At 59.8% G+C, this 114,793-nt stretch carries 104 protein-coding genes and 3 pseudogenes (2 of these 107 running past the window's edge); 62 read left to right on the top strand and 45 right to left on the bottom strand.

Annotated elements, in window-relative coordinates; all coding sequences use genetic code 11:
• Positions 1-250 carry the 5' end (the start) of a 2-hydroxychromene-2-carboxylate isomerase gene (locus DQ393_RS33100; protein WP_112345888.1) on the bottom strand. It extends 353 nt beyond the left edge of the window, so only the first 250 of its 603 coding nucleotides appear in the window; the start codon lies at positions 248-250; its stop codon lies off the left edge, out of view.
• A 3-nt stretch (positions 251-253) separates the two neighbouring features.
• The gene (locus DQ393_RS33095) at positions 254-829 is read right to left on the bottom strand and encodes a TetR/AcrR family transcriptional regulator (protein ID WP_112345887.1); all 576 of its coding nucleotides are present in this window, start codon (positions 827-829) and stop codon (positions 254-256) included.
• A gap of 375 nt (positions 830-1,204) precedes the next feature.
• Between DQ393_RS33095 and DQ393_RS34385 the strand changes: the two are divergent.
• The 3 genes and pseudogenes from DQ393_RS34385 to DQ393_RS33085 form a co-directional block, all read left to right on the top strand.
• A pseudogene (locus DQ393_RS34385) lies at positions 1,205-1,432 on the top strand (ATP-dependent DNA ligase); the annotation flags it as partial.
• Positions 1,433-1,462: 30 nt separating this feature from the next.
• Entirely contained in the window at positions 1,463-2,377 is a 915-nt protein-coding gene (locus DQ393_RS33090; protein WP_112345886.1) for a hypothetical protein, read from the top strand.
• Entirely contained in the window at positions 2,352-2,861 is a 510-nt protein-coding gene (locus DQ393_RS33085) for a DUF4334 domain-containing protein (protein WP_112345885.1), read from the top strand. The genes DQ393_RS33090 and DQ393_RS33085 overlap by 26 nt, the downstream gene beginning before the upstream one ends.
• Before the next feature lie 169 nt (positions 2,862-3,030).
• On the opposite strand, the gene DQ393_RS33080 is transcribed toward DQ393_RS33085, so the two are convergent.
• On the bottom strand, positions 3,031-3,297 hold the full coding sequence (locus tag DQ393_RS33080; RefSeq protein WP_112345884.1) for a hypothetical protein: 267 nt from the start codon (positions 3,295-3,297) through the stop codon (positions 3,031-3,033).
• A gap of 348 nt (positions 3,298-3,645) precedes the next feature.
• Between DQ393_RS33080 and DQ393_RS33075 the strand changes: the two genes are divergently transcribed.
• From DQ393_RS33075 to DQ393_RS33020, 10 genes are all read left to right on the top strand, one after another.
• On the top strand, positions 3,646-4,092 hold the full coding sequence (locus tag DQ393_RS33075; RefSeq protein ID WP_112345883.1) for a DUF3592 domain-containing protein: 447 nt from the start codon (positions 3,646-3,648) through the stop codon (positions 4,090-4,092).
• 1,119 nt (positions 4,093-5,211) lie between these two features.
• A complete protein-coding gene (locus DQ393_RS33065; RefSeq protein WP_112345881.1) occupies positions 5,212-5,421 on the top strand; it encodes a cold-shock protein in 210 nt (69 codons plus the stop codon).
• A gap of 411 nt (positions 5,422-5,832) precedes the next feature.
• Positions 5,833-6,072, top strand: coding sequence for a 30S ribosomal protein S21 (gene rpsU / locus DQ393_RS33055; RefSeq protein WP_112345879.1), 240 nt, complete (start codon positions 5,833-5,835; stop codon positions 6,070-6,072).
• 30 nt (positions 6,073-6,102) lie between these two features.
• Positions 6,103-6,312, top strand: coding sequence for a hypothetical protein (locus tag DQ393_RS33050; protein WP_112345878.1), 210 nt, complete (start codon positions 6,103-6,105; stop codon positions 6,310-6,312).
• 305 nt (positions 6,313-6,617) lie between these two features.
• Positions 6,618-7,229: a glutathione S-transferase family protein gene (locus DQ393_RS33045; RefSeq protein WP_112345877.1), complete on the top strand. Its 612-nt coding sequence runs from the start codon at positions 6,618-6,620 to the stop codon at positions 7,227-7,229.
• A gap of 62 nt (positions 7,230-7,291) precedes the next feature.
• Positions 7,292-9,349 carry a pyridoxamine 5'-phosphate oxidase family protein gene (locus tag DQ393_RS33040; protein WP_112345876.1) on the top strand — a complete coding sequence of 686 codons (2,058 nt, stop codon included), beginning with the start codon at positions 7,292-7,294 and terminating at the stop codon, positions 9,347-9,349.
• 118 nt (positions 9,350-9,467) lie between these two features.
• The gene (locus DQ393_RS33035; protein WP_112345875.1) at positions 9,468-9,932 is read left to right on the top strand and encodes a DUF1348 family protein; all 465 of its coding nucleotides are present in this window, start codon (positions 9,468-9,470) and stop codon (positions 9,930-9,932) included.
• A gap of 24 nt (positions 9,933-9,956) precedes the next feature.
• On the top strand, positions 9,957-10,292 hold the full coding sequence (locus DQ393_RS33030; RefSeq protein ID WP_112345874.1) for a hypothetical protein: 336 nt from the start codon (positions 9,957-9,959) through the stop codon (positions 10,290-10,292).
• Between the two features lie 55 nt (positions 10,293-10,347).
• Positions 10,348-11,238, top strand: coding sequence for a LysR family transcriptional regulator (locus DQ393_RS33025; RefSeq protein WP_112345873.1), 891 nt, complete (start codon positions 10,348-10,350; stop codon positions 11,236-11,238).
• 280 nt (positions 11,239-11,518) lie between these two features.
• Positions 11,519-12,490 (top strand): alpha/beta fold hydrolase, encoded by a 972-nt coding sequence (locus DQ393_RS33020; protein ID WP_112345872.1) that lies wholly within the window; start codon positions 11,519-11,521, stop codon positions 12,488-12,490.
• A 150-nt stretch (positions 12,491-12,640) separates the two neighbouring features.
• Here DQ393_RS33020 and DQ393_RS33015 read toward each other — a convergent pair whose 3' ends face one another.
• A complete protein-coding gene (locus DQ393_RS33015; protein ID WP_112345871.1) occupies positions 12,641-13,756 on the bottom strand; it encodes an NAD(P)/FAD-dependent oxidoreductase in 1,116 nt (371 codons plus the stop codon).
• A gap of 212 nt (positions 13,757-13,968) precedes the next feature.
• On the opposite strand from DQ393_RS33015, the gene DQ393_RS33010 reads away from it, so the two are divergent.
• From DQ393_RS33010 to DQ393_RS32995, 4 genes are read left to right on the top strand one after another with little or no spacing between them, the layout of a single operon-like run.
• Positions 13,969-16,050 (top strand): hydantoinase/oxoprolinase family protein, encoded by a 2,082-nt coding sequence (locus DQ393_RS33010; protein WP_112345870.1) that lies wholly within the window; start codon positions 13,969-13,971, stop codon positions 16,048-16,050.
• Between the two features lie 6 nt (positions 16,051-16,056).
• Positions 16,057-18,045, top strand: a complete 1,989-nt coding sequence (locus DQ393_RS33005; RefSeq protein WP_112345869.1) for a hydantoinase B/oxoprolinase family protein — start codon at positions 16,057-16,059, stop codon at positions 18,043-18,045.
• Entirely contained in the window at positions 18,042-18,365 is a 324-nt protein-coding gene (locus tag DQ393_RS33000) for a (2Fe-2S)-binding protein (RefSeq protein ID WP_112345868.1), read from the top strand. Before DQ393_RS33005 ends, DQ393_RS33000 begins: the two co-directional genes overlap by 4 nt.
• Positions 18,362-19,732, top strand: a complete 1,371-nt coding sequence (locus DQ393_RS32995) for an NAD(P)/FAD-dependent oxidoreductase (RefSeq protein WP_112345867.1) — start codon at positions 18,362-18,364, stop codon at positions 19,730-19,732. Before DQ393_RS33000 ends, DQ393_RS32995 begins: the two co-directional genes overlap by 4 nt.
• Before the next feature lie 31 nt (positions 19,733-19,763).
• On the opposite strand, the gene DQ393_RS32990 is transcribed toward DQ393_RS32995, so the two are convergent.
• Both DQ393_RS32990 and DQ393_RS32985 read right to left on the bottom strand, forming a co-directional pair.
• Positions 19,764-20,672 carry a LysR family transcriptional regulator gene (locus DQ393_RS32990; RefSeq protein ID WP_069613456.1) on the bottom strand — a complete coding sequence of 303 codons (909 nt, stop codon included), beginning with the start codon at positions 20,670-20,672 and terminating at the stop codon, positions 19,764-19,766.
• A gap of 59 nt (positions 20,673-20,731) precedes the next feature.
• Positions 20,732-22,057, bottom strand: coding sequence for an NAD(P)/FAD-dependent oxidoreductase (locus DQ393_RS32985; RefSeq protein ID WP_112345866.1), 1,326 nt, complete (start codon positions 22,055-22,057; stop codon positions 20,732-20,734).
• A 225-nt stretch (positions 22,058-22,282) separates the two neighbouring features.
• On the opposite strand from DQ393_RS32985, the gene DQ393_RS32980 reads away from it, so the two are divergent.
• Positions 22,283-22,759 (top strand): Lrp/AsnC family transcriptional regulator, encoded by a 477-nt coding sequence (locus DQ393_RS32980; protein ID WP_015343674.1) that lies wholly within the window; start codon positions 22,283-22,285, stop codon positions 22,757-22,759.
• A gap of 32 nt (positions 22,760-22,791) precedes the next feature.
• On the opposite strand, the gene DQ393_RS32975 is transcribed toward DQ393_RS32980, so the two are convergent.
• The 7 genes from DQ393_RS32975 to DQ393_RS32945 form a co-directional block, all read right to left on the bottom strand.
• Positions 22,792-24,447 (bottom strand): ABC transporter ATP-binding protein, encoded by a 1,656-nt coding sequence (locus tag DQ393_RS32975; RefSeq protein ID WP_112345865.1) that lies wholly within the window; start codon positions 24,445-24,447, stop codon positions 22,792-22,794.
• Between the two features lie 2 nt (positions 24,448-24,449).
• Positions 24,450-25,301: an ABC transporter permease gene (locus tag DQ393_RS32970; protein WP_112345864.1), complete on the bottom strand. Its 852-nt coding sequence runs from the start codon at positions 25,299-25,301 to the stop codon at positions 24,450-24,452.
• Entirely contained in the window at positions 25,298-26,248 is a 951-nt protein-coding gene (locus tag DQ393_RS32965) for an ABC transporter permease (RefSeq protein WP_112345863.1), read from the bottom strand. The genes DQ393_RS32970 and DQ393_RS32965 overlap by 4 nt, the downstream gene beginning before the upstream one ends.
• Positions 26,249-26,343: 95 nt before the next feature.
• A complete protein-coding gene (locus tag DQ393_RS32960; RefSeq protein WP_112345862.1) occupies positions 26,344-27,954 on the bottom strand; it encodes an ABC transporter substrate-binding protein in 1,611 nt (536 codons plus the stop codon).
• Positions 27,955-28,019: 65 nt separating this feature from the next.
• Positions 28,020-28,736 (bottom strand): HAD-IA family hydrolase, encoded by a 717-nt coding sequence (locus tag DQ393_RS32955; RefSeq protein ID WP_112345861.1) that lies wholly within the window; start codon positions 28,734-28,736, stop codon positions 28,020-28,022.
• 229 nt (positions 28,737-28,965) lie between these two features.
• Positions 28,966-30,342: an aspartate aminotransferase family protein gene (locus DQ393_RS32950; RefSeq protein ID WP_112345860.1), complete on the bottom strand. Its 1,377-nt coding sequence runs from the start codon at positions 30,340-30,342 to the stop codon at positions 28,966-28,968.
• A gap of 13 nt (positions 30,343-30,355) precedes the next feature.
• Positions 30,356-31,195 carry a GNAT family N-acetyltransferase gene (locus tag DQ393_RS32945; RefSeq protein ID WP_112345859.1) on the bottom strand — a complete coding sequence of 280 codons (840 nt, stop codon included), beginning with the start codon at positions 31,193-31,195 and terminating at the stop codon, positions 30,356-30,358.
• A 324-nt stretch (positions 31,196-31,519) separates the two neighbouring features.
• On the opposite strand from DQ393_RS32945, the gene DQ393_RS32940 reads away from it, so the two are divergent.
• Both DQ393_RS32940 and DQ393_RS32935 read left to right on the top strand, forming a co-directional pair.
• A complete protein-coding gene (locus tag DQ393_RS32940) occupies positions 31,520-32,188 on the top strand; it encodes a haloacid dehalogenase type II (protein WP_112345858.1) in 669 nt (222 codons plus the stop codon).
• Positions 32,189-32,202: 14 nt separating this feature from the next.
• A complete protein-coding gene (locus DQ393_RS32935; RefSeq protein WP_112345857.1) occupies positions 32,203-33,477 on the top strand; it encodes an NAD(P)/FAD-dependent oxidoreductase in 1,275 nt (424 codons plus the stop codon).
• An 89-nt stretch (positions 33,478-33,566) separates the two neighbouring features.
• Here DQ393_RS32935 and DQ393_RS32930 read toward each other — a convergent pair whose 3' ends face one another.
• From DQ393_RS32930 to argE, 6 genes are all read right to left on the bottom strand, one after another.
• A complete protein-coding gene (locus DQ393_RS32930) occupies positions 33,567-35,024 on the bottom strand; it encodes an NAD-dependent succinate-semialdehyde dehydrogenase (RefSeq protein ID WP_112345856.1) in 1,458 nt (485 codons plus the stop codon).
• A 21-nt stretch (positions 35,025-35,045) separates the two neighbouring features.
• A complete protein-coding gene (locus DQ393_RS32925; RefSeq protein WP_112345855.1) occupies positions 35,046-36,086 on the bottom strand; it encodes a tartrate dehydrogenase in 1,041 nt (346 codons plus the stop codon).
• Positions 36,087-36,098: 12 nt separating this feature from the next.
• Positions 36,099-37,562, bottom strand: coding sequence for an aldehyde dehydrogenase family protein (locus tag DQ393_RS32920; RefSeq protein ID WP_112345854.1), 1,464 nt, complete (start codon positions 37,560-37,562; stop codon positions 36,099-36,101).
• A 165-nt stretch (positions 37,563-37,727) separates the two neighbouring features.
• A complete protein-coding gene (locus DQ393_RS32915; RefSeq protein ID WP_069613469.1) occupies positions 37,728-38,084 on the bottom strand; it encodes a cupin domain-containing protein in 357 nt (118 codons plus the stop codon).
• Between the two features lie 22 nt (positions 38,085-38,106).
• On the bottom strand, positions 38,107-39,030 hold the full coding sequence (locus DQ393_RS32910; RefSeq protein ID WP_112345853.1) for a 2-hydroxyacid dehydrogenase: 924 nt from the start codon (positions 39,028-39,030) through the stop codon (positions 38,107-38,109).
• A gap of 27 nt (positions 39,031-39,057) precedes the next feature.
• Complete coding sequence (argE, locus tag DQ393_RS32905; protein WP_112345852.1) at positions 39,058-40,182, bottom strand: acetylornithine deacetylase; 1,125 nt, start codon at positions 40,180-40,182, stop codon at positions 39,058-39,060.
• Between the two features lie 236 nt (positions 40,183-40,418).
• On the opposite strand from argE, the gene DQ393_RS32900 reads away from it, so the two are divergent.
• The gene (locus DQ393_RS32900) at positions 40,419-41,318 is read left to right on the top strand and encodes a GNAT family N-acetyltransferase (protein ID WP_169645254.1); all 900 of its coding nucleotides are present in this window, start codon (positions 40,419-40,421) and stop codon (positions 41,316-41,318) included.
• A gap of 109 nt (positions 41,319-41,427) precedes the next feature.
• Here the strand turns inward: DQ393_RS32900 and DQ393_RS32895 are convergent, their stop codons facing one another.
• A complete protein-coding gene (locus tag DQ393_RS32895; protein WP_112345850.1) occupies positions 41,428-42,336 on the bottom strand; it encodes a LysR family transcriptional regulator in 909 nt (302 codons plus the stop codon).
• A 258-nt stretch (positions 42,337-42,594) separates the two neighbouring features.
• Here DQ393_RS32895 and DQ393_RS32890 point away from each other — a divergent pair, with 258 nt between their 5' ends.
• From DQ393_RS32890 to DQ393_RS32870, 5 genes are read left to right on the top strand one after another with little or no spacing between them, the layout of a single operon-like run.
• On the top strand, positions 42,595-43,401 hold the full coding sequence (locus DQ393_RS32890) for a 5-oxoprolinase subunit PxpA (RefSeq protein WP_112345849.1): 807 nt from the start codon (positions 42,595-42,597) through the stop codon (positions 43,399-43,401).
• A complete protein-coding gene (locus DQ393_RS32885) occupies positions 43,388-43,630 on the top strand; it encodes an acetyl-CoA carboxylase (RefSeq protein WP_112345848.1) in 243 nt (80 codons plus the stop codon). Before DQ393_RS32890 ends, DQ393_RS32885 begins: the two co-directional genes overlap by 14 nt.
• Positions 43,627-45,012 (top strand): acetyl-CoA carboxylase biotin carboxylase subunit, encoded by a 1,386-nt coding sequence (locus DQ393_RS32880; protein ID WP_112345847.1) that lies wholly within the window; start codon positions 43,627-43,629, stop codon positions 45,010-45,012. Before DQ393_RS32885 ends, DQ393_RS32880 begins: the two co-directional genes overlap by 4 nt.
• Complete coding sequence (locus tag DQ393_RS32875; protein ID WP_112345846.1) at positions 45,012-45,887, top strand: 5-oxoprolinase subunit B family protein; 876 nt, start codon at positions 45,012-45,014, stop codon at positions 45,885-45,887. The genes DQ393_RS32880 and DQ393_RS32875 overlap by 1 nt, the downstream gene beginning before the upstream one ends.
• Positions 45,877-46,848 (top strand): biotin-dependent carboxyltransferase family protein, encoded by a 972-nt coding sequence (locus tag DQ393_RS32870; RefSeq protein WP_112345845.1) that lies wholly within the window; start codon positions 45,877-45,879, stop codon positions 46,846-46,848. The genes DQ393_RS32875 and DQ393_RS32870 overlap by 11 nt, the downstream gene beginning before the upstream one ends.
• Positions 46,849-46,923: 75 nt before the next feature.
• Here the strand turns inward: DQ393_RS32870 and DQ393_RS32865 are convergent, their stop codons facing one another.
• Positions 46,924-47,934 (bottom strand): GntR family transcriptional regulator, encoded by a 1,011-nt coding sequence (locus tag DQ393_RS32865; protein ID WP_112345844.1) that lies wholly within the window; start codon positions 47,932-47,934, stop codon positions 46,924-46,926.
• Between the two features lie 552 nt (positions 47,935-48,486).
• Here DQ393_RS32865 and DQ393_RS32860 point away from each other — a divergent pair.
• The 14 genes from DQ393_RS32860 to DQ393_RS32795 all read left to right on the top strand — a co-directional run bounded on the left by DQ393_RS32860 (position 48,487) and on the right by DQ393_RS32795 (position 61,852).
• A complete protein-coding gene (locus DQ393_RS32860) occupies positions 48,487-49,560 on the top strand; it encodes an ABC transporter ATP-binding protein (protein ID WP_112345843.1) in 1,074 nt (357 codons plus the stop codon).
• A gap of 48 nt (positions 49,561-49,608) precedes the next feature.
• Entirely contained in the window at positions 49,609-50,508 is a 900-nt protein-coding gene (locus tag DQ393_RS32855) for an ABC transporter permease (RefSeq protein ID WP_112345842.1), read from the top strand.
• A gap of 2 nt (positions 50,509-50,510) precedes the next feature.
• Positions 50,511-51,356 carry an ABC transporter permease gene (locus tag DQ393_RS32850; RefSeq protein WP_112345841.1) on the top strand — a complete coding sequence of 282 codons (846 nt, stop codon included), beginning with the start codon at positions 50,511-50,513 and terminating at the stop codon, positions 51,354-51,356.
• Entirely contained in the window at positions 51,356-52,120 is a 765-nt protein-coding gene (locus DQ393_RS32845; RefSeq protein WP_112345840.1) for an SDR family NAD(P)-dependent oxidoreductase, read from the top strand. Before DQ393_RS32850 ends, DQ393_RS32845 begins: the two co-directional genes overlap by 1 nt.
• Positions 52,121-52,133: 13 nt before the next feature.
• Entirely contained in the window at positions 52,134-52,901 is a 768-nt protein-coding gene (locus tag DQ393_RS32840; protein ID WP_112345839.1) for an SDR family NAD(P)-dependent oxidoreductase, read from the top strand.
• A gap of 97 nt (positions 52,902-52,998) precedes the next feature.
• Complete coding sequence (locus DQ393_RS32835) at positions 52,999-54,231, top strand: ABC transporter substrate-binding protein (RefSeq protein WP_112345838.1); 1,233 nt, start codon at positions 52,999-53,001, stop codon at positions 54,229-54,231.
• A 78-nt stretch (positions 54,232-54,309) separates the two neighbouring features.
• Positions 54,310-55,413: an ABC transporter ATP-binding protein gene (locus DQ393_RS32830; protein WP_112345837.1), complete on the top strand. Its 1,104-nt coding sequence runs from the start codon at positions 54,310-54,312 to the stop codon at positions 55,411-55,413.
• Positions 55,414-55,445: 32 nt separating this feature from the next.
• On the top strand, positions 55,446-56,327 hold the full coding sequence (locus tag DQ393_RS32825; RefSeq protein ID WP_112345836.1) for a polysaccharide deacetylase family protein: 882 nt from the start codon (positions 55,446-55,448) through the stop codon (positions 56,325-56,327).
• 45 nt (positions 56,328-56,372) lie between these two features.
• Positions 56,373-56,705, top strand: coding sequence for a hypothetical protein (locus DQ393_RS32820; protein WP_112345835.1), 333 nt, complete (start codon positions 56,373-56,375; stop codon positions 56,703-56,705).
• Complete coding sequence (locus tag DQ393_RS32815) at positions 56,695-57,744, top strand: CobW family GTP-binding protein (RefSeq protein ID WP_112345834.1); 1,050 nt, start codon at positions 56,695-56,697, stop codon at positions 57,742-57,744. The genes DQ393_RS32820 and DQ393_RS32815 overlap by 11 nt, the downstream gene beginning before the upstream one ends.
• A gap of 16 nt (positions 57,745-57,760) precedes the next feature.
• On the top strand, positions 57,761-58,978 hold the full coding sequence (locus tag DQ393_RS32810; RefSeq protein ID WP_112345833.1) for an ABC transporter substrate-binding protein: 1,218 nt from the start codon (positions 57,761-57,763) through the stop codon (positions 58,976-58,978).
• A gap of 17 nt (positions 58,979-58,995) precedes the next feature.
• Complete coding sequence (locus tag DQ393_RS32805) at positions 58,996-60,381, top strand: amidase (RefSeq protein ID WP_112345832.1); 1,386 nt, start codon at positions 58,996-58,998, stop codon at positions 60,379-60,381.
• A gap of 216 nt (positions 60,382-60,597) precedes the next feature.
• Positions 60,598-61,242, top strand: a complete 645-nt coding sequence (locus DQ393_RS32800; protein WP_432422053.1) for a flavin reductase family protein — start codon at positions 60,598-60,600, stop codon at positions 61,240-61,242.
• A gap of 271 nt (positions 61,243-61,513) precedes the next feature.
• Positions 61,514-61,852 (top strand): hypothetical protein, encoded by a 339-nt coding sequence (locus DQ393_RS32795; RefSeq protein WP_112345830.1) that lies wholly within the window; start codon positions 61,514-61,516, stop codon positions 61,850-61,852.
• Positions 61,853-62,504: 652 nt separating this feature from the next.
• Here DQ393_RS32795 and DQ393_RS32790 read toward each other — a convergent pair.
• The 6 genes from DQ393_RS32790 to DQ393_RS32765 all read right to left on the bottom strand — a co-directional run bounded on the left by DQ393_RS32790 (position 62,505) and on the right by DQ393_RS32765 (position 74,790).
• Positions 62,505-64,280 carry a phospholipase D-like domain-containing protein gene (locus DQ393_RS32790; RefSeq protein ID WP_245430541.1) on the bottom strand — a complete coding sequence of 592 codons (1,776 nt, stop codon included), beginning with the start codon at positions 64,278-64,280 and terminating at the stop codon, positions 62,505-62,507.
• Between the two features lie 777 nt (positions 64,281-65,057).
• Positions 65,058-67,349, bottom strand: coding sequence for an FdhF/YdeP family oxidoreductase (locus tag DQ393_RS32785; protein WP_112345828.1), 2,292 nt, complete (start codon positions 67,347-67,349; stop codon positions 65,058-65,060).
• A 223-nt stretch (positions 67,350-67,572) separates the two neighbouring features.
• Positions 67,573-69,186, bottom strand: coding sequence for an MFS transporter (locus tag DQ393_RS32780; RefSeq protein ID WP_112345827.1), 1,614 nt, complete (start codon positions 69,184-69,186; stop codon positions 67,573-67,575).
• Positions 69,183-70,295 (bottom strand): HlyD family secretion protein, encoded by a 1,113-nt coding sequence (locus DQ393_RS32775; RefSeq protein ID WP_112345826.1) that lies wholly within the window; start codon positions 70,293-70,295, stop codon positions 69,183-69,185. Before DQ393_RS32775 ends, DQ393_RS32780 begins: the two co-directional genes overlap by 4 nt.
• 427 nt (positions 70,296-70,722) lie before the next feature.
• Entirely contained in the window at positions 70,723-71,961 is a 1,239-nt protein-coding gene (locus tag DQ393_RS32770; RefSeq protein ID WP_112345825.1) for an MFS transporter, read from the bottom strand.
• A gap of 15 nt (positions 71,962-71,976) precedes the next feature.
• Positions 71,977-74,790 carry an ATP-binding protein gene (locus DQ393_RS32765; RefSeq protein WP_146759016.1) on the bottom strand — a complete coding sequence of 938 codons (2,814 nt, stop codon included), beginning with the start codon at positions 74,788-74,790 and terminating at the stop codon, positions 71,977-71,979.
• 553 nt (positions 74,791-75,343) lie between these two features.
• On the opposite strand from DQ393_RS32765, the gene DQ393_RS32760 reads away from it, so the two are divergent.
• The 5 genes from DQ393_RS32760 (at position 75,344) to poxB (ending at position 80,954) form a co-directional block, all read left to right on the top strand.
• The gene (locus DQ393_RS32760) at positions 75,344-75,904 is read left to right on the top strand and encodes a hypothetical protein (RefSeq protein ID WP_146759015.1); all 561 of its coding nucleotides are present in this window, start codon (positions 75,344-75,346) and stop codon (positions 75,902-75,904) included.
• Between the two features lie 622 nt (positions 75,905-76,526).
• The gene (locus tag DQ393_RS32755) at positions 76,527-77,963 is read left to right on the top strand and encodes a cytochrome ubiquinol oxidase subunit I (protein ID WP_112345822.1); all 1,437 of its coding nucleotides are present in this window, start codon (positions 76,527-76,529) and stop codon (positions 77,961-77,963) included.
• A 1-nt stretch (position 77,964) separates the two neighbouring features.
• Entirely contained in the window at positions 77,965-78,975 is a 1,011-nt protein-coding gene (cydB, locus tag DQ393_RS32750) for a cytochrome d ubiquinol oxidase subunit II (RefSeq protein ID WP_112345821.1), read from the top strand.
• On the top strand, positions 78,975-79,115 hold the full coding sequence (locus DQ393_RS32745) for a DUF2474 domain-containing protein (protein WP_112345820.1): 141 nt from the start codon (positions 78,975-78,977) through the stop codon (positions 79,113-79,115). Before cydB ends, DQ393_RS32745 begins: the two co-directional genes overlap by 1 nt.
• Before the next feature lie 111 nt (positions 79,116-79,226).
• Entirely contained in the window at positions 79,227-80,954 is a 1,728-nt protein-coding gene (gene poxB / locus DQ393_RS32740; protein ID WP_112345819.1) for a ubiquinone-dependent pyruvate dehydrogenase, read from the top strand.
• 931 nt (positions 80,955-81,885) lie between these two features.
• Here poxB and DQ393_RS32730 read toward each other — a convergent pair.
• From DQ393_RS32730 to DQ393_RS32710, 5 genes are all read right to left on the bottom strand, one after another.
• On the bottom strand, positions 81,886-83,133 hold the full coding sequence (locus tag DQ393_RS32730) for an oxalate decarboxylase family bicupin (RefSeq protein ID WP_112345818.1): 1,248 nt from the start codon (positions 83,131-83,133) through the stop codon (positions 81,886-81,888).
• A 1-nt stretch (position 83,134) separates the two neighbouring features.
• The gene (locus DQ393_RS32725) at positions 83,135-83,602 is read right to left on the bottom strand and encodes a hypothetical protein (protein ID WP_112345817.1); all 468 of its coding nucleotides are present in this window, start codon (positions 83,600-83,602) and stop codon (positions 83,135-83,137) included.
• A 308-nt stretch (positions 83,603-83,910) separates the two neighbouring features.
• On the bottom strand, positions 83,911-84,285 hold the full coding sequence (locus tag DQ393_RS32720; protein WP_112345816.1) for a response regulator transcription factor: 375 nt from the start codon (positions 84,283-84,285) through the stop codon (positions 83,911-83,913).
• A gap of 64 nt (positions 84,286-84,349) precedes the next feature.
• A complete protein-coding gene (locus tag DQ393_RS32715; protein WP_112345815.1) occupies positions 84,350-85,006 on the bottom strand; it encodes a response regulator transcription factor in 657 nt (218 codons plus the stop codon).
• Positions 84,999-86,522 (bottom strand): sensor histidine kinase, encoded by a 1,524-nt coding sequence (locus tag DQ393_RS32710; RefSeq protein WP_432422052.1) that lies wholly within the window; start codon positions 86,520-86,522, stop codon positions 84,999-85,001. Before DQ393_RS32710 ends, DQ393_RS32715 begins: the two co-directional genes overlap by 8 nt.
• A gap of 655 nt (positions 86,523-87,177) precedes the next feature.
• Between DQ393_RS32710 and DQ393_RS32705 the strand changes: the two genes are divergently transcribed.
• The 3 genes from DQ393_RS32705 (at position 87,178) to DQ393_RS33655 (ending at position 89,113) form a co-directional block, all read left to right on the top strand.
• Entirely contained in the window at positions 87,178-87,696 is a 519-nt protein-coding gene (locus DQ393_RS32705) for a Dps family protein (RefSeq protein ID WP_112345813.1), read from the top strand.
• Between the two features lie 25 nt (positions 87,697-87,721).
• The gene (locus DQ393_RS33660; RefSeq protein WP_181592469.1) at positions 87,722-88,189 is read left to right on the top strand and encodes a DUF992 domain-containing protein; all 468 of its coding nucleotides are present in this window, start codon (positions 87,722-87,724) and stop codon (positions 88,187-88,189) included.
• A gap of 81 nt (positions 88,190-88,270) precedes the next feature.
• Complete coding sequence (locus DQ393_RS33655; RefSeq protein WP_181592468.1) at positions 88,271-89,113, top strand: alpha/beta fold hydrolase; 843 nt, start codon at positions 88,271-88,273, stop codon at positions 89,111-89,113.
• Between the two features lie 221 nt (positions 89,114-89,334).
• On the opposite strand, the gene DQ393_RS32695 is transcribed toward DQ393_RS33655, so the two are convergent.
• Positions 89,335-91,014: an FAD-dependent oxidoreductase gene (locus DQ393_RS32695; protein ID WP_181592467.1), complete on the bottom strand. Its 1,680-nt coding sequence runs from the start codon at positions 91,012-91,014 to the stop codon at positions 89,335-89,337.
• A gap of 308 nt (positions 91,015-91,322) precedes the next feature.
• Here DQ393_RS32695 and DQ393_RS32690 point away from each other — a divergent pair, with 308 nt between their 5' ends.
• From DQ393_RS32690 to DQ393_RS32675, 3 genes and pseudogenes are all read left to right on the top strand, one after another.
• Positions 91,323-91,853: a cytochrome c gene (locus tag DQ393_RS32690; RefSeq protein WP_112345927.1), complete on the top strand. Its 531-nt coding sequence runs from the start codon at positions 91,323-91,325 to the stop codon at positions 91,851-91,853.
• 533 nt (positions 91,854-92,386) lie between these two features.
• A pseudogene (locus DQ393_RS32680) lies at positions 92,387-93,037 on the top strand (gamma-glutamylcyclotransferase); the annotation flags it as partial.
• Positions 93,038-93,178: 141 nt separating this feature from the next.
• On the top strand, positions 93,179-94,531 hold the full coding sequence (locus tag DQ393_RS32675) for an FAD/NAD(P)-binding protein (RefSeq protein ID WP_112345810.1): 1,353 nt from the start codon (positions 93,179-93,181) through the stop codon (positions 94,529-94,531).
• A 39-nt stretch (positions 94,532-94,570) separates the two neighbouring features.
• Here the strand turns inward: DQ393_RS32675 and DQ393_RS33705 are convergent.
• The 4 genes and pseudogenes from DQ393_RS33705 to DQ393_RS32660 form a co-directional block, all read right to left on the bottom strand.
• A pseudogene (locus tag DQ393_RS33705) lies at positions 94,571-94,672 on the bottom strand (zinc-binding dehydrogenase); the annotation flags it as partial.
• Positions 94,673-94,902: 230 nt separating this feature from the next.
• The gene (locus tag DQ393_RS32670) at positions 94,903-95,673 is read right to left on the bottom strand and encodes an SDR family NAD(P)-dependent oxidoreductase (protein WP_112345809.1); all 771 of its coding nucleotides are present in this window, start codon (positions 95,671-95,673) and stop codon (positions 94,903-94,905) included.
• 55 nt (positions 95,674-95,728) lie between these two features.
• A complete protein-coding gene (locus DQ393_RS32665) occupies positions 95,729-96,928 on the bottom strand; it encodes an arabinose transporter (RefSeq protein WP_112345808.1) in 1,200 nt (399 codons plus the stop codon).
• Between the two features lie 61 nt (positions 96,929-96,989).
• A complete protein-coding gene (locus DQ393_RS32660; protein WP_112345807.1) occupies positions 96,990-98,339 on the bottom strand; it encodes an amidohydrolase family protein in 1,350 nt (449 codons plus the stop codon).
• A gap of 110 nt (positions 98,340-98,449) precedes the next feature.
• Between DQ393_RS32660 and DQ393_RS32655 the strand changes: the two genes are divergently transcribed.
• On the top strand, positions 98,450-99,361 hold the full coding sequence (locus tag DQ393_RS32655; RefSeq protein ID WP_112345806.1) for a LysR family transcriptional regulator: 912 nt from the start codon (positions 98,450-98,452) through the stop codon (positions 99,359-99,361).
• 42 nt (positions 99,362-99,403) lie between these two features.
• Here DQ393_RS32655 and DQ393_RS32650 read toward each other — a convergent pair whose 3' ends face one another.
• Complete coding sequence (locus DQ393_RS32650; protein ID WP_112345805.1) at positions 99,404-100,009, bottom strand: hypothetical protein; 606 nt, start codon at positions 100,007-100,009, stop codon at positions 99,404-99,406.
• A gap of 335 nt (positions 100,010-100,344) precedes the next feature.
• Positions 100,345-101,874: a cation:proton antiporter gene (locus DQ393_RS32645; protein ID WP_112345926.1), complete on the bottom strand. Its 1,530-nt coding sequence runs from the start codon at positions 101,872-101,874 to the stop codon at positions 100,345-100,347.
• Positions 101,875-101,970: 96 nt separating this feature from the next.
• Here DQ393_RS32645 and DQ393_RS32640 point away from each other — a divergent pair, with 96 nt between their 5' ends.
• Positions 101,971-103,200 (top strand): flavin monoamine oxidase family protein, encoded by a 1,230-nt coding sequence (locus tag DQ393_RS32640; protein ID WP_112345804.1) that lies wholly within the window; start codon positions 101,971-101,973, stop codon positions 103,198-103,200.
• On the opposite strand, the gene DQ393_RS34255 is transcribed toward DQ393_RS32640, so the two are convergent.
• Positions 103,175-103,504 (bottom strand): hypothetical protein, encoded by a 330-nt coding sequence (locus tag DQ393_RS34255; protein WP_112345803.1) that lies wholly within the window; start codon positions 103,502-103,504, stop codon positions 103,175-103,177. The two genes, DQ393_RS32640 and DQ393_RS34255, sit on opposite strands and share 26 nt — an antisense overlap.
• A 110-nt stretch (positions 103,505-103,614) precedes the next feature.
• Between DQ393_RS34255 and DQ393_RS32630 the strand changes: the two genes are divergently transcribed.
• Genes DQ393_RS32630 through DQ393_RS32605 form a run of 6 tightly spaced genes read left to right on the top strand, consistent with a single transcriptional unit; the run spans position 103,615 to position 109,294 of the window.
• Complete coding sequence (locus DQ393_RS32630) at positions 103,615-104,652, top strand: LacI family DNA-binding transcriptional regulator (protein ID WP_112345802.1); 1,038 nt, start codon at positions 103,615-103,617, stop codon at positions 104,650-104,652.
• A gap of 20 nt (positions 104,653-104,672) precedes the next feature.
• Positions 104,673-105,623 (top strand): substrate-binding domain-containing protein, encoded by a 951-nt coding sequence (locus DQ393_RS32625; RefSeq protein WP_112345801.1) that lies wholly within the window; start codon positions 104,673-104,675, stop codon positions 105,621-105,623.
• The gene (locus tag DQ393_RS32620; protein WP_112345800.1) at positions 105,620-106,429 is read left to right on the top strand and encodes an ATP-binding cassette domain-containing protein; all 810 of its coding nucleotides are present in this window, start codon (positions 105,620-105,622) and stop codon (positions 106,427-106,429) included. Before DQ393_RS32625 ends, DQ393_RS32620 begins: the two co-directional genes overlap by 4 nt.
• Positions 106,426-107,430, top strand: coding sequence for an ABC transporter permease (locus tag DQ393_RS32615; RefSeq protein ID WP_112345799.1), 1,005 nt, complete (start codon positions 106,426-106,428; stop codon positions 107,428-107,430). Before DQ393_RS32620 ends, DQ393_RS32615 begins: the two co-directional genes overlap by 4 nt.
• On the top strand, positions 107,430-108,506 hold the full coding sequence (locus DQ393_RS32610) for a phosphotriesterase family protein (protein WP_112345798.1): 1,077 nt from the start codon (positions 107,430-107,432) through the stop codon (positions 108,504-108,506). Before DQ393_RS32615 ends, DQ393_RS32610 begins: the two co-directional genes overlap by 1 nt.
• A 17-nt stretch (positions 108,507-108,523) precedes the next feature.
• Positions 108,524-109,294 (top strand): glutamine amidotransferase, encoded by a 771-nt coding sequence (locus DQ393_RS32605; protein WP_112345797.1) that lies wholly within the window; start codon positions 108,524-108,526, stop codon positions 109,292-109,294.
• Positions 109,295-109,297: 3 nt separating this feature from the next.
• On the opposite strand, the gene DQ393_RS32600 is transcribed toward DQ393_RS32605, so the two are convergent.
• Positions 109,298-110,200, bottom strand: coding sequence for a PfkB family carbohydrate kinase (locus tag DQ393_RS32600; protein ID WP_112345796.1), 903 nt, complete (start codon positions 110,198-110,200; stop codon positions 109,298-109,300).
• A gap of 26 nt (positions 110,201-110,226) precedes the next feature.
• Here DQ393_RS32600 and DQ393_RS32595 point away from each other — a divergent pair, with 26 nt between their 5' ends.
• From DQ393_RS32595 to DQ393_RS32585, 3 genes are all read left to right on the top strand, one after another.
• The gene (locus DQ393_RS32595) at positions 110,227-111,069 is read left to right on the top strand and encodes a BtpA/SgcQ family protein (protein WP_112345795.1); all 843 of its coding nucleotides are present in this window, start codon (positions 110,227-110,229) and stop codon (positions 111,067-111,069) included.
• A 5-nt stretch (positions 111,070-111,074) separates the two neighbouring features.
• Complete coding sequence (locus DQ393_RS32590; protein ID WP_112345794.1) at positions 111,075-111,719, top strand: TenA family protein; 645 nt, start codon at positions 111,075-111,077, stop codon at positions 111,717-111,719.
• Between the two features lie 65 nt (positions 111,720-111,784).
• Positions 111,785-112,102: a WGR domain-containing protein gene (locus DQ393_RS32585; protein ID WP_112345793.1), complete on the top strand. Its 318-nt coding sequence runs from the start codon at positions 111,785-111,787 to the stop codon at positions 112,100-112,102.
• A gap of 120 nt (positions 112,103-112,222) precedes the next feature.
• Here DQ393_RS32585 and DQ393_RS32580 read toward each other — a convergent pair whose 3' ends face one another.
• The 4 genes in view from DQ393_RS32580 to DQ393_RS32565 are tightly spaced (at most 17 nt apart) and all read right to left on the bottom strand, a layout consistent with a single transcriptional unit that may run on beyond the window.
• Positions 112,223-113,029, bottom strand: coding sequence for an IclR family transcriptional regulator (locus DQ393_RS32580; protein ID WP_112345792.1), 807 nt, complete (start codon positions 113,027-113,029; stop codon positions 112,223-112,225).
• A gap of 17 nt (positions 113,030-113,046) precedes the next feature.
• Positions 113,047-113,436 carry a RidA family protein gene (locus DQ393_RS32575; protein ID WP_112345791.1) on the bottom strand — a complete coding sequence of 130 codons (390 nt, stop codon included), beginning with the start codon at positions 113,434-113,436 and terminating at the stop codon, positions 113,047-113,049.
• A gap of 16 nt (positions 113,437-113,452) precedes the next feature.
• Positions 113,453-114,223 (bottom strand): amino acid ABC transporter ATP-binding protein, encoded by a 771-nt coding sequence (locus DQ393_RS32570; RefSeq protein ID WP_112345790.1) that lies wholly within the window; start codon positions 114,221-114,223, stop codon positions 113,453-113,455.
• 12 nt (positions 114,224-114,235) lie between these two features.
• Positions 114,236-114,793: the 3' portion of an amino acid ABC transporter permease gene (locus DQ393_RS32565; RefSeq protein WP_112345789.1), read on the bottom strand. 102 nt of this gene lie beyond the right edge of the window; the window shows 558 of its 660 coding nt (coding positions 103-660); the start codon falls outside the window, past its right edge; its stop codon occupies positions 114,236-114,238.

The raw sequence follows: 114,793 nt of genomic DNA, 5'->3' as shown, positions 1-114,793 counted from the left end.
GGCCTGAGCGATTTTCAAGGTTTAGCACCTTGCCGCGCAGGGCCGCCCAACGTTTCAGATCCTTGGTCCAGTAGGCGCGCCGTGCCTCCGGCCGGTTGCGAGAATAGATCGCTCCATTGTCCTCGATCAGCGAGATCACATAAGGGCGGATCGTTGCATCGTGTCGGGCAGCGAGGGCCGCAAAGGGCTCGAGGCCGATATAAGCCCAGGGAGAGCCGATGCCGAAGAAGTAGTCAATTGTCTTTGCCATGGCCTAAGCTTTCAAGGCTGGGGTCGAGGAAACTGCCGCATCGAATGCGAGGAGGGCGCAGTCACGGGCGGTGAGAACAGCCTGCGGATCGCGCGCCACGGCGACGGTCGCAAGCGCGCCTTCATAGAGAAGGGAAAGATGCGCAGCGATCTGATCAGTCTTGACGCCCGCCTTCGACACGATGGTGCGAAAAATGTCGCCGACCGCTTTCTTATGGGTTTGTGCCACTGCGACGACACGATCGGAATCGCCGTGTTCTGCAACCGCAAGGGCAAATGCGCAGCCTCGAAATTCCGGGCTATCGGCTTTCTCGTGCAACCGCTCGAAGATCAGCTTGATCTGGTTCCGTGGACGCTCCATCGTATCCAGAACCTCGTGCAGCGAGCGGACGACTCGTTCGTGTCTCTCGCGCAGGTAAGCTGCAACAAGATGGTCCTTCGAGGGAAAATGTCTATAGAGGGTTGCCTTGGCAACGTTCGCCTCTTCGATGATCCGATCGATACCGACGGCACGGATGCCTTCACGGTAAAAAAGCGTTCCAGCGGATTTGATAATATGGTCGGATATGGGCTCTTTCATTGAACTGCTTTAGGTTGGAGATCTCGCGGGAGGGTCAGCAAGCCTTTTTCAAGGACGGGCGCTGGCAAGGCTCGGCTTTTGAAGGGTGGACAGGCTATTCGGCGCTTGAGAAGTCAAGCAGAGGAAGGATATCTGCGCGCGCCTCCAGCGAATTGTTTCAATTTTTGCACCTTCTCGCAGCGCGTTTAACTGGCGTCGCCAGTTGTTCCGAAGTCGTTCCGAAACTGCCTTTAACGCTCGAGAGGCTAGATCATCGAGTGCATGAGAGAAAGACAGGTCGTTCCTTTTCTACAATATTTGTGGAAAATGTTTCGCCGAATATGCTCGGGAAGGATCAACTTTTTTGGGATCGAATAGGGCAGGCCCGAAAAATTCAACCATTTGAAAAAGAAATGCGGATTGGCCGCCATCGCACCGTTCTCACTGCGGGCTCGCCCCGGCGCCATCGTCTCGATCCCTTGACGCGGCTCAAGTGAAATCCGATCTCGATCCGAACGGTCGGTGCTGCTTGTCAAGAGCTCCGCCTGGCAGGACAATTACGACGGCGAGCGACCGCTTGAACAGGCGATCAAACGCCTCGGAAAAACACGGCGCGCAGCGTGATCCCGCAAGGATATTTTCAGGCGATGCCATATGGACGAAGCAACGAAGAATACGGCCGAACCACCCTCGCGCGAGGGCGCAACCACGGACCTGCCGCATGATCGGGTAACGGTGGAGCGGTTTCGGCAGGCGTTCCCGCGTGCCCGGTGGAACGACAGACTCAATGCCTGGTTCGTGCCCGGCCGCACTGCCCAAAAACGCATCGGCCGCTGGTTCGCCGAGATGGAGGCCGAGGCAGACAGGTTCGCGGACGAGAAGGGCAGGGATGCCTTTGCCTTCGAGCCGATCGAAAGCCGGTACCTGGAGGCGGCACCCGCGGCCCTCCAGATCCGGACACCTTACTCACGGGCCGTTCTTGACGAAATCCGCGAGATTCCGCATGCCCGCTGGGACGCCGACCGCCGCCTCTGGACCGTGCCTTACCGTTCGTCTGCGGAACTGCGGCAGCGCTGGGCGGTCATAGAGGCGGCAGCCAAGCGCAGCGAGCCGGAAGCGCGGCGCGCAAGGCGCGAGGCGATCAAAGGAACGGAGGAAGAGGAGGCGTCCAAGGGGAGGATGAGGGAGCGCCGGCAGAAGCGATATCCCGTCCCTGCTGATGATCCGCCACCCTTCGACCGCGCGATCGGCACGCATATCGGGATCGTCTTCTTTACCAGGACTGAGGGTGAACTCGCAGATCCGGCGTCAGTCACCGCTTTCTACTTTGCCGCGGCGGATGGCGAGGATTATGTCTGGGCATCATGGCGGCGCGGCACGCTGGAAGAATTGGTGACGACGTGGCCGGCGCGGACGCCACCCGATCAAGGCGAGAGCAATCGCGGCTGGTGGATGCCAACTCTTGACGAGTTGCGCATCGCCCGGCGCGACGCCAGATCCAGGCGGCGGGCCAAAGAGCGTAAGGAAAAGGACAAGCCATCCAGTGAACGACCAGCAGACAGTGCTTGAGAAATTCCGGCACTTGCCGCCGATCGCGCCGCGCGAACTCGTCGGCCTGTGGAAGGGGCACGGCATACCGGCGAACCATCCATTTGACGGCGTGCTCGAAAATCTCGGCTGGTACGGCAAGCGCTTCACGCCCAATATGCGCGCCGACGCCTTGCTATTTCGCTCAGGCGAACACCGTCTCACGGCAATTGATCCGAAATATATACCGCTTCATTGGGCTCTGCGTCTCGATCAGCTCGGCCGGACTCGCATGGCGAGGAACCTGTTTTCCTATCTGCAGCGCCGGCTTCGGGCGAACGGGCCGGTCGCAGCCCTGAAAACCCTGCCGTTTGACGGTATCGAAAGTGCTGCCATGGTCTATGACGCTCAACCGATCGTCGATTATTTTCGCCGGCTCGATGAGCTGAGGCTCATGGGTGCGATGACGATCAGGGATGACGAGCGGATCTATTTCTTCGAGCTTCAGCGTATCGATGAACCCTGAAAACCGCTCAGCCACACATCAGTCAGCGTTCACCACCCGTATTGATGATCGCCTTTGCGGCGCAGCCTGTCTTCCGCGCGGTCGCGGCCGATCCTCATGCCGAAAGTCCGGAAACCGCCTTCGTCGGCTTCACCCGACTTCCAGCAGTTGGGATCTGAAGATGAGCTGCTTAAGGTCCCCTCGTGGCCTCGCGCCCCAGCAGGTCCTTGTACGCTTCAAAGTTCTGATCCTGAAACGCTTCAATCTCCGTCCAGATGCGTTCGCGGTCCGTCACGGCTATTTCCGCCGCAGAGAGAACGCGGGACAAAATCGTGCAAAGCCGATTGATCCGAACTATCTGACGTCCCAACTCGTCGGCGGTGACCGCTCGCAACCGCTTGTCGGAGTCCAGGACAATGCTTTCAGGGCCGAAGTCATTTGCTTCCCATTTCGCCATTGAACTCACCTTTCCGTTAGGAATCCATCGCGCGAGAGCGGCGATTTCGATGCGTTTTCCTTGGCCTGCAACCGAACTCGTTATCCAGGTGCTGACCAGAACCAGGGTTTACCGCTTTCGCTGGATTTACGCACACTAATAGAGATGATGGTATAGGCGAGCATGGAGCGCTGGTGCCCCTCTATCGCAGATGTAAGTTCGCAGGCATTGCGTACGCTACGGCTGGATGCGGCTGGCTAAAAGTCGGCGATTTGGTTAAGCAAAAGGAGTGAATGGATGGTTTCATTCATCGGAGTTGGGGCGCCCATCACCCGCTTCGCGGTAAAATTTCGCTAGGAAGGGAGCCGGATGACCATCGACGATCAGCATCGCGTACGTGTCCAGAAGGGCGGCCATATCGTGCTGGCAATCGGCTTGCTCCTGCTGGTGCCTGGCATCCTGTCCTTCGTGCACAGCCTGGGTTTCGTGATGCAGGCGCAACGGACTGAGGCCACCTTCGAGGGTGCTATCGAGCGCAATACCAGCTACGGGGTCATGTACTATCCGAGGTTCACCTTTCGCACGACGGATGGCCGGGAGGTGTCGTTCACATCCGGCGTCGGTTCAAGCTCTCAGCAATATGCGCCCGGATCCCGGCTGGCGATCCTCTACGATCCCGCTCAGCCAAATCATGCGCAAGCGGACTCGCTCTTCGGCGTCTGGCTGCAGTGTGTCGTCCTTCTGCCGCCGGCATTCCTTGTCATCCTGATTGGGACTGCCATCTTGCTCCGCTGGCACTCTTATTTCCTGAAATAGGGCCTCGCAATTTCTCTTATGCGGTGCGCAATAGAGGCCGTTTCGGCTGGTCGTAGAGACTAAGCGAACTTCCGAATGTCTTCTGATGTTGTCTTCAAGAAGCTTAAGCAGAGGGTCATGGGTTGGAGCCCTGACTGGCCGCACCTATGCGACCGCGAGCGGCAGTTTCTCCAACCGTGTGCCTGCGTGATCCGCCAGCGGCACAAACGTCACACCACTTTGGTTTAGTTTAAATGGCAACCATCATACCACCGACTGCGCATACCGCGTCCGTTGCCGCGGCAGCATGCAATACGGACCGTTATCCCGTTCATGCGTTCCTCAGCGGATAGTTTGAGGGCGTATAGGGCGATCGCGCTCTATCCTCAGGGCTTTAAGAAGTTCGGCCTTTTCGAGCCGTCTGGCGACGTCCCCGGTGGTAATCGGCCGGAAGACTGTTTCAGTCTTCTCGCGAATTGGGCAGGTGAAATGCTTTGGATGTTTGAGCATGATCATATCCAAAGGTGAACTGATGGGAGACTGATGCTCAAAATGGCAGCGGTTCCAGCGACCAAAACGGAAGTTTCAATCAGCATGCGTGTCAACCGGTGGAGTGTGTTGGATAAAATACTATTTTTCATGTTCGCTCCTTGTTATAATTATTTTCTATGGAGTGGGCACGATATCATGGTTCTTTGGAAAAGTTTCATAATTTTTATAAATTATTAATTTATGTATTTCGAAAACTTCGGGTCGCAGCAATATGGGTCTCGTCAGCGATGTCTGCATTGCTTTTGTGGAACAGCGGTAAAAGCCTTAGGTCGAGGTGCCGTGACGGCATGCCATGCTGTTAGAATGATGCCCGCAGTTGATCGCAGAGCTTTCTGCATGTTCCTTGTTACCGGCGTCATTGCCTGGTCCCAGCGATTGGTTGCGACAAGGAGAGAACTCCTACGCAATTCTCACTTAAAAAGTTTCTCATTGCAAAATCAAAAATTGAGCTTATATGTTGCCTATCGACCATTGCTTGTGATGTCGGCTGGGAGCTTATCGCTCCTCCTCGGATTCCCTCTCAAAAAATCGATCTAATCTCGCAAGGTAACGCGGGAACAACAACGATTGCTTTGAAAGGAAATCGTTATGAACACTGGTACCGTCAAGTGGTTCAATACCGCCAAGGGCTTCGGCTTCATTCAACCCGACAACGGCAGCACGGATGTCTTCGTGCATGCTTCAGCCGTCGAGCGAGCCGGAATGCGTTCGCTCAGCGATGGGCAGAAGATCCGCTACGACATTGTGCAGGACGGCAGGTCCGGCAAGAGCTCCGCCGATAATCTCCAGGCGGCTTGAATTTGTCATTCGCACGCGCTGACCACGGATGTACTGGCAGTGCGAACGGATGATGCTGAGAGGTCGGGGTAACGCCCGGCCTTTTATTTTGCCTAAAAAGGAGAACGGCATGCAGAACCCGCGATACCGGATTGGTGACACGATCATCTTGAAACGTGGTATTCTTGGGAACTCCGGCCCTCTCGGGAGGTGTCAAATCATATCGTACTCACCGGAAGCAGACGGTGCCGCGCAATATCGCGTGCGGTTTGAAGGCGAGAAGTTCGAACGACGCGTTCTCCACACTGACATCGATGTCGAAGCATCGCCGGCGCTACCACCGAACATCGGTTTCCCATCGGGCGCGAAGCCTTCCGGCTGGGTTCATTCGATAGCAATCAGCGCCAGAAAACGATAACAGAAAGAGCAATCTTGCAAGTAGACGTCAGAGATAACAACGTCGATCAGGCGCTGCGCGTCCTGAAGAAGAAGATGCAGCGGGACGGGCTTTTCCGCGAAATGAAGGCTCGTCGAGCTTACGAGAAGCCTTCGGAAAAGCGCGCTCGAAAAAAGGCCGATGCCATCAGGCGCAGTCTCAAGCTTGCCCGCAAACGCGCGCAGCGAGAAGGGCTTCTTCCCGCCCCAAAGAAGAGGGTCGCACAGTCGCGCTGATATCCCTGCCATCGATCACCAGGAAACATTATGACCGTCACAAAAGAGAAATTTTTCAAACAGGGTAGGCAAACTCTTCAGGATAAGGCATCGGCGACTGACACAGCGGCCAAGCAGATCACGGCCACCGAAAATGCCGATCGAGAGAAAAAGACCGAGAAACTCCGCGCGCTTCGATTGGCGCAGCCTGAGGCAGAGCCGATCAAGCCAGCGACGAAACGCCGGCATAAGACGAAATAAGGGAAGCGCTATCGCCAAAACATGGTGCCTCGGTCGTTAGGCCCATTGCGAGCCGCGCAGCCACCCTCCAGGCATTCGAGATGGAAATCCCATTTGATTTAGCGATCTGGATATAAATCTGCTGGACGCTACGGTTTACGAAGCAGCGGAGTTCCCATGGAAATGCACGTCGGAGCGAGGGAACCACTATTGCACGCGGTGGAATAGTGAACTGCCAAACATGATTATTCAGCTTGCTGATCGTTCGTTGCATCTTGCGATTACGGATCGGGAATGGACCCGGCCCAAGATCCAGGAGCGATCACATGAAACTCTATCACCATCCGCTATCGGGACATTCCCACCGCGCCCGGCTGTTCCTTTCCCTGATTGGGCTCCCCCACGAACTCGTCGAAGTCGATCTCAAATCGGGCGCTCATAAGAAGCCCGACTTCCTGGAAAAGAACCCGTTCGGTCAGGTTCCCGTCCTGGCGGACGGCGATGTCTTCATCTCGGACTCCAACGCGATCCTGGTCTATCTCGCCAAGAAGAGCGGTCAGACTGCATGGCTTCCCGAAGACGCGAAGGGTGCGGCCGACGTTCAGCGGTGGCTTTCAGTCGCTGCGGGGGAAATCGCTTACGGTCCGGCCGCGGCGAGACTGGTCACGGTGTTCGGCGCCAAATTCAATCCGGAAGAAGTGATTGGCCGCGCGCATATCATCCTCGGCCGGATCGACAATCACCTCCAAGGCCGTGAGTGGCTGGTCGGCTCGGGTCCCACCATCGCGGACGTCGCGATCTACAGCTACGTGGCACGCGCTCCCGAAGGAAATGTCGATCTAGCCGGGTATCCGGCGGTGAAGGCTCTCCTGCACCGGGTCGAAACCCTTCCCGGCTTCGTCGATTTCGCCCGGACGCCGGTCGGCCTTGCCGCATGATCCCAACAATATCGGGTGTGCCGGCCGGCGCGCCCGAATTTTCCCGTTTCCGGAGAACGCAGATGTCCATGAACCTCACGAAGTTGCCGACATGGCATGAAGGCGAGATCTTTATCCAGGAGAAACTTGGGATGAAGGAGCGGATGGCCTCTGTGGGGCAGCGCGTCGTGCGCGATTTCATGCCGGACCAGCACCGCGATTTCTATGCCCAGCTTCCCTTCATCGTCCTTGGAAGTGTCGATAGTCGCGGCGACGCCTGGGCGACGTTCATTGAAGGTCAACCAGGGTTCATGTCGTCACCGTCGCCTGTGGTGCTCGAGATCGCAGCGACAAGAGATCCAAGTGATCCTGCGAGCGAAGGGATGGCGGATGGTCTGCCGATCGGCCTCCTCGGCATAGAGATGCACACGCGTCGCCGAAACCGCATGAATGGATTTGTTTCAACGATCGACGGCGGCTTCCGCGTCGATGTCGACCAAAGTTTCGGAAATTGTCCGCGCTACATTCAGTTGCGGGATTTCTCGTTCGAGCGCCAGCCGGGAGAGCCGTTTGCAGGCACGTCGGAGGATCTGATCGAGCTGGACGAGGCGGCCCGTGCGACGATCCGCGGAGCTGACGCGTTCTTCGTTGCCTCCTATGCCGACCGCAAGGAGAGACGACAGGTGGACGTGTCCCATCGCGGCGGGAATACCGGCTTTGTTCGTGTCGGTGACGACGGCGTCCTGACGATCCCGGATTTCGACGGCAATCTCTTCTTCGCAACGCTCGGCAATATCCTTCTCAATGGAAGGGCAGGACTTCTCTTCGTCGATTTCGCAACGGGTGACATGCTGCAGATGACGGGGAATGCCGAAGTCATTTTCGATTCACCCGAGATCGCCGCCTTCCAGGGCGCGGAACGGCTTTGGACATTCAAGCCGACACGTATCGTTCGTCGCCGTAATGCACTGGCATTGAGATGGGCTTTTCAGAAGGACGGCTGGTCGCCGAGTTCTCTGATGACAGGGAACTGGCAGCAAGCGGCCGATCGTCTCCGCGCCACAGAGATTGCCGCAACCTGGCGGCCAATGAGGATCACCGCGATCGTCGATGAAAGCGCGACGATCAAATCTTTCCATTTGCAGCCAGATGACGGGGTGGGATTGCTGCCGCACAAAGCCGGTCAACACCTCCCGATCCGGCTGAAGCTGCCGGACCAAGAAAAGTCGACCATTCGGACTTACACGCTCTCGGTCGCGCCGTCCGACGGTATCTATCGCATCAGCGTCAAACGAGACGGTATTGTGTCGCAGTTCTTGCACGACACTGTTGCCGTCGGCGATGTCATCGAGGCGCGTGCGCCGGCCGGCGAGTTCACCATCGACGCCCGCTCGACCCGCCCAGCGGTTCTTCTTGCAGGAGGCGTCGGCATTACGCCGCTGCTCGCGATGCTCCGGCACGTCGTTTACGAAGGGCTTCGCAAGCAGCGTATCCGCCCGGTCACGCTGTTCTACGCGGCTCGCTCGAAGGCTGATCGACCGTTCGACAACGAGATCGCCGACTTGATCGGTGCGGCGAAGGGTGTCGTGCGACTAATCAGGATCCTCAGTGACACGACGGATGCTGAAGAGGGCAGGGACTTCGACGCCGCAGGGCGGATCGATATGGCGATGCTGACGCGATTCCTGCCCTTCAACGACTATGATTTCTATCTCTGTGGTCCTGCCCAGTTCACGCAGGCCCTTTACGACGGGCTGCGAAGCTACAGCATCGCTGACGATCGCATCCAGGCTGAAGCCTTCGGTCCGTCGTCGCTGATCCGCACCGGGGATTCCAAGGTCGCTGCAGTATCTCCCGGCGCGCAGCCATCGAAAAAACCGGTGTCGGTCGTTTTCACGAATTCCTTGAAAGAAGCTCGGTGGACGCCTGGTTCCGGTACTCTCCTGGAATTTGCCGAGGCGCGTGGCCTCGAGCCCGAGTTCAGTTGCCGGGAAGGCAATTGCGGGACGTGCCGAACCAAGCTCGTCAAGGGTGCCGTCGCCTACGTCAAGAAGCCCACGGCGAAGATTGACACCGATGAAATCCTGCTCTGCTGCGCCGTTCCCGCCGAACAGGAAGGCGGACTGCAGCTCGCCGTTTAAAACATGGATTGCTGCGGCCAGCGTACCGCCCGCTGCATGACACGACAGTAAGGGCGGCATCAGATGCGCCAGCCCTTATTCCGCGCCTTTCTCACACCAGCTCCAGAGGAGTCATTCAATGTCCCGTCCGCCACTCCCACCATTTACCGAACAAAGTGCCATCGAAAAGGTCCGTCTCGCCGAAGACGGCTGGAACAGTCGTGATCCCGCCAAGGTGGCGCTTGCCTATACGCTCGATACGCGTTGGCGTAACCGCGTCGAATTTGCAAAAAGCCGCACTGAGGCCGAAGCCTTCCTGACCCGCAAGTGGAACAAGGAACTCGATTATCGCCTCATCAAGGAACTGTGGGCCTTCACCGGCAACCGCATTGCAGTCCGATATGCCTATGAATATCGCGACGACAGCGGCCAGTGGTTCCGCGCCTATGGCAATGAAAATTGGGAATTTGCCGAGGATGGCCTGATGCGCGAACGCCATGCGAGCATCAACGAGCACCCAATCGCCGAAGCGGATCGCAAGTTTCGTTGGCCGCTGGGCCGCCGATCGGACGACCATCCAGGGCTGAGCGATTTTGGTTTTTAGGCGGCCGACCGAGAGGATGGAAAAATGGCCGTCTCGTCAATCGATCCACGGGTAAGGCTTTCAATAGAGCTTGCTCTTACCGCGACCAGCGGCGCCAGCCCGTCCTTACTCGCCAAACAGGAGGAAGCCGGTCGCGCCTTGGGTATGACTGGCGCCGAGATGGATGTTGCTAGGCAAGGCTCCAGCTTCGATTTCAAGACCTCGGTCGCGGTCTCGCTTGCGCTGGATGCCTGCCAGGAAAGCCGCCAGCGCGCATTATACGCTGGCCTTTCCGTGGAAGCCTGTGCGGAAATAGAACGCATTGCTCAAGCCATCCGCGCCAACCCAATGAACCCTAATGTTTGGCGCGATGCCACTTGAGGCTTCGGTTTCGAGCCCTTAAAGTCCTGGAAACACAAGTGCTTTGGGGGAACGGATGGACCGTTGGCAGGCGATGCGGATTTTTGTGAAGGTTGCTGAAACCGAGAGTTTCGCAGATACCGCTCGCCAGATGTTTATGAGCGCTCCAGCTGTCACTCGTGCCGTCGCTTCTCTGGAAGATCTGATCGGGGCTCGTCTTTTCGTCCGAACAACCCGTTCAGTGAAGATGACTGAAGCGGGAGCGCGTTATTTTGACGATTGTCGGCGGATACTGGCCGATATAGCAGAGGCAGAGGCGGCGGCCGGCGGTTCGTACGCCACGCCGACAGGGACTCTCTACCTCACAGCATCGGTTTTATTTGGTCAGATGTACGTCCTCCCGATCGTGACGCACTATCTCGACACATACTCCACGATGAAGGCAAAAACGCTTTTCGTCGATCGGCCTGTCAATATCGTGGATGAAGGGATCGACGTGGCCATTCGCATTGGTCATCTCCCGGATTCAGGCCTTACCGCTATCAAGGTGGGAACTGTTCGCCGCGTGATGTGTGGCTCGCCCAAGTATTTCGAACGCTACGGTGTCCCGCAATCGCCGGCCGATCTCAAAGACCATCGCATTGCTGCATCGACAGCCGCTTGGGCATCGCCTGAGTGGCGGTTTGCCGATGATCAGCGTGTGACGGTTGATCCGGTTCTGCGATGCAATACCAACGAAGCTGCTATACATTCAGCACGAGAGGGATGGGGCCTCACAAGAGTTCTTCACTACCAGATTGGACCCGCACTAATGGCGGGAGAGTTACAGATCATACTCAGCGAGTATGAAGAACCGCCCATGCCCATTCACATACTGCATCCCGAGGGGCGGCATGCTCCTGCGAAGGTCCGGACATTTGTTGATATGGCTTCGGCTAGCCTCCGCGAGAACAGGCTTCTTAATTGACCCCTATATGGCAACGGGGTTGGAAAGCGATCCGCCAATCGAAGGTGCCCGGGCGAAAATCCCGCGCGTCAAGTTGGGATGCTCATCGACCTGCTGGTCGAGGAATTTTCGACAGTCAGCCTGCGTAATTGTCGGCGGTGGAAATGCTTCTACCTTGGCTGGAATTCATATCGCTCACTGTAATAATCTCTTTCCAATTACATACATTCACGTCTTTAGGTGAAAGAGCGATGTTGGCTGCAGGCAATAAGCCTGTCACCCGCCACTGAGGAGAAACATCATGGCCCGCGCTCTTGTCACCCTGCTTCTCGCTTCCGCCAGCATCTTCGTCCCCGCCTCCGCCACGATCGCCTTTGCCGAAACACCCGCAATCGTTCAGCAAGTACCTGCGACGGTCCACTATCGCTCTGTGAAGATCGATGGCGTGAACGTGTTCTATCGGGAAGCGGGCCCCGCAGACGGCCCCGTCGTCGTCCTGCTTCACGGCTTTCCGACATCGTCTCACATGTTCCGCAACCTGATCCCGCTGCTCGCCGACCGCTACCGGGTCATCGCCCCTGATTATCCGGGCTTCGGTCAGAGCGACGCACCCGATCACACGAAGTTCGAATATTCGTTCGGACACTATGCCGATATCGTTGATACGTTGCTGACCAAGCTCGGTGCCGCCAAGTATTCGATGTATGTCATGGATTACGGCGCACCGGTCGGCTACCGGCTGGCGCTCAAGCATCCGGATCGCGTCACCGGACTGATTGTCCAGAACGGCAACGCATATGACGAAGGCATTCGCGATTTCTGGAACCCGATCCGCACCTACTGGAAGTCGGGGGCCAAGAAGGACCGGGAAGCGCTTTCTGTTCTCGTTGCACCGGAAACGACCAAATTCCAGTATACCGATGGTGTCAAAGATCTGACGCGGATCAGCCCCGACAATTGGGTTCACGACCAGGCGCTGCTCGACCGGCCGGGCAACAAGGATATCCAGCTCGACCTGTTTTACGACTATCGCACCAATCTGCCCCTCTATCCGCAATTCCAGGCATTCTTCCGCGAACGCAAGCCGCCGACCCTTATCGTCTGGGGCAAGAACGACCAGATCTTCCCGGAAGAAGGTGCGCATCCTTATCTTCGCGATCTTCCCGAGGCCGAAATTCACATGCTCGACACCGGACATTTCGCACTTGAAGACAAGCTGGATGAGATGGCGCCGTTGATCCGCAACTTCCTCGACCAGAAGATCGCGAAGTAATGAACGATAAGCTCCCTGCGGCAGCCGGAAGGTCGGTGCAGGGAGCTTTCACCTTGGAAGAACCTGACGAGCCTCGAAATCCGAGCGTCGATAGTCGAAGATGGCTCGCCCCTGCGGTGGGAATAACGGTCAACTGCGTCGGCTTGGTAGTCAATTCCACTTGGCGAAGCGTTGGATGAGAAAGTCCTGCAGCGGAATATCCGTTTTCTCTGTCGTCATGACTTCCGCCATGACGTCGCCAACACCGGGTCCGAGTTGGAAGCCGTGGCCGGAAAAACCGAATGCGTGGAAGAGTCCAGTCGTCGAAGACGACGGCCCCATCACCGGAAGACCGTCCTCGACATAGCCCTCGCAACCCGACCAGGTGCGTATCACGGCAACCTGTTTCAGCGCCGGCAAGATCGGCAGCAGCGAGCGAAGCTGGCCCGGCAAGCGCGCCGGGTCCGCCCTGGCGTAGCCGGTATCGAGTGAAACGTCGGTGCGCTCGGCGCCGCCACCAAAGACGATGTTGCCTCGTTCCACCTGCCGCAGGTAGCCACCGCCGTGATCATGCGCCCAGACGCCGACGACCGGGAGAATGCGATGGGGGAGAGGTTCGGTCACTCCCATTTGCGGGCCTTTGGCAACGATCGGAACCCTCTCTCCGAACAGGCTCGCGACGCGCGCACCCCAGGCACCCGTCGTGTTCAGCAACATCGAGGCTTCATGCGAGCCCTTCGACGTCTCGACCTGAAATCCATAGGCACGTTTTCTGATGGCCCCGATGCCGACATTTTCGATGATATTGGCGCCTAGCTTTCGGGCAGCACTCGCAAAGGCGGGTGCGATCAGACGCGGATTGCCGCTTCCATCGTTGGGCGAAAAGGATGCGGCGATCGCCTCAGGACCAAGACCAGGAAAGCGCGACCGTACTTCCTTTGCGGTCAACTCCTCCAGTTCCAGTCCCCATGGCCGGGCATCCTTGATGAAGGATCGCATCGCCACTAGTCCTTCCTGGCTGAATACCAGCCGCAGGTGGCCCGTCGCGCGGAATTCGACGTCGCGGCCGAGCATCGCCTCGGCCTGTCGCCACAGAGCGAGCGAGCGGTGGGCAAGCGGCAATTGCGGAATATACCGGCCGCTTCGCCTGATATTGCCGAATGACGCCACCGTGGCGCCGCTCCCGACCCGGTTGCGTTCGATCAGCGTCACGCGGACGCCGCGCCGGGCGAGAAAAAAGGCAGAGGCGGCCCCCATGAGCCCGCCGCCCAGCACGATAGCGTCCATCGAGGATCTCCAGAGGCTGAAAACAACCTCCACCTTGTCCGAGCCAGCTTGCCGCTGTCAAAGTCGGGATCACGCTACGCCTATAAGTCCGACCTATGGGTTTTGCCGATCGTCAGAGCATAAGTCCGGCTTATGACCTCTAGCATTTTCGCTCTTGGACCTTGCCGATCCGTCCATGCCAGTTTCGTCACAGGCAAAGGAAAGGAACGGACATGACGGATGCGGCAAGGCAAGCAGCAGAGGCTTCGCAGCAGGACTGGAAGATCGGTGTCGATATCGGTGGCACCTTCATCGATTTCTGCGCCCTGGAAAGCCGCTCCGGCCGCATTGCTTCGCTGAAAGTGCTGACCACACCCGATGATCCGGGTGCGGAATTGATGACCGGGCTTTCGTTGCTTGCCGAGCGCGAGGGATTGGCGCCGGAGGCGATCAGTCGCTTCGTTCACGGCACCACGGTCGGTATCAACACCGTCATTCAGAGACGCGGCGTATCGCTTGCGCTCTTGACGAATGCCGGTTTTGAAGATGTCATCGAGCTCGCTCGGCTGAGAATGCCTGACGTCTATTCTCTCTTCTGCTCGCGGCCGGAACAGCTGATCGCACGGGACATGATCTTCGGCATCCCCGCTCGCTTGCGGGCCGATGGCAGCGAAGCACAAGCGCCGGATATGAAGGTGGTTGCCACCGCGGTCGCAGCGGCAAAGGCCAAGGGCGCAGCGGGCATCATCATATCCTTTCTGCATGCCTGGCGCGACGATGCCCAGGAAACCGCGGTCAAGAACGAAATCGAAAAGCTCGCACCCGATCTCTTCGTCTTCACATCCTCGGAGGTGTGGCCCGTCATTCGCGAATACGAGCGGACGACGACCGCGATCCTCAATGGCTACGTCCATCCGAGGGTTTCGGGCTACCTGACGGCTCTCGAAGACAAGCTCGCATCGCGCGGAGTGAAGGCGCCGGCCCTGTTGACGAAATCGAATGGCGGCGTGATGAACGCGGCCGAAGGAAAGCGTTCCTGCGTCCAGATGCTGCTTTCCGGCACGGCCTCGGGCGTGATCGGCGCCGCCTGGCTGGCGCGCCTTGCCGGCGAGAAACATGTTCTTACCCTCGATATCGGCGGCACCTCGGCAGACTTCGCGTTGATCATCGACGGCGAGCCGCAATTCGGGACGGGCGAGCTGATCGGCGAGTTTCCGCTTCACATTCCCTCGGTCTCCGTCAGTTCCATCGGCATCGGCGGTGGTTCCGTTGCCAGCGTGGACGCCCATGGCATCTTGCGGGTAGGGCCTGAATCAGCCGGCTCCACACCCGGTCCCGCCTGTTATGGCCGGGGCGGCACGCAAGCGACCGTGACCGATGCCATGGCGGCCTGCGGCTGGCTGGGGCACAGCGAGATGGCCTATGGTCAGTTGCGCATCGATGTCGGGCTGGCGCGCGCGGCCGTCTCAACGCTTGCCGAGCGTATCGGGCGCTCGGTTGAAGAGGCGTCCCAGGCCATTCTCGACATCGCCATCTCTGAAATGTTCGTCGAAGTGGAAAAGCTGGCGTCGCGGGCCGGGGTCGACTTGCGGGAGTTTACCCTCATGCCGTTCGGTGGCGGTGGCCCCATGCTGGGCGCGTTCCTGGCTCGTGAATTCCGCATGGCGAAGGTCATCGGGCCGCCGCGTCCGGGCGTGGTTTCGGCGCTCGGCGGTCTGGTCGCAGATCTGCGCGGCGACTTTATCAAGACCGTCTTCACGCATCTGTCGCCGGAAGCCCTGCCGTTGCTGCGCAGTTCTTCGGAGGTGCTGTCGGATGAAGGGCGAAGCTGGCTCATCAAGCAAGGCCATAAGGGGCCTGCCGAACTGCGGATTTCCGCCGACATGCGCTATGTCGGCCAAAGCTTTGAAATCGAGGTTCCGCTGCGGCCGGCCTGGGTAGAGGACGGCGATCTCGCCGCAATGGAAGAGGCGTTCCATGCCATGCACGCCCGTCTCTATGATTTTGCCGATCCCGACGGCAGGATCGAGATCGTCAATCTCCGTCTGTCTGCGATCGGCGCCGGACCGGCGCTGCAAACGACCGTCGGTCTCGAAGAGATTGCCGGGATGGCCGAACCGGAGCGCGAAATACCGGTCTATACCGGCAAGGCGTTCGAATGGATCGGACTATACCGGCGGGACCAGCTGCGTCCAGGCGGCCGGTTCAGCGGCCCTGCCGTCGTGGCCCAGGACGATACGACCTTCGCCATTCCCGCCGGCACGCAGGTGACGATCGATCGCCACCAGAACCTTCATCTCACCTTTTCGGAGTAGTGGCCCATGTTCGACCGTTCGAACCTTCAAGTGTTTGCCAACCATACCAGGGCTGCCGCCGAAAACATGGCCTATACGCTGCAGCGGACGGCCCATTCAGCCTTCGTCAAGGAGACGGAGGATTTCACCGTTATGCTCATCAATCGCAAGGGCGAAACCTTCGGCGTTCCGATGGGCCTCGGCGCGACATGGTATCCCGGGCTTACCTATACCCGAGCCATCGAAATGATCGGGGACTACAAGCCGGGCGACGTTGCCTTTACCAACGATCCCTATTCCTGCTTCGTGGCCACGCATGCGCCGGACACGCATCTCTGGAAGCCGGTTTTCTATGACGGCGAAATCATCGCCTGGACCGGCGGGCATATCCACAACACCGATATGGGCGGTGCCGTGCCGGCCTCCTTGTCGCGCGCGTTGACGGAGATTCATCAGGAAGGCATTCGCTTTCCACCGATGAAGCTCGTCAATGAAGGTGTCTTCGACGAAGACATCTTGAAAATCATGACCACGAATGTCCGCAAACCAGACCTCAATATCGGCGATATCAAGGCGCTCGTCGGGGCGCTCAACACCGGTGAGCGCAAGATCCTGGCCATGGTCGAGAAATTCGGCAAGCAGGCATTTCTCGAAGGCGCAGACGTGCTTCTCGATCACGCCGAAGCGCAGGCGCGCGATCTCCTGCGGGCAATGCCAGATGGCACTTGGGAGTTCGTCGATTATGCCGACGAGGATTCCGTCGAGGCCAATCCTTGCCGCCTGAAGCTGACGCTGACGATCAGGGGCGACGAGGCGATCCTCGATTTCACCGGATCCGATCCGCAGCTCGGCTCGTCGCTCAACGTTCCCTCTGGCGGCGATCCGCGCCACACCATGCTGCTGGTCGGCGTCTATTATATTCTCTACACGCTGAACCCCAAGATCCTGCTCAACACGGGCCTGACCCGTCCCTTTACCTGCATCGCGCCGCAGGGGAGCGTTCTCAATCCGGTATCGCCAGCGGCTGTCGGCATGCGTTCGCTCACCTGCGCGCGCTTGCGGTCCGTGATCTTCGGCGCCTTCTGCCAGGCGGTTCCCGAATTGCTGCCTGCCGCACCGGCCGGCAACAATTGCATCGTCAATGTCATGACCACGGACGAACGGACGGGCCGCAGCGTGATCGCCGCCGTCAATCCGGTGGTTGGCGGCGGCGGCGGGATGCCGCATCGCGACGGCACCAACGGTTCGGGCGCCGATGCTGCCTATCTGAAGAATACGCCGATCGAAATCACGGAAACCGAAGTACCAATCGAGTTCGTCAAATATGGGCTTGCCAAAGACAGCGGCGGTGCCGGCCGCTGGCGTGGAGGTCTCGCGACCGAGATGGCGTTCCGCGTGTTCGCGCCCGGGAGCCGGATCACAGCCCGCAACCGTGACCGCAGCTTCTTCCGCCCCTGGGGGCTGCTCGGCGGCAGGGCGGCAGGGCTCTCCGATATGGTATTGAACCCCGGGCGCGAGGACTTTCGTCGCCTCGGCAACATCGATACTGCTGTCCTGCAGCCGGGAGATGTGCTCGAGATCCGTTCGGCCGGGGGCGGCGGCCGCGGAAATCCACTTGAGCGCGAAGACTGGCGCGTGCTGCGGGATGTGGAGCGCGGCTATGTTTCCTTGGAAGCGGCCGAGCGGGATTATGGCGTGGTCATTCGCGACGGCAAGGTGGACGAAGCCGAAACGTCCCGTCTCAGGGTATCGCGCACAAGTCCAACCGCCCATTTCCATTATGGCGCGGAGCGAGACGGCTACGAGGCGCAGTGGACACCCGCAGCCTACAACCTGCTCACCGATATTCTTGCCTGTCTTCCCATCCATTGGCGCTTCTTCACCAAGACGGAGATTTTCCGCCGAATGAAGGAACGTGCGGGACATGACGGCGTTGCCGCGGCTTTTGCCGATGTTCGCGCTCGGTTCCCGGAAATGCCGGAGGTTCGTGTTCAAATCAAAGAGGCGGCCGAATGAGCAAGGGTGCGCGTCCGCCTGGAGAAACGGGGCGCATTGTCCGCCTCGCCGAACAGGGCCGTACACCCGTCCGCTTCCTGCTCGACGGCATTGAGCGGGAAGCCTGCGTGGGTGACACGGTGCTGACGGCCATGCTGATATTTTCTCCCACTCTTCGGCAATCCGAATTCGGGCCGGAAGGGCGGGCAGGCTTCTGCCTGATGGGCGCCTGCCAGGACTGCTGGGTCTGGCAGCAGGATGGAACCCGCTTGCGCGCCTGCTCGACCCTCGTCGGCAACGGTATGTCCCTGCTGACCCAAGCGTCGGGAGATTGGCCATGACGACAGCGAATGACCGAAAGGCAACCGTGATTGTCGGCGCTGGTCCGGCCGGCATCCGTGCAGCCGAGCTTCTGGTGGCCGCTGGTATCCGGCCCATCGTCATCGATGAGGGGATGAGGGCTGGCGGCCAGATATATCGCCGCCCCCCGGAGAGCTTTACGCGGTCAGCCCAGCAGCTCTATGGATCGGAAGCCGGCAAAGCCCTTGCCCTTCACTCTCTCTTCGATCGCATGGTGGCGCGCGGCGAGGTCGAATATTATGCTCAAAGTTCAGCGATGGCGCTCGCCGCCAATCTATTGCAGGTGCTGACTCCAGCCGGTCGCCGGGAATTCGCCTATAACAGGCTGATACTCGCGACCGGCGCGACCGACCGGCTGGTGCCGCTGCCGGGCTGGCAAGCTCCCGGCGTCTATAGTCTCGGTGCAATGCAGATCGCGCTGAAGGCACAAGGCGTCGCCATGGGGCGAAGGATTGTTCTAGCGGGCTCCGGGCCGCTGCTGACCCTCGTTGCGTTCCAGCTTTTGAAGGCCGGGGCAAATGTTGCGGCCGTTCTCGATACCTCTTCTGTTCGAAACCAGATCCTTGCGCTTCCGGGCATGATGGAAAGGCCAGTCTTGGTCCTGCGGGGCCTTACGATGCGGATGAAACTCGGCCGCCTATATCGCGCAGGGGTGTCGCTGACGGATATCGTCAGCGACGAAGGCGGCCCGGTGGCCGTTCGTTGGCGGGATGCCGGCGGGTGCGACCATCATATCGAATGCGATGCGGTCGGCATTGGCTGGCACCTGAGAGCCGAAACGCAGCTTGCAGGCCTAGCCCAATGCAGTTTCGATTACGATCCGGGCTGGGCCCAATGGCTGCCGCAGGCGGATCGGATGGGCCGATCTGCAGATGGCGTCTATCTTGCCGGTGACGGCTTGCGTATCCTTGGCGCCGATGGCGCGGAAGTTGCAGGGCGGCTTGCCGCGAGCGCCTGTCTTGCCGATATGGGATTGCCCTATCCAAATCCGGCACGGGATCTCCGGCGGCTTGCCCGCTACGACCGCTTTGCTCGCGCCATCGCCCGCGCCTTTCCCTGGCCCGCCGGCATGGTCCGATCCATTCCCGATGAAACGATAGTCTGCCGCTGCGAAGGCATCAGCGCCGGCAATCTGCGTGAGAGCGTCGACTATGCCGGAGGTGAGGCAAACCGGGTGAAGTCAATGGTGCGCGTGGGTATGGGACGATGCCAGGGACGGTTTTGTCAGCTCACCGGCGCCGAATTGATTTCGGAGCGTGCGGGAATCCCGGTTTGCGGGGTCGGTCGTCTGCGCGAGCAGGCGCCTGTTCGTCCGCTGCCGATCGGATCCTGGATAAACGACACGTGACCAAGCTCGGTTCGGCTATGCAGACGCGATTTTACTCCGGCACGGCTTCGCCATCCTTCAGCACCCCGGCGCAGGCCTGGCGCAGATAGTCGCGCATCGTCAGGTGGCTGCCCGTCAGGGGACGGTCCCGGCTGGTCAGCAGCGCGATCGGGACGGTCTTTCGCGGGAGAAGCGGCCGGCGCACAAGGCCCGGAAACTGTTCCCACGGCAGCAGACCATCCACGATCGCGACACCAAAGCCGTTGCGGACAAAAGGCAAGGCGGTGATGGAGATATCGATCTCGATCGCGGGATTGAACGCCTGGTTTTCCGAGGCTGCGGCATTGGCAAGCAGTTGGCCGGGGAAGGTATCAGCGCGGTAGGAGATCAGCGTCTCGTTCTGAAGATCGGCGAATGTGATGCTGTCGCGCGGGGCAAGATGGTGTCCCTCCGGTACGATGCAGATGAGTTCGGCATATCCGAGCGTTTCGACATCGATGCCGGGCCGCGCAATGTTGTTCATGACGATACCGAGCGGAGCATCGCCATTGCGGATCATATCCACGACATTGATCAGCGGTGCGATCAGCGATCGGACGACGATATCCGGATAGGTCGTTCTGAAGGCGAGAAGCGCCTTGGGTACGATCGACATGGCTGGCGGCGTTGTTGCGGCGATCCGGATCAGCCCTGTCCGTCCGAAGCGCATGTCGGTCGTTCGGCGCCGAAGCGCCCCGAGCTCGGAAAAGATGCGCTCTGCTTCCGGATACAGTTCTTCGGCCTCGCGGGTGGGGACCAGCTTGCCGCGCACGCGATTGAAGAGTTTGAACCCCAGCTGGTCTTCCGCATGCAGCAGGATCTGGCTCAGCGCCGGCTGCGTGATGTTGAGCATGGCGGCGGCGCCGGTCACCGTCCCAGATCGCATGAGCATGCAGAAGACTTCGAGCTGACGGGCCTGCATCAGGAAAATCCGTATTGTCTGGTTCGGTTGCCGGCGAAGTCTAGCACGGACGGTCCTTTTCAGAAGTCGGCCACCTTGCCCCATGCGGACTGCAGGAAGCGGTCGGGGTGATAGGGTTTCGGGTCGACTATCGGCGTGGCGCCGGTGACGATATCGGCGATCAGGTGGCCGGCTCCAGGACCGATGCCGAAGCCATGGCCGCTGAAACCGGCGGCCAGCACGAAGCCAGGAATGGTAGCGATCTCCCCTATGCCGGGCACGCCGTCCGGGGTCGAATCGATGTAGCCGGCCCAGCTTGCGGTAATGCGGCGGTTTGCGATGGCAGGCAGCAATTCGACCGCGCGGTCATAGGTGAGCCGGATCGTGTTTCTGTCGACCGCCGGATCGAGGATGCGCATCTGCTCCATCGGCGTTGGCCGATCCAGGCGCCAGCGCGACAGGTTTTCATGGCCGCTGCGAAAGCCCTCGAGCCCGCCCAGGGAAAGCGCGCGCCAGCGGCGAATGAACATCGGTAGAAACTGCGCCCCGAACCGCATGGTCTGCGGCGTGGGATCGACGCGGCCACGCCCGCTGATCGCAAGCGTATGGCCGCCGTCGCCTCTGCGGGTGACGGAAACATGTGCGGTATGCAGAGCGTCCGGGAGGTCGCCGGCGCCGGCGCTGACCGAAAGGATCGATGAGCGGATCGACGCCTGCGGGAAGCGGACGCCAAGCTGTCGGCAGAAGGACGATGCCCAGGCGCCGCCGGACAGGATGGCAATCCTCGTCCTGATCGTGCCTTCTTCGGTCACGACGGCGGAGAGCTTTCCGCCTTCGGTCTCTATGCCACGAGCCGCGCAATTCTGGCGCAGGCAGCCCCCCCGCTTCATCAGGGCGCGAGCGACCGCCGGTGCAGCGTTGGCGGGATCGGCAATACCATCCGTGGGAGAAAAGACGCCGCCTTTCCAGATGCGGCCGGTCGCCTTGCCGCGCTCGCTGGCTTCAGCGCTATTGAGCATATGCGTGGTCACACCGACGCTGCGCGCAAAGTCACGCCAGCGTGCCCATCCGGCGAGCTCTTCCTCGCTATTGCTCAGATAGAAGAGGCCGCAGCGACGAAAGCCTGTGTCCTCTTCCGTTTCTGCGGCGAATTGGTCCCAGAGCTCGAGGCTTTTCGTCGCCATCGGCAGCTCGCGAGCGTCGCGGTTCTGCTGCCTGCACCAACCCCAGTTGCGGCTGGACTGCTCGGCGCCGACGCAGCCTTTTTCGAGGAGAACGACTTTGAGGCCCCGCTTTGCCAGATAATAGGCGGTAAAAACGCCGACAATCCCAGCCCCGATGACGACGACATCGGCGGACGTTGGCAATTCGGGAGCGTTTTCGACAAGGGTAAGCGGTGCGGGCATGGATGCGGATCTCCTATCGAGCCCACAGCATAGCGAAATGATCGGACATGAAGCTGCCGCACAACCGAGCCATGCGGCATAAGATTCTGCTCATGGGGAACCAAGCGGCTGATTGTGCCGGCTAGAGTCGTGCAGAATGAAATAGACAAGACGAACCATGGTGTTATGCTCGATCTTGGAGAATTCGCGGCATAAAATGCTGCCTCATATGGGAAAGATTTGCCGATGAAGCTCGACCGTATCGACATCAAGATCCTGTACGAACTTCAGAAGAACGGACGCATCACCAATGTCGAATTGGCGGAACTGGTCAACCTGTCGCCAAGCCCCTGTCTGATGCGGGTCAAGAAACTGCAGCAGGAAGGCTATATCGAGGGATATTCTGCCCAGATCAATATCGGGAAACTCGGCCAGACGCTGACCGTGTTTACGGAAGTCACGCTCAAGAACCACCGGCAGATCGACTTCGCGCGTTTTCTTTCGGCAGTGGAGAAGGTCGATCAGGTCATCGAATGCCACCTCGTCTCAGGTGGCTATGATTATATGCTGAAGTTCGTGACGGCAGGTATCGGGGAATATCAGACGATCATGGAGCGCCTGACTGACCTGGATATCGGCATCGACAAGTATTTCAGCTTCGTGGTGCTCAAGTCGCCAATCGTCAAGGCGCATATGCCGCTGACCAGCCTGTTTCCCATGTAGCAGCCTTCCAACGGCATTTCAGGCTGTATCGGCTAGCCATGGCCATATTCGCGCTTGAGTTCCGGGTCCTGGACGAGATTGTCGAGCCAGGTCGGATCAAGCTTCGGTACGGAACCGAACAGCAGCTGGGAATAGGGATGGCGGGGCGCATCTGCCGCCTCGCGCGTAATCTGTTCAACTTTCTTGCCGCCATACATCACGACGATCTCGTCGCAGATCGCCTCGACGACCGATAGATCGTGGCTGATGAAGATGTAGGACAAATGCAGTTCACGCTGCAGTTCCTTGAGCAGGTCGATGATTGCCGCCGCGACCACCGTATCGAGCGCCGATGTGATTTCATCGCAAATGATCAGGCGCGGCTCGGCTGCGAGCGCGCGAGCGAAATTCACGCGCTGCTTCTGTCCGCCCGACAATTCCGACGGATAGCGATAGCGAAGCGCGCGCGGCAATCGCACCATATCGAGTAACTCATCGACCCTGGCCGCTCGAGCCCTGCGGTCCATACCATGGTAGAAAGCCAGGGGCCGCTCGAGAATATCGGCGATCGACTTTGCCGGATTGAGTGCGGTGTCGGCATATTGAAAGACGATCTGCATTTCCCGCAATTGATCGCGCGAGCGCAACTTTGCGGCACGGTTCATCTCGCTGCCATTAAAGCCGATAGTGCCTGATACCGCCGGCAATATGCCGGCGATTGCACGCGCCAGTGTCGACTTTCCGCATCCGGATTCGCCGATGATGCCCAGATTTCTGCCTTTCTCCACTTCGAGGCTTACGGATTGAACCGCACAAACCGCCGGCAGGCCGTTGGGCTGCATATCGCCATAGCCTGCTACCAGATTGTCGATCCTGAGCACGGATGCAGCCGCCCCGCTTGTTTTGCTGTCGCGAGCAGTCTGCTTCGGCTCGAAGGCGGCCAGCAACTCACGCGTATAGGGATGGCTCGGCCGCGTCAGGACCGCTTCGGTTTTCGCCAGCTCCTGGATTTCGCCGCCCTTGAGCACAGCAATGCGATCGGCGATCTGGGCGACGACCGCCAGATCGTGTGACACATAGACGCCGGCAATGTCGCCAGTGCGGATGACCGACTTGAATGCCTTCAGGACGTCGATCTGCGTCGTCACGTCGAGCGCGGTCGTCGGCTCATCGAAAATGACAAGCTTCGGTTCGCCGATCAGAGCCATGGCTGCGGCCAACCGCTGCAACTGGCCTCCTGAGACCTGATGCGGATATCGCTCGCCGATGGTTTCCGGGTTCGGCAGCGATAACGCACGGAAGAGCTCGATCGCGCGCCGGCGCGCCTGTTCGGGCGGCATCAACCCGTGAATGCGAGTGACCTCGATCACCTGCTCCATGATCTTCGTCGCCGGGTTGAAAGCGGCTGCGGCACTTTGCGGAATATAGGCGACCGTTGTGCCGCGGACCTTCGAGCGTTCGTTTTCGGAAAGCGCGGCCATGTCCTGCCCATCGACCTGGATCGTACCGCCGGAGATGCGACAGCCCTCGCGCGCATGCCCCATGAGCGTCAGTGCGATCGTCGTCTTGCCCGAGCCGCTTTCACCGATGAGCGCGATAATCTCGCCCTTGGCGATATTGAAACTGACGCCCTTGATGATCTCGACGATGCGACCGGAGTCGGTCTTCGCCTCGACCTTCAGATTCTTGATTTCAACGAGATTGTCCATCGTCATGCGCTCCTGTCCCTGATCTTGCGCGGCAGGTTGTCGATCAGCAGGTTGACGCTGATGGTGAGGCTGGCAATGGCAAAGGAGGGCACGATCACGGCAGGTGCTGCGAAGGGCAGGCCGCCGATGTTTTCACGAACCAGGGCTCCCCAGTCGGCATAGGGCGGCTGCAGGCCGAGGCCGAGAAAGGAAAGACCGGACAAGAGGAGAACGACGAAGACGAAGCGCAAACCGAAATCCGCCAGAACGGGACGGATAATGTTCGGCAGAATTTCCGAACCGATGATGTAGCCGACCCGCTCGCCGCGGGTGCGGGCAACCGTGATGAAATCCATCGTGTTGATATTGACCGCGAGCGCGCGGGCAAAGCGATAGGCGCCGGGCGTATAGATGACGGCGAGCGTAATGATCAGCACCGGAATGGACGAGCCGACGGCGGCGACGACGACCAGGCCAAAAAGCTTGCTTGGAATCGAGTTCAAAGCATCGAGAAACCGGCTCAGGATCGTGTCGAACCATCCACCGACAACCGCGGCGATCATGCCCAGCGTCACGCCGCAAAAACAGCAGAGCGCCACCGCGGCCAATGAAATGCCGACCGTATAGCGCGCACCCATCAAAACGCGCGAGAACATGTCACGGCCGAGATAGTCCGAGCCGAGCCACAGTTGTCCGCTTATAGGGCCGAAATAGTCGGTATCGACGATATCGCCGACGGAATAGGGGATGATATAGGGCGCGAACAGGGCGACAATCGTCCAGCCAAGGATGATGGCAAAAGCCACGATGCCAACAAGGCTGACATTGTAGCCGAGAAGGGATGGGGTATGGGAAGCCAAGCTGTTCGTGGTCATCGCAGCCTCGGATTTGAGAGGATTGCGACGATATCGGCCATGGTGATCAGCAGGAGATAACCAAGGCAGAAGATCATCGCGCAGCTCTGGATGAGCGGGAGATCGCGGGTCGCGACGGCGTCCACCATCAATTTGGCGATGCCCGGATAGTTGAAGATCGTCTCGACGATGATCACGCCGCCGACGAGATAGGAGAGCGACAGCGCGACTGCGTTGACGATCGGCCCCAGCGCATTCGGCAATGCGTGCCTGAACACCATGCGGCCGCGCGAGGCGCCCTTCAGCAGGGCCATTTCCACATAGGGCGTCTTCAGCGTCTCGATCAGAGCCGCCCTGGTCATGCGGATCATTTGGGCTGAGATGACGAAGGTGAGCGTGATGACGGGCATGGCGTAGATCTTCACAAGATCGAAGACCGTATGCGCCTCGCTGATGGAGGAGAGCGCCGGCAGCCAGCGCAGATAGACGGCGAATAAAAGCACCGCAAGCGTTGCGACCATGAATTCGGGCACCGATATGACGCCGATGGAAATGATCGTGACGATCCGATCGTAATAGGAGCCGCGAAGCATGGCCGAAGTAATGCCAAGCAGAAGTGCAAGCGGGACCGAGACGAGCGTCGTGATGGCGGCAAGCTCCAGTGTTGCCAGCAGGCGGCGGCCAATCAGCTCCGCAACGGGCATATTGTTTGCGTAGGACGTGCCGAGATCGCCCTTTACCAGGCCCAGCAGCCATTCCAGGAACCGCAGGATCGCCGGCTCGTCGAGATGCATTGCCTTGCGCAGGCCGGCGACCGCTTCAGGCGTCGCCGCCTGGCCGAGCAGGATGGAGGCCGTGTCTCCCGGCAGCATGCTCGTTGCGAAGAAGACGGCGAATGACACGATCAGCAAGGTGATGAGCGCGATGAAGAGCCGGTTTAGGATAAGAATGGAGACCTCGGATCTCAAAGGCAATGCTCCTGCGGCGATCTACGAAACGAACGGCGTTTGCGAGACGGAGGTCCCTGGACGACTTTGCGCCGTCCAGGGAGGTTCAGCGGCCGCTAGGCATCGAGCCACAGATACTCCGCCATTGCGTAACCCATCATGCCACCGAGCGGGTTGGCTTCCAATCCGTGCACCTTGCTCGAAAGCGCATCCACATTCGAGATATAGGCCGGGATGATGGTACCGGCTTCTTCCGCGATCATCACCTGCATTTCGGCGTAGATCTGTTTGCGCTTGGCCTGATCGAGCAAGCCGCGCGCTTCGATGAGCATCTTGTCGAATTTTTCCGACTTGTACTGGCTCTCATTCCAGGGCGCATTCGAGGCATAGAGGAGCGAGAACAGGATGTCGGGCGTCGGGCGCGGATTGATGTTGCCGAAATGGATCGGCGCCTTCAGCCAGTAATTATCCCAATAGCCGTCGGAGGGAACGCGCTGAACGTCGAGCTTCATGCCGATATTGGCGCCGGCCGCCTGGATGATCATCGCCGTGTCGATCGACGAGGTTGCAGCGTCGGAGGCTATCACCGGAATGGATTGTCCGAGCACGCCGGCCTTCTGGAAATGGAACTTGGCCTTGTCCGGATCGAAGGCCTTCGGCTTCAGATCGTTGTTGTGATAGATATTGGCGGGAGAAACGGGCTGGTCATTGGCAACCTCGCCGAGGCCGCGCAGGGCCGACTTGACGATCTGCTCGCGATTGACGAGCGACTTCATGCCATCGACGAAGTCCTTCTTGTTGCCCGGCGTCATGTCGAGGCGCATGTTGAGATTGGTATAATTGCCGCTCGTGGTCTTCGACAGCGTAAAGCCCGACTGGCCGTCGATCAGCTTCATGGCGCGTGGATTGATCGAAGCGGCGTAGTGGATGTCGCCCGAAAGCAGCGCATTGACGCGGGCATTATCATCGCTGATCGCAAAGAATTCGAACGAGTCGAGATAAGGCTGTCCGGACTTCCAGTAGTTCTTGTTCTTCACCACGACCGAGCGATTGCCCGGGTCGAAGGTTTGGAGAACGAAGGCTCCGGTACCATTGCCCTTGGAAAAGTCCGTCGTGCCGTTGGCGACGATCATGAAGTGATGCAGGGCGAGAATGGTCGGCAGGTCGGCATTCGGGTCGGCGAGGGTGATTTCGACCGTCGACTTGTCGACAGCCTTGAAGCCGGTCATCTGCGCGGCGATCTTGGCGACTTTCGAGCCGACACCGGGATCGAGATGGCGCTTGAGCGAGAAGATGACATCGTCGGCCGTCAGCTCCTTGCCGTCATGGAATGTCACACCCTTGCGCAGCTTGACTGTCCAGGTCTTGGCGTCCTTGCTTTCGATGCTTTCGGCGAGCTCCATCTGCGTCACGCCGGCTTTATCGATGAAGGTCAGGCGATTGTAGAGCGAGCAACAGCGCACATAGTCCGTCGACAGCGATGCCTTGGCGGGGTCGAGCGTATCGGCGGTCGAGGACGACCAGCCGGCTGCTTTCAGATTGCCTCCGGATTTGGGTGTTGCCGCGACGGCATTCGATGCGCGACCGAGCACCAGGCCGCCCGCCGACATGGCGACGCCGCCTGCCAGAAGCATGGTGAGAAGTTCGCGGCGGGTGGCGCCTCGACGAATGGCATTCTCGACCATTGCGTCGTCCGAGGCAGTCCAGTTCATGATCTTGTCGTTCATGTCATTCCCCTTTTTCTGGTTGGCAGTCTGTTTTTCTTATTGGATGCGACGAGGATGACGGCTGGTCATGCCGCCTCCAGCGCTTTCACCGCTTGGGCAAGCTCGGCCATGGATTTGAAGTGGAAATCCGGCGTGGTGAATTCGGCCGGTTCGATCGTGCCGCCATATCCGGCCTGCGCGTGACGGCGCTGGATCCAGCAATTCGTCATCCCCAATTGGCGGGATACGCCGATATCGTGGTACTGGCTCTGCGCCACGTGAAGAATATCGTCTTTGCTGGCATTCTCGCCGCCCACGAAGTCGAACACCTTGTGAAAGAAGGCCGGGTCGGGCTTTTCGGTGCCTGTGTCGTCGGCGGTGAAGGCAGCGTGGAACGGATGCCCCAGTTCCGCCGAAAAATGTTCGAAGGCCCAGCGGCGGGCGTTCGTCATGGCGATCAGCCGATATTTGCTGGCCAGCTGCGCCAAGGCTTCCGCGCTGTCGGGAAAGGCTTTCCACTGCCTGGCGGAATCGCGCAGGCGCCGACCATAGGCCTCTTCGGCCGGCAAACCGAGTTTTGGGGCGATGGCGAGATAGACACGCACGAGATCGTCGGGAAACAGATCGGCATCGTCGGCGTAGCGCGCGGCGCGATAGAGCGCCAGCGCCTCCTCGCCATCGATCGTCACCTTCGCTTCAGCTGCAATTTCGTTGAGGCAGGTTTTCAGGCCGCCTTCGAAGTCGATGAGCGTTCCGACAACATCGAAGCTCATATATTTGAATTCTGCCAGTGACTTAGTCATGCCTTACCCCAGTCTGCTTGCTGGCGGCGCCGGGCGGCCGCCTTGCGGAAGATTATGCTGTTCCCAGGCCCACTTGTTTTCTGACGCTCCCGAATTGCCGGGATGGACCTTCATTAAGGACAAGTTTGGCACTTCGATCGCGCCGTTTGCGCCGAATCGGACTAGCGATGCGGCACAAAATTCTGAAAAACGCCTGCTCGCGATATATCGGTCCTTGGTCTTGGCGAGTTCAGTCCTTGAGCGCCCGGCGGACGACGGGATCTTCGAGCGTCTGATCCAGCGTCCTTTCTGTTCGTTCGATGATCGCGTCGATGTCGGCGTCCGTGCAGCAAAGCGGCGGAGCATACCCCAGCACTCCATTGGCGAAGGCGCGGACCACCAGGCCGTTTTCCCAAGCCCGGTCGAAAATCCGGCGTGAAGGCTGGGCTTCCGCCGGCAGCGGCGTCTTTGCCGCCTTGTCCACGACCAGTTCGATCGCAGCCAGCATGCCGCGACCGCGGACGTCGCCCACCAGGGGATGATCTCTAAGGCTCTCGAGGCCGGCCATCAGCCTCAAGCCGGCCTTTATGCCGTTTTCGAGCAGTCCGCCTTCGTAGAGTTTCAAGACTTCCAGTCCGACCGCCGCGCTGACGGGATGGGCGGAATAGGTGTAACCGTGCCCCACGGCGGAAGCTCCCGCCCCATCAGCAATGACCTGATAGACGTGATCTGCCATGAAGACCGCGCCCATCGGAACATAACCGGAGGTGAGCCCCTTCGCCGTTGTCATGAAATCTGGAACGATCTCGTCTTCGGAACAGGCAAAAAGCGGTCCCGTCCGGCCGAAGCCGGTGATCACTTCGTCTGCGACGAAAAGAATGTCGAGCTCCTTGCAGAGGTCTCGCATGGCCTTCATCCATCCTTTCGGCGGGACGATCACCCCGCCCGAACCCTGGATCGGTTCGGCATAGAAGGCGGCGACACGGTTTGCTCCAATCGCGTCGACCTTCGCCCTGAGGGCCGCGAGAGACGCTTGGATGATGGCGTTCGCATCCTGCCCGACAGGATTGCGATAAGGATAGGGGGACGGAATTTTGTGCTGCCAGTCGAGGGGAACGCCGAAGCCGGCATGGAAGTTGGGCAGGGCGGTCAGCCCGGCGCCGACCGTCGAAGAGCCGTGATAGCCCTGCTCGATCGAGATGAACTGATCGCGTTGCGGTTGGCCGCGCGCAAACCAGTAGTACCGGATGAAGCGGACGGTACTGTCGATGGCGTCAGAGCCGCCCAGCGTGAAATAGATGTGGTTGAGGTCGCCGGGAGCTCGTTCGGCTAGATCGGCGGCAAGGCGGATGGCCGATTCGCTGCCAAGGCCGAAATAGGCTGTCGCATAGGGAAGCTCGCGCATCTGGCGAGCCGCCGCCTCCACGATTGTTTCATGACCGTAGCCGGCGTTGACGCACCAAAGACCCGCGAAGCCATCTATCAGCTGACGGCCTTGAGCATCGGTGATCGTCGCTCCCTTGGCGGATGAAAGCACCCGCACGCCTTGCTGCTCATGGCCGCGATAGGAGGCGACCGGATGCACCAGATGGGCACGATCGAGCTCGATGAGGGAATTGCTGTACATGGTCTTCTCCGGATCAGCCGAGCGCCTGGTTGGCGAGGGCGAAAGTAGTGACTGTCGAGGAATTGCTGCGCTTGATAACGGGGTTCACCATGGTGATGCCGCCACCGACATGGACAAGCGAATGGCTGGCGAGCCACGGTCCGAGACCGGTTTCCGCACCGGTGTCGACACGCAGGAATGCGCCGGTTTTCCGGCTCATGAAGTGGGACAGGAGCGATTTCGCGTCTTCGATATCCGGTGCGACGACAGGTCCCACGACCTCGCCCCGGCCGAAGGAACGAAGACAGGCATAGGCTGCGACTTTGCCGTCACGGCGGATAATCGCGAATTCGCCCAGATCCGCTAATCGCGCAATCAGCGCGGAACGGTCGGCGTCGAAAGCCTCGCGGTCGAGCGCTGTGATTGCCGGGATATCGGCCTTGGTCGCCACTTCGGTGTTTGCCGGTTTCGCGACCGCCGCGACGAGGCCTTGGTGCTGAACGACGGCGCCGGTCTGGCGAAACCCCAGCTTTTCATAGAGGGGTAGGCCATCGGAGGTCGCGGTGAGGCGTAAGGGGCGGCCATCCGCCAGAGCCAAAGCGGCCTCCATGAGACGGCGTCCCAGCCCGCGTCCGCGCATGCTTGCAGAGACGATCACCATGTTGATCGTCGCGCAGTCCGTTTCGTAAGGTGTCAGGAGCGTGGTGCCGACGACCTCGTCATCAGCGGCGATCGCAACGACACCTTTGCTCAGGTCGAGGGCAACTTTCCAGTCCTCCAGGCGATGAGGCCAGCCGGCCTCCTGCGACAGGCGGACAGCTGCATCCAAATGTTGGGAACGGAAAGGCCTGATTTCTATTTGTCGCTCCCGCATGGCGCTCCTCGAATTTCTTTTGTCCAAGTGTCGGAGCGTAGGGGCCGGAAGATTATCTGAAGGCGATGTCGTTGACGGTATCTTTCGCCGTTGCGGCTCGCCCTTGCCGCATCTTATGCCGTCACCTCGCTAACGGCGGTTGCGAAAGTGTAGGCGGGAGGCGTTCTCATCGGCCGTTCTTGCAAGCAAATGCCAAACGGGCGCCGCTCTACGAAACTTTCTGCTCCGAACCTCGCAAAATCAGTAGGCGCCAGTGCCGAAAGCAATCCTATTATCGTGTTCTCCACCAATCGCCTCGAGGGGCAGCACGTAAGGACGAAGCGCATGACCACCTTCCGGCCGAAATATATCACATTCGATTGCTATGGCACGCTGACCAATTTCCAGATGGCGGAAGCTGCCCGGGACCTCTATGGTGATCGTCTCGATGAGCCGGCCATGTTGCAGTTCATCAAGAATTTCGCTGCCTACCGGCTCGACGAGATCATGGGTGACTGGAAGCCTTATGCGGATGTCGTGCACAATTCGCTCGAGCGGACGTGCAAGCGCAACGGCGTTGGCTTCAGGGAGGAAGACGCCAGGATGGTTTATGAGCGCGTTCCCACCTGGGGACCGCATGCGGACGTTCCGTCAGGGCTTGCCAAAGTGGCAAAGGAAATTCCGCTCGTCATCCTGTCGAACGCGATGAACAGCCAGATCATGTCGAATGTCGCAAAGCTCGGCGCGCCCTTCCACGCCGTCTATACGGCCGAGCAGGCCAATGCCTATAAGCCGCGCTTCCAGGCCTTTGAATACATGTTCGACATGCTGGGCTGCGGCCCGGAAGACATCCTGCACTGCTCGTCCTCCTTCCGCTACGACCTCATGTCGGCTCATGATCTCGGCATCAAGAACAAGGTCTGGGTCAACCGCGGTCACGAGCCGGCCAATCCCTATTACGGCTATGTCGAAATCGCCGACATTTCCGGTCTGCCGGGCGTCGTGGGGCTCTGAGAAAGGGCAGCCAGATGAAATATTCCTCTTATTGGCACGACACGGCGCCCCGCTTTGCGGGTGCGGCGGTCGGCCCTGTCGAAGGGCACTACGACGTCGTCGTGGTGGGCGGCGGCTTCACCGGGCTTGGCGCCGCCCGGCAGCTTGCCATGGCGGGTGCGAAGGTCCTTGTTCTGGAGGCTGAGATCGTCGGCTTCGGCGCTTCCGGTCGCAATGGCGGTCATCTGAACAATGGCCTGGCGCATAGTTACATCGCGGCAAAGGCGGAGTTGGGCAAGGAGCGGGCGATCGCCCTCTACCATGCGCTGGACGCCTCGATCGACACGCTCGAGGCGATTATCGCGGAAGAGGGGATCGACTGCAATTTCCGCCGCGCGGGCAAGCTGAAGCTTGCCTCCAAGCCACAGCATTTCGAAGGGCTCGCCAGGAATTTCGAAGCGGTGCATGCCGAGGTCGATCCCGATACCGCGCTGCTGTCCGCCGCCGATCTCAAGAATGAGATCGGTTCGCCGTTTCATGGCGCGATGCTGTCGAAGAAGAGCGCCATGATGCATATGGGTCGCTATGTTGTCGGATTGGCAGAGGCTGCCAAGCGACGCGGAGCGGTCATCGTGGAAGGCGCTGCCGTGACGGAGCGTAGCCATTCTGGTGGCAGGCACGTGCTGAAGACCGGCAAAGGCACCGTGACGGCAGACCAGGTCATGATTGCGACCGGCGCCTATACGACAGCCAATTTCGGTTACTTCCGCCGTCGCATCATGGCGGTCGGCAGTTTCATCGTCGCGACCCGGCCCTTGACGGACGCGGAAGTTACCTCGGCAATGCCCGGCAATCGCACTTGCGTGAACACGATGAATATCGGCAACTACTGGCGCCTGTCACCGGATAACCGGCTGATCTTCGGAGGGCGGGCTCGCTTCTCCGCAACATCGGACCAGCGTTCCGACGCCAGGAGCGGCGCGATCCTTCGTGAAAGCCTCGCCCGCATATTTCCCCAACTCGCCGAGGTCGAGATCGACTATTGCTGGGGCGGTCTCGTCGATATCACCAAGGATCGCTATCCGCGTGCCGGCTATCATGACGGTATCTGGTACGCCATGGGCTATTCAGGCCACGGCGCGCAGCTTTCCACGCATCTTGGGATGACCATTGCGGATGCGATTCTCGGAAGACCCGACCGCAATCCGCTCAAGGGGCTCGATTGGCCGGCCGTTCCCGGCCATTTCGGCAAGCCCTGGTTTCTGCCCTTGGTCGGTCTGTATTACAAAACGCTCGACAGATTTCAGTGATATAAGCAGGCGGCGGGCCTCAACGAAATCGGCAGCATAAAAAGAGGGGCCGCGCTTGCGACCCCTTTTCCGATCTGAGACGCCACACCTCAGTTAAGGCCACCGATGTGGAAGGCCTTTGTTTCCAGATATTCCTCAATGCCGAGCTGCGAGCCTTCGCGCCCGAGGCCCGATTGCTTGACGCCGCCGAACGGTGCGACCTCCGTGGAGATTAGACCGGTATTGAGGCCGACCATGCCGAATTCGAGCGCTTCGCCCACCCGCCATGCGCGCTTCAGGCTTTCGGTGTAGAAATAGGCCGCAAGCCCGTAGGGCGTGCCGTTGGCAACAGTGATCGCCTCTTCCTCCGTCTCGAAGCGGAAGAGCGGCGCAACCGGTCCGAAGGTCTCCTCGGCGGCGAGCTGCATGGCGGTGGTAGCCCCGGTCAGGACGATCGGCGCGGTATATTGCGGGCCGGCCGGCAGATCCCGCTTGGTCGTCACGATCGTCGCGCCCTTCGAAAGCGCGTCGTCGACATGGCGGTTGATCTTGGCGATAGCCGCCTCGTTGATCATCGGACCGATCGCAACGCCGGCTTCGGTGCCCGGCCCGACCTTCATGGCGTCGACGCGGGCGGCGAGCTTCTTGGCGAAAGCATCGTAGACGCCGGCCTGGACCAGGATGCGGTTGGCGCAGACGCAGGTCTGGCCGCCATTGCGGAACTTGGAGACGATCGCACCCTCGACGGCAAGGTCGAGATCGGCGTCGTCGAAGACGATGAAGGGAGCGTTGCCGCCGAGCTCGAGGGAAAGCCGCTTGATACTGGGCGCGGCGCCGCGCATCAGCAGCGAACCGACGGGGGTGGAGCCGGTGAAGGAAATCTTGCGTACCGTCGCATTGGCAAGAATCTCGGCCCCGATCTCGGAGGGCATGCCGGTAACGATATTGATGACTCCAGCCGGAATCCCAGCCATTTCTGCAAGCACGCCGAGCGCCAGCGCCGAGTAGGGGGTGAATTCGGAAGGCTTCACCACGACCGTGCAGCCGGCCGCAAGCGCCGGCGCGAGCTTACGCGTAATCATCGCATTCGGGAAATTCCAGGGGGTAATGATGCCGCAAACGCCGACGGGCTCTTTCAACACGAGAATGCGGCGGTCAGGGGTCGGCGAGGGGATGGTTTGGCCGCCGATGCGGCGGGCTTCCTCGGCAAACCATTTGACGAAGGACGCGCCGTAACGGATTTCGCCACGGGCTTCGTCGAGCGGCTTGCCCTGTTCGGTCGTCAGGATCAGCGCGAGATCATCGATATGCTCGAGCATCAGATCATGCCAGGCCTCCAGCCGCGCCGCGCGCTCGGCGTGCGTGCGCTTCTTCCAGGGACCATAGGCCGCCTCGGCCGCCTCGATTGCCGCCCGGGTTTCATCGCTGCCGATATCCGGCACCGTTCCGATGGTGGCCTGTGTCGCCGGATCGATCACGGCAACGGTCTTGCCCGAAGGGGCGGAAAGCCAATCGCCACCGATCAGCGCCTGCTGGCGGAACAGGGATGGCATTTTCAAATTTTGCATGTTCATATCCTCGGTGGGACTTCAGATTGCGGCGAGCAGCGCGGTCGTGATGGCATCGGTCCGATCTTTGCCCGGAACCGTGCCGATGCCGCTTGCAGTTGTCGCTTCGATCGCCGCCATGACGGCATTTGCCGCATCCTGCTCGCCCAGATGTTCGAGCATCATGGCACCGGACCATACCGTTGCGATCGGGTTGGCGATGCCGAGATGGGCGATGTCAGGCGCGGACCCATGCACGGGTTCGAACATCGACGGAGCGTTCCGCTCCGGGTTGATATTGGCCGACGCCGCGAAACCGAGGCCGCCCTGGATTGCTGCGCCGAGATCCGTGAGGATATCGCCGAAGAGATTGGATGCGACGACGACGTCGAGGGTTTCCGGCGCCATCACCATGCGGGCGGCCATGGCGTCGATGTGATAGCTCGTGACCTCGACGTCCGGATAATCTTGCGCGAGCTGCCGCGTGACTTCGTCCCAGAAGACCATCGAATGCTTCTGGGCATTGGATTTCGTCACCGAAGCGAGCTTACCGCGCCTGGCTCTCGCCTGTTCGAAGGCGAAGCGCAGAATGCGCTCGACGCCCTTGCGGGTGAAGATCGAAGTCTCGACCGCGACTTCGTCTGATGTACCTTGATGGATGCGGCCGCCCGCGCCGGAATATTCGCCCTCGGTGTTTTCGCGGATGCAGAGAATGTCGAAAGCCGATGCCTTGAGCGGTCCCTGGACACCCGGCAGCAGCCTGTGCGGGCGGATATTGGCATATTGCACGAAGTTCTTGCGGATCGGCAGCAGCAGCCCGTGCAGGGATACCGCATCCGGCACTTCGGCCGGCCAGCCGACGGCTCCAAGCAGGATGGCATCGAAACCGCGCAGCGTTGCGATGCCATCTGCGGGCATCATCGCGCCGGTTTCCTTGTAGAAGGCACAGGACCAAGGAAATTCAGTGTCGTCGAGCAGAAAGTCGCTGTTGCCGGCTGCCTTTTGCAGAACCGACCAGGCAGCGGCGGTCATGTCGCGACCGATGCCATCACCCGGGATCAATGCGATCTTGTAGGTTTTCATGTTCCTCGTCCCTCAAAGACTGATCAAAACGCTCTTGCTCTTGCGATTGGCCTGGAATGCCTCGCGGCCGAGATCCTTGCCGATACCCGACTGCTTGTAACCGCCGGTCGGCAGGATGTGGTCACGTGAGCGACTATAGCGGTTGACCCAAATGGTTCCGGCTTGCAGGCGGCGGGTCAACCGGATGGCGCGTGAGAGGTCGCGGGTAAAGAGGCCTGCGGCGAGCCCGTAGCTCGGATGGTCGGCAAGCTGCAGGGCTTCCTCTTCGTGCTCGAATGTCTGGAGCGTCAGCACCGGACCGAAGATCTCCTCGATGATGGCTGGAGAATTCTGATCGACTCCGGCCATCAGCGTCGGGCTGTAGAAATAGCCCGGTGCGTCCATGCGCGTGCCACCGGCAAGGCATTCTGCGCCGGCTTCGATGGTGGCGGAGACGATCGCATCGATACGCTGTCTCTGCTTCTCCGAGATGATGGGGGAGTAGCGGCTCGCTGCATCCCAGGTGGGACCGGGAGCAACGCCCTTCATCCGCTTCCGGATGGCGTCGATCAGTGCGGCCGCTATATTTTTCTCGACGATGAGACGCGATCCGGCGACGCAGGCCTGGCCGGCATTGCCGACAATACTGGCCGTGATGGCCGCGGCCGCCTTGTCGAGGTCCGCATCGGCAAAGACGATCTGCGGGCTCTTGCCGCCGAGCTCCAGCGTCATCGGCTTTATGCCCGTCCGGGCAATGTTCTCCATGATGGCCGATCCGGCCCGGGTCGAACCGGTAAAGCTGATCTTGGCGATTTCGGGATGGCCGGTGATCGCGTTGCCGGTCGTCACGCCGTCACCCAGCACCACATTGATCAGCCCGGCGGGAAGGCCGGCGCGCACGGCGAGCTCTGCCAGATAGATCGATGAAAACGGCGTCATTTCCGACGGCTTCAGGACGACGGCATTTCCGGCAGCCAGCGCCGGGCCAAGTTTCCATGCAGCCATGTTGATCGGAAAATTCCAGGGCGTGATGGCACCCACCACCCCATAGGGCTCCGTCATGATCATGCCGATATTGCCGTCGTCGGTCGGCACGAGGTCGCCGCCTTCCTTGTCGGCGAATTCGGCGAAGAAGCGGATCTGCTCCGCCGAAATCGCGATATCGCCCTCGACAAGCTGGCCGACGGGTCGCGTCGACGCGACAGCCTCCAGCCTCGCCAGCGTTTCGGCTTCCTCTTCGATGAGATCGGCCCACCGGTGCAGGACGTTCAGGCGCTCGCGCGGGCGGACGCCGCCCCAATTGCTTTGCTTCAGCGCGGTCTTGGCCGCCTGAACTGCCTGGTCGACAACGGAAGCGTCCGCGATTGGGCACTCGGCAAAGGCCTTCCCATCGGAGGGGCGATGCATCGGAATGACACCACTCGCAGCCCTGAAGTTCCCGCCGATGAAATGGCCGACAGGAAGCGAAAGACTGTCGGGATCGAAGCTCAGGTCCATAATGATACCTCCGGTCAATTTACCGAGATGCTATAGGATCGGCGAAGTACCTTGATCCGATCGCGTCGGCTGCCACGGCGGAAAACGCCGTTTTGAGATGATCGGGCAGCGTATTCTTTGGCAAGGCTGCACAGCGCGCTCGGAAACCGCGCCGTGCTGGGGATATCAAGGGGTGACGGTCACGTAGATCTTCCGGACCGTTTCGATCGTCTTCCAGATTCCGACGAAGCCCGGTTTCATGACGAAGCTGTCGCCGGCTCTATAGACGACGGGCGCGCCGCCTTCCGGCGTCAATTCGACGACGCCGGAGAGAATATGGCAGAATTCGAAGGTTTCACCCTTGATCGAACGGCTGACACCGGGTGTGGCCTCCCATACGCCGGTGTGCACCGTCTCGTTGCGGGCAACGTCCTGCGCCCAGGTCTTGAGTTTCGGATCGCCCGAAATCAGCCGCTCGGCAGCGACAGTGTTTTCACGCGGCGCAAAGGAGGGGTTGGGATCAATTGTCTTGAGGAGGGACATTGGGTTCCTTTCGGGTTGGCGATCAGTAGCCGCGGCGTCGGTCGACGAGGCCAAACGGGTCCAAGCCCGCGCGGATTCGCTTGATATTGTCGATGACGGCGCGTGCTGCGCTATGGGGCTGAGTGACGCTTGCAACATGCGGCGTCAGAAGGATGCGGTCGTGGCTCCAGAATGGATGTCCGGCCGGCAGCGGTTCGGGATCGGTGACATCGATCACGGCGCCGGCAAGCCGACCGCTGTTGAGCGCATCCAGAAGGTCTTCCGAAATGAGCTGCGGTCCACGGCCGACATGCATGAGACCTGCGCCCCGCGGCAGTTTCTCGAAGAGATCGGCATTGAGAAAGCCACGGGTTTCGTCGGTCAGCGGCAGAAGGCAGATCAGGATATCGGTGGTGGAGAGCATGGCCTGGAGTCCTGCTTCGCCGGCAAAGCAGGCAACGCCTTCCAGTTCGTGTTGGCTGCGGCTCCAGCCGGAAAGCACAAAGCCGAACGGCTTCAATCTTTCGAGCACGGCCTGGCCAAGGCTCCCGAGCCCCAGCACACCGATGCGGCGTTCGGCCGCCTGAACCTGTGGCAAGGCATTCCAGACCTGACGGCGCTGCTGGCTGAGATAGGAGGGCAGATTGCGGTGGAGCGCGAGGACGCCAAGCGTCACATATTCCTGCATCATGCGGGTAATGCCGTCTTCGACCATCCGCACGACTTTTACGTGATCGGGGACATGGGCCGTATCGAACTGGTCGATACCGGCGCCGATTGAAAACAGAACTTGGAGATTGCGGTAGCGCGGCAAGTCGTCCGGAACCGTCCAGGTGATCAAATAGCGCACGGCGTCAGGGTCGACGGACGTCGGATCCATGGAGAAGGCGAGATCCGGCAGCTCGCGGGCGAAAGCTTCCTGGAAGATATGACCTCGACGGGCATCCGAATTGAAGAGGAACGTCATGGGCTTCTATCCTTCGGCTTTGTCCCATCACACCATGCAACGACGGCCGAGAGCCTCGATCATGGCCTGGCAGGCGGCGAGTTCGTGCGTGAGGATGAATTCGTTCGGTTTGTGCGCGCGAGCGATGTCGCCAGGACCGCAAATGATCGTCTCAAGGCCGGCGCGCTGGTAAAGTCCGGCTTCGGTGCCGTAGCTGACGGCCGCCAGCGGCTCTGTGCCTGTCAACTCCGTCAGCAGACCGGCAAGAGGAGCTGTCCGCGGAAGGGAAAGGGCAGGATAGGAACTCAGCTCCTCCCATTGGACCTGAAAGCCTCGACGCTCAAGTGCGGCAGCGGCCTCGTGCACCGGCAGGAGCAGTGCTGCCGGGTCTGCACCGGAAATTGCCCGCGCTTCGACTTCGAGTGTGCAGAGATCCGGAATGATATTGAGGGCCTGCCCGCCGTGAATGGTGCCGACTGAGATCGATGAATAAGGCGGCTCGAACTCCGCTTCGAATGGCCCCTGGGCAAGAGAATGCGCTGCCGAAACGGCGGCCTGCAAAATGTCTGCGGCGGCATGGATTGCGTTGAGACCGAGGTCGGGCCGCGAGGAATGACCGGAGCGTCCTTTCAGGATGATGCGGGCGGCTGATTTCCCCTTGTGTGCGAGGATGGTCCGCATGTTGCTGGGTTCTCCGACGATGACGCCGAGCGGCGTCTCGCAAAGCTCCGGCAGGCGCGCAATGAGATGCGGTACGCCGCGGCAACCTGCTTCCTCGTCATAGGAAAAGGCTAGATGTATCGGCCGGAGGAGCGTGCTTGCCGCGAGCATCGGCACAGCCGCCAGAGATGCGGCCAGAAAGCCTTTCATGTCGCTGGTGCCGCGGCCATACAGTCTCTCTCCATCGGGCCGCAGCACGAAGGGGTTGCTCTCCCATCCCGCCTCGTTGGCCGGCACCACATCCATGTGACCGGAGAGGACATAACCCGGTTCGCCGCGGGGACCGATGGTGGCAAAAAGGTTCGACCGGTCACCCTCGGGGCCAGCGAGAATATCAACCGTGGCGCCGAAGGACTTCAGGTAGGTGCTGATCCACTGCACGATTTCAGCATTCGGCGTCCCGACGATGGAATCGAAGCCTACCAGTCTTGCCAGAATGTCCGCTGCCTGCATTGCTGTTGCCAATCTCCGATTGCCGTCCTCGCCCGTGCAAGGGAGGTTTCGATCAAAGGAAGGGTAAGCCTCCGCCAGAGGAATACCTGCCGAAAGCGCGGCGCATACGGTCAATTCTTGCGCCGGTGTTTGCATACGCAGTGAAATGTTTCGCGCGGTCTCGGCTAAGCTCGCCAAACATGATGCCGGCTTGCGCGAATAAGCAGCAGGAAGATCGAATGGCGGCTGGATTACGAATGGATACAAAAGTACCCGAAAAACTGCATGTCGATGCATTCGAACTGCGCTTTGCCGACATCTCAGAAGTCTCTCTGTCTCAACTTCAAGCTCTCTCGATGTCGGTCGGATGGCCGCATCGATCGCAGGACTGGCAGCATCTACGGGATGTCGGCCGCGGCTTCGTGGCGCTTGACGAAATCGGCAGGGTTTCGGGCTCGACCATGTGGTTTCCACACGGAGAGAATTTCGCCACGTTCGGCATGCTGATCACCGCGCCGCGTCTGCAGACGAATGGCACGGCCGAGTGGCTTGTCACCCGGATGCTGGCCGAATGTCATCAGGAACGATTAAGGCTCAACGCGACAAGAGCGGCACGCCGGATGTGCGCAACACTCGGGTTCATGCCGCAACAGACGGTCTTCCAGTGTCAGGGTGAGGTTCTATCCGTGCCCAAGATCGACAGTATCAAGCCGGGGCTTCAGCTGCGGCGGCTCGAGCGCGGCGATCTGGATGTGGTTGCGGCCCTGGACGAGCCCGCTTTCGGCGCTCCGCGCCACCAGCACCTTCAACGATTGTTTGAAAGCTCCATCTGCTATGGCCTTTATGACGGCGAAAAATTGATGGCTTATTCCATGCGCCGCCGCTTCGGCCGCGGTCATGTGGTTGGTCCCGTCGTTGCTTATTGCGAGGAAGATGCGATTTCCGTCGTTCATCCGCATGTCGTCGCGCATGTCGGCAGTTTTCTCCGGCTCGATACCCATTTCGGTACCGGCCCATTCGCCGGTTTCGTTCAGCAAAGCGGCATGTCCGTCTTCGATACGGTGACAACAATGGTTTCTTCTGAGAGGGCCGCTTATGGGAGCCCGAACACAGGTTCTCCGATCGTATTTGCCCTTGCGTCGCAGTCTTTCGGCTAACCGCAAAGGATCCCCTTAGTTATCAATAGCCCTGCCGGTGGACGATGCTCGCCGACCTCAGGCATATAACGCCGGGATCGAACTTATGAAGTCCATCGACCTCATGTATTTATGCGTTCGTTCCGGGCAGGCTGTAGGCCTGTTGGAAATAACGGCGGAAGGCAAGCATTGGCGGGCTGAATTCGACGTTGGCCCGCCAGGCCAGACCGACATCCATCGGCGGAACCGGATCCTGGATGTTCACGGTCTCGATGCGGCGCCCCTCGAGCGACCAGGGACGATGCACCATATCCGAGAGGATGGCGACGCCGAGCCCATTTGCCACCATCGACCTGACAGCCTCGATCGAACTGGTGCGCAGAAGCACCTTGGGCTGATAGGAGCTTTGGCTCCAGTATCGTAGGGAGGAATGGGCCGCTTCATCGACCGTCAGCATGATGTAGGGCTCTTCGGCGATCTCGCGCAGGCCGATGCCGGCGCGGCGCTGCAGGTCGTGACCCGCCGGAAGCCAGAGGCGTCTCACCGAGCTTAGAAGCGTTTCGGTCGCCAGCATCGGATTGAGGATGTTCGACGTCAGCAGCACCGAAATGTCGTAACGATTGCTGAGCAGACCCTCCTCGATCGATTCGCGATTGACCTCGTAGAGCTGGATTTTCAGTTTCGGATAGAGACGGCGGATGCGCTCGATGTGAAGCGGCAGGAAATAGCCGATGACGGTATAGGTGGCGGCAACGACAAGCTCTCCTTCGATATCGCTGCTGACGAGATTGAGATGGGTCGCCTCGTCGACCTTGGCCAGAATTTCATAGGCGTGGGACAGGAATTGTCGTCCGGCCGTCGTCAGTTCCATGCCTTGCGGCGTGCGGTTGAACAGCGACACGCCCACCGTCAATTCGAGATCCTTGATCGCAGCGGTGACGGCAGATTGTGAGATCGACAGGCTGACCGCCGCATGCGAGATCTGCCCATATTCGGCCGTTGCGACGAAGTAGCGAAGCTGCCGTAGGCTCAGGCCCATGATGTCTCCCCATCGATTTATCTGAAAATTGCTGTACTGAATCAGATTTACGAGGCTTAAAACATGCGCCTTTTCGATTTAATTTTGCGCACCATCTATATCATATTGATAAATTTATATAATTTCTGGCGCCATTTTAAGCTCTGATATCAATTTATCAGATAATGATGCTTTGAAAATTGTATTTTTCAAGAGGCACCTTTCTCTCTAGCGTCCTCATACCGCTCCTGATCGGACCGCATATATCTGAGGAAATGCATGAAGGAAGCTGTCGATATTAATTGCGACATGGGGGAGGCCTTCGGCCGCTGGCGGATCGGCGACGCGCATGACGAGGAGCTTATCTCGCTCATCAGTTCGGCCAATATCGCGACCGGCTTTCATGCCGGCGATCCCAATCTAATGGATGAGACCGTGCGGATCGCCGCCGCCCACGGCGTCGGCGTCGGGGCTCATCCAGGCTACAACGATCTCCAGGGCTTCGGACGACGCAAGATCAACGGCACCAGCCGCGAGATCGTCAACGATCTGATCTATCAGGTTGGGGCGCTGCGGGAGTTCGCCAGACGCCATGGCGTGCCCGTCCAGCACGTGAAGCCGCATGGCGCCCTTTATATGGAACTGGCGGCGAACACGGATCTCTCGCAGATATTCATACAATATATGCGTACGGCAGCGCCAAACATGTTCGTCTTCTGCATGGACGGTTCGGCGACCTGCCTCGCCGCTGAAGAGGCCGGCCAGCCTGTTGTCCGCGAGTTCTACGCCGATCGCGACTACGGCGATGCCGGCTGGATCATCTTTACCAGGGATGCGGGTCGCCCCGATCCCAAGGCAATTACCCGCAAGGTCGTGAGAGCTTGCACCGAAGGCGTCGTGCGCACCGTCAACGGTGTTGATATTCCGATCGCCTTTGATTCCATCTGTTTCCATTCCGATACTTTGGGTGCGCTCGATATCGTGCGCCACATGCGCGAGGCCCTCATTGCCGAAGGCATAAAAATTGCACCCGTTTCGCAGATTTTGAACAGCGACGCAGCGCGGAGGTCCCATGAACAAGCTTGAGATCAGATCACCCCTTCCGGGAACCTTCTACAGAGCCTCTTCTCCGGATACACCGCCCTTCAAGGCTGATGGCGATGCCGTTGCCGCCAATGATACGATCGGTCTTATCGAGGTCATGAAAGCCTTCCAGCAGATCTCGGCCGGGCTCGACGGTAAGAACATCACCTTCCTCGTCGACAATGAAGAGCCCGTCATGGCCGGCCAAGTCATCGCGGAGGTGGACCCATGACGATCCGCTCTGTGCTGGTCGCCAATCGCGGCGAGATCGCCGTCAGGATCATAAAGGCCGCTAAAGCGCTCGGCATCCGCACCGTGCAGGTTCATAGTGCCGCTGATGCCGACATGTTGGCGGTTAAACTGGCGGACGAGGCGATCGATATCGGCTCGCCGGCCCCTAAGAAATCCTATTTGAACATCGAAGCCATCGTCTCGGCGGCGCGGTCGGCGGGCGTGGATGCCGTTCATCCGGGCTATGGGTTTCTGTCCGAAAACGGAGATTTCGCCGATGCCGTCGAGGCGGCGGGCATGATCTTCATCGGGCCGAGCGGCGAGGCCATCCGGCTGCTCGGCGACAAGGTGGCAGCCCGCGAGATTGCGAAACGGGCCGGCGTCCCGACGGTGCCGGGAAGCGACGGCCGCGTGGCCGACATTGCGGCTGCCGAGGCGATTGCCGAACGCATCGGCTTTCCCGTCATGATCAAGGCTGCAGCCGGCGGCGGTGGACGTGGCATACGTATCGTGCAGTCGCTCGCCGAGCTCAGGGAGCAGTTTCCGCTTGCCTCTGCAGAGGCGGCGGCCGCTTTCGGCGATGGCGGCCTCTACATGGAGAAGGTCATCACCCGCGCCCGCCATATCGAGGTGCAGATTTTCGGCGACGGACGGAATTTCGTCCATTGTTTCGAACGTGAGTGCTCGCTGCAGCGGCGGCGTCAGAAGGTGTGGGAGGAAGCGCAGGCTTTTCTTCTTCCTGATGAGATCAGGCAACGCCTTTGCGCCGGCGCCGTGGCCCTTGCCGCCGAAGTCGGTTATCGCGGCGCGGGCACGGTCGAATATCTCTACGACGAGGACAATAGGCAGTTCTATTTCATCGAGGTGAATACCCGCATCCAGGTCGAGCATCCAGTAACCGAAATGATTACCGGCATTGATCTGGTGCAGGAAATGTTCAAGGTGGCGAGTGGCGCTCCCTTGTCGCTGGCGCAGTCCGATATTCAGGCCCGCGGTCACGCCATCGAATGCCGGATCAATGCCGAGGACCCGACCAAGGGCTTTCTGCCGGCGCCGGGCACCGTGACGCGGCTTTCCATTCCGGAAGGCGAGGGCATCCGTTTCGATACGATGCTCTATGCCGGCTATACCGTGCCGCCTTTCTACGACTCTCTGCTCGGCAAGCTGATCGTTTGGGCGGACGATCGCGATGCTTGCCTCGACAGGCTGGTTGCCGCCCTTTCAAGTCTGACGATCGAAGGCTTGCCGACGACGATCCCTCTGCACCTTGCGCTTGCTCGCGATCCATCGGTGCGAAAGGGTGCATTCCATACGCGTTTTCTCGAATCCTGGCTGGAGACCGATTTTGCCGCGGTTGACGGCATATCGGCGGAGGTTGCCTGATGCCTGCTCGCTTCACATTCGGAGGTGACGAACATCTCTTCGTCGAATGCAGCGACGAGATGTCCCTCGAAGCCTTCTTCAAAAGCCTGTCGATGGCCAAGGGGGTGCGCGAGAGCGCCATCAAGGGCGTGACCGAAATCTGCCCCGCCAACGCCTCCTTCCAGATCAAGTTCGATCCGGATCTGATCAAGCCGGACGATCTCTTACGCGAGGTCAAGGCAATCGAGGGCGCCGCGGAAAAAGCGGAGCCCGTCATCACCACCCGCATCGTCGAAATCCCAGTCTTCTATAACGATCCGTGGACGCATGAGACGCTGATGCGCTTCCGCGAGCGGCATCAGGAGCCGAAAGGTACCGATCTCGACTATGCCGCCAGGATCAATGGCTACGACGCGGTCGAGGATTTCATCTCTGCCCATGCCGGCTCGCCCTGGTTCGTCTCGATGGTCGGCTTCGTCGCCGGGCTGCCCTTCATGTATCAGATGGTGGAGCGGCAGCGGCAGATCGAGGTGCCGAAATATCTGCGCCCGCGCACCGACACGCCGCGGCTGACTGTGGGGCATGGCGGCTGCTTCGGCTGCATCTATTCCGTGCGCGGTGCGGGCGGCTATCAGATGTTCGGCATCACGCCGATGCCGATCTTCGATCCCACGCAATCCACCAGCTATCTCCGCGATTTCATGGTGTTCTTCCGCCCCGGCGACATCGTGAAGTTCCGGCCGATCGATCGCGACGGCTACGACCAGGCGGTCGAGGATGTCGACACGGGGCGCTTTGCTCCGCCGATCCGCGAGGTCAGCTTCGATCTCAGGCAATACCAGGCCGATATCGACGGTTACAACACCAGGCTGGAGGGCGCGCTGCATGGCCATTAAGGTTCTTCATCACGGCCTTTCCACAACCGTTCAGGATCTCGGACGGCCCGGCTATTTCCATCTCGGCATTCCCATCGGCGGCGCTATGGATCGTTACGCCATGCGGGCGGCAAATCTTCTCGTCGGCAATGATGAGGGTGCGGCCGGGCTCGAGGCCGTCTTCATGGGTCCCAAGCTCGAATTTCTCGACGATGCGCTGATTGCCGTGACCGGCGCCGACATGCCCGTCAGGATCGACGGCGAGCTCCAGCCGGGATGGACGGCGCTCAAGGTCAGGGCAGGGCAGACCGTAAGTTTCGACTTTCTGAAGTCCGGTGCGCGGATCTGCATCGCGGTATCGGGCGGCATCGATGTTCCCGAAGCGCTGGGTAGTCGATCGACCTATGTGATCGGCGCCCTTGGTGGCCTGAATGGTAAGGCCATCGCCGCCGGCGACGAGCTTCCCGTCGGTTCTGGCTCCATGACGAATGAGGGGTTATCCGTTGCCGAGGAGCTGCGCCGCAAGCCGGGTACCCCGGCCGAGCTCCGGGTTTTGCCCGGGCTCTATTGGGACCGGTTGACCGAACAGACAAAGAGCAATTTCTTTGCCGACCAATGGAAGGTGGCGCCGGAGGCCGATCGCATGGGGTATCGCTTCCGCGGCGGCCGCAAGCTCGAATTCGTTGAGCGCAAGCAGCCCTTCGGTGCAGGCTCGAATCCGTCGAATATCGTCGACAGCTGCTATCCCTATGGCTCGATCCAGGTGCCGGGCGGAACCGAGCCGATCATCCTGCATCGCGATGCCGTCTCCGGCGGCGGTTATTTCATGCTGGGAACGGTGATCTCGGCCGACATGGATCTGATTGCCCAACTGCAGCCGCATACGCCGACGCAGTTCGTGGAGGTCACCATGGATCAGGCACTGGCGGCGCGGGCGGATCGGCAGGCCTTGCTTGCACGCCTTCGCGCTGCACTGGCGTAAAGGATCAATCAGATGGCTGCCCCTTCGATCCCCCATTTCCTGCACAGATGGAATAGGTCAGGGGTCGCCTGCATCTCACTCGAGAACGCGGGTGAGATAAGCGGCCGTCACGCCGGGGCCGGGAATGATCGCGACGATCTTCATTTGCGCGATCGTGCGGTCGACGGAGGCTTCGAGATGGTTTTCCATCATCGCCGCCGCCGCCTTGACGGCACCCCGCAGCAGCAGTTCCGTGATCAGGCGAAGCTCGGTGATGATGGCGGGATCGCCCGGCAGGCCGAGGCGTCGCAGCAGCCTTTCTGTCGCCGTCACCGGCAGCAGATTGTTGCGGATGGATTCCTTCAGCCGCTCGTTCGGCGTCGCAAGGATGCAGATCTCGATGAAGTCCGCCTGGATGGCCTCGAGCGTCGCAAGATGATCCGCCGGTTCGCGCCGCTCGAGATCGGAAAGGCGCTGAAACAGGTCGTCCAGGCGCTCCCGGTCGACGCGGCTGGCTCCGGCCACCAGCGCCTGCGGCTCCAGCATGCCGCGCAGGCCATAGTGGTCCTTGATCATCTGCGCCGTCAGCGGTCCGGCGATCCAGTGGGAAGACTGGTTCTTGCGCACAAGCCCGCGTTCGCGAAGCCGGGTCAGCACATCGCGCACGACGGTGCGGCTGACGTTGAAGTGATCGGCAAGCTCGATCTCGATGATACGGTACTGGCCGAAGACGACACAGCCGGCGACATCAGCTTCCACGGTATTGTAGATGCGCTCCCAGGAGGCGCGGCTCTGCAAAGCCTCGTCCGCATGGCGCGGAATGGTCAGGCCGAGGGTCTTGATATCGGTGCGGTTCGGCTCGATGCCCTGGCCGGCAGGCCCGACGAGGTAGCCGCGCCCGTTGAAGCGATGCACCAGCCCTTCGCTTTCCAGCGCCTGCAGCGCCCTTTGCACGGGCGCGCGCGAAATCTGCAGGATATCGGCGATCGGCCCTTCGAGCAGCACCACGCCCTGCGGCAGCGTGTGGTCCTCGATATTGCCACGCAGAACATCCTCGGCGATCTCGTAGCGCTTTTGCGCATTGGGGCGCGCACGGTTTTCGGTCATCTGATGCAATGGACTCACGTCGTTCTGATGCCCCACTCTTACGCGTTTTGTAATTCTAACATAGCGCAAAAATAAATGACTATTGAATACAAAATATGTTTTTGCGCGCAAGTGCAGTGAATCTCTTGCTGCTGGTTGGTGACCTATAGCGCCGCGATTGGCGCTATTTGCTGAATGATATCCGGGTGCGGCGCGTTACGCTCTGGCGGCCCCTATAACTATTTTGTCGCCAATTCTACGCGTAAGACAAGGATGCTCGCCGATATCGCTGCCTCCGCCAGTCGCCCCTCAATCATTTGTGACATCGGGTTCGGATTTTTCAGAAAAAGTCTATTGAATACAAAAATCATTTATGTAATGCTCCCAACATCAAGGCGCTCGTTAGAAGCGCCGCAGGTGGAACTCTTTGAAACGCCAAGGAACATCTCTTTGACGCGCATGTGATCATGCGCGAACGCAGGCCGACGTCTGAACGTCCGGATCGATGCGATCCAGGCGAAGGCGGAGCTTTGCCCGAAGGATGGTCCTTGCCTTGAAACTGGTGGGAATTCGGTGTCGACCGTTCTTCAGCTCAGCCAAGTCACCAAGTCCTATGGCGCGGCGCCCGCGCTGGACAGGATAGATTTCTCTCTGCCCGACAATGCCTATATCTCGCTGCTAGGCCCGAGCGGCTCGGGCAAGACGACGCTGCTGCGCGTCATCGCCGGTTTCGAGGAGCCGGATGCCGGCTCGATCCTCTTCCACGGCAAGCGGCTCGATGGCGTCGAGCCGCATGATCGCGGCATCGGCTTCGTTTTTCAGAACTTCGCTCTGTTTCCGCATCTTTCCGTTGCCGAAAACGTTGCCTTCGGCCTGCGCAATCGCAAGGTCGATCCGATGACGGATGCGCGCGTGCTGGCAAAGCGGGTTCAGGACATGCTGTCGCTGGTCGGCCTCAAGGGATTTGACGACCGCGCCATCACGCAGATCTCGGGCGGACAGCGCCAACGCGTCGCTCTGGCACGCACATTGGTGACGGAGCCGAAGATGGTGCTGCTGGACGAGCCGCTCGGCGCGCTCGACGCCAATCTGCGCGGCCGTATGCGCAGCGAACTCAAGATCATCCGCGAACGCTGCGGCGTGACCTTCCTGCATGTCACCGGCAGCGAGAGCGAAGCTTTGGCAATGGGGGATCTGGTCCTCGTGCTCGATCGCGGCCGCATCGCGCAGGCGGCCGCCTCGGATGTGGTCTACAACAGCCCGGCAACGGCCTCGGTCGCCCGCTTTCTCAATTGCTACAACCTCTTTACCGGCGATATCGCCGAGGATGCTTTCGTCGCACCGGCGGGCCGGTTTCCCCTGAATGCATCGCGCAGGAAAGCGCTGCAACCGGCCTATGCGATCCGCTACGACCGTATTTCGATCCGCGCCCGCGATGCCGCGCTATCGAATGACGAGGTGCGCATCGAGGGGGATTTCATCGCCAGCGAATATTCCGGTGCGGCGGTCAATTCCTTCTTCGCGCTCGATGGCGGCCATGTCTTCGAGGTCGAATCCCATCTGAGCCATGCCCGCCCGCCGGCCTTTGTCGAAAAGGATCGCTATGCGCTCGTCTGGAAGAAGGAGGATGCCCTTGTCTTCGGCTGATGTGACTTTTTCCAACCCTTCCGCCGGCCCTTCCAAGGAGAGCGAGACATGACCATGGCTGCGACAAGCGAGGAAGCCGTGCAGCAAGGCGTAACCGTGCGCCAGAGATCGAGCAAGACATTCTGGCTTCTGGCGCCGGGCATGATCTGGATGATGGCCTTCCTCGTCCTGCCGATGCTGATGATGGTCTATGTTTCCTTCTGGACGCAAACGACCTTCAAGATCGAGCCGACGCTGACCTTGCAGAGCTGGGTCACCTTCCTGACGAGCCCCACCTATCTCGGTGCGCTCTGGACGACGATCCGCATCTGGCTGCTTGTGCTGGTGTCGACATTGATCGTCGGCTATCCGGCGGCGCTCTTCGTCGGGCTTCTCATCAAGAACAAGACGCTGCAGACTGTGTTGCTCGTGCTCTGCGTCATTCCGTTCTGGACGTCTTTCCTGATCCGCGTGCTTGCCTGGCGGCCGATGCTCGGTACCGAAGGCGCCATCAACATGATCCTGATGAAGTTCGGCATCGTGCAGCAGCCGATAGAGGTGCTGCTGTTTTCGGAACTGTCCGTCATCATTGGCATGACGCAGATCTACTGCGTCTTCATGGTCGGGCCGATCGCCTTCATGATGGGTCGCATCGACGCCTCGGTCATCGAGGCTGCCCAGGATCTCGGTGCCGGCTTCTGGCGCATCTTCCGCACGATCATCTTGCCGCTTTCCATGCCGGGCGTGGTGGTCGGCGCGATCTTCGTCTCCGTCATGGTTCTCGGCGAATTCGCAACGTCCGCCGCTCTGTCCGGCCGCAAGGTCAATCTGCTCGGCAACATCATCGTCACCCAGGTCGGCTCGCTGAAATGGGCCTTTGCCGCGGTCGCAGGCGTTGTCCTGACGATCATCATGGGCGCTGTTGTCGCAGCCCTGCTCAAGGTCGTCGACCTCAGAAAGGAGCTCTGATCATGAATGCCGGCGGCATCAAGCTTGGCCTGGGCGTCTATACGACCCTATTCTTGATCTTCCTCTACGGACCGCTCGTCGTCCTGGCGATCCTGTCGTTCCAGACCGGACCGGAGGGCGGTCCGCAATTTCCGATCATCGAATGGTCCACCTACTGGTACCGGCATCTCTTCGGTCTGACGCCGCCGTCGCGTATCGCGCCCCTGCCGATCGACCAGGCGCTAATCCGCTCGCTCTCGCTGGCGCTGATGACCATGGTCGTCTCGACGGTGCTCGGCGTCATGTCTGCCCAGGCCTTTCGCCGTAAGTTCCGCGGTTCTGGCGTCGCCTTCTACCTGATCGTTCTTGGCATGATGGTCCCGGGCGTGCTTGTCGGCCTCGGCATGGCGCTTGTCGCCAATGCCTTCGGAATCGACCGGCACTGGTGGAGCACCGCCTTCGTCCTACATGTCGTCTACACCTTCCCCTTCGCCTTCCTCGTCATGCTCGCCATTTTCAATAGGTTCGATCCGAGCATGGAGGAGGCCTCATGGTCGCTCGGCGTCACGCCGGCACGCACCTTCCGCAAGATCACGTTTCCGCTGATCTTCCCGGGCGTGCTTTCGGCCATGCTCTTCGCCTTCACCCTCTCCTATGACGAGTTCTCGCGCACCCTGTTTGCCTCCGGCCGCGAGCTGACGCTGCCGCTTGCGATCTACGGCACCTTCTCCGTCGAGGTACATCCGAACGTCTTCGCCTTCGGGGTGCTGACGACGCTGTTTTCCTTCGCGCTCCTCGGCATCTACGCAATCCTGATGGGTCTGTCGGTCAGGCGCGCCAAGCGTGTCCGCATTCAGGAGGATGCATGATGGCTGAGAAGGCTTCCGCCCTGATCTCCGCCCCCCTCTCTGCCATCGTCACCGGTGCCGGCTCTGGGATCGGGCGCGCCATTGCGCTGCGCCTTGCCGCAGACGGCTGTGCGGTTCTGGTCAATGACCTCTCCGAGGAGCGCGCCATTTCTGTCGCCTCGGAAATCACCAAGACGGGCGGTGCGGCGACCGCGATCGCCGGCGACATCTCGCGGCCGGAGGATGTGGCGGCCATCCATGCGGCTGCCAAGAGCTCGCACGGCGACGTCGCCCTTCTCGTCAACAATGCCGGCATTGCGCATCAGGCAGCATTCGAGAACCTCGATCTGGAGGATTTCGACCGGATGTTTGCGGTGCATGTGCGCGGCACCTTCCTGATGACCAAGGCCGTCATGCCGTCGATGCTGGCACGCGGCGAGGGCGTGATCGTCAACGTCGCCTCCCAACTGGGGCAGATCGGCGGCATCGAGTTGGTTCATTATTCCGGCGCCAAGGCCGCGATCATCGGCATGACCAAGGCACTCGCCCGCGAGGTTTCCAACCGGGGGGTGCGGGTCAACGCCGTAGCGCCAGGACCAATCAACACGCCGCTGGTGCGCGGCCTTTCCGAAGAATGGCGCGAACGCAAGAAGCGCGAACTGCCGCTCGGCCGCTTTGGTGAACCGGAAGAGGTGGCGGCGACCGTGGCGTTTCTGGCCTCGCCGGCAGCGAGCCTTTTCGTCGGCCAGACGCTCGGGCCGAATTCCGGCGATGTGATGCTCTGAGGGAGACAAGCAGATGGATAGTTTGGAAAAGCGGATCGTCATCGTCACGGGGGCGGGCATCGGTATCGGCCAGGCGACAGCAAAGGCATTTGCAGCGCTCGGCGACCGTGTCGTCGTCACAGACATCCTCGAGAAGGAAGGCGAGCAGACCGTTCGCGATATTCTCGCCGCTGGCGGCTCTGCCGAATTCCATCTCTACGACGTCCGCTCGACGGATACCGCGAACCGGCTTGTCGCCAATGTCGAGGCACGCTTCGGCAAGATCGACGTTATCGTCGCCAATGCCGGCATCGCCCATCGCACGCCCCTCGACAAGCTCACCGATGACAAGTGGGACCTGACCATGGATGTCGACCTGAAGGGCATCTTCAAGCTGGTGCGTGCCGCCGTACCGGGCATGCGAGCCCGCGGATCGGGCAGCATCGTCGCACTCTCCTCGATCATGGGCGTCGCCTATGGCTGGGACGAGCATGTCCATTATTCGGCGGCGAAATCCGGGGTCGTCGGACTGGTGCGCGGGCTCGCCGTCGAGCTGGCGAAGGACGGCATCAGGGTCAACGGCATTGCACCGGGCTATATCCGCACCGCCCAGCTTCTTTCGGAAGAAAATTCGCTCGGCCCCGCCGGCGCGGAGAAGGCGGCCGAGTTCATCCCGATGGGCCGGCTCGGCGAGCCGGAAGACATCGCCGACGTGATCGCATTCCTCGCCTCGAAGGGCGCGAGATACATGACCGGCCAGGTTCTGGTCGTGGATGGCGGCCTCCTTGTGGGGCGGTACTGATCGCCATCGTTCCGGCAACGACCGGGTGAAGGGCGATACGGCAATGAAGAGGTCCAGCAAGGGCCAAGGGAACAGCAATCAGCACTGGAGAACAGAAATGTCCAAAATGGAAATGAACAGACGCTCTCTGTTGAAGCATTCCGCCGGCGTGATGGCGCTCGCGATCGGGGGCGGCACGCCGTTCCTGTCGTCGCGGGCGGCCTACGCGCAAGCCGCCAACCTCGCCAAGGAGCAATTGCGCACCATCGGCCTTTCGGTCACCGTTCAGGAGCGTATTCTCGACAATTTTCGCAAGGCAAGCGGCGTCGGGCAGACCTCCGGCACGGCAGCGACCTTCCCGGATGCACAAACCAAAATCCTTTCCGGCTCCAAGGATTACGATTGCTGGGAGATCATCGGCGAGCGCCTGCCGTCGATCGTCATGACCAACAATGTCGAGCCGGTTCCGGCCGCTTCCTTGAAGAACTGGGCCAATATCCGCGATACCTTCACCACGCCTTCCGACAAGTGGGAGCCGAAGCAGCAGATCGTCGGCCAGATCTGGGCCGATGATGCCAAGACCACGCTGAACATGGTGCCGGCGGTCTATAATTATGATTCCATCGGCTACAATCCGGACGTTCTCTCCGCCGAGGAAGCCAATACCTGGGCGGCGATCTTCGATCCGAAGTTCAAGGGCAAGTCCGGCCTCAACACCGATCCTCTGATCGCCTTCGGCCAGGCGATCATGGCGATGAATACGCTTGGCCTTCTGAACGTCAAGAATCCCGGCAATCCGAGCACGGCCGAAATCGACGAAGCGGCGAAGTTCCTCGTTTCGAAGAAGAAGGACGGGCAGTTCCGCGCGCTGTGGGGCGATTTCGGCGAGCTGGTCAATCTGATGGCATCGGGCGAGATGGTCGTCTGCGACGCCTGGCAGCCGGCCGTCATGGCGGTCAAGGCTCAGGGCAAGGCGTGCAAATATGCCGTCCCGAAGGAAGGCTATCGCGGCTGGGCGATCGGCCCGTCGATGATCGCTGGCACGCCGAACAAGGAAGCCGTGATCGCCTATGCCGATTACTGGCTTTCGGGCGAGCCCGGCATCACCGTTTCCGAACAGGGCTATTATTCGCCGTCGACCAATATTCAGAAGGTCATGGCGCCGGACAAATATGCCTTCTGGTACGAGGGCAAGCCGTGGGTCGGCGCCGCCGAGCGCGGCATCAAGGAAGGCGACCTGCGCGACGGCGGCTCGCTGGTGGAGCGTGCCAAGAACGTCGCCTACTGGCACCAGTGGCCGGACGAATACGACCATCTCGTCCAGAAATGGGATGAATTCCTCAATGCCTGATCCGATGGCTGCTGCCAGCCATCCTATGCCGCGCGGGGAGGCGATGTCCGCCTCCTCCTCCACGCCCGGAGATCTCTCGTGATATATGATTTGGAACTCATCGATGTCGGCAAGGTCTATGACAATGGCACGCCCGCCGTCATCGACTTCAACCTATTGATCAAAAAGGGCGAGTTCATCGCCTTCCTCGGCCCGTCGGGCTGCGGCAAGACGACGACGCTCCGTATGATCGCAGGCTTTGAAAGCATTTCCTCCGGCGACATGATGATCAAGGGCGAGCGCATGAACGATGTCCGGCCGCAGAAGCGGCCGACATCGATGATCTTCCAGAACTATGCTTTGTTTCCGCATATGACCGTGCGGCGCAATGTCGGATACGGTCTCGAGGTCAAGGGCATGGCGAAGGCCGAGCGTGAGGCGCGGGTCGACCGCATTCTCGCGACCCTCGGGCTGGAGGATATAGCCGAGCGCAAGCCGGACAAGCTTTCCGGCGGCCAGCGCCAGCGCATCGCGCTTGCCCGCGGCCTCGTGGTCGAGCCGGATGTGCTGCTTCTCGACGAGCCGCTGGGTGCTTTGGATGCAAATCTGCGCAAGGCGATCCAGAATGAGTTGAAGCTGCTGCAGAAGAAGCTCGGCGTGACCTTCGTCTTCGTCACGCATGCCCAGTCGGAGGCGCTGGCGCTGTCCGACCGCATCGTCGTCATGAACCAGGGCAGGGTGGAGCAGATCAGTCCGCCGGCTCAGCTTTATACGCGTCCGAATACGCCTTTCGTGGCGCAGTTCATCGGCCGCAACACCATCTTCGAAGGTAAAGTTGCCGGCACGCAGGCCGACAACACTTTTGTCTCGACATCCTTCGGCACGCTGTCGGGCTGTGCCAATGGCGGCCTCTCCAGCAAGGTCAACATCGTCATCCCCTCGGAGGCGATCGAGGTTCATGCCGCGGACGGTTCGGCACGCGAACATCTCGCCCGGGCTTTCGGCGGCAATGTGGTCGGCGCACGCGTCGAGCGCTTCGACGTGGTCGGCCATATCTCGCAGATCGGCATCAGCCTGCCCGACGGCCGAGCTCTGGCGCTGGAAGCGCATGTCGACAAATACCGGCCCGGAGCCTTTCCCTTAGGCGCCGAGGTCATGCTTACCTGGGATCCGGCCGACGCAACCGTCATTCCAGCTCATTGATCATAGAAAACCCGATTAAAGGAGGTCATCCCATGGCAAAGGAAATCTTGTGCAGTTTTGGCGTCGACGTCGATGCCGTCGCCGGCTGGCTCGGCTCTTATGGCGGGGAGGATTCACCCGACGACATCTCGCGCGGCCTTTTTGCCGGCGAAGTCGGCAGCCCGCGGCTGGTGAAGCTCTTCGAACGCTTCGGCATCAAGACGACTTGGTTCATTCCCGGCCACTCGATCGAGACCTTTCCCGAGCAGATGCAGGCTGTGGCCGATGCCGGCCATGAAATCGGCATCCATGGCTACAGCCATGAAAATCCGATCGCCATGACGCGCGAGCAGGAGACGGAAATCCTCGACAAGTGCATCGAGCTGGTCACCAAGCTGTCCGGCAAGCGCCCGACCGGTTACGTCGCACCGTGGTGGGAATTCTCCAACGTGACGAACGAGCTGCTTCTGGAGCGCGGCATCAAGTACGATCACTCGCTGATGCACAATGACTTCACGCCCTATTATGTGCGTGTCGGTGATAGCTGGACGAAGATCGACTATTCCCGCAAGCCATCGGATTGGATGGTGCCGCTGAAGCGCGGCCAGGAAACCGATCTGATCGAAATCCCGGCATCCTGGTATCTCGACGACCTGCCGCCGATGATGTTCATCAAGAAATCGCCGAACAGTCATGGTTTCGTCAATCCCCATCACATCGAGCAGATGTGGCGTGACCAGTTCGACTGGGTCTATCGCGAGATGGATTATGCCGTCTTCCCGATCACCATCCATCCCGACGTCGCCGGCCGGCCGCAGGTGCTGATGATGCTGGAGCGGCTCTATGCGCATATGATCAAGCATCCCGGCGTCAAGTTCGTTACGATGAATGAGATTGCCGACGATTTCGCAGCCCGCTTTCCGCGCAAGAAATAGCCGGCTAGGCTGAAGTATCGAAGCATCAGGTTGGAGGCGATTGCCATGTGTTCACTGTGTGGCGTGCTCGGCGGCAATGAGCATTGGACGGATGCCGCGGCACGGCCAGGTGTGTTCACGCGCAATCATGCCAGCTTTGACCGGCGGCGTGAGCGTGCCGAGCGCGTGCGCGCCGCCAACGAGATGCTCTCGGGCTTCGGCCTTGTCCTCTCCGATTGGCAGGGCGCATCCTTCATCTTGTCGACCAGAACGGGTAGGAGCGAAATCATCGAGGATCTCGGTCATCTCTGGCCGGCGGCCGAAAGGCTCGTCGGCCGGCCTTGCGATCCGCTCGACGTCACCTTCATAGCCCGGATGGAGGCGCGGCGTGTCGATTGAGGTGGGTGGCTTTCTGCCGGTCAATCTTTTGACTGGCTTTCTCGGTTCTGGCAAGACGACACTGCTCAAGCGCATCCTGGCGGATGCGGCCTTCGCCGATACCGCCGTGCTCATCAACGAATTCGGCGAGATCGGGCTTGACCATGATCTCGTCGAAAGTGTCGAGGGCGAGATGGTGCTGCTGCGCTCCGGCTGCGTCTGCTGCACGGTGCGAGACGACCTTGCCACAGCACTTAAGGAACTCCACTCCCGCCGCGAGCGCGGGCTGCTGCCACCATTCCGGCGCGTCATCATCGAAAGCACCGGCCTTGCCGATCCTTTCCCCGTGCTCTCGACGATAAAGGCCGATCCGGTCCTTCGTCATCACTTCTGCGCCGGCAACGTCATTACGACCGTCGACGCGGTGAATGGGCTGCACCAGCTTGACACCTATATCGAATCCAACAGGCAGGCGGCGATTGCGGACCGGTTGATCGTCACCAAGACGGATCTTGAGGTGGATCGTAGCGAAAACGACCTCCAAGCTCGCCTTCGAACGCTCAATCCCGATGCCCCGATCCTGATCGCGGCCGATCCGGATCTCGATCTCTCCTCGCTCGTCGCGGCCCGGAGCAACGTCTCAACAAGTAGTCTATCGCAAAGCGGTTTTTACTGCGAGGACCCGGTGCAGCTCGTCTCATCGGACGGCACTCCGCATCAGGCCGCCATTTCCTCGATTTCGCTCGTCATAGACAGGCCTGTCGATTGGACCGCTTTCGGGCTCTGGCTGACCATGCTGCTCAATCGCCATGGGGAGCGTGTGTTGCGGGTAAAGGGCATCCTCAATCTCAGCGGCGAGGAGCGCCCGGTTGCGGTTCATGGTGTCCAGCATCTGGTTCACACGCCGGTGCATATGGATGGATGGCCCTCGGAAGACCGCATTTCGCGGCTGGTCTTCATCCTGGATGGGCTCGACGGCACTCTCTTGAAACGCTCTTTCGAAGCCTTCACACTGGCGCACGTACCTGCCGCGCCTTACCCGATCGCTGCGGCGCGATGAGACAATCGGTGTCTTTATGAACAAGCATGAATCCGTCGCTAAAAGCATGTCCGCTCCCGCCCTGCATCTGAAGGGCCGCCCGCGCCTGCGCGTGCTTGGCACCGCGATTTCGCTGCTCGAGGAACTGCGCCTGCGCGCACAGGACGATCTCGGCATCGATGTCACCTTCGACAACAACGACTTCCTGACAACGCAGTACAAGGCGGCCCGCGAGCCGGAAACCTACGATATCTACGACCAGTGCTTCCACAATCTCGATATCGTCTGGCATTGGCGCGCAATCCAGCCTGTGGACACCCAGCGCATCGTGCTTTGGGATGAGGTCAATGATCTCACGAAAACCGGTCATATCGGCCCAAACCCGCGAATGGGGCTTGGCGATGTGCCGGCGAAAAAGCTCTTCGTGCAGCCGAACCTCGCTCTCGGCGACACGCCGTCGCGCTTCATCTCGATGCTGCCGACGACGCATAATTTCGATAGTTTCGCCTATCGGACCGATCTGGCACCCAATAGCATCGGGATGCATTCCTGGGGCGCGCTTTTCGACGAGCGCTGGGCGGGCAGGGTGGCGCTGGTGGACGAGCCTGCCATTGGCATCTTCGATGCGGCACTGGCGGCGCAGGCGGCCGGCCTCATGTCCTTCGACGATATCGGCAATATGTCCATTCAGGAGATCGACCAGCTGATCGATCTCCTGGAGGAGCGCAAGAAGGCCGGCTTCTTCCGGGATTTCTGGAAGACCGCCGAGGATGCGGCACGGCTGATGATCGCTGGCGAGACCAGCGTCCAGAGCATGTGGTCGCCCGGCATCGGTATCCTGAACTCGAAGGGTGTGCCGGTCGAGCAGGCGGTGCCCGCTGAAGGCTATCGCGCCTGGCATGGCGGCTTGTGCCTTTCGAAACACTTGAGCGGTCGTCTACTCGATGTCGCCTACGATTATCTGAACTGGTGGATATCGGGCTGGCCGGGTGCCGTCGTGGCGCGGCAGGGCTATTACATTTCGACGCCGCAGCGCTCGCGCCAGTTCATGACGCAGGCTGAATGGGACTACTGGTATGAAGGTGCCGCAGCGACGGAAGACCTGCCCGGTCCCGACGGTCAGACCCGGATCAAAAAAGATTCCGTACGCAGCGGTGGATCCTATTGGCAGCGTGCCAATTGCATTGCCGTCTGGAATACGACAATGGATGAGCACAATTATCTCGTTCGCCGCTGGATGCAGCTAGTCGGCTGAGAAGGAGAGCAGGGACTATGACGCAGACACATCTCGGCAAATCGATCGCGCAGCTCTCGGTCCTGATCCAGTCCGGCAGTCTCGATCCGGTCGCGCTGGCCGAGGAGACCCTCGACGCGATCCGGACCTACAAGGATCAGGCGATCTTCACACGACTGTTGGAAACGCGCGCGAAGGAAGAGGCGGCGGCTTCGTCCCGACGGCTGCGTGAGGGGCGTTCGCGCGGGCTGCTGGATGGTATTCCGGTCGCCTTGAAGGATTTGTTTGCAATCGCCGGCCTGCCGACCACGGCCGGGTCGATCGTGCTTGCGGATGCAGAGCCCGCTCAGGGCGATGCCGAGGTCGTCAAGGCGTTGAAGGCTGCCGGCATGATCGCAGTCGGCCGGGTCAATATGAGCGAGTTCGCCTTTTCCGGCCTCGGCCTCAATCCGCATTACGGCACGCCGCAAAACCCGCTGGCAACGGATGCCGCGCGGATTCCGGGCGGTTCGTCCTCGGGGTCTGCCGTCGCGGTTGCGGCAGGTCTCGTGCCGGTCGCGATCGGCACGGATACGGGCGGCTCGGTGCGCATACCGGCTGCTTTCAACGGCCTTGTCGGCTATAAGGCAAGCCATGGCCGCTACAGCATGGGCGGGGTCTTTCCGCTGTCGACGAGCCTCGACTCCCTCGGTCCGCTGTGCCGCAGCGTCCAGGATGCGATCTGGATCGATGCCGCAATGCGTGGGCGCTTTGTCCCCGAGGTGGAGCGCGCCGAAGCCGCCGGGCTTTCCATCGTGGTGCCGACAAATATCGTCATGGATGATGCGCAGGATGGTGTTCTTGCAGCTTTCGAGGCGACACTGGCAAGATTGAGTGCCGCTGGCGTTAAGATCCAGCGAGCTGCCTTTCCAGCTTTCGAAAGGCTCTTTGAGCTGATGGCCGAGTATGGGCCGCTGGTTACTGCCGAGGCCTTCGTGCTGCATCACCGCCGTCTGGCAGGACCGGAAGCCGCTTCCATGGATCGGCGTGTCGTCGCGCGGACACGCCTTGGAGAGAAGACGACGCTGGTCGGCTATCTGGAAACGCTCAAGGTGCGCGAGCAATTGGTGAAGGAGGTTGCCGCAACGCTTGGGCCGAACGAGTTCGTCGCCTATCCGACGGTTGCCCATGTTGCGCCAGCGCTTGGCCCCCTGGAAGCCGATGACGAGCTGTTCGTAAAGATCAATGGCAGAACGCTGCGCAACACGGCAATCGGCAATTTCCTCGATTGGTGCGGCGTCTCCCTGCCTTGCGGCACGGGTGAAGCAGGCATGCCGGTCGGCTTCCTGCTGTCGGCTCCCAAGAACCACGATGAACGATTGCTGGGGGCCGCTCTGGCGCTGGAAGAGGCAATAACGACTGTAGACCGTTCAAAGATATACTAATGAAACAACTGGCGCCGGGACGACCGTGGTGCGATACGTCGCGATCGTCGCTCCAGCTGTGATGTGTTCAGTCTTGGTGGTACAAGCCGCGATCGCCGCGGCCATTGCTTCTGAGCAACATCCGCCTTCACAGCTTCCGTCAGGATTAGCGAAACCGCAACGGGACATCTGCGATCTGCTCGCGCCCTATGCTGCCCGAATAAGAGGACACTGAACATGTCGGCAATTTCTGCTGAGAAACCTGCAAACGGCGGGGTGGTCTCGTTCGACTTCACAACGTTGAGCGCCCATGATCGTTACAAGCTAATGATCGGCACGATCATCCCGCGACCGATCGCGCTTGTGACCACGGTGGACGAAAATGGTCGCATCAATGCCGCGCCGTTCAGTTTCTTCAATTGCCTGTCCGCCGATCCGCCGATCCTTGCGCTCGGCGTCGAGAACAATCCGGACATGTCGTTCAAGGACACGGGCCACAATATCCGAATGACCGAGGTCTTCACAGTCAACATCGTCTCCTTCGCGATTGCCGAGGCCATGCATGTTTGCGGGGCCAAATATCCGCGCGGCGTCGATGAGTTGCAGCAGGCCGGACTGACGGCCATGCCCGGCACGAAAGTCGCATCACCTTGGATCGCCGAAGCGCCGGCATCGTTTGAATGCAAACGACATGTGACGCTGGAGCTCGGCAAGTCGCGCCAGATCATCATGGGCGAGATCGTCTACGCCCATTATCGTGAGGGGGCGGTCGACAACCGACTGCACGTTGATCCCGGAACGATCGACGCTATAGCACGATTGGGCGGCGACACCTGTTCCACGATCCGGGATCGTTTCGACATGCTGACGCCCAAATTGTAGATTGAGCGATGGCTGGTAGAGCACTTCAGTTTTTCACCGAATCTCCGAACCGCTCTCATTCAACTATGCGCGGAATCGCCGGGTATTGGCTGCGCTGCGAGCTTGCAGCTCGGCAGGTCGCCGGGCTTGCGCCGGGGCGACACCATCTCGGTCATATAGTGAAACTATACTATAATACCATGGTCTAGCGTGGCATAAACGAATGTTCGATAGTGGCGATTACTCAATCTGTCCTACTGTTATCTCGTCAATCAACGAAGGATATTGAGAGATGACCTACAATCACCACAGTCATGACCGAAGCCTTTCCATGACGGCCATTTCGGCTGCATCGCGTGTTGCAATCGTGATCATCGCAACAGTAGGGTTGGCGCCGGCGGCGTTCGCTGGCCAAACGTGTGCCGGGCTAAAGCAGGCGATCAACTCGGACGGAGCCTATTTGTATCACTATAGCGATAGGCGGCAGCCGGAGTTGGACCTTTATATCCGCTATGTAAGTTCAGACAGCAAATGCGATCCAGGCGAAGAGCTCCAGTCCCGCCTGGTTCCGAATCTCGAGAACTGCTACGTGCCCACATGCGTTTTGGGACCCGGCGAAGACGACCGGTAATAGCGACGCCAAAGGCGTGAGAGATCACGCCTTTTGAAATCTCGATCGGACGATGCCTCGTACCGCCTTTAGTCGTGCACAGGAAGTTCAGATTGACCAATTGTCACTCACTTCCTGTGACATTCTCACTTGATCGTCAAAATAATGAGACGGCGTTCCCTCCCGTTCAGTTGAAATCTGGCCGCTGACGTCCGGTAATTTCAAGCGAAATGTATCCCCCAACGATCTGAGCGACCGAGCTGACATCCGGCCAGCGATGTCCTGCGCTGTGCCTTAATGCGGAAAAGACCGTCCCCTTGGACAAGGGGACGGTCTTGGACGGACCGGGTCCGCCGACTTCGATGGAGGGGAGGACATCGAAGCTGAACGACCGGGAGGGCCGTTCGCCTCCGGGCGGGGAGGCAATGCTTCAAAGTAGCGCTGGAGCGTTTTGAGAACCACTATACTTAGGTGTAGCGGGATCTAAACCTGAATGCGGGGAAGTCGATGTAACGCCGCGTCGCGTTGTCGTGCCGGAACACAATCTCCCGGGTTCCTTCCCGGCAATTCCCCGGCGCTCGATGTTGCTGATGCAAGGGGTTGCAATATCGGACCTGGCTCGTCGACGGCATCGGCGGGCGGAGTGGTTTCAAGCTCGTCCGATCTCCCCTCATCAAATGCCCAGGAAATAGTCGCGGCTGGACGGCGGGCCGCCGGGGGCGAACCAGCGTGACTGCCACTGATCATTCAGGCGAAGGAAGCCCCCGGAGTTGGAAACCGGTTCTTTTCCAGTCGCAATCAGCGCCTTCCGTCTTTCGTCCTCCAGCCTCGCGCGCATGACATAGTGATCATAGGTATCGAGGACGTGGACGGCGTAAGCGATCGCGAGCGCCTGGTTGCCGCGGATGATGAGTAAGTTCTCGTCATTCTGGTAGGATGCTTTGTATCCGAGATTGTGGCTGCCGGTGATCACCGTGCAATTGGTCGGATGCAATGGATCGATGACAATGATCTTGTCGTGGATGATTGCATGGCCTGCGCTGAGAAGCTCAGGACGAAGGTCTCCCGTTCGGATTGTCACCGCGGAGGCACGGATCATCGCAACCCGGCTATCATCGCCACCTGGCCACCAGATGGATGGTTGCGGAAGTTTCTTCTCTTTCCCGGAGGGTGTCTTGTAGGTGGTTGGTGTGCCGGCTTTGGCCGGTGGCAGAGCTTTCGGATTGCTGATTGCCCCCTGCACGAGGAGCTCGGGCCGTTTGGCCGCCAGATCGGCCGCAGTGCCGACGATATTCTGCTCGCCTCGAACACCGGGATAAAACGTCAGGAAGAAGATTGCGTCGCTCGCGTGCTCCATGAGCGAATACACCCGGGCGAGATCAATTGGCGTCGGTGAATTTTTATCCTTGGTTGGTTCCTTGGTGTTCGGAGAGAAGAAGATCTCGACTTTCGACCCGCCTGCAACGGCGATCTCCGGCTTGAGTTTCGCGTTGGCGGATCGAAGAATATCTGACTGCACCGCTTTGTTTGCGGCAAATCCCGTTGCGGTTTTTCTGCCTGCCTTTGCGGTCAGCGGCACTCCTGCGGGCTGTTTGTCGGCCAGAAGGTCGTTCCAGAACCCCAGATATTGCTGGGCAATCGCCTCGTCATCAAGCAGGATCACGTTGTTCGACTGCGTGCAGAGGCCGGTTTCGGTCCAGTTGGTGCTGCCTGTCAGAACGGTTTGAGGTTTGCCATTTTCGACGAAGACTGCGAACTTGTTGTGACCGATATGATCGTCATTATTGAAAAGACGGTCGTGGACGTTCGAGCTGTTGGCCGCATGTAGGCGCAGACGTGCAGGGTAGTTTTCCACGTCCCACACAATCGGCTGCTTCGGAGGCGGCGCGCCCTTCGGATTCACATCAGCTGAGCTCGCCGTGGAGAGGATGACGCGAGCTTTGCCTTTCTTGACGAGAGCTTCCAGGCGGTCGATCAACTCGGGGTCATGAAGCTCGTAGAGCGCCAGATACAGTTCGCCGGTCGCGGACTGCTCTGTCCGGTCGATCAGATGCAAAAGGAAACTCAAAACGTCGGCGGTCAGGAAGAGACGGATCTTGTCGTTCTTGATCGGGATATGTTTCTTGAGCGTCGCCAAGATACCCTTGGCCTTGCCATTGTCGATCGGGCCGGCGGCTACCGCCTGCGGTTTCTTGCCCTGGATGTCTTCGAGCTGGCGCAAAAGATTCTGGGTTGAAAGAATTCCGTTCGTGAAGGTCGCCTTGATCGAGCCTCCGGATGGAAAATCATGGGTGACATCGATTGTCGGCGTCGAAATCGCTGGTCCCAGCGCGAACAGCGCTTTTTGTGGTCCGACGTAACGCGGCTTGCCCTGTTCATCGAGGTAAGGTGCGGTCGCCGAAGGCGGCAACTTGTCTTCTGCCTTGCCAGCCAAACCGACCGGGACCACCTTGTAATGGACCTTGAAGTCGATCGGCCGGACCTCGGCGGTGTTGCGTGATCGTCTCAGCGTCAGGTCTCGCCACTGATATTGCTGAATTGGCCAGACCGAACTGTCCTGCTCCAGCCAATCGGGATTGGATTGGTCGGTGAAAGCGATCCAGGTTGGCAGAATCCGTTTTGTGCCGGCATCCTGTCCGGTCTCATGGACCCTGGTCACCATGAAGCCGATGCAGCCGGCGATCGGACCGTCGGCCGCCCATGCCACATAGGCAACCTCGCCATTACACCATGCATGCGCTCTCGTCAGTTTGCCCATTGTTCCCCCCAATGATGCGAGCCGATGCGTTGTTCGTCTGATGGAAGCCAACTTCCCATCGGGAAGATCGGCCTCGAAAATTTCAGATAGGGTGTCTCACCGGATTCAGCGGCAGGCTGTCGATGCAAACAGATCTGCTTGGCGTGATCGGTTATGCAATGATCCAGGCCGCAACACGGTGATCGTGGAAGCGGACCCGAAGGATACAGGCGTGCGCGAGAACTTCGCGTAGTACTATATTATCTTACCCTGCTAGGGTTGCAAGAACCTACATTCCAGAGCGACGCTCCTGGCGCGGTCGAGTGTGAATATTATACCTCTGAGGTATGGCAATGGTATGAAACGGTGTTGCTCGCGAAGAGCGCGTCCTTGCAATATTACGCATGAACGCGGCCTTTCCTCCCCGATGACGGCACATGCAGATAATCGTTCCATCGCCTCATGTCATGTCAAGGCCGCTTCGCCTTCTCACGCTACCTGCGAACGCACGATCTTGACTGGAACGCCCTTGTAGGCGGGCGTCCCTGATCTGTGATCGTAGTGACTGAGCGCAACGATGGCATTCATTTCCGGATAGTATCCGCCGACCGAACCCTGGGGAAGATCGTAGGCGACTGCGGTATATCCGCGGACCGAGCGTTCAGGGCCTGTCGTAACTGCATGGACATCGATGAGATCGCCATCCTCCAGGCCGCGCGCCTTGAGATCTGCAGCACTGATGAAGATGACGTCGCGCCGACCGAAGACGCCGCGATACCGGTCGTCCAGGCCGTAGACCGTCGTATTGTACTGGTCGTGGCTGCGCATCGTTGCCATGACCAGCGTCTCGGGGTCCTTCAGCCTCGGATCCTCGTCCAGGCCGCAGGAGATGAGAAAGTTCGCTTTGCCCGTGGCCGTGTGCCATTCGCGATGGGAGGCTGGAACATTGAGCCGGAAGCCGCCGCGTACGCGCACCCGCTTGTTGAAGTCCTTGAAGTCGGGGAAGACGATCTCGATCTTGTCGCGGATCCGATCGTAATTTTCGATCATGCCCGCCCAGTCGATTCCATACCGATCCCCGAGTGTTGTCTGGGCGATGCCGGCCAGGATGGCGGGTTCGGACTTGAGGAAAGGGCTCGGCGGATTGAGGAAGCCACGCGAGGCATGGACCATCGACATGGAGTCCTCGACCGTCACCGATTGCGGACCGGATGCCTGCGTGTCGAGATCGGTTCGACCGAGGCACGGTAGAACGATGCAAGTCTTTCCGGTCAACAAGTGAGACCGGTTGAGCTTTGTTGAAATGTGAACCGCGAGATCAAGCTTGCGCATGCCCGGGAACGTCACCGTCGGGTCCGACATCGCGACCGCCAGATTGCCGCCGAGGCAGATCAGGGCCTTTGAGCGGCCTTCAGCGATCGCTTCGATCGCCTCGATTGCATTGTGGCCCTTTTCGCCCGTCGGACGGAAGCCAAAAGCGCGTTCCATGCCATCGAGAAGCGCGGCATTGGGGATTTCCGTGATCCCGACTGTACGGTCACCCTGGACGTTCGAATGGCCTCGGATCGGGGAGATACCGGCGCCCTCGCGTCCAAGATTGCCGCGCAGCATCAGGAGATTGGCGGCTTGCTGAACGTTATGCGTGCCATTCGCATGCTGGGTCAGCCCCATGCCGTAGCAGAGGATGACATTCTTGGCCTTCAAATAGACGTCGACAGCGCTTTCAATCGAAGCACGCGACAGGCCGGAATAGTGGAGAATATCGTCCCAGCTTGTCTCTTCGACATCACGGCGCAACTCGTCGATGCCGAGCGTATGTTCGGCGATGAAGGCGCGGTCGAGGACGCCGGGTCCGCCCTTGGCGAGATCCGCGGCATCCCGTTCGAATATCAGCTTCATCATGCCCTTGAGCGCGGCGAGGTCGCCGCCGGTGCGGACCTGATGATAGGCGGATGCGATCTCGGTCGAGGAGAAGGTCGCCATTTCGATCGGATCCTGGGGGGCGGCGAACTTCTCGAGCGCCCGTTCCTTGAACGGATTGAAGACGACGATCGGCGTGCCTCGGCGGGAGGCCTCGTGCAGCGTCGTCATCATGCGCGGATGGTTGGTGCCCGGATTGTGCCCGAAGCTGAAGATCGCGTCGCAATGGTCGAAGTCCTCGAGTGTGACCGTTCCCTTGCCGACACCAATCGATTCCGGCAGCCCGACACTGGTCGCCTCGTGGCACATGTTGGAGCAGTCCGGGAAATTGTTGGTGCCGAAGGCACGCACGAAGACCTGATAGACGAAAGCCGCCTCGTTTGAGGCACGGCCAGACGTGTAGAATTCGGCCTGATGCGGGCTTTCGAGGGCGTTCAGCTCCTTGCCGATAAGGGCAAAGGCTTCGTCCCATTCGATCGGCTGGTAGCGGTCGCTCTTGGCATCATAGATCATCGGGTGCGTCAGGCGCCCCTCGTTCTCCAGCTCGTGATCGGTCCATTTCCAGAGCTCTGCCACCGTATGGTTCGCAAAGAAATCGGGGCTGACGCGCTTGGCGGTGGATTCCCAGGTGATCGCCTTGGCGCCGTTCTCACAGAACTCGAAGGATGACGTATGCTTTGGGTCTGGCCAGGCGCAGCCGGGACAATCGAAACCTTCCGGCTGGTTCGCCTTCAACAGGGTCGCCGTGCCCTGAGCGATAACCTGCTGTCTGGCGAGCGTTTCTGCGACGGCCTTCAGGGCCCCCCAGCCACCTGCCGGTTCATTATATGCCTTGATGCCGTCCGGGCGCTTCTTCGTCATCGGGAGTCTCCGCCATTGGTCTCTTGTAAGACTAGCAGCGCGCGCAGGTATCCGAAGCTATACTCAAGCATAGGTACGGCATACGCCGGTTTCATCTCGCTGGACTGGATGACCCGCCTCTTCGTACTTTGAACCTCCCTGTGGAATCGCGGATGACATGCGCTCAAGCCTGTCGCACGCGGCGACGCAGGGCGTGTCATGGGAAAGGTGCCCCGAGATCGCTTCAAACCCGATCGTCGGGTTTCGTGTCCCCTCGCGCCTGATGTTGGAATTCGGGGTGAAGCGGCCCATAGGGCATGGAAACCATGAAGACCGCAATCAGCAGGCCGAATATTGCCGCCAAACAGGACAGAACGAACAGATCGCTATAGGCAAGGACCATCGCCTGGCTCTGGATCTTGCCGGCGACCGTCGAGAGGCTTTCAACGTGAGCGCGCGTGCCCGTACCGAAAACGTGCTGCAGCTTGCTCAGCAAAACGTGGAGCTGTTGTGATGTCGCGGCTACTGGCCCGTTTAAAATGTCTGAGTGATACTGTTCGCGGTGCCGTTGCAGCGTCGCCAGAGCGCTTGTTGCAAGTTCGACGCTTCCAAGCCGTACGACCTGAATATAAGCGGACACCGCGGTGGAACGAGACGGGTCCGAATTTCCGATCAGATAGACAACCGCGGCAAAGAAAGCAAAGGATTGCCCCGCCGTCTGGAAGATGATGGTCGGAAAGAAATTCCATGGCGCCCAGGCGATCGTCAGCTTCGATCCGAGCTGTGAACCGAGCGCCATCAGCGCCAGGCCGATGACGATACACAAACGCGCATCGAAACGGCGCAACAGCAGCAGCGCCACGGTGATAAACAGAAATACCGGGATCACGGCCCCGACGAGGTATAGGGTCGAGATCGAGATCGGCCGCAGTCCGATTACATTCTGCAGGAAGCCGGGAATAGCGATGGAGGCGCCTGCGCTTGAAAGCGCGTAGCAGACGATAATGGCATAGCCGAGTCCAATGTTCCGGCTCATGATCACGCTGAAATGCGCCCAGGGATGGTCGACCATGCTTTCGTTGATCAAGAAGCCCACCGCGAGGATGGATCCACCCGCCAAAAGCGCGATGATCGTCCCGGACGCAAACCAATCGAGTCGGTTTCCCTGATCCAGCCCGATATACAGCATTGTCATCGACGAGCCGAGCAACATCATCCCACCCCAATCCGCCTGCTTCAGAAGGCCGAAATTGATCTCTTCCTTTGGGGCGGCGATGAAGAGCAGGAGCGCGATCAATGGTGCAACGATCACATCCTGCCAATACATCCATTGCCAGCCTAGATAGTCGCCGTAAACGCCGACAAGGACGAAACCGAGATTCTGCGACAACGGAGCCCGCAACGCGTAGATGGCGATCCCGACCAGCCAGTAGCGTTTGTCGAGGTTGCGGAAGATCACCATAATCGTCGTGGGAATGAAAACCCCCAACAGGAGGCCTCTGATCGCATGCAGAACGAAGAGGAGGGGGCCGTCGTTGACCATCGGGATCTCAAGTGAAACGATGGCATAGACGAGAGCCGCCGGGATCATGATCAGCCGGACGCCAAAAACCGTGGCGAGCCAGGCAACACCCGACGCGATCAGGATCTGAGGCGCGTTAGCGATCGTGCTCAGCCACGATGCTTCGTCAACGCTCAGCGAATAGGCGGCCCGAAGGTCCGGCAGGCCGACCGCAAAGACGCGGGTGTCGAAGCCGACCACGAATGAGGCAAGGAGCAGAGCAGCGACGATCAGCAGTGGCCGGCTGGCCGTCGTGCCGTGCGTGACCGGACCGAACGAGCGAATGGCGGTCGTCATCGGCCTGCTTCACCCGATGTGTCGATGGTGACGATCGCCGACATGCCCGGGCGAAGTTCGGTCAGCAATGGCTGGTCCGCGTCTATGGCGATTTTCACGGGTATGCGCTGAACGACCTTGGTATAGTTCCCGGTCGCGTTGTCCGGAGGCAGGAGAGCGAAGATCGAGCCGCTTGCCGGTGACAGGTCGACCACCGTGCCGCGCAAGATCTGGCCGGGGAAGGTGTCGACCCTGATTTCCGCCTTGTCGCCAGCTGCCATCCGGGACAGCTGTGTTTCCTTGAAATTCGCCGTCACATAGACGTTCGGGAGCGGGACTTCGGAGAAAATGCCTGTGCCGGCGGTGACGAAATCTCCCTCGTGGACGAGGCGTTTGCCGAGCATTCCGTCGAAGGGGGCGTAGATCCGGGTATAGCCCTCGTTGATCTTCGCCGTATCAAGGTTGCCCTGTGCCGCTTCCACCTGGGCGCGCAAGAGCGGTTGCTGGCCTTGAAGCACTTTCAGCTGTGCCTGTTGCTGTGAGGTTGCAGCCGCGGTGGACCGTACGGAGGCTGCCGCTTGGACGGCGGCAGCTTCGGCCTGTTGGACTGCTTGCTGGGTCGTTGCGCCGCCCAGATCCGTCTGGCGGCGATATTCCTCATCCGCTTGTGTCTGTTGCGCAAGAGCAGAGACATGCTGTGCCTCGGCGGCATCGATCACGGCCTTCTGCAGATCGATCTGATTGGCAAGGTTGGCGAGGGTGGCGTTTGCCGATGCAAGATTAGCCGATGCAACCGCGACCGCCGCCTGATAGGTGCGAGGGTCGATTTCGGCGAGCAGCGTGCCCTTGGTGACCTTCTGATAATCAGCGACCGGGACGCTCTTAATGGTCCCGCTGATCTGCGCGCTGAGCGTTGAAATATCGGCGTTGACGATCGCATCGTCGGTCGACTGATGTGCCGCGCCAGCGATCCAGCTATCCCAGTCGATGATGACGGAAGCAACCGCTGATCCGACAATGACAATCGCAAGGAAGGGGATGGTCACACGCCGGATCGTCGCCATGACGGGGGAGGGTGGTGGCGTAGGCACAGCCGAAGCGTTGTTCCCGGTGGAAGTCTGGTCGGTCATGGTTATCGGAACCCGTCGTGATCGATGCAAAAAGATTCTGCACGAAGGGTAGCAAGGCGGCTTGAGGCCCGACACTATACGCATGAATAGGTCGAACATCTTCCGGATTGGTTGGAACTCGGTCGAAGATTTCACAGTGCCGGCTGGACGCGCGCCTTCAGCCTGCTCTCGGCAGGTCCGTGCCGGCGGATTTGCGCCGGGAACGAGATAAAATCGGAGTCGCAGCCGATGGACTCATTGGCCAATGCAAGGCTTCTTTCGCCCGACTTCTCCCGCATCCGGAGTTTTCTATCGCCGTCATTCCGCCACGGGCCAATCGGAGCGTGCTTGTTGCGCACCCGTGGGAAACGGAAGCTGTGCCCTGCCGCAGCTCACAAATCAGCAGCGTTCATGGGTTTGCCACCCTCTGCCGTCTTATGTCTTGCGCCTATCGACTGCCAGCCCATTTCTTTAAAGGAGACGGCCCTGTTCCCGCCTCTGCTCCGCGCAAGCTTTCCAGCCGGAACGACATTGCGAAGGCCGCAGCGGCGATCACAACAGTAACGGTGGAGGCGATCACGAGGATGCCTGGGCTTTGCGCAAACAGAAATCCCGAAGCGACGGGGCCGCAGGCGAGCCCCAATTTCGAGGCGAAGCCGCCAAGCACGGTGCCGTACCCGTCTTCGCCGCTCGTCGCGCATGCTGCCAGCACATAGGGCAGAGCAACGGCCATGGTCAGGTAGATCGCGGTTACACCCAATGCGAAGCCGGCAGGCGTCGTCCCGACCAACACCCCTAGCTTGACCAGACCCGCGATCAACAAGGCCGGCACCACCGGCCGCCAGCCCAGTCTGCGGCTCAACCAGATCATGATCAGCGATCCTGGAACACCCGCAGCCAACCCGAGCCCTACGACAAGGCCTGCAAATGTCTGCGATTGTCCGAGATTCACGGCAATGCCGATGAGAAAGGCGCCAAGCCCCAGATTAGCGGCCTGAAAAAGGAAAATTCCGATAACTTTCAGCAATAGTGGCTTTGACATCCACCGCGATGTTCGGCCGGACGGAGAGTAGGAAGCACCACCGGGTTGCCGAAAGTCGGGAAGAAAGGGCACGAGGGCAGCGGCGATAAAGCCAAACGCCGCCAGTATGCCGAATACGATACCACGGTGCAGCATGTCGGCGAGCAGCGACGACATGACGATGCCTAGTCCACCGAGGCCGAAGTGAAAGACAAACAACACACCGAAGCTGCGCCGAGCGTCAGGCGTCTGCGACATCAGGGCATAGGTCACGCCGACCACGAGGCCTCCCGCAACCCCGTGAATGAAGCGAATGCCGAGTAGCCACGTGTAATCCCGCACTGCCATTGTTGTGAGATCAGCGATGACCAGCAGTGCGAGCAGGCCAAGCAGAAGGGCTCGCCAAGGGATTCGCGAGACTAGAAACAGCGCCAAGAGTGCGCCAACCATTGAGCCATAGCCGTTGGCTCCGGCCACCAGCCCTGCCTGATCCGGGCGCAGTCCGTACTCTGTACGAAGAGTGGCGATCAGGGCAGGCATGATGTCGACATAGAGAGGCCCCGCCATCGCCACCAACGCAAGAATGATATCGACCGGGAGCGTGCTGCGACGTATCGCGTCTTTTCCAGTCGTCAAGGCAATCGTTGTGGCGCCATTATCGGTCAAGGGGTCATCTCCTATTCACTGCACCTGCGTCGGGACGACTTTTGTGATTTGGCGACGCTCGATCCTACGGTCCGGCTCGAGAGCGACAGGCTCCGTCGTATCGCTTGTTTGGGAGAGCCTCAACGCCGTTTCTCTGCAGCGAATTTGCCAAGCGACCATCTTGTTGCGTTCTGCAATCGCCTGGGCTTGCCGTAGACAGGCAAACGCATCCTGCGGCCGTTCAGGGTGCATCAGCTCCGCCTTAACCCGCAGCAGTTCGGGCAGATGCCACGCCTCACCGCTTTCGGCGCACATCGCCAGCGCGTCGTCGATTCGGAGCAATCCTTCGTCTCCGCGACCGCAGCCCAGCAGAGCCTGGGAGAGAAGGCACAGAAAGAGCGAGCGTCGAACCGGCCATCGGGTACGCTCCAGTTCGTCAAGTCCGCCCGAAAGTTGCTCGACTGCGTCACCATGTGTACCCCGACTAAGGGAAAGGGCGCCGCGAAAGCAACGCCCCCAAGCTCGCCACGGTCCAAACGCTTGCCGCCCAGACGTATATTGCAGCAGATCCACTCGCTCTTCCATCACGGCCAGTGCGCCGGCAAAGAATGGCACCGGGCACCCTGCCTCGGCCAACACGAGCGAAAGGGTGGACGTGTGCCCACGCGCCAGGGCATCATCGACGCAGCTCGCGGCAGATGCGAGAGCTTCCTCCGGCTTACCCAGCAGCCACAACGTCATAGCTTTATAGGCGCTCGCGCTCGCGCTTTGGTCATACTGCATCCGTACGATCGTGCTCAACGCTGGCGGCTGGCTACTGATAAAGCGCTCAAGGCTGTCATACGCCTGGGTGATATGCCCCAGATAAAGTTGCGAAATGCCGATCAGCCGCTCTCCGATCTTTGCTCCCGGGGCTTTCTCCGCCCCGACATATGCCACTTTCCGGAATGATTCGGCGGTCGCCAGCGAGCGGCGATATTTGCCTGCCGCAAGTTCGGAAAGCCAATTGCCATACAAGGCGTCGAGCTTCAGAGATGCATCACCCGAAGCCTCGGCGAGCCGCGCCGCCCTGGTCCACAGCGTCTCGATTTCGGGCCCAGGCCCAATCGTATAGACCAGGGCCGTTCCCAATGAACTCAGCAGCGATATCAGCCGGGCAGGGTCGGCTTGACCGCGTTCCTCAAGTGCTGCTGCTGCACGTTCGAAATAAACACGGGCTTCGCTGACAAGCGAAAGCTCAAACCAGACAGTGGATGATGCTGTCGCGAGTTCCACCCCGAGTTCGGCGTCACCATTCGGACCGAAGCACCAGGCCAAGCAGGCACGAAGATCATCAACCAGGCCCGCAAAACTGCTTGTCCGTTCTGGGCTCTCCGCATGCGCATCATGCCGGTCGAAACTTTCCAACTTCGTCCTGACGTAGGTCGCATGGCGTTTACTCAGACGGTCGAATTCTCCACGTTCGCGAAGTTTGGCCCGGGCATACACCCGCGTCGTCTCAAGCAGCCTATAGCGTGGTACCGCCTGTGTGAAATCGGCGCTGATAAGCGATTTCATGACGAGACTGGCAATGTCTTCGGTCGTACTCCAGATCGGCTCGGCGATGGAAGCGACCTCCGCGCCGGCGTCGAGAGAGAAAAGGCCCGGGAATACCGCCAGTCGGGAGAAAGTAGTCTTTTCACTGTCGGATAGCTGGTCATAGCTCCAGTTGAGGGCGGCCTGTAATGTCTGATGGCGCGGTAGCGCGGTGCGTTGGCCGAAGGTCAGCAACTGGAAGGCATCGTCGAGGTGCTGCCCGAGACCGTGGACGCCGTAAGCATCGACGCGTCCCGCCGCCAGCTCGATCGCCAATGGCATTCCATCAAAGCGTCGACAGAGCTCGACAATGACAGGAACGTCCGCCGGGCGCGGGACATAGCTGCCCAGCACAGCCGCAGCCCTTTCCACGAAAAGACGGACAGCCGCAAAGCTGAGAAAGTCGATGGAAGAAGCATCGTGGTCAGCAGGGGGTACCTCGAGGCCGGAAAGGCGGAAGACATATTCACCGGCCGCCCGTAAAGGCTCCCGGCTCGTTGCCAGAACCTTGGCTTGCGGTGAACTTCGCAATAGCTCTTCTGCCGCCTGCGCGGTCGCCTCCAGAAGATGCTCGCAATTGTCCAGGATGATCAATGGGTCTTTGACAGGCAGGGGCTCTGACAACGGTTGCTGCGCGATTTTGAGCGTCGTAGCGATCGCCGCCTTTATCGTGCTCTCAACGTGCAAAGTGTCCGAAATCCGGGCAAGATCAACGAGAATCACGGCGCCGTGCAGAGGGAGGGAGCCGCGCCCCACTTCGATTGCCGTTGTCGTCTTTCCGACGCCACCGCTTCCTGCGATCGTGACCAGACGCCTTTCGGCCAGGTGAGCGGCTAATGCAGCGACAACCACATCGCGACCGATCACGATTTGCAGCGGGCTGGGAAGATTGTGAAACGCCAATAAACTCTGCGGTTGCACCACCGGAAAAATTTCGGGTGTCGAGACCGTCACCCGACCCGAGAAGACATATCCTTGTCTCGCGACGTTTTCGATATAGCTCTGTCCCTCTTGACCGTCGCTCAATATGCGCCGGAGAGCCGTAATCTGCACGCGAAGGTTGGCCTCTTCGACAAACAGTTTCGGCCAGGCACTTGCCATCAGATCCTGTTTGGACACGACTTGGCCGGCCTGTTCGACGAGGGCGATCAGGATGTCGAGTGCGCGTCCGCCCATCACAACTTCCTTGCCGTCTTTCGTGAGCTGCTTGGCTCCAGGCGACAGGCAGAAAGGACCGAATGAAATCACGGAGCGATCGACGTTATGATTTGACAAGGGTGGACCCTTAAAGTCGCCACATTATAAAATGCTCTCAATATCTGCACAGAATCACGCGGCTACCCCTCCAGTCTAAAGGGATATTCCGCGTCGGAAACCGAGACTTTCTTATTCTGCGTTGCAGCAGTTTTGCTCTACCCCTCCGTTGAGGTCAAGAGGCGGCGTCGAGCGTTGCATCTCATTGATGCCGCTGAAATCGCTCGACTGTTTCGTGCTTGCTTTCACAGGAGCGCCTGGAGTTTCGGGAATGTCATTCGGCAGTTTCAAGTCGGGCGGCAAGAAAACGAGCGCGGGCACCATCGCCCAGTTCAACTATTATGCTCGCTCTTATTTTTGAAGGCCGACCTTATCGAGGATGTGATGTTTCTCGGCGATGACGTCAGCCGGATCTCGAAGACTTTCTGTTCATTGCACCAGGAGGATGGAGAAGAAACTCGGCCGCTGGCGCGACGTCCCTTTACACTCGACATCGAAAATTTTGCAGTTTTTTACACCTTCGTCCGAGATAGATGGGCTATTCCTGTTGCATCCATCCGCGACGGAGAATCCCATGCGCGATACCGCCTGCAACAAATTTCACCCACCTCCGTCAGATGAGGTGGAGAGTTCTGCGGTCATCGATTCGCAAAGTTATCACCTTATCCATCAAGCCCTAATCGAGGCGCTGTCTCTCGGCGTAGACTACGAAGTTGAGCAGATGGTCCGGGCCAAGAATGTTCCTGCCGTACGTCAGCGGGTACAGGTGCAATTCGGTTACGACGGACACGATAGGATTTCAGCGTTACGAGCGACATTCGAGCGGGATGGAGAAGTCGTATGCTGTTGGCTAATCCAGAGCCAAAACGAGATACAACAATTGATTTATAATATAGAAGGAAGGGGAGCGGACGAACTGGCTGATCTCTTCACCGTGATTTGTATTAATGCGCATACAGCGAAGCGGTATGTAAAGCTGGAAAAAGTTCTCGAAACGCAAGCGGTGATAGACAAAATGATACCTAAGCTGAATGATTTTTGGCTTAAATCACAGGACTATATTAGACGGCGCAACATTGTGAAATTGCTAATGGGAGCGTCACAAGCACCGACCACCCCATATAAGCAACGATAATATTCATAGACCTATCCGCGCCACCCCGCGAACTGACATCTTTCGGAATATTTATCTGCCGCAATCGGCAATCGCCAGATACAGTACCGGTCGACGCACTCATTTTCTTCTAAGGGCAGTTATCCAGTTGGCCCATCAAGAGTTGCCGCTCCTATCTCGGCGGGGATAAAATACACTGCCTCAGCAATCGCAGACGACCGGCCCTCCGCGGGCGATACGTTACGGCGCGTCCATTCAATCCCGGTTCGTCCGGCGCAGGTGCGCCCGAAAAACCTTCGTACCGGGACGCGACCGGCCAATATCGCGCTCTCAAGGTTCAGTTCGCTCGCGATGTCAGGGCCGTCGCCTCTCAGTTGTGCCCTCGCGGCAGAGAAGGCGTCGTGCACAGCGTACGACGAAGCTATGCAAGCAGACAGCTGCGTCTGGCTGATCGATTTTGTCCCGAGGAGACATTGAGCTAGGCCGTATAACCGCGCTGAGGCGCTAATAAGAAGATATAGCTAAGCTATACTTACGTTTAGTTGCGGCTCGGACGCCCTCCAGTGAATGTAATGCAGACGCTCGTCGATGAGCGATCGACATTTTGATCCGCCTTCACTCATTCACGCGAAGGAGAACCTCGATGCTGGGTTTCAGCGCATTGGAACTTGCGCGACTACAATTCGCCTTCACTGTTTCTTTTCATATCATTTTTCCGGCCATTACCATCGGCCTTGCCAGCTATCTGGCGGTACTCGAAGCATTGTGGCTGATCCGGCGCAATCCGGTCTATGTGGAGCTCTATCACTTCTGGTCGAAGATCTTCGCAGTCAATTTCGGGATGGGTGTCGTCTCAGGACTGGTCATGGCCTATGAGTTTGGCACGAACTGGAGCGGCTTTTCGCAGTTTGCCGGCGGTGTTACCGGCCCACTTTTAACCTATGAGGTCCTGACCGCCTTCTTTCTGGAAGCAGGCTTTCTCGGCGTCATGCTGTTCGGTTGGAACAAGGTTGGTCCCGGGCTGCACATGCTCGCAACGGCCATGGTCGCGCTTGGCACGCTGATCTCCACCACCTGGATTCTGGCATCCAACAGCTGGATGCAGACCCCGCAGGGCTTCGAGATCATCAATGGCAGGGTCGTGCCGACCGATTGGCTCGCGGTCATCTTCAATCCCTCATTCCCCTTCCGATTGGCCCATATGACGCTTGCCGCCTATCTTTCGACAGCGCTGTTCGTCGCGGCGGCGGCGGCTTGGCATTTGCTGCATGGCCGTTCGACGCCAGCGATCCGCAAAATGTTCTCGATGGCGCTGTGGATGCTGCTTTTCGTGGCACCGATCCAGATGTTCGTGGGCGACGCCCACGGTCTCAACACGCTCGAACATCAGCCTGCGAAGATCGCGGCCATCGAGGGCCATTGGGAAAACGATCCGAACGCCACAAGCCTGCCGCTTATCGCCTTCGGCATTCCCGACATGAAGGCCGAGGAAACGAAATATGCGATCGAGATCCCATATCTCGGCAGCCTGATCCTCACCCACACCTTGCACGGCAAGATCCCGGGGCTCAAGGAATTTGCGCCGCAGGACCGACCGAACTCGACGATCATTTTCTTCACCTTCCGCATCATGGTCGGCCTCGGCCTTGCCATGCTTCTGCTTGGGGTCTGGGGTGCATATCAGCGCTGGTGCGGCACGCTCTACCAGATCAGGCTTTTCCTCCTATTTGCCCTCTGTATGGGGCCGACCGGACTGCTCGCGGTTCTTGCGGGCTGGATCACCACGGAGGTCGGTCGTCAGCCGTGGGTGGTCTACGGAATCCTGCGCACCCAGGATGCGGTCTCAAACCATTCGGTCCTGACGCTGAGTGTCACGCTCGTCATGTTCATCGTCATGTATTTCCTGATCTTCGGTACGGGCATCGGCTTCATGCTGAAGATGGTTGCGCAGGGTCCCTATGAGGGTCGCGGCAGCACGAGCCCGCCGGATGGTGGCAAGATCCAGCGCCCTGCCAGACCGCTCTCGGCCGTTCCCGACAACATCACACCCACGCCGCAGCGCGAAACCACGGAGGTTTGAGATGGGTATCGATCTTCCGCTCATCTGGGCAGTCATCATCGCCTTCGGCGTCATGATGTATGTCATCATGGATGGTTTTGATTTAGGAATCGGGATCCTGTTTCCCTTCGTCTCCGACCGCCAGGAGCGCGACGCCATGGTCAACACCGTGGCGCCGGTCTGGGACGGCAACGAGACCTGGCTCGTGCTGGGTGGTGCCGCTATGTTCGCCGCCTTTCCGCTCGCCTACGGCTTCCTGCTCAGCGCCCTCTACCTGCCGCTGATGTTCATGCTCGCGGGTCTCATCTGGCGGGGCGTTTCCTTCGAGTTTCGTTTCAAGGCGCCCGATAGCCGCAAGCCCTTCTGGGATAGGGCGTTCGCAGGCGGCTCCTATATTGCGACGTTCTCGCAGGGCGTGGCGCTCGGAGCGTTCATCAACGGCTTCGAACTTGACGGCACGCGCTTTACCGGCACAGCCCTCGAGTGCTTCACGCCCTTCAGCATCTTCACCGGCTTCGCCCTTATGGTCGCCTATGCGCTTCTTGGTTCGACCTGGCTCATTATGAAGACGACCGACGGCCTGCAGCGGCGAATGCGCGATCTTGCACAGTGGATCGCCATCGCGCTCCTCATCGTAATCGCTATCGTCAGCGTCTGGACCCCCCTCATGCATCCGCAGGTCGCAGCGCGCTGGCTGAGTTTCCCGAACCTCTTCTACTTTGCCCCGGTCCCCGTATTGGTTCTGGGGGTGACCTGGCTTCACCTGCGGGTGCTGCGAAGCCGCAAAGTTCACGCAGCACCATTCGTACTCGCGCTATTGATGATCTTCCTCGGCTATACAGGACTCGCAATCAGCATGTGGCCATACGTAATCCCGCCATCGATCACGATCTGGGCCGCAGCGGCCCCGCCGGAAAGCATGGGCTTTGCGCTCGTCGGTACGCTCCTGATCATCCCGATCATCCTCGTTTATACGACCTGGTCCTATTACGTGTTTCGCGGCAAGCAGACCGTTGGCGAGGGGTATCATTGATGGTGCTCCAGAGCCTCGTTCACGGACCGGTCAAGCGGCTCGGATGGATGGTTGCCATTTGGTCCCTGTCGGTTGTCGCCCTCGGCATCTTCGCCATGGGCCTTCGCATCATCATGTCCCTGGCGGGACTGACTGAATAATCCCGCCACGACGTCCCTCGACCCTACGATCTTTCACGCCGATCGCCGGCGCGAGCATCCCGCGGAACTCTCGGCGGTCGACATCTTAAACTAACCATCAAGGAGTGTATCATGGCCAAGAAGGCAGCAGACGTCATCACCGAAGTCCTCCATAGCGCTGGCGTGCGCCGCATCTATGGCGTTGTCGGCGACAGCTTGAACGGGCTGACGGAATCTTTGCGGGTTCGCAAGGACATCGAATGGGTTCATACCCGGCACGAAGAGACAGCGGCCTTCGCCGCCGGTGCCGAGGCTCATCTGACCGGTCAGCTTGCGGTCTGCGCCGGCAGTTGCGGGCCGGGCAATCTTCATCTGATCAACGGCCTCTTCGATTGCCATCGCTCGCGCGTTCCGGTTCTTGCGATTGCCGCCCAGATACCCTCGGCGGAAATCGGACGCGGCTATTTTCAGGAAACCCATCCGGACCAGCTTTTCCGTGAATGCAGCCATTTCTGTGAAATGGTAAGCCACCCGGACCAGCTCCCCGGTGTGCTGGAATCGGCGATACGTGCGGCGATCGGCAAGCGTGGCGTAGCCGTTATCGTCATCCCGGGCGACGTCGCGCTTTCGGAATTCACGGGCAAGATCTCCCAGCCGGCGGCATTCGCGCTGCCACAGCCGTCCGTTACACCGCCGCCGAGCGAAATTAGCCGTTTCGCAGATATCCTCAATGGCAGTTCGAAGACGACCTTGTTCTGTGGCCGTGGCTGCCAAGGAGCCCATGCCGAGCTGCTGAAGCTTGCCGAACGTCTCAATGCACCGATCGTCCACGCGCTTGGCGGCAAGGAACATGTCGAGTGGGACAACCCCTATGATGTCGGCATGACCGGCCTGATCGGCTTTTCTTCCGGCTACGCCGCCATGGAAGATTGCGATACGCTCGTCATGCTGGGCACCGACTTCCCCTATCGCCAGTTCTTCCCCTCGCAGGCCAAGGTCGTGCAGGTCGATATACGTCCGGAAAATCTCGGGCGGCGCGTGCCGCTCGACCTTGCCCTTGTTGGCGACGTCAAATCGACGATCGAGGCGGTCCTCCCGCTGGTCGAGCCAAACTCGAACAAAGCCTATCTCGACTATTGCAAGGAGCGGTACGTCAAGGCGCGGGCCGGGCTGGATGATCTGGCGACCGGCAAGGCTGGCCGAACGATCCACCCGCAATATCTGGCAAAGCTTGTCAGCGATCACGCCTCTGAAGACGCCGTCTTCACCTTCGACGTCGGGACGCCGACGATCTGGGCCGCGCGTTATCTAAAGATGAATGGCAAGCGCCGGATGATCGGGTCTCTCGCCCACGGGTCGATGGCCAATGCCATGCCGCAGGCGATCGGTGCGCAGTCGGCTTATCCCGGCCGGCAAGTCATCAGCCTTTCGGGCGATGGCGGCTTCGCGATGCTGATGGGCGATTTCCTGACACTCGTGCAGCAGGACCTGCCCGTGAAGGTCGTCATCTTCAACAACTCCACGCTTGGTTTCGTCGCCATGGAAATGAAGGCGTCAGGCTTCATTGAAACAGGGACGACGCTGAAGAACCCGAACTTCGCCGAGCTGGCGCGGGCGGTCGGTGTTCATGCGCTTCGGGTTGAGGATCCGTCGGAACTGGAAGGCGCGATCAAGGATGTGCTGGCCCATAACGGGCCGGCCTTGCTTGATGTCGTGACGAACACCCACGAGCTTTCCATGCCGCCGCAGATCAAGGCGGAGCAGGTCAAGGGCTTCAGCCTCTGGGCGTTGAAGACGGTGATGAATGGCCGCGGCGATGAGCTGATCGACCTCACACTTACCAATTTTCTCAAGCGTTGACATGATCCTTGAAGGAGCGCTTGAGCACCTGATCACGATCACAGGATGGACGCTCCGCTCGGAGCGTCTTTCCGTTGCTGGTGCCTGACCTTGGACAATGGCAATGGGAATTAGCGGCGCTGGGAAGACTCCTTGAGCCAAAGGCGCCAACCACTTTCGCCATTTGGCTGGCAACATCCCTCTCATCGCCCAAAGCATTTGGAACGAATATTCATTCAGACATCCACCTGATCGAGCCAAGTTCGACAACGTCTGTCCGAAGGACGGCCGCGTTGACATCGCTCGTACTCTCGCTGGGGAGCCGGCGGTTGTCCTCTTCAACGAGGTGACGAATGCGCAGATCCCGCGCTGGTCAAGTGCGTGCTCAATCTTATGGTCGATCTCGGAGATGCGGCATGACGATGGTTGTGGTATGCACGAAGTGGGTCTCGCGCCACCGGCACCTAGATCAGATCATCGTCATGGACGAAGGGCGCGTGGTGAAGGCACGCACCCCGACGCGATAATCGGCAATCCTCAGAGCCGGCGCCAAAGGCGGCTACTTGCCGGAGTGCTCTGAGTAGGGAAAGAAAACGGCATGAACGCCACAATGGCGCGTGCTCGGCTGGGCAAGGACGGTTGCGAAGACCGGTATGTCCGCTATCCAGTCCAGCTCTTGCCTCGGTATATTGAGCTCGCCCTTAGAACTTCCTCACCGGCCAGGACCGTCGAGCAGCTGATCTCGCGCGGAACATGGAACCCTTCGGTCTGTGGCACGAGGCCAGCGCCCCTTCCGGTCAGTCCGGATGACAAGCGTTCGCAGATTCTCACGTCGTGGCCGTCTTCCTGCAAGAGGATAGCAATGAAAAGGCCGGCGAACGAGCCGCCGGCAACACGGAAAAGGCTGGCGTCGGGCACTGTGGCAACGCCGATGATGAAGGCATGCGAAGGCTCACCCCGGCATGATGCCTGGCTGGTTTGCGGGGAATTTCGCCGCGTCCTCGATGCTGATGTTGAGATGCTGGGCCACCAGCGCCGGCGGCGTGTGTGTCAACCAGGAAGACAGGCTGACCTCCTGGTATTCGGCAGTCTTGAAGACCGCGACGAATTGCAGATCAGTCTTACCGGTATTTTCGATGATGTGCCCCTGGCTTCTTTTCACGTAACCAATATCGCCTGCACGGAAATCGCCGGTCTGGCTGCGTGGGCCTGCGTCGAACACGGTCATCCGGCCTTGACCCTTGATCCAATATTGCCATTCGTCCGCATTCGGGTGCCAGTGCATCTCGCGCACGCCGCCCGGTTTGATGGTTTCGATAGCAGCGGCAATGGTTTTGGACACTGTAAAGGCGCTGCTGTCTGCAAGACGAATAACGCCAGCAGCATTTTCCTTCAGCGGTTTTGATGCCGCAAGTTTATAGGTGAAGGGGAAAGGGGGAAGACCGGCGCCGGCAACGGCTTCCTGATCCTTCGACAATGGACCCGGTTCCTTGCCCTGGAAAATCCAGAGATCCTGCAGGGGGATATTGCGAAACACATCCTGTGGCACGCCGAAATTCTTGGCGAGCAGTTCGGGTGAGGTGTGGGCCAGCCAGTCCGTCAAGAGCAACGTGCCATATTCGGACTGGTCGCCTTCGTCGAAAACGATGACGAACTCGCATCCGTCGGGACCAAGCCCCTGCAGCGAATGGGGGTAACCGGCCGGAAAATACCAGAGATCACCGGCCTCGACGTCCTGCACATAGGCGCGACCCTGCGTATCGAGCACGGTGATGCGGCAACGGCCATTGGTCATGATCGCCCATTCCGCGGCACGGTGCCAGTGCATCTCACGAATGCCGCCCGGTCCCAGCCGCATGTTGACGCCGGACATGGCATCCGAAATCGCGAAGTCCGACTTGGTCACCTGACGTGCCCATCCGCCGTTCTGGATACGTTTGGGGGCGTTGTTGAACGAGCCCCAGAAGAGCTGCATGTCGCCCACGTCGGTCGCTGGCGGGTTCTGGAAAGAGGGAAACTGCTCGTTGATCGCCGGGTTCTTCGGGCCGGGATCGCTCAGTCCTGCGCCATTGGCATTGATTGCTCCCTCGGCAGGCTGGTCGGGATTGCCGAAAGATGCTGCTCCGGCCGCGCTGGCGGCAAGGGCGGTGCCGCCGACCGCGCCGATTGCGAGGACTGCGCGTCTGGTGAACGTTTCCATTTCAGAACTCCTTGTTCATGGCGAGTTGGGATGAGGGGTGGATAAAGCGGGTTTGGGAACCGAGCCGCAGCACCTCCATGCGGTACATCAGTTCAGCATAGAGAAGCCGGCGCTGAAGCTGGCAGAAGGCTTGGGGCTGGAATGGATCGTGCCGATCCGTTTTCCTGCTGGCGCGGGTGGCGATGCAGGAGGCCTTATCAAAAGCGGGAGGAAGTGCCGTGGCTGCCGCATCGTCGCTGGCGGCAGGCAAGGAAGGGGCGATATTGCCCGATTGGTCGACCGCCTTCGGCGTCAGAATTCGAAACGCATCGGCTGCGGCCACTTGCTCAGGAGCGGCAAGCGCCGGCTCGGTGGCCCGGATCAGAATGGCACTGCCACCGACAAGGGCGAGCGCGCCCAACGACAAAACGACGGCGATTCTAAGCTTGCGCGGTTTGCGCGGATGCACATTTTTGCTGATGGAGGTCATGCCGTGCCTCGTGAACTGGTGATGGTGTCTTCAGCGCACCGCCCTCACAGGGAGAGGCTGATCTGGGGAAAAGGCTACGGCGAGATGGAGGTTTCGGCATCTATACAGAGGTCTAGTTTGTCTCTGCAGAAGGTGTTAGCAGCCGCTAAGGCCGGCAGCAGGCGGCCCGATATCGGCACCCGCCGGAAGGTGGGCGTATTGAGCCATCGGGAATGGGGCAAACGTTATAGGAAGGGCGCCGAGACGCGATGCGAACGGCAGACGGTCGCAAGATGCTGACAGCACTTCCGACGGTAATGCTGTCGGCGTTAGGTCTGCCCGGCGAGAGCGGATTCCAGGCATTCCATGAGATTGCCGACATTGACCGGCTTGCGGAGAAAGGCGAAGGCGCCGCCGCTCAGGGCGGCATTGCGGGTACGATCGTCCGCATAGGACGTCACGAAGATCATCGGAGGATGTCGACCGCGCCGATTGAGCTCGCTCTGGAGTTCGATACCGGATAGTCCGGGCATCTTCACATCCACGACGATGCAGTCGATCTGCGCCTGCGTATGGGAGTCGAGAAACTCTTCTGCAGAAGCAAACAGGCGGCTTTCGTAACCGAAGGACATGATGAAGTCATCCATGGCTTCACGGATGGCCTGGTCGTCGTCAACGACGGCAATGATGGGAACGGAGGACAATCAAGTGACCTTTTCTGTTGTTCTTATGTCTCTATGCGCTCATGCCCGCTTGAAAGATACCATACTAAGATACAGGTGGCCGGAGCTTATCGTCGATCAGTTCCGCTTTTCGCACGAGGTCGGCGACCGATCTCGCCTCCATTTTGCGCATGACATTGCCCCGGTGCAATTTCACGGTGACTTCGCTGATGCCGAGCTCATAGGCGATCTGCTTATTCATCAGGCCGCGGACAACGGCGCCCATGACCTCGCGCTCGCGTGGCGTCAGCTGCCCTGCAAGGGAGGCGACGGCCTCGTTCTGCGCGTTTTCGCGTCGTCGTGATGCATCCCGCTCCATCGCAGCCGCGACGGCATCGAGAATGTCCTGTTCCTTGAAGGGTTTGGTCAGAAAATCCACCGCGCCCGCTTTCATCGCCCGCACGCTCATTGGAATATCACCGAAGCCGGTCATGAAAATGATCGGCATCCTGTTGCCGACGCGTTCCAGCTGCATCTGAAAATCAAGGCCGCTTACGCCTGGAAGCCGCACATCGAGCAGAAGGCAGCCGTGCCGGTTCAGATTGGCTTTTTCGAGAAAGGCTGCGGCACTGTCGAAAGCTTCGGCGTCGAATTTCATGGAGCGGAAAAGATCGGTCAGTGCTTCCCGCATCGACACATCGTCGTCGACGATGAACACGATGGGCGACAGCGTCTCCTTTGTTGTCTTACGTGGCTCAGGCATGTTCCATCTCCTGGCTGATCGGCATTGAAATGGTGAAGACCGCCCCGCCGAGAGGATGATTGTCACCGGTTAGCCTGCCGCCGCGTGTTTCCAATGTCGTGCGGCAGATGGAAAGCCCCATGCCCATTCCCGTCGCCTTGGTCGTGAAGAACGGCGAAAACAGCTTTTCCTTCATCTGCACGGGGAAACCAGGTCCACTGTCCTGAACGGTGATATAGATATTTTCCCTGTCTTCGCGTTCCTTCCGCACCGTGATGGTGCGATTTCCAGTGCCTGCCTCGTCCATGGCCTGAATGGCATTGGTAAGGAGGTTGATGAGGACCTGCTGCAATTCGATCCTGACGGCCGTTATCGGCGGCGTAGCCTCTTTTTCCACATGAACTGTAACGCCGCTGCGCTCCAGCTCATGTTCGAGAAGGCTCAGCGTTTCATCGATGAACTCATCGAGGTCGAAGGTTTCCATCTTACCCCTCGTATGGGCCAGCAAGTCGCGCGTGTTCTGGATGATTTCACTGGCGCGCTGGCTGTCGCGGATCATGCGCTCGGCCGAGCGGCGGGCGGCGGCAAGATCCGGCGGATCGCGGTCCAGCCAGCGCAGCAATGTCTGCGCATTGACAATGATGGCACCGAGCGGCTGGTTCAACTCGTGGGAGAGGGACGCGGACATGGCTCCCACGGTGGCTGCCTTCGAGGCCTTTGTCAGTTCCGCCTGGGCTTCAGCCAGCGCCTTCAACGCCATTTCGCGCTGGGTGATATCCACCATGCTGACCACCACGCGGTTGAAGGAAGTCGCCTCGGCGGGAAAACTGATGGAAAGAAGTACAAGCTTGTCTTCGCCGCTGTCGGTGCGCACCACCACTTTGTCTTCAAAGACACGCTGATTGTCGATGATCGCCTGCAGCACATCGACGAACTTGCCGGACGAGGAAACGACCGATCGCTGAAGGGTGCCGCGGATCGAGGAGTCGTAACCCAGCATTTCCTTTCCGGCTTCATTCGAAGCGACGACCGTGATGAGATCGATGCATTGCTGCGTAAAGCCTGGATTGGCGCGGGCATGGGCCTGCATGTCGGTGATGCCCTGCTGCTTAAGGCTCATCAGCAGGGTATGAAGCTTCGAATAGTCGCGTTCCCAGAGTGCCACCCGCGTGCGGTCGAAGATGGAGCGATAGCGCTCCTCGCTTTCCTTGAGCGCCGCGTTGACGGATAGCAGCGCCAGTCTGTTGGTCTCTGTTTTGACAAGCAGCATGGTCGTGACGGTCAACGCCGCGAGTGCAACGACGAGCCTGAGCCCGGATTGAAGATCGACATCCTGTGCATGGGTCAAGGCATAGGATAACAGGGAAAGAATGGCACAGGCGCAGGAGATCGCGATGAGTCCCGACCGGCTTACCGCCTGCGCGGCCAAGAGGACGGTGACGACATAGAGCACCGCGATCGCGCCCTTTATGTCCGTATAGGTATCGACATAAAATACGACGGCCGCCAGCGAAAACGCCCCGAGACCGAACGCCATATGCGCGCCGCCTATCGGCTCGCGCGCTCGAAATATCATAGACGCAATCGACATTGTTCCCCCGATGCGATTTTTGCCGATAATACGGTTTTTTCGACACCATCTGACCTATACATAGGTCTTAGTTGCCACCGTCGTCGCGGCATCAGGATAGCGGTAAATAAAGGCGGCGCTAATGAAAATCCTCACATCCGATTTGGCGCCCACCGGGCCGGCCGGCTGCACGCTGTTCGATGGCGCAAAAAATCTGCATTCATTGCCTGGGTCTGCACGCCGTACGCGATCCTTTGGGTAAGGGTTCCTCGTGCTCGGAACGCCCTCACAGGAGCGAATAGATTGCCTGGATGCCAGAGGCCGAAAGAAAAAAGGCCGTCTCCTGCGGCAGGAGACGGCCTTAGCGGATTGGGAGGGAAATCCGCAGCTCCGGGGGAGGGGATACCGGAGCTTCTGGCTGAGCGCCAGTCGCCTTTGGGCAGAGGCGATGGACAAAAGCTAGCTCAAGGCGGAATCTGCCGAAACTACACTTAGGTATCGGGTCGACTGTACAAGCAGCCGATTTCTCCGGCTCCATACTTCTCCCTATCCTCAGCGCCGATCAGACAGCAGCCGCAGGTCGCTCAGCACTGAGCGGCCGGCTGCAACAAGGAGAACGATCATGGATACGACCACCACTGCCAGAAACCGTAAGCTTGCCCTTGCAACGCCGACCGACCTTGGCGCCGAAGCGACCCGCGACATCGCCGCCGCGCTGACCGCGCTTCTGGCGGATGTTTTCGCGCTCTATATCAAGACGAAGAATTTCCACTGGCATGTCTCCGGCCCGCATTTCCGCGATTACCACCTGATGCTCGACGAGCAGGGTGAACAGATCTTCGCCATGACTGACGATATCGCCGAGCGCGCCCGCAAGATCGGCGGAACAACCATTCGCTCCATCGGCCATATTGCCCGGGTGCAGCGTCTCCTGGACAACGACGCGGATTTCGTCACTCCCGACGACATGCTGGCCGAGCTTCGCGAAGACAATCTGCAGCTCGTGGAAATGATGCGCCAGCTGCACACGCTGACCTCCTCCCACAACGACCACGCCACCACCAGCATCCTTGAAAACTGGATCGACGAAACGGAACGCCGAGCATGGTTCCTGTTCGAAACGACCCGCCGTGCCCGCTGAGCCCTGTTGCGAAGAGGATCATCCGATGAAAACCACCATCTTTACCATGCTTGCAGCCTGCATGCTCCTGGTCCCCGGCGTTTCCCATGCGGAGCGCGCCGAGGTCGGCCAGCTAGACTGCGACGTTTCCGCCGGGATCGGCGCCATAGTCGGCACCCGGCAGGACCTGGCCTGCACCTTCACCCCGAGCGGAAACGCGCCGGTCCAGCACTACATTGGCAATATTACGGAATTCGGCCTTGATGTCGGAACTGTGGACAAGGGCCGCATGGTCTGGCTGGTCTACAACGCCACCCGCGAACCGGTGGGCGGTTTGCAGGGCACCTATGACGGCGTGACCGCTGGCGCGAGCCTCGGGGTGGGCGCTGATGCCGAAATCCTGGTCGGTGGAAGCTTGAAGAGCCTGTCGCTGCAGCCGCTGGCCGTCGACGGCGATACCGGACTTAACCTTGCCGTCGGCGTCACCTCGCTCGAGCTGCGGCTCGCTCCGTAAGCTCTCGCTCGCCGTGCGATGGCCATGCCGTCGCTCGCATTTTTCAAGATCCATTCCATCCTGCATTGAAGGAGCATTCCAATGACCGAATCATTCGTAAAAACCAAGGACGGCGTCGATATCTATTTCAAGGACTGGGGTCCGAGGGATGCCCAGCCGATCGTCTTCCATCATGGCTGGCCGTTGTCCTCCGACGACTGGGATGCGCAGATGCTGTTCTTCGTCCAGAACGGTTATCGCGTCGTGGCACATGATCGCCGCGGTCACGGCCGTTCCCAGCAGGTCAGCGACGGCCACGACATGGATCATTATGCAGCCGACGCATCTGCCGTAGCCGAGTATCTCGATCTCAGGAACGCGGTTCATATCGGTCACTCGACGGGCGGTGGTGAGGTCGCGCGCTACGTCGCCAAATTCGGCGAGCCTCAGGGCCGTGTTGCCAAGGCTGTGCTCGTCTCCGCCGTCCCGCCGCTGATGTTGAAGACCGAAACCAATCCGGGCGGCCTGCCGATCGAAGTCTTTGACAGCTTCCGCAAAGGCGTTGCCGAAAACCGCGCCCAGTTCTTCCTCGACGTGCCGACCGGCCCGTTCTACGGCTTCAATCGCCCCGATGCCAAAATCTATCCCGGTGTCATCCAGAACTGGTGGCGTCAGGGCATGATGGGTAGCGCCAAGGCCCATTACGACGGCGTCAAGGCCTTTTCCGAAACCGATCAGACGGAGGATCTGAAGGCGATTACCGTGCCGACGCTCGTTCTCCACGGCGATGACGATCAGGTCGTACCGATCGCAGATTCAGCGGAATTGTCGGTCAAGCTCCTGAAGAACGGAACACTGAAGGTCTATAAGGGCTACCCCCACGGCATGCTGACGACCCATGCGGACGTCATCAATCCGGACCTGCTGGCCTTTGTGAAGGCTTGACCGGCTGAAGCGATCCGCCGCCCGCAAAACTCGGGCGGCGGACCGATCCTTTGAGCATTTCAGGCGAAAACAGCAGCTCCTTCAATGCTCTATCACCTTATTTTCACGCAATTCCGGACCCAAACTCGTTCCCGCTTTCGCCGGAGTTGCTTTACCTCAGGAGGTTACGCCGATGAGGTTGCCAGCCCTCCCGAGATGGAAGACCTGCAGCCGGTGGCCGGCTAGTGCCGATCTTGCCTTGCGACATTTCGCGCCAGGAAAGAATGGATCTGCGAAATGACGGCCGCCCCTTCACCGACGGCGGCGGCGACCCGCTTGGTGGAGCCGGCGCGTACATCTCCAACGGCAAAAATGCCAGGGCAGCTTGTTTCCAGCGGCAGTCGCTCGCCATCACCGTTGCGTTCTCCTGTGAGCACGAAGCCGTTTCCATCGGTCGCGACACAGCCGTCGAGCCAGCCGGTGTAGGGATCGGCGCCGATGAACAGAAAGAGGTGGCGCGAGACACATTCCTCGGTCTCTCCGGTCCGGATGTCACGGAAGGTGGCGCCGGTCAAGCCTGTCTCTCGATTACCATGCAGGCCCATAATCTCGATACCCACATGGAGTTCGACATTGGGCAATGCCGCTATCCGGTCGATCAGATACTGGGACATGGTTTGCTCGAGCGGTCGCCGGACCACGAGGTGCAGGCGACTTACCTGGGGTGCGAGGTAAGCAACGGCTTGGCCCGCCGAGTTTCCGCCGCCGACCAGAGTGATTTCCTCTCCGGCGCAGAGGCGGGCCTCGATCGGAGATGCCCAGTAGGAGACGCCAGCTCCCTCCAGCTCTTCGACATTGGCAATATTGGGCCGACGGTAGCGCGCTCCCGACGCGATCACGATGGAACGTGCCCGTGCAGTACATCCATTGCTAAGCTCAAGGGAGAACGGAGTTGCCGCATCGGTTCCGTGACAGCTCAGCTTTCCGACGGTCAGCGGGATCGCAACCTCGGCGCCGAATTTCGTCGCCTGATTGAAGGCCCGACCTGCAAGAGCCTGTCCGGAGATGCCCGTGGGAAAGCCAAGATAGTTTTCGATCCGGGCGGATGCGCCCGCCTGGCCGCCGAAGGCCCGCGAATCGACAACGAGAACGGACAGTCCCTCAGATGCCCCATAGACGGCAGTGGCCAGCCCAGCCGGGCCTGCACCGACAACTGCCACGTCATAGACATTCTTCGGGTCGAGATCCGGCATGATGCCGAGACAAGACGCCGCGTCTGCGTCGCTCGGATTTCTGAGCAGTGTCCCGTTTGGACAGATCATCAATGGCAGATCTTCCGGTGCGATGCCGAGCCGTTCGACCAACTCGCGTCCCTCGACTTCGCATGCGGCGATGAGGGCGTGGGGATAGCCATTCCGGGTGAGAAATCCAGACAATCTCACGATATCGGGGGCATCCCGGCGCCCGACCAGAATCGATCCGGCGCCCCCGATCCGCCCTTCTTCGATCAGCGCAACGCGACGGAGTATAAAGGCGCGCATGATTGCCTCACCCACATCCGCCGACCCGATCACCAGTGCACGCAGATGCGGCGCATCGAAAGGTATAGCCAATACGCCCTTATCGCCCGCGACGACCGATGCCAGGGTTGCATGGCCAGACAATTGATTGGTTTCGCCGGTGAACTGGCCGGGACCGTAGGTACCGATCACGGATGACCTCCCAGTCGCGCCACGGTGAATTGCATCGGCCGAGCCTTCTAGAACTAGCCAGGCAGGAACGTTGCGAGCGCCGATCTCATAGAGGATATCGCCGGGGCCGAAACGGCGCGGTTCACCGCTCGCGAAGCGCCGCGCCGCGCCGATTTGAAGAGCTGAAAGCGTTGGATATGTTTGCTCCCACCGAGCATCGCTAATCGCCATGATGTGAACTCCGTATCGGCCTATGCTTGTATGACAACATCCGGAACAGTTCGCCAGTCTACATTGCTATTGCGCACCATCAAAGCCAACTCTTGGGGCTCTGCCAGCGGACATTCATACCTCAATTGCTTCCTCTTGCGCGATACCGGGAAGAACAACCAGGAATTCCTCGCCGGCGTAGCTTGGCGGCCTCCTTTTGCCCGCTTCGCAACCGAGAGGGTGGACTTCAGACGGCGATGATTTCATGCTTCGTCAAACTTTTATTGGATCCATCAAACGTGCGGGTTTCCCTGATAGTTTCCAAAATGATGCCGCTCTTCAGCCTGGTGGCTCTCGCCGCCGTGCTCGCCTCCATCGGTTTTGCGGAACAAGACGTCGTCGCACTTAGGCAGGCCGACATGAAAGCCATGGCAGCCGCCGCGAAGACGATGGCGGAGATGTTCCGCGATCCCGGTCGCTATTCGTCGATGGAATTCGAGAGGACTGCCGCTGCGATCAGCGCCAGATCGGGTACGGTGCTGGCTGCTCATTTCGCCCAAGGACTGGACGATCCGAGCTCGAAGGCCAGCTCCGAGATCGGAGCGGAACGCGAGCGTTTCAACGGTCTGGCGAATAATCTCCACGATTATGCGCGGGCGCTGGAAGCGGCCGCTGTCGAAAACCGCGGAGCCATGACAGAGAGCATGCGGATGAAGCCTGGCGAGGCGATGGGCGGAGGCCCGTTCGGGGTTCACGTCCAGAACAAGGCGCAACTGGCATCCATTCCTGCCGGGCATATCTTCCACCTGATGCTGCAGACCTGCACGACTTGCCACGCAAGATTCAGAATGAGCCGGTAAGACATTCAAACGGCCATATTCGAAGGCACGCTCAAGCGCCTGCCGAGCGAGCTCAAAGCAAACCACCTCAGGTTCAGCCTTGGATCGTCGCTCAAGAACAATGCCCATCGCCAAGCGCAAATCGACGCAGAAGGCATCATCGGCTCGCTGCCGGCATGCCTGCATATAGTGAACCGGATTTCTGTCTCCTCATTCATAAACGCATCAGGATAGCTTTAGTCTATCATTTTTATAGACAATTATGATCCCGTTCACGCCGCTCGATCACCGATCTCCTTCGGAGCAGATGCTCAGAGCGGCAGCGACCAATATTAAGGACGGGATATGAGCGAAAGATATTCGAGCGTGAATGGTGGGAAGCGAGGCAAGCGGGGCATCGCCCTTGCATTTTCTCTTTTGGCGATGATCGGTACCGCGGCGAATGCGGCATCGAACACGACAAAGCCGGTCGATGGCGGTGTTCTCAATGTGGGATTGGGGACCGATGCTTCGATCATCGATCCTTCCATCACCGGTAATTCGATCACCACCCGGGACCGGACCCGCTGCGCATACCGATCACCGAGGCCGAACTGGATGCGCTGGCGGAGCGGCTCTATCAGCAGTCGCACGGCGATGCACTCTGGATCTTCGCCTATGGTTCCTTGATCTGGAAGCCTGATTTCGATGCCGTGGAAGCGCGTGTGGGAGCGATCAAGGGGTGGCACCGCTCCTTCTGTCTTCGGATGACGCGATGGCGGGGATCGCAGGCGCAACCCGGGCTCATGCTGGCACTAAAGCGAGGCGGGTACTGCAAGGCCGTCGCTTTCAGATTGGATGACGGCGATCGCCTTGGCCAGATCAGGCGCATGCTTCGCCGGGAAATCGGAATCCTAGAAGACGCGGCCACCATTCGATGGGTGCGGGTACAGACCGATCAGGGCCCGGTGCGGGCATTGGTCTTCTGGGCGGATCCAAAGGGAAGCTACGTCACTTCCAAGCTGCCATTGGAGGCTGTCGCGGGCATCTTGGCGCGGGCTTGCGGCGCCAGAGGGTCGTGTGCGGAATATCTCTATTTGACGGTGAAGCATCTCGAGGCTTGGGGAATTCGGGATCTCAATCTGTGGAGGCTTCAAAAGCTCGTCGCAGGCGAGCTTAAAGCGATCACGCGTTGGAAAGCGTGGCAAGCCGAACTGAGGTCATGAGCCGGAGCGCGTAGGGCGACCCCAATATTTCCCGACAACGCCGCCATGGCATGTTGGCTCGGCAATTCATCTGCCCTAGATCAGGTGAAAGGGAGGTATCGGTAATTCCCTCGCCTCGTTCGAAAGCGGAGAAGGCTTGCGATGATCTATGATGCCATTGTCGTGGGTTCTGGTTTTTCCGCTATCTCTACCGTCTGCAATCTCGTGGAGTTGCTACCCGAAACGGCATCGATCGCCATTGTCGGCGACGATCCCGGATTTGGTCGCGGGACCGCCTATCGAACGGAGCTCTATCTGCATCGCCTGAATGTGCCGGCGGGCCGCATGAGCCTTTTTCCGGACCGCCCGAATGCCTTTGTCGAATGGCTGCGGGAACGCAGGCGGCCACTGGATGCGGGAGATTTCGCCTCCAGGCAGGATTATGGCCTGTACATTCGAGATAGCCTGGCCGCTCTGTTGCGCAACAGGAAGGGCCGCTGCCGGGTCGACTTCATCAAGGCGAAAGCGACGGGGTGTATCGAACGCTATAGTTCCGCACTCGGCTTTTTATTGGACAATGGCAATGAGATTGCCGGCCGAAGCATCGTGCTCTGTCTCGGCGTCGGCAATGCACAATTGCCGTTTGATGTTTCCCGACTATCCGCGGACGCGCGCTCCCATATGATCGAAAACCCGTGGCGGCTGTCATGGTTGAGACGAGTGGGTAAGGCCGATACGATCTGCATCCTCGGTTCGGGATTGACGATGATCGACCAGGTTTTGGCACTGTCCGCCCACGGCTTTAAAGGAAAGATAGTCGTGCTGTCACGGCGCGGCCTCGTTCCGCACGATCATGTCAGCCATCCGAAGCCGGCGGTCGACATCGACGTTGAAGCCTTGCCCACGCGGATGAGTGAACTCCTGCAAATTCTCCGTTGCGAAAGCAAAGATGCGGGGGACTGGCGCAGGGTCATGGATGGCTTGCGCCCGAAGACGCAAGCTCTCTGGTCGAGATTGCCGGAGGCTGAGCGCCGCCGCTTTTTACGCCATGCTTTGCCGTGGTGGAACGTTCATCGTCATCGTGTTGCCCCCGATGTCTTCCGGAGGTTTGAGACGATGATGCGAAGCGGTAAGGTTTCTGTCCGAGCGGGCTACCTGCAGAATGTCGAGAAAACCGAGACTTTGACCGTGCATTACCGGCCTCGAGGCGAGAGCATTACCGCGTCGATTGAGGCGGATTGGATCGTCAACTGCACTGGCATGGAACGGGCAGGCATCGCGCATTCCCCATTGCTGCAGGAAATGCAACGCAAAGGCCTGATCGAAGCGGACCCGCTTCGTCTTGGGTTGACGGTCGACGCCCAGTCGCGCGTTCCTGGTTGGGCCGGCAATGATGCGGTTATTTATGCCGTCGGCGCGCTGACCGCTGGCCAGTTCTGGGAAATTACCGCCGTGCCGGATATTCGCGTCCAGGCGAAAAAGGTCGCCGAGGCTATTGCGGATAGATTGCGGTGAAGGATCGATACCCGCCGACTTGACGGCTGCCTGCCGCGATCAGCCCTGTGCGACACGCACGATCAGCTTACCGAAATTCCGCCCTTCCAGCAGTCCGAGGAAAGCTTCGGGAGCGTTTTCGAGCGCGTCCACGATGTCCTCCGGCGGAGGTCTAATGCGTCCAACATGCAAGGCCGTAGACGCCGCCATCTGGCATCAGATTTCGGAGGTCGGGTAGGCCGCCATTTCAAAGCACGAGGCCGCAGCTCTTCGTCAATGGGCCCTACCGCATTTCTTGCGAGGAGAATGCGGTGGTCTCTTACGAAGTGGGCGTTCCGTGCGAGTTCCAATGGATCTCAAGCTCCGATCTGAAAGGACCGACCGCCGATCATTCATTTTGGCAAAGGCACGCGTGAGATCTCCTCGCAGATTGCGATGAGGCGGTCTTGAAGCGCTGGATCATGAGCCTGCGGGTTCGCGGTCCGGCGCTTCAGATGATAGAAGTATTCTCCGGTTACATCCGCCTTCGGGTCGTCGCCGGCTGCCAGCCAGGCTTGAGTCAGATGGGCCTGTGCCATGTCGTCAGGTGCGCCAGGGCCGCCCATCTTGGTCGGAACCCATCCGGGCTCCAGCGAATTCGAGAACACGTCCTTCCAACGTCGCGCGATCGCGAATGCGAGCATTGCATCGTGCAGCTTGCTTTCGGCATAGGCCTCTGATCCGTTCCACCGGCGCTTTTTCCAGAGAATATCATCGAGATTGGCAGCTGCATGATGGTGCATGCCGGACGACAGGTAGACCAGTCGCTTCGGTGGTTCGAGGAGTGCGGTCAGGATGTAGGCCGATAGTGTGTTTATGGCGAAGACATGCGGCAGCCCATCGGAGGTGAGGCGATGAGCTTCGCGATAGCCGACAGCGGCATTGTGGATCACCGCATCGAACCGGCCGAGTCTGTTGACTTCGGCAGCGACATTCTTTGCACCGGCGATGGTCTCGAGATCGCCGATCACGACCGACACCGCCTTTGGGAGAGCGCGGCGGGCATCATTGGCGCGAGCCGGATTGCGCGCATGAAGCACGACCTGGTGACCTTGTTCGGCTAGATGTTCAGCCGCCATAAGGCCGAGACCTGTGGACGAGCCGGAAACGAAGATGCGGGACATGGAAATCTCCTTTGGTAGCCGGTGAGCAAGTCTCACAGGCAATGTGGAACAACGGTCAGGATTGTGAAGAGCGGGCGGTCTGGACAAGCGCGGCACCGGCGAGGGCGCAGATCGCGCCGAACAGGTAGACGGCTGCATATCCGAACTGTCCGGCGATGGTGCCCGCGACCGGACCGGAAATGCCGTAGGCGATATCGAGAAAAGCGACGAAGGCGCCCATGGCGCTGCCGCGATTGGCGGCAGGCACTCGCTTCAGCGTCTCGACGCCGAGAGCGGGAAAGATCAGCGCACAACCGAGCCCGGTGACCAGGGCGCCGGCAAGCGCCATCCATTCATTAGGCGCCACCCAGATCAGCGCCTGGCCGGCTGCCTCCATCACCGACGACCAGAATGCGATGCGATAGCCGCTCATGCTGTCGGGCAACGAACCGAAGACGATGCGCACGAAGATGAAGCCGATGCCGAAGGCAGTCATGACCAAACCGGCATTGTCCCAATGGCGGGCTGCGAAGTAGAGGGATGCAAAGGCGGTAAGACCCGACAAACCCACTCCTTGCAGCATCAGCCCGGCCCCTTCGCGCCAGATTTGGCCGATGACCTTGTAAAAGGGCAGACGCGGGCCTGCCGGGCTCGTATAAGAGGTCGACCGAAATGCGATAGCGGCTGCGAGAAGCGGAGCAAGGATGCAGGCGATCATTGCGGTCTCCAGGCCATAAGACTGATACAGAACCATGCCGACCGGCGCGCCGATGGCCAGTGCCGCGAACATGGCAATGCCGGTCCACGACATCGACATGCCTGCGCGCTGCGGTCCGACCGAGGCAATCGACCAGGAGACGCAACCGGTGACGAAGAGGCTCTCCCCAAGACCGGCAATCAGCCGGCCGACAACAAGAATTGCAAGGCTGACGTCCGGCGGGAGAATGGGCATGGCCGCCGCCAGATAGAGCAGGCCCGCGGTCATACTGATCGCGGCACCTTGCAGGGCGGAACGCTTACCACCCTTGAGATCGGTCAAGCGCCCCGCATATCCGCGACTGAGCACGGTGGCGAGGAATTGGATGCCAATCGCCAGGCCGACGACCAGATTGTTGAAGCCGAGCTTGTCGTGGATGAATAGCGGGATAACCGGAAGCGGAAGTCCGACCGCGAGATAGCCACAAAAGAGCGCGGCAATGATCCCCGGGGCAGGACGGGAAAGATATGCGGGAGCGGCCTTCGGTTCGGCCGCATCATTGATGACAGGTGCTGACATGACAGCCTCCATTCTGAAAGTCTGTGGGGTCGCAGCGCCGCCGAAAAGTGGCGGCACCGATTCAGGCCACTTCCTCGGAGGCGGGTGCGCCGAAGCGGTCCAGGTGATAGCCGCTCTTTTCCAGCAGGTGGTCGCGCGACGCGGTGATATCAGCTGACAGCTTGATCAGATCGGTGCCGACCAGCTTTCCGCCATGCTTGCGGATCTTGCCGGCGACCATGACCGTATCGACATCCGAGCGCTCGACAGCCTGGACGATCGCGCCGACAGCGTTGTTGATCGGCATGACGGCGACACCGTTGGTGCGGACCATGATGATATCGGCCTGCTTGCCGGGCGCCAGCGAACCGACCTCGCTCTCAAGTCCCGCGGCCCGTGCACCGTTCACCGTTGCCGCCTCAAGGACGCGCTCGACGGTGATCGGCAGGGGCACATTATCTTCGCCCCGGAATTTGCGGTAACGCATGGCCAAGCGCTGCTGCAAAAACAGGGCGTGCATCTCGCCGAACATGTCGCTGCCGAAGGCAGTGTCGAGATCGATGCCGACAGCCGGCGTTAAGCCATGGTCGACGGCTTGCTGATAGGCGAAACTCTCGTCATCGAAGCCGAAAAGCGCATCGGAACGCGGATTGACGGTGATGTTCACCCCGGCATTGGCAAAGAGGCGCCACGTCTCCTGCGGAATGCGGGTGCAATGATTGAAGATGTTGTGCGGGCCGAGCACGCCCTCTTCGGCAAATTCTGGGCCGAGCTTGGCGAGATCGCCGATGAACTCGGTCAGAATGCGCATGTCAAGGCCGCGGGCGACCTTCCACCAATCGAGATTAAGCTGGCCGAACAGGCCGACACGCACAAGGCCATCGCCCTGGTTCCAGTTCTCTGCAAGCCGCTTTAGATCGCCCGGCAGGTGGGCGGCAGACGCCTTTTTGTCCATGGCGGCGCCGACCATATGCAAGGCGCGGATGCCGCTGCCGTCGAGGGCGTCGAGCGCTGCGTCCGTGTGTTCGGGGCTGCGGGAGGAATGGCAGGCATCGATGACGGTCGTAATGCCGGCGTCAAGGCAGGCGAGTGCCGTAAGCCGGGTGCTGAGATACATGTCGAGCGGGCGATAATGGCAGCCCAGCGTTTCGGCGACCACATCGATATAGGCAAAGAGGTCGTGCACATCCGGCATTATGCGGCGCATGGCGCCCAGCCACATATGATGATGGGCGTCGATCAGACCCGGCATGACGATGGTGTCAGAGGCGTCGATGATCGTTGCATCGGTAACGGCGAGGTTCGGTCCGATGGCCGCTATCCTGTCGCCTTCCACGAGCAGGTCGCCGATGGCAAGATTGCCGACCGTTCTGTCCATCGTCAGGATGGTGCCGCCTTTGAAGAGCGTGCGGGGATGGCTGCGATTGCTCATGACTGGGTCCTTTCAGGTTTAAAAGCGCAGGACCGTTATCTCTCTGGAACGCTCTTGAATTAAGTGCGCTTATGTCAGATGCTTCCTGATCAAAAGTCAGGAGTTGATGCATGTCGTTCGATGGACGGATTCTTTCGGGCGTGAGCGTGCTTGCGGCCGTCGTTGAAGGCGGGAGCTTCGTCAAAGGCGCTGAACTGATCGGCATCACCGATTCCGGTGTAAGCCGTGCCATTGGCCGTCTCGAGGCGCGGCTTGGTGTGCGCTTGCTCGATCGAACGACGCGTTCGGTGACTCTAACCGACGAGGGCCGGCGGTTCTATGAGGAGGTGAAGCCGCACTTGAGTGCGATCGAGGACGCTGCCGTGGTCGTGTCGGGCTCGGCATCGGCTGTGCGCGGCCGCTTGAAAGTGGATATCGATCCATTCTTTCTGCCCCTCGTGCTCGCAGGCCGGCTTGGTGGATTCTGCGAACGCTATCCCGATCTGTCCATCGAGTTCGTGACCAGGGAGCATGTCGGCGATCTTGTTGCAGAGGGGATCGATCTTGCAATTCGGTTCGGCCAGCCGCGCTTTGCCAGCCTGGTTGCACGAAAACTGATAGAAGCTCCAATTCTGACCGTGGCGTCACCTCGCTATCTGGAGCGCCATAGCCGTCCTGCGCATCCTCGCGACCTCTCCGCTCATCGCTGTCTGCAGTTTGTCGATCCCTACACCGGGAAGCCATTCGAATGGGAATTCATCCGGGGAGACGAGACCATCGATGTTCCGACGAGCGGACCGTTGACGTTCACCGACCCGAAGACAATGCTCGACGAATGCCTCGCCGGAACCGGCATCGCGCAGGTGATCGGTTGGGGCATCGGGCAGGCATTGGCGAGAGGATCGCTGATCGACCTCTTCCCCGACTGGCATGGTGAGCGCTTCCCGCTCTTTGCTTTCCATCCATCGCGCAAGCACCCGCCAGCAAAGGTGCGCGCATTTGTCGATTTCTGTGCCGACATCACTGACGAACTCGAGCGTTAGGCCGCGGGACGACGTATACCGCCAATTAATATTGCGGGCCGCTCAACCGCCAACTCGCCGGGCCGCGCGTCGCAGGCGGTTCTCTTTCAACACACGTTGGAAATTCATATCGGTTTGCGCGTGCTGAGCGAGATCGTCGAGGAATTCGGCGACGTCTCGAACTGTCTCGACGACAATATATCGCAGGCCGCCGCCTGCATCGACGGCATCATAGCTGATGCTGACACCAAAGCCGCCAGTGACCTTTCGAAACCATGCCGACCGCCATTTCTTGAAACCTGCGGGATCCGCCTGAAACTCCGCAAGCAACGCCTTCTGCTTTTCAATCCGAGCGAGGAATGCCGCAACGGCATCCCCTGGGCCTGCCTTTTGCTTTTCGGCTTTCCTCGCGGCCCATTTTTCAAGGAAGCGCGATGTCGGCGGCAAGGTTGCTACGCTATCGGCAACGATTGCGGGTTTCAGTTCCGATGGAACCGGACCGGGTGCAGGAGCGGCCGAGCGGATCCGCTCTTCGTTCTCCGGTACCAAGCTCTGTTTGAGATCGGACGCGAATGCCCCCCAAATGGATTTCGTCTGTTCGACCAATCCAGCCTTTTTGCGGCGGGAGTTCTTGATTTCGAAGATGAAGGGTTTTGTCTGCTTGGGCATGATTTTCGAGGGTTAGGGTGTGCGGTGTGCCGCTGCCGAAGAATGATCAGCGCCGACGGGATTGGGCAATATTTCTAATATTTCCAGATCTATAAACTGTAATCGTTTGCGATCCATGTGGTCCGTTGATTTATATCAGGCCAGTTGATCAAGCAATATAAAATGCTGAGAGCAATCGTCGTCACGCGATCCCGGCCGTCCTTGATGTTTTGTCGATGAGTGAAGGCAATAGTTTTCGGAGTTTATTGGTAACCAGTCTGGAAACACGCTTCAGTAGCCAATCATTCGGGCTCTTTATCAGAATGGCGACACGTTATTTGCGGGGCACCTCTTTCTTAGCTTTCCGTTATCCGCTTGTCTTTCTCGGACTCGGCCGACAGCTGCTGCCAGTCCAGGTCCTCTTGCAACTCCAGATACTGCGTCGCGCCAATGAGATCCGCGTCTCTAAGTTCATCGAGGCGCCGGCGCTGAGCTAGGGTCACAGCGCGCAATAGCCCGCGGCGTCGATCGTCGGACAGGCCGCCCGGGTCCGCTGCGGTCTTGGCATACACAGCAATAAGAGCTGCGGCTTCGGGTCCTTCTTCTGAGGCCAACCTTGCGATCGCAGCTTCAGCAAGGTCAACTCTTGCCGCATCGGTCTCCTTTCGAACTGCCTCCTGGCGCCCTAGCTGGAGAAGATGGATCATCGGAGCCAGAGTTGCGCCTTGGATGACAAGTGTCGCAAGCACAACGGCAAACGCCGCGAGTACGACCAGGTTGCGCTCGGGGAAATCCGATGGGAGAGCGAAGGCAGTCGCGAGAGTGACGAGGCCACGCATCCCGGCCCATCCCACAAGCATAGTCTCTCCATGTCGGAATGGCGCGAGGTAGCCTCCTCTGTCGTGTCGAAAAGTGACTACCGCGTGAAAGAGAAAAGCAATGGCAATTCTGCAAGCGATCACTCCGATGACGACAATCGTGGCAAAGCCGATGGAGCGAGCCAGCTCATCAGGGGACATTGTCTGAACGATGCTTTTCGCCTGCAGGCCCATCAGCAAGAATGCTACCACATTCAGGAGGAAGACCACGGTCGTCCATACAGCAAACGAATGGACGCGCATCCGCGGCGAGTCGTTGACCGTTGCCAGTGTGGCGATCGTCATGGCGCTGGCAACAGTGGCCAAGACCGCCGACAGATGGAGCCTCTCGGCGATTATCCACGTTGCGAACGCATAAACGAACTGGAGAAGTGTTCCGCCTACCGTGTTTTCCGTCAGTGGTCTCACTCTGGACAGAAGATAACCAAATGCGATGCCGAAAAGAATTCCACCCGGTGCCGCGATCGCAATCTTGATGATGGTCGCCGACCCCAGGCCACCACTGGCTTGGATACTCAGGGCCGCACTGAACAGCAGAAGAGCGGTCGCGTCGTTGAACAGGCTCTCGCCCTTGAGCAGAGTATCCACTCTGCGGTCGACCGGTAGCCCCGACAGAACCGCGCTAGCAGCCGCAGCGTCCGGAGGAGCGACGATCGCGCCGAGAGTAAGAGCGACGATTATAGGCAGACCAACGGTCAAAGCGCTGATGAGGACGACTACGCCGGTTGTAGCGAGAACGGCGACTACTGCGTAAACAAAGATCGGCAGGAGCATGCGTCTTGCCGCCGCGAGAGGAAAATCGTACGCGGAGTCAACGAGCACAGGCGCGATGAAAAGCGCCAATGCCGTGTGAGGATCAATCGGAATGTTAGGCGCTCCGGGAACCATCGCGACCGCTACGCCAGCCGCGGCAAGAATACCTGGATAAGGCAGGTGGAGTCGCCGGGTGATCTGCAACAGAACCACGGCGACCGCCAGAAGCGCAACGAGGGTTTCGAAAAAGCTCATGATGTACAATAACAAAGATCTTTAGGCGTTATAGTGTCTGTAGCCTGATTCAAGAGCATCCGGCTGTCAATTTCACCAGAATTAACGGAGCGCGTTATGGACTTCGAGGTGGCGATAATCGGCGCTGGGGCGGCTGGGATTTCTGCTGCCCGTATGCTCGCCTCGCTAGGCCGCAAGATAGTCGTCATCGAAGCAAGCAGCCGCATCGGCGGCCGAGCCTGGACGAACGAGATCTATGGTCTTTCGATCGACATGGGTTGTGGCTGGTTACATTCTGCCGAGCGCAATCCACTGGTCGATCTGGCAAGGGCTGAAGGCTTCGATGTCGTCGAAGGTCGCACTGCCTGGCAAGATCAATGGCGGGATCTCGGATTTACTCCCGATGATCGAAAAGCTGCTCTTGAGGCTTGGTCGGTCATGTCCGAACGAATGGAAAGAGCCCCACCAGCCTCGGACCGGGCTTCGGACGCCCTTGACCCAGGTGGGAAGTGGAACGCTTACTGTCAGTCTCTAAGCGGATACCTTAATGGTGCACCGCTCGATCGTCTCTCAGTCGCGGATTTCCTTGCTTACGACAAGGCTGCAACCCAGTCAAACTGGCGGGTGCGTGAAGGATATGGAACGTTGCTGGGAAGGAACATGCCGGCTGTTCCTCTATATGTATCCTGTCCTGCGAGGAAAGTGCGGTTCACCCGGTCAGGCGTTCGGGTCGAGACCGATCGCGGGGCAATCGCTACCCGGGCGGTGATCGTGACTGTCTCGACAGGCGTACTTGCGAGGGGCCTTATCGAATTCGATCCGGAAATCGATGATCACCTGCAGGCAGCTGCAAACCTGCCGCTTGGCCTCGCGGACAAGCTTTTCTTCCACTTGGATGACAATGACGGTCTGGAGGCCGAGACCCATCTCCTGGGAAACCCGGCCAATGATAAAACGGGCAGCTACTACATCCGACCGCTCGGTCGCCCGGTCATCGAGGGATTTTTCGGCGGGCTCGGCGCGATCGCGATCGAAGACGCCGGAGTTCTTGACGCTTTCGCCTTTGCCATCGAGGAGTTGACAGCGCTGCTCGGCAGTAAGATCCGGACACACCTCAAGCCAATAGCCGCCTCTTCATGGTGCAATGTCGACTGGATCCACGGCTCATACAGCCACGCATTGCCCGGTTGTGCTCGAGACCGCCAGAGATTGGCAAAACCTGTCGGCGAGCGACTGTTTTTCGCGGGCGAGGCGACAAGTCAATCAGACTTCTCGACAGCTCACGGAGCATGGGCAAGTGGCATCAGGGCAGCTCAAGAATTCACGCAATGCTATCCTCGATCGTAGCGGGAATTGCAACGCGCGACATCCTGATATCCAGATTGGGCTGCGAAGCGAAGATACTGCTTTGGCATACGAACTTTACCCCTAGCGCCGCAGCAGCACGCCATGGCCAGTTCGGATCGAACAAAATGGTTCTCGCCAGTACCACCATGTCGGCATCACCGGTGCCGATGATCATTTCGGCTTGATCGTAGCCGGTAATCAAACCGCCCGCGACGACGGGAACGTCGACAACCCTCCGTACCTCTCGAGCCAACGAGACCTGGTAGCTAACCCTGGTACTCGCCTCATCTGTAGCCATCGCCATGTCAGCAGCCTCAACATCCGCTTGGCGTGACCGTGTCAAATTCTCTTGACAGGTACGTGATTGTCATTGAGTGTTAGTAAAGCGTTTTACTAAAGCGGTTTACAAGCGAGATGGCAAAGGGACACACTCCGGGATTGAAGGATGTCGCGAGGGCTGCCGGCGTGTCGGTGACAACCGTCTCCCGCATGCTGAACGGTTCCTTGGACCTGCCCATGCTCACCAAGCGGCGGATCGAAGACGCGATCGCCTCCCTCAAATATCAGCCGAACCCGCATGCCCGGCGGCTGAGCCGAGGCCGCTCCGATACGATCGGTCTCGTCGTGCCCGATATCGCCAATCCGTTCTTCGCGACCATGGTGGCGGCCGTCGAAGAGGCGGCCAACGACAAGGGCTTGGCCGTATCGCTCTATGCGACCCTCAACCGGACCGGCCGCGAGGTCGCCTATCTCAGGCTGATCGAGCACAATCATGTGGACGGATTGGTCTTCGTCACCAACCATCCCGATAGCGGTGAACTCGCCGCTCTCATCAATCGAACGGGCAAGGTCGTCGTCGTCGACGAGGACGTTCCGCTCGCGACCGTCCCGAAACTCTTCTGCGACAATCGGCAGGGCGGTTATCTCGCGGGCCGCCATCTGGCTGAATTCGGCCATCGCGACGTGCTCTATGTCGGCGGGCCCGATACCATGATCAGCACGCAGCGGCGCTTCAACGGATTGCACGAGGGCCTGCGGGAGCGCTTCGGCGACGACGTCTCGATCCGACGCTACAGCGGCGAATATACGATCGCCTGTGGGCGGGAAATGGCGCTGCGCTTCCTGGAGGAGGGCATGCCGGCGACCGCGATCTTCGCCAGCTCGGACGAGATTGCCATCGGCATGATCGAAGTCCTGCGCGAGAAGGGGATTTCGATACCGGATGACCTGTCCCTCATCGGCTTCGACGATGTCAGCCCGCTGCATCTTTTTGCGCCGCCCCTGACGGCGATCCGGCAGCCGGTGCGCGCCATCGGACAGCGTGCCCTGTCCCTTCTTCTCGAGACAAGCTGGCAGGAAAGCAAATCGCTCGCCACCGAGGAACTCGTGCCAGTCGAAATCGTCGTGCGGAATTCCGTTGCACCGCCTTCGACCCATAACAAGCAACGATAACGAAACCAGAGGATGAGAACATGGAACAGATCAGACGTCGGGCGTTCAACGTCGCCCTTGCCTTTACCGCGTTAGCGGGCGTGACCTTTGCAGCTCCGTTGGCGCATGCCGCCGGCAAGACCTACGCGCTGGTGCAGATCAACCAGCAGGCCCTTTTCTTCAATCAGATCAACGAAGGCGCCCAGAAGGCGGCCGATGCCTCGGGCGACAAGCTCGTCATCTTCAACGCCAATAACGACGCTGCCGCGCAGAACAGTGCCATCGAAACCTATGTCCAACAGAAGGTCGATGGCCTGATCGTCGTTGCCATTGACGTCAACGGCATCATGCCGGCCGTCAAGCAGGCTTCGGATGCCGGCATCCCGGTCGTCGCCATCGATGCGATCCTGCCGGAAGGCCCGCAGAAGTCGCAGATCGGCGTCGATAACGGCAAGGCCGGTTCCGATATCGGCGCCTACTTTCTCGACTACGTGAAGAAGAATGCGGGCGGGAAGGCCAAGGTCGGCATCGTCGGCGCCCTGAACTCCTATATCCAGAACCTGCGCCAGAAAGGTTTCGAAGACGCGATCAAGGGCGGCAGCATCGAGACGGCTGGCGTTGTCGATGGACAGAATATCCAGGATAACGCCCTTGCCGCCGCCGAAAATCTCATCACCGGCAATCCCGACATGACGGCGATCTACGCCACCGGCGAACCGGCCCTGCTCGGCGCCATCGCCGCCGTTCAGAGCCAGGGCAAGCAGGACAGCATCAAGGTCTTCGGCTGGGACCTGACGGCACAGGCGATCGCCGGCCTCGATCAGGGCTATGTCGTCGCTGTCGTCCAGCAGGACCCGGCAGGCGAGGGCAAGGCCGCCGTCGAGGCCCTGGCGAAGCTGACCGCCGGCCAGAGCGTCGAAAAGAGCATCTCCGTGCCGATTACGATCGTGACGAAGCAGAACGTCGATCCATACCGGGCCGTCTTCAAATGATGACGGAAAACCGGCCTGTTCATGCCGGAGCCGGGGAGGCGCAAGCCTCCCGGCATTCCTCCGGCTCGCCGGCTGTGACCCCGGCGGTATCGCTGCGCGGCATCCGCAAGACCTTCGGTTCGCATCAGGCGTTGCGCGGCGTCGATCTCGATCTCTTTCCCGGTGAATGCCTCGGCCTCGTCGGCGACAATGCCGCCGGGAAATCGACGCTCACCAAAATCATCTCCGGCACCTATCTGCCGGATGACGGAACCATCTCGCTGAACGGCGAGGAGGTCAAATTCTCCGGACCCGCGGATGCGCGCGGCCGGCACATCGAAATGGTCTTCCAGGACCTCAGTCTGTGCGATCACGTCGATGTCGTCGGCAATCTTTTCCTTGGGCGCGAAATCACCAGAGGCCCATTCCTCGATCGCCAGAAAATGCTGACCGAGGCCCGCAAGATGCTGGATGCGCTCGAGATCCGCATTCCGCGCCTATCGGCCAAGGTGGAGAAGCTATCAGGCGGCCAACGCCAGGCGATCGCGATCGCGCGAGCGGCCTCGTTCAGCCCCAAGGTGCTGATCATGGACGAGCCGACCTCGGCGCTTGCTGTCGCCGAGGTCGAAGCCGTTCTCTCGCTCATCAATCGGGTCAAGGCGACCGGCGTATCCGTCGTCCTGATCACCCACCGCCTTCAAGATCTCTTCAGGGTCTGCGACCGGATCGCCGTCATGTACGAAGGTACCAAGGTCGCGGAGCGCGATATCGGCAAGACCAATCTTGAGGATCTCGTTAAGCTCATCGTCGGGGGAGAGAGACATTGACCGTCTACACCGAACGCAGCAAAGGCTCGCCGATATCAGATTTCCTGAGTGAGAACGCTCAGGTCCTGTCGATCGCCTTCTTCTTCCTGGCATGCCTCGTCTTCTTCTCGCTGACGACGACGACCTTCATGACGATGGGCAACATTCTCAACGTCGTGCGCCAGGCGGCTCCCATCCTTGTCGTGGCGATCGCCATGACGCTGGTCATCGTCACAGGCGGGATCGATCTTTCCGTCGGCTCCATGCTGGCGCTCATCAATGCGGTCGCCGCCATTACGCTGGCGACGGGTATACCCTGGCAGTTGGTCTCGATCGGCATGCTCGCCTTCGGCGGCATCGTCGGCCTGCTGCAGGGCTGGTTCATCGCCTATCAGAATATTCCTGCCTTCATCGTCACGCTCGCCGGTCTCTCTATCCTGCGCGGCGTCGCTCTCTATCTGACCCAGGGTTATTCCATCCCGATCAACGGCGATCCGGGTTTCTTCTACATGGGACGCGGCGAACTGGCCGGCTTTCCCGTTCCGGCGTTGATCGCGATCCTGATCGCGATTGCCGGCTATGTCGTCATGGCCTCAACGAAATACGGGCGCCAGATCGTGGCGGTGGGATCGAACACGGAGGCGGCGCGCCGTGTCGGCATGCCCGCCAAATGGATCGTCGCTTCGGTCTATCTGGTCTCGGGGGTCGCATCTGCACTGGCCGGGCTCTTGATTGCCGCGCGTCTTGGCTCCGGCTCATCGAATGCGGCGGTCGGCTTCGAACTTCAGGTGATTGCCGCCGTCGTGCTTGGCGGCACATCGCTGATGGGCGGGCGGGGCACGATGATCGGCACGGTTCTCGGCACCATGACCATCGCCGTCATCGGCAACGGCCTGATCCTGATGCATATCTCGCCCTTCTTTACCCAGATCGTCACCGGGGCGATCATCCTTGTCGCCATCTGGCTGAACACGCGCATCTTCACCACCAACTTCCGACTGACGGGGAGGAGGAAGAACTGATGGCAACGGATGAACTTTCGCCCGGTCACCTCCGGTCCGGACATGTGATGACCGTCTCGGGACTGGTTCCGGTCTCCGACATCGGCATTACCTTGATGCACGAGCATATTCTCAACGATTGCCGCTGCTGGTGGCACGCGCCGAAGACGCCGGATCGGCAATATCTTGCCGAGAGCTTCGTCTGCATGGAAATCCTTGGCGAGCTGCGGCAGGACCCTTTCGTCAACAAGCACAACATCACGCTGGATGACGAAAAGCTTGCCGTGACGGAGCTCGAAGATTTTGCCGGGCTCGGCGGCCGGACGGTTGTCGAGCCGACATGCCAGGGCATCGGCCGCGATCCTCTGGCTCTGCGGCGGATTTCCACTGCAACGGGACTGAACATCGTCATGGGCGCCGGCTTTTATCTCGGTTCGTCGCATCCGGCGAGGGTTGCCGATATGTCCGCGGCTCAGATCGCCGATGAAATCGTGTCCGAGGCAACCGTGGGCGCCGATGGCACCGATGTGAAGATCGGTCTCATCGGCGAGATCGGCGTCTCGTCCGATTTCACGGCCGCGGAGGAAAAATCGCTGCGGGGCGCAGCGCAAGCGCACGTGCGCACCGGCCTGCCGCTGATGGTCCATCTTCCCGGCTGGTATCGCCTCGGCCACAAGGTTCTCGACATCGTAGCAGCGGAGGGTGGCGATCTCAGGCATACGGTGCTGTGCCACATGAACCCGTCGCATGACGATCTCACCTACCAGTCGGAGCTGGCTGCCCGCGGCGCTTTCCTCGAATACGACATGATCGGCATGGATTTCTTCTATGCCGATCAGCAGGTGCAATGCCCAAGCGACGAGGAGGCGGCTCGCGCGCTCGTCAAGCTCGTCGAGAAGGGACACAAGGATCGGCTCCTGCTCTCGCACGACGTCTTCCTGAAGATGATGCTCAAGCATTACGGCGGCAACGGTTACGCCTATGTCCTGCGCCACTTCCTGCCGCGCCTGAAGCGCCATGGATTGGACGATGCAACGCTCGACGTCTTCATGCGCGCCAATCCGAGATCGGTCTTCGAGGCCGACGCAACGCCATAAAAAGAAATGGAAACATCATGACAAAGAAGGTTCTTCTCGTCGGCGAAAGCTGGGTCAGTTCCGCCACGCACTATAAGGGCTTCGACCAGTTCGGAAGCGTCACGTTCCACCTTGGCGCCGAGCCGCTCGTAAAAGCGCTCGCCGGCAGCGAATATGAGCTCACCTATATGCCGGCCCATGAAGCGGTCGAACAACTGCCCTTCGACATGGCCGGGCTGGATGTCTATGACGCCATCATTCTTTCCGATATCGGCGCCAACTCGCTGCTTCTTCCGCCGGCGGTCTGGCTGCATTCGAAGACCGTCCCGAACCGGCTGAAACTGCTCAAGGCCTGGGTCGAAAAGGGCGGTGGCCTGTTGATGGTCGGCGGCTATTTTTCCTTCCAGGGGATCGACGGCAAGGCCCGCTGGCGCCGCACCGCCGTCGAGGACGTGCTGCCGGTGACCTGCCTGCCCTATGACGACCGTGTCGAAATTCCCGAGGGAACGACGCCTGTTATCGTCAAATCCGATCACGCGACCGTCGCCGGCATCCCGAGCAAATGGCCCTTGCTGCTTGGCGTCAACGAAGTCGAGGTGCGCGAGCGGGACGATGTGGAGGTAATCGCTAGCTTGCCCGACGATCAGGGCGGGCATCCGCTCCTGGTGACCGGCCGCTTCGGCAAGGGCCGGACAGTTGCGTGGACCTCGGATATCGGCCCGCATTGGCTCTCGCCCGCCTTCTGCGAATGGGAGGGCTACGGCCGCCTTTGGAAGAATATCCTCGGTTGGCTGACGGAGGAAAAATAAGCGTCATTCGCCGGCAAGAATGCCGGCGAGATCCGCTTTGCTCGGAAAGGCTGCACGCGTTCCCCGGCGGCTGACGGTGATGGCAGCGGCCGCTGTTGCGTGATGAATGGCTCGGGCATCGAGCCTTGTACGCCGCAGTGCCGCCGAGGCGAGAGCAACCGCCATGAAGGTGTCGCCGGCGCCCGTCGTGTCGACGACTTCGGTCGCGAGCGCTGGGACAGTCGCAATCACCTGGCTGCCGCTGGCAAGGATCGCGCCGGCGCCGCCGAGGGTCAGAACAGTCTGCGCAACACCGGCTTCGGCCAGGTGTTGAATAGCGCTCTCGCCGGAGGAACCGGTCAGGCTTTCGGCTTCGCCCTTGTTGAGAAAGGCGACGTCGATCAGCGGCCAAAGCTCGGCAAAGTAGGGCCGCAGCGGGGAGGGGTTGAAGGCGGTCGTCAGGCCACGATGTCTGGCGTCGGCAAGAATGCCGCGGGTGACGCTTTCGCTGAGATTGCCCTGCAGCACGACGAGATCGCCGGCTGTGGCATCCGCGAGTGGAGCAAACGCCTCGGCAAGGGTCAATGCCTCGGCCGAGGCCGTCGTCGTCACGATGGCATTTTCGCCGTCTGGCGTGGTGAAGATGATGGAGAAGTCGCTGGAGCGGTCGGGATGTCCCACAAGGTGAGCGTCGACCACTTCTCCGGCAAGCTGGTCGCGGATCGTCTGGGCGCGAAAATCCTCGCCGACGGCGGCGACAAGCGTCGTGGAGAGGCCCGTCCGGCCCATTACGACCGCCTGATTGGCGCCCTTGCCGCCAAGGTCGCGGGTCTCCTCGCGGCCGAGGATCGAGGCGCCGGCTTCGGGCATGGACAATACGGATATGGTTTCGTCGATGGCGACGTTACCGATGACATAGGCACGCATGGCAGACTTTCAGAAAGGAAAGAGAAATGCAGCAGATATCGGATAAGGCCTCGAGCGCCATACGGGAAATCTTCGGTACTGACAAGGCGCTGATCGGCATGATCCATTGCCCGCCTTTCCCTGGTGCCCCGCGCTATCGCAGCGCAGCGATGGATTCCATTTATGACACCTGCATGCGCGACGCCGAAGCGCTCGTCAAGGGCGGAATCCATGGCCTGATCATCGAAAACCATGGGGACATTCCCTTTTCGAAACCCGAGGATATCGGCCATGAAACCGCAGCCTTCATGTCTGTCGTGACGGACCGTATTGCCCGCGCCGTCGGCGTGCCACTCGGCATCAATGTGCTTGCCAACGCACCGATCCCCGCCTTTGCGATTGCGATGGCCGGAGGCGCACGCTTCATCCGCGTCAATCAATGGGCAAACGCCTATATTGCCAATGAGGGCTTCATGGAGGGACGCGCTGCCGAGGCCATGCGCTATCGCTCGCTGCTGCGCGCCGAACATATCAGGGTCTTTGCCGACAGCCATGTGAAGCACGGCGCACATGCCATCACCGCCGACCGGACGATCAACGAGTTGACCCGGGATCTCGCCTTCTTCGATGCCGATGTCGTCATCGCTACCGGTCAGAGGACCGGCAACAGCGCGACGATCGAGGAGATCGAGGAGATCGGTGCCGCCACGCATCTGCCGCTGCTGGTCGGCTCCGGCGTCACCAAGGACAACATCGTCGAGATCCTCAAACGCACGAACGGCGTCATCGTCGCTTCGTCACTGAAAGAAGGTGGCGTTTGGTGGAACCCCGTGGAGCCCGCCCGTGTCGCAGCCTTCGTCGAAGCGGCAAAACCCGGCCTGGAGGCGTGAGGACGATGGCGCAAACCCTGTCGGAGCAGATGCTTGACGAAAACCGCGATGTCTTTGAGGCGATGGTTCGCCACCGCTTCGTCGAGGATATCAAGGCCGGCCGCCTCCCGAGCGAAGTGTTCGAACGTTACCTCGTCTTCGAAGGCGCCTTCGTCGACACGGCGATTGCGATCTTCTCCTATGCCACCGCAAAGGCCGGGACCATCGCGCAGAAACGCTGGCTGATCGGCGTACTCGACGCCCTCGCGAACCAGCAGATCGCCTATTTCGAAAAGACCTTTGCGGCGCGTGGCATCGATCCAGCCCGATACGACACCGCCCGAGAAGACGTCGCCGCCTTCCGCGAGGGAATGCTGGCGATCGCCCGCGACGGCACGTTTCTCGATACGATCGCCGCCATGTTTGCCGCCGAATGGATGTACTGGACCTGGTCGGTCGAAGCCAACCGGTCGGCGATCCACGATCCCCTGCTGAAGGAATGGGTCAAGCTTCATGCCGAGCCCGAATTCGAGGCGCAGGCGCGATGGCTTAAGGCCATGCTCGACCAGGCGGGCGAAACCATGCGTGCTGACCAGCGCAAGCGGCTGAGCGCCATTTTCGGTGAAGTGCAGCGCCTGGAAATCGCTTTCCACGAGGCCGCCTATCCCTGATCGCTGGCCCGGTTATCTGCTACGAGCAGGGGAGGGGCCGGTCGGGGTTCGAATACATAAAAGAAATGAATCGAACCGGGTCGACCGATTCAAAACACTCGTTGGACCCCGCCGGCTGGATCAAGCATCCTGCCGGCATGCTTAGTCAACCTTATCATCTCTACATCGAACGCACGGATGTCACGCGGAACATGGCGCGTTATTATGCCCTGGAGATATCAACGACTTTGTTCGGCGACACATGCCTGACAAGAAGATGGGGCCGCATCGGGTTCGGCGGGCAGACCATGGCACATCACTTCGCCGATGAAAGCGATGCCGTCAGGATGTTTCTCACATTGGCCCGGCAGAAACGGGCCAGAGGATACCGGCCGCGATCCTAGAGCAATTCCAGGAAAAGTGCGCAGCGGCTTTCCGTTGAACAGGGCTTGCTCCGGCGATCCCCACCAAAAGCGTGGTAACTGAAGCCCTAGCTTTCTTTCCAATCGCCAAGCCTGGGTAGCTCAACGGAGCGCAACGGACCTATCGCGTTCGATGTGAAAACCCAGCTTCTCCGAAATTTCGTTGGCGGCGGCTGTCAGGCTTTGCAGATAAGTGCTGCGGTTGCGCAGGCCATCCTCGCGCGGTGCGACAAGGCAGAGGGTAGCGATGCAAGCTCCGCCGGCCTGATAGATCGGAACCGCGAAACAATGGGTGAAATTTTCGACTTCACTGTTGAAAGTGAAGAAGCCGTCACGACCAGCCTGGCGAACCTGGCCGATGAACTCGGACGGCTCCATCTGCCTCCCGTTGGGAAGGAGAAAATCCTCCGGCGGGATCAGATCGATGATTTCCCGATCGGTCAGATGCGACACCAGCAGGCGTCCCGACGCCGTCCAGGGGATCGCAACCGGTTCGCCGACATTTGAGGAAATGCGAAAAGGCCGGACACCCTCGCGCATCATGGCGACGGTATATTTCCTGCCTTCAAGCAGGCACATCTGTGCCGTTTCGCGTGTTTCCTCGGCCAGGCGCACCAGCATGCGGTCACATTCGCGCATCCAATCGAATTGTTCGGCATAGGCTGTCCCCAGAAAATACAGGCGGCGGCCGAGATAAACACGGCCGTCATTCCCCTGGTAATCGAGCATGCCATGGCGGAGTAGAAGATTGACCAGTTCATAGACCGACGACCGAGGCGCCCCGATTTCGGAGGCGATTTCGTTTGGCCGCATGGGCTGTCGTTTCACCCGGAGAAATTCAAGAATCTCGAAGGCGCGGTCCAGTCCCCGGGTGCGTCGCGATACCGCATCGCTTACGGCCTCGGTCATGCTCTCTCCAATCCTTGTCAGGCGCGATCGGCGCGGTAAGCCACGCAATCAACCTCGACCTTGCAGTCGACCATCATGCGCGATTGAACACAAGCGCGAGCCGGCGGGTTCTTGCCGAAATACTCGGCATAGACACCATTGAAGCTCCAGAAATCGCGTGGATCGTCAAGCCACACGCCGATGCGCACGACATCTTCCAAGCTGTAGCCGGCTTCATTGAGGATCGCAATCATGTTTTCGATCGCCTTGCGGCTCTGACCAATGATGCCGCCAGGCACGATCTCGCCCTTTTCCATCGGCACCTGGCCGGACACATAAAGCCATCCCGCAGCTTCGGTGGCACGTGCAAATGGCAGCGGCTGGCCGCCTGCGCCGGTTTCACCCGCACCATAACGCTTGATCGTCATATTCTTCTTTTCCCTTTTAGTTGAAGCTTGAGGTTTTCAGGAATTCGGCAAGCCGCTCGGTTTTGGGCCTGACGAACATTTCCTTCGGCTCGCCCTGTTCGCAAATCACGCCCTGGTTCATGAAGATGACCCGGGACGAGACTTCATAGGCAAAACGCATTTCGTGCGTGACAAGCAGCATGGTCATTCCATCCGCGGCCAGACCCTTGATGACCTGCAGCACTTCACCCACCAGCTCCGGATCGAGTGCGGAGGTCACTTCGTCGAAGAGCATCAGGCGCGGCGACATCGCGATCGCACGAGCGATCGCCACACGCTGTTGCTGACCGCCGGAAAGCTGGCCGGGATAGTGATTGGCGCGCGCCGAAAGACCGACGCGGTCGAGCCAGCGCTCGGCGATGGCACGCGCCGCGGCCTTCTGCATCTTCTTCACCTTGATCAGGCCAAGCATCACGTTTTCGGCCGCGCTCATGTGCGGAAAGAGATTGAACTGCTGGAAGGCCATCCCCGTCAGTGCGCGCTGACGGGCAATCTCCTTGTCACTCTTGCGCCGGCGGGAACTGCCCTCGATGTGATAGCCGATCTCCTCGCCGTCGAGACTGATCGTGCCGTCCTGAAACTCTTCCAGCATGTTGACGCAGCGCAGCATGGTCGTCTTGCCCGATCCGGACGACCCGATGATCGAAATAACCTCACCCTCGGCAACCGAGCAGTCGACGCCTTTGAGAACCTCATGATGACCGTAGGTCTTCCGCAGGCCCTTGATTTCAAGAATTGTCTTGGCCATGGCTTGGCTTCCTCACGATGGAAGAGCGGTCTTGCGCTCGATGAACTGACCGAAGCGTTCGATCCCGAAGTTGACGACGAAATACAGAGCGCCTGCGAGAAAATAGAATTGCAGGCTCATGAAGTTACGGGAGATGATCTCCTGTGAGCGGAGAAGCAGCTCGGCCACCCCGATGACGGACAGCAGGGTCGACGCTTTGACCATCTCTGCGGCGGTGTTGACCCAGGCGGGGAGACATTGGCGCAGTGCCTGCGGCCAGAGCACCGAGGTGAATGTTTGCGAAAAGGTCAGCCCGATCGCCTTGGCTGCCTCGGTTTGCCCTTTCGGGATCGCCTGCAGCGCGCCGCGCACGATTTCTCCGACATGGGATGAGCAGAAGACGGCCAATGCGAGGACACCGGCGGCAAAGGGTCCGAGGTCAAGCCCGACGGCGCTCGACACATAATAGCTTGCAAGCACCAGGACGAGGACAGGCGTTCCACGGATTATATCGGTATAGGCACGTATGATGAAACGGAGGACGGCATTGCCATAAACCAGGCCAAGTCCGACAAGGACGCCAAGGCATGA

The sequence above is a fragment of the Martinezella tropici genome (genome assembly GCF_003287875.1).
Classification (GTDB): Bacteria; Pseudomonadota; Alphaproteobacteria; order Rhizobiales; family Rhizobiaceae; genus Rhizobium; species Rhizobium tropici_C.
Note: the sequence above shows the minus strand (reverse complement) of the source record. Positions and strands in the feature narration are given on the sequence as shown.

Bases quoted from the DNA above. Each gene is read 5' to 3' on its own strand.
- DQ393_RS32845 (WP_112345840.1), top strand. From the start codon at position 51,356: ATGGCTGAGAAGGCTTCCGCCCTGATCTCCGCCCCCCTCTCTGCCATC.
- DQ393_RS33045 (WP_112345877.1), top strand. From the start codon at position 6,618: ATGAAACTCTATCACCATCCGCTATCGGGACATTCCCACCGCGCCCGG.
- DQ393_RS32980 (WP_015343674.1), top strand. From the start codon at position 22,283: ATGAAGCTCGACCGTATCGACATCAAGATCCTGTACGAACTTCAGAAG.
- DQ393_RS32600 (WP_112345796.1), bottom strand. From the start codon at position 110,200: ATGCGTGCCTATGTCATCGGTAACGTCGCCATCGACGAAACCATATCC.
- DQ393_RS32585 (WP_112345793.1), top strand. From the start codon at position 111,785: ATGAATCGAACCGGGTCGACCGATTCAAAACACTCGTTGGACCCCGCC.
- DQ393_RS33095 (WP_112345887.1), bottom strand. From the start codon at position 829: ATGAAAGAGCCCATATCCGACCATATTATCAAATCCGCTGGAACGCTT.
- DQ393_RS32665 (WP_112345808.1), bottom strand. From the start codon at position 96,928: ATGTCAGCACCTGTCATCAATGATGCGGCCGAACCGAAGGCCGCTCCC.
- DQ393_RS32875 (WP_112345846.1), top strand. From the start codon at position 45,012: ATGCCTGCTCGCTTCACATTCGGAGGTGACGAACATCTCTTCGTCGAA.
- DQ393_RS32840 (WP_112345839.1), top strand. From the start codon at position 52,134: ATGGATAGTTTGGAAAAGCGGATCGTCATCGTCACGGGGGCGGGCATC.
- DQ393_RS32805 (WP_112345832.1), top strand. From the start codon at position 58,996: ATGACGCAGACACATCTCGGCAAATCGATCGCGCAGCTCTCGGTCCTG.
- DQ393_RS32950 (WP_112345860.1), bottom strand. From the start codon at position 30,342: ATGTACAGCAATTCCCTCATCGAGCTCGATCGTGCCCATCTGGTGCAT.
- DQ393_RS32865 (WP_112345844.1), bottom strand. From the start codon at position 47,934: ATGACCGAAAACCGTGCGCGCCCCAATGCGCAAAAGCGCTACGAGATC.
- DQ393_RS33020 (WP_112345872.1), top strand. From the start codon at position 11,519: ATGGCCCGCGCTCTTGTCACCCTGCTTCTCGCTTCCGCCAGCATCTTC.
- DQ393_RS32925 (WP_112345855.1), bottom strand. From the start codon at position 36,086: ATGAAAACCTACAAGATCGCATTGATCCCGGGTGATGGCATCGGTCGC.
- cydB (WP_112345821.1), top strand. From the start codon at position 77,965: ATGGGTATCGATCTTCCGCTCATCTGGGCAGTCATCATCGCCTTCGGC.
- DQ393_RS32725 (WP_112345817.1), bottom strand. From the start codon at position 83,602: ATGACCTCCATCAGCAAAAATGTGCATCCGCGCAAACCGCGCAAGCTT.
- DQ393_RS33035 (WP_112345875.1), top strand. From the start codon at position 9,468: ATGTCCCGTCCGCCACTCCCACCATTTACCGAACAAAGTGCCATCGAA.
- DQ393_RS32855 (WP_112345842.1), top strand. From the start codon at position 49,609: ATGACCATGGCTGCGACAAGCGAGGAAGCCGTGCAGCAAGGCGTAACC.
- DQ393_RS32970 (WP_112345864.1), bottom strand. From the start codon at position 25,301: ATGACCACGAACAGCTTGGCTTCCCATACCCCATCCCTTCTCGGCTAC.
- DQ393_RS33050 (WP_112345878.1), top strand. From the start codon at position 6,103: ATGACCGTCACAAAAGAGAAATTTTTCAAACAGGGTAGGCAAACTCTT.
- DQ393_RS33080 (WP_112345884.1), bottom strand. From the start codon at position 3,297: ATGGCGAAATGGGAAGCAAATGACTTCGGCCCTGAAAGCATTGTCCTG.
- DQ393_RS32705 (WP_112345813.1), top strand. From the start codon at position 87,178: ATGGATACGACCACCACTGCCAGAAACCGTAAGCTTGCCCTTGCAACG.
- DQ393_RS32780 (WP_112345827.1), bottom strand. From the start codon at position 69,186: ATGACGACCGCCATTCGCTCGTTCGGTCCGGTCACGCACGGCACGACG.
- DQ393_RS32885 (WP_112345848.1), top strand. From the start codon at position 43,388: ATGAACAAGCTTGAGATCAGATCACCCCTTCCGGGAACCTTCTACAGA.
- DQ393_RS32590 (WP_112345794.1), top strand. From the start codon at position 111,075: ATGGCGCAAACCCTGTCGGAGCAGATGCTTGACGAAAACCGCGATGTC.
- DQ393_RS32985 (WP_112345866.1), bottom strand. From the start codon at position 22,057: ATGCCCGCACCGCTTACCCTTGTCGAAAACGCTCCCGAATTGCCAACG.
- DQ393_RS32760 (WP_146759015.1), top strand. From the start codon at position 75,344: ATGCGCGATACCGCCTGCAACAAATTTCACCCACCTCCGTCAGATGAG.
- DQ393_RS32930 (WP_112345856.1), bottom strand. From the start codon at position 35,024: ATGCAAAATTTGAAAATGCCATCCCTGTTCCGCCAGCAGGCGCTGATC.
- DQ393_RS34255 (WP_112345803.1), bottom strand. From the start codon at position 103,504: ATGGCGATGGCTACAGATGAGGCGAGTACCAGGGTTAGCTACCAGGTC.
- DQ393_RS32675 (WP_112345810.1), top strand. From the start codon at position 93,179: ATGATCTATGATGCCATTGTCGTGGGTTCTGGTTTTTCCGCTATCTCT.
- argE (WP_112345852.1), bottom strand. From the start codon at position 40,182: ATGCAGGCAGCGGACATTCTGGCAAGACTGGTAGGCTTCGATTCCATC.
- DQ393_RS32745 (WP_112345820.1), top strand. From the start codon at position 78,975: ATGGTGCTCCAGAGCCTCGTTCACGGACCGGTCAAGCGGCTCGGATGG.
- DQ393_RS32580 (WP_112345792.1), bottom strand. From the start codon at position 113,029: ATGACCGAGGCCGTAAGCGATGCGGTATCGCGACGCACCCGGGGACTG.
- DQ393_RS32710 (WP_432422052.1), bottom strand. From the start codon at position 86,522: ATGGCGTTCGGTCTCGGGGCGTTTTCGCTGGCGGCCGTCGTATTTTAT.
- DQ393_RS32975 (WP_112345865.1), bottom strand. From the start codon at position 24,447: ATGGACAATCTCGTTGAAATCAAGAATCTGAAGGTCGAGGCGAAGACC.
- DQ393_RS33005 (WP_112345869.1), top strand. From the start codon at position 16,057: ATGTTCGACCGTTCGAACCTTCAAGTGTTTGCCAACCATACCAGGGCT.
- DQ393_RS32915 (WP_069613469.1), bottom strand. From the start codon at position 38,084: ATGTCCCTCCTCAAGACAATTGATCCCAACCCCTCCTTTGCGCCGCGT.
- DQ393_RS32670 (WP_112345809.1), bottom strand. From the start codon at position 95,673: ATGTCCCGCATCTTCGTTTCCGGCTCGTCCACAGGTCTCGGCCTTATG.
- DQ393_RS32850 (WP_112345841.1), top strand. From the start codon at position 50,511: ATGAATGCCGGCGGCATCAAGCTTGGCCTGGGCGTCTATACGACCCTA.
- DQ393_RS32595 (WP_112345795.1), top strand. From the start codon at position 110,227: ATGCAGCAGATATCGGATAAGGCCTCGAGCGCCATACGGGAAATCTTC.
- DQ393_RS33090 (WP_112345886.1), top strand. From the start codon at position 1,463: ATGGACGAAGCAACGAAGAATACGGCCGAACCACCCTCGCGCGAGGGC.
- DQ393_RS32625 (WP_112345801.1), top strand. From the start codon at position 104,673: ATGGAACAGATCAGACGTCGGGCGTTCAACGTCGCCCTTGCCTTTACC.
- DQ393_RS32570 (WP_112345790.1), bottom strand. From the start codon at position 114,223: ATGGCCAAGACAATTCTTGAAATCAAGGGCCTGCGGAAGACCTACGGT.
- DQ393_RS32610 (WP_112345798.1), top strand. From the start codon at position 107,430: ATGGCAACGGATGAACTTTCGCCCGGTCACCTCCGGTCCGGACATGTG.
- DQ393_RS33010 (WP_112345870.1), top strand. From the start codon at position 13,969: ATGACGGATGCGGCAAGGCAAGCAGCAGAGGCTTCGCAGCAGGACTGG.
- DQ393_RS33000 (WP_112345868.1), top strand. From the start codon at position 18,042: ATGAGCAAGGGTGCGCGTCCGCCTGGAGAAACGGGGCGCATTGTCCGC.
- DQ393_RS32730 (WP_112345818.1), bottom strand. From the start codon at position 83,133: ATGGAAACGTTCACCAGACGCGCAGTCCTCGCAATCGGCGCGGTCGGC.
- DQ393_RS32995 (WP_112345867.1), top strand. From the start codon at position 18,362: ATGACGACAGCGAATGACCGAAAGGCAACCGTGATTGTCGGCGCTGGT.
- DQ393_RS32955 (WP_112345861.1), bottom strand. From the start codon at position 28,736: ATGACTAAGTCACTGGCAGAATTCAAATATATGAGCTTCGATGTTGTC.
- DQ393_RS32755 (WP_112345822.1), top strand. From the start codon at position 76,527: ATGCTGGGTTTCAGCGCATTGGAACTTGCGCGACTACAATTCGCCTTC.
- DQ393_RS32940 (WP_112345858.1), top strand. From the start codon at position 31,520: ATGACCACCTTCCGGCCGAAATATATCACATTCGATTGCTATGGCACG.
- DQ393_RS33660 (WP_181592469.1), top strand. From the start codon at position 87,722: ATGAAAACCACCATCTTTACCATGCTTGCAGCCTGCATGCTCCTGGTC.
- DQ393_RS33040 (WP_112345876.1), top strand. From the start codon at position 7,292: ATGTCCATGAACCTCACGAAGTTGCCGACATGGCATGAAGGCGAGATC.
- DQ393_RS32640 (WP_112345804.1), top strand. From the start codon at position 101,971: ATGGACTTCGAGGTGGCGATAATCGGCGCTGGGGCGGCTGGGATTTCT.
- DQ393_RS33015 (WP_112345871.1), bottom strand. From the start codon at position 13,756: ATGGACGCTATCGTGCTGGGCGGCGGGCTCATGGGGGCCGCCTCTGCC.
- DQ393_RS33025 (WP_112345873.1), top strand. From the start codon at position 10,348: ATGGACCGTTGGCAGGCGATGCGGATTTTTGTGAAGGTTGCTGAAACC.
- DQ393_RS33075 (WP_112345883.1), top strand. From the start codon at position 3,646: ATGACCATCGACGATCAGCATCGCGTACGTGTCCAGAAGGGCGGCCAT.
- DQ393_RS32715 (WP_112345815.1), bottom strand. From the start codon at position 85,006: ATGCCTGAGCCACGTAAGACAACAAAGGAGACGCTGTCGCCCATCGTG.
- DQ393_RS32650 (WP_112345805.1), bottom strand. From the start codon at position 100,009: ATGCCCAAGCAGACAAAACCCTTCATCTTCGAAATCAAGAACTCCCGC.
- DQ393_RS32900 (WP_169645254.1), top strand. From the start codon at position 40,419: ATGGATACAAAAGTACCCGAAAAACTGCATGTCGATGCATTCGAACTG.
- DQ393_RS32820 (WP_112345835.1), top strand. From the start codon at position 56,373: ATGTGTTCACTGTGTGGCGTGCTCGGCGGCAATGAGCATTGGACGGAT.
- DQ393_RS32775 (WP_112345826.1), bottom strand. From the start codon at position 70,295: ATGACCGACCAGACTTCCACCGGGAACAACGCTTCGGCTGTGCCTACG.
- DQ393_RS32870 (WP_112345845.1), top strand. From the start codon at position 45,877: ATGGCCATTAAGGTTCTTCATCACGGCCTTTCCACAACCGTTCAGGAT.
- DQ393_RS33065 (WP_112345881.1), top strand. From the start codon at position 5,212: ATGAACACTGGTACCGTCAAGTGGTTCAATACCGCCAAGGGCTTCGGC.
- DQ393_RS32630 (WP_112345802.1), top strand. From the start codon at position 103,615: ATGGCAAAGGGACACACTCCGGGATTGAAGGATGTCGCGAGGGCTGCC.
- DQ393_RS32575 (WP_112345791.1), bottom strand. From the start codon at position 113,436: ATGACGATCAAGCGTTATGGTGCGGGTGAAACCGGCGCAGGCGGCCAG.
- DQ393_RS32835 (WP_112345838.1), top strand. From the start codon at position 52,999: ATGTCCAAAATGGAAATGAACAGACGCTCTCTGTTGAAGCATTCCGCC.
- DQ393_RS32890 (WP_112345849.1), top strand. From the start codon at position 42,595: ATGAAGGAAGCTGTCGATATTAATTGCGACATGGGGGAGGCCTTCGGC.
- DQ393_RS32910 (WP_112345853.1), bottom strand. From the start codon at position 39,030: ATGACGTTCCTCTTCAATTCGGATGCCCGTCGAGGTCATATCTTCCAG.
- poxB (WP_112345819.1), top strand. From the start codon at position 79,227: ATGGCCAAGAAGGCAGCAGACGTCATCACCGAAGTCCTCCATAGCGCT.
- DQ393_RS32605 (WP_112345797.1), top strand. From the start codon at position 108,524: ATGACAAAGAAGGTTCTTCTCGTCGGCGAAAGCTGGGTCAGTTCCGCC.
- DQ393_RS33655 (WP_181592468.1), top strand. From the start codon at position 88,271: ATGACCGAATCATTCGTAAAAACCAAGGACGGCGTCGATATCTATTTC.
- DQ393_RS32880 (WP_112345847.1), top strand. From the start codon at position 43,627: ATGACGATCCGCTCTGTGCTGGTCGCCAATCGCGGCGAGATCGCCGTC.
- DQ393_RS32695 (WP_181592467.1), bottom strand. From the start codon at position 91,014: ATGGCGATTAGCGATGCTCGGTGGGAGCAAACATATCCAACGCTTTCA.
- DQ393_RS32660 (WP_112345807.1), bottom strand. From the start codon at position 98,339: ATGAGCAATCGCAGCCATCCCCGCACGCTCTTCAAAGGCGGCACCATC.
- DQ393_RS32825 (WP_112345836.1), top strand. From the start codon at position 55,446: ATGGCAAAGGAAATCTTGTGCAGTTTTGGCGTCGACGTCGATGCCGTC.
- DQ393_RS32960 (WP_112345862.1), bottom strand. From the start codon at position 27,954: ATGAACGACAAGATCATGAACTGGACTGCCTCGGACGACGCAATGGTC.
- DQ393_RS32990 (WP_069613456.1), bottom strand. From the start codon at position 20,672: ATGCAGGCCCGTCAGCTCGAAGTCTTCTGCATGCTCATGCGATCTGGG.
- DQ393_RS32620 (WP_112345800.1), top strand. From the start codon at position 105,620: ATGATGACGGAAAACCGGCCTGTTCATGCCGGAGCCGGGGAGGCGCAA.
- DQ393_RS32935 (WP_112345857.1), top strand. From the start codon at position 32,203: ATGAAATATTCCTCTTATTGGCACGACACGGCGCCCCGCTTTGCGGGT.
- DQ393_RS32655 (WP_112345806.1), top strand. From the start codon at position 98,450: ATGTCGTTCGATGGACGGATTCTTTCGGGCGTGAGCGTGCTTGCGGCC.
- DQ393_RS32895 (WP_112345850.1), bottom strand. From the start codon at position 42,336: ATGGGCCTGAGCCTACGGCAGCTTCGCTACTTCGTCGCAACGGCCGAA.
- DQ393_RS32945 (WP_112345859.1), bottom strand. From the start codon at position 31,195: ATGCGGGAGCGACAAATAGAAATCAGGCCTTTCCGTTCCCAACATTTG.
- DQ393_RS32690 (WP_112345927.1), top strand. From the start codon at position 91,323: ATGCCGCTCTTCAGCCTGGTGGCTCTCGCCGCCGTGCTCGCCTCCATC.
- DQ393_RS33030 (WP_112345874.1), top strand. From the start codon at position 9,957: ATGGCCGTCTCGTCAATCGATCCACGGGTAAGGCTTTCAATAGAGCTT.
- DQ393_RS32810 (WP_112345833.1), top strand. From the start codon at position 57,761: ATGAACAAGCATGAATCCGTCGCTAAAAGCATGTCCGCTCCCGCCCTG.
- DQ393_RS32785 (WP_112345828.1), bottom strand. From the start codon at position 67,349: ATGACGAAGAAGCGCCCGGACGGCATCAAGGCATATAATGAACCGGCA.
- DQ393_RS32795 (WP_112345830.1), top strand. From the start codon at position 61,514: ATGACCTACAATCACCACAGTCATGACCGAAGCCTTTCCATGACGGCC.
- DQ393_RS32800 (WP_432422053.1), top strand. From the start codon at position 60,598: ATGTCGGCAATTTCTGCTGAGAAACCTGCAAACGGCGGGGTGGTCTCG.
- DQ393_RS32645 (WP_112345926.1), bottom strand. From the start codon at position 101,874: ATGAGCTTTTTCGAAACCCTCGTTGCGCTTCTGGCGGTCGCCGTGGTT.
- DQ393_RS32920 (WP_112345854.1), bottom strand. From the start codon at position 37,562: ATGGACCTGAGCTTCGATCCCGACAGTCTTTCGCTTCCTGTCGGCCAT.